Origin of the sequence: Sphingopyxis sp. GC21 (assembly GCF_025727575.1) — a bacterium.
Taxonomy (GTDB): domain Bacteria; phylum Pseudomonadota; class Alphaproteobacteria; order Sphingomonadales; family Sphingomonadaceae; genus Sphingopyxis; species Sphingopyxis terrae_A.
Window position 1 is genome coordinate 1,535,685 of sequence record NZ_CP095845.1, and the last position, 112,930, is coordinate 1,648,614.

Annotated in this window: 107 protein-coding genes, 2 tRNA genes and 5 pseudogenes (2 of these 114 only partly in view); 54 read left to right on the forward strand and 60 right to left on the reverse strand. The window is 63.1% G+C overall.

What is annotated here, in order from left to right:
• A protein-coding gene (locus MU856_RS07320; RefSeq protein ID WP_263588703.1) for a DUF202 domain-containing protein crosses the window boundary here: on the forward strand, positions 1-261 show its 3' portion. It extends 117 nt beyond the left edge of the window; only the last 261 of its 378 coding nucleotides appear in the window; its start codon lies off the left edge, out of view; its stop codon occupies positions 259-261.
• Positions 262-404: 143 nt separating this feature from the next.
• On the opposite strand, the gene MU856_RS07325 is transcribed toward MU856_RS07320, so the two are convergent.
• From MU856_RS07325 to MU856_RS07350, 6 genes are all read right to left on the reverse strand, one after another.
• Positions 405-1,655, reverse strand: coding sequence for a cation:proton antiporter (locus MU856_RS07325; protein ID WP_263588704.1), 1,251 nt, complete (start codon positions 1,653-1,655; stop codon positions 405-407).
• A gap of 470 nt (positions 1,656-2,125) precedes the next feature.
• Entirely contained in the window at positions 2,126-2,383 is a 258-nt protein-coding gene (locus MU856_RS07330) for a hypothetical protein (protein WP_217372208.1), read from the reverse strand.
• A gap of 200 nt (positions 2,384-2,583) precedes the next feature.
• Entirely contained in the window at positions 2,584-3,564 is a 981-nt protein-coding gene (locus MU856_RS07335) for an NAD(P)/FAD-dependent oxidoreductase (RefSeq protein ID WP_263588705.1), read from the reverse strand.
• Positions 3,561-4,256 (reverse strand): MgtC/SapB family protein, encoded by a 696-nt coding sequence (locus MU856_RS07340; protein WP_263588706.1) that lies wholly within the window; start codon positions 4,254-4,256, stop codon positions 3,561-3,563. The genes MU856_RS07335 and MU856_RS07340 overlap by 4 nt, the downstream gene beginning before the upstream one ends.
• Complete coding sequence (locus MU856_RS07345) at positions 4,249-5,130, reverse strand: NAD(P)H-hydrate dehydratase (protein WP_263588707.1); 882 nt, start codon at positions 5,128-5,130, stop codon at positions 4,249-4,251. Before MU856_RS07345 ends, MU856_RS07340 begins: the two co-directional genes overlap by 8 nt.
• Complete coding sequence (locus tag MU856_RS07350) at positions 5,123-5,878, reverse strand: histidine phosphatase family protein (RefSeq protein ID WP_234178918.1); 756 nt, start codon at positions 5,876-5,878, stop codon at positions 5,123-5,125. The genes MU856_RS07345 and MU856_RS07350 overlap by 8 nt, the downstream gene beginning before the upstream one ends.
• 309 nt (positions 5,879-6,187) lie before the next feature.
• Here MU856_RS07350 and MU856_RS07355 point away from each other — a divergent pair, with 309 nt between their 5' ends.
• The 3 genes from MU856_RS07355 (at position 6,188) to MU856_RS07365 (ending at position 8,180) form a co-directional block, all read left to right on the forward strand.
• Positions 6,188-6,934 carry an HAD-IIB family hydrolase gene (locus tag MU856_RS07355; RefSeq protein WP_217372212.1) on the forward strand — a complete coding sequence of 249 codons (747 nt, stop codon included), beginning with the start codon at positions 6,188-6,190 and terminating at the stop codon, positions 6,932-6,934.
• A gap of 231 nt (positions 6,935-7,165) precedes the next feature.
• Positions 7,166-7,309 carry a hypothetical protein gene (locus tag MU856_RS07360; protein WP_186401954.1) on the forward strand — a complete coding sequence of 48 codons (144 nt, stop codon included), beginning with the start codon at positions 7,166-7,168 and terminating at the stop codon, positions 7,307-7,309.
• A 292-nt stretch (positions 7,310-7,601) separates the two neighbouring features.
• A complete protein-coding gene (locus tag MU856_RS07365) occupies positions 7,602-8,180 on the forward strand; it encodes a DUF1989 domain-containing protein (protein WP_217373531.1) in 579 nt (192 codons plus the stop codon).
• Between the two features lie 62 nt (positions 8,181-8,242).
• On the opposite strand, the gene MU856_RS07370 is transcribed toward MU856_RS07365, so the two are convergent.
• The 6 genes from MU856_RS07370 to MU856_RS07395 form a co-directional block, all read right to left on the reverse strand.
• Entirely contained in the window at positions 8,243-8,578 is a 336-nt protein-coding gene (locus tag MU856_RS07370) for a hypothetical protein (RefSeq protein WP_263588708.1), read from the reverse strand.
• Positions 8,579-8,706: 128 nt separating this feature from the next.
• Positions 8,707-9,924 carry a zinc-dependent alcohol dehydrogenase gene (locus MU856_RS07375; RefSeq protein WP_263588709.1) on the reverse strand — a complete coding sequence of 406 codons (1,218 nt, stop codon included), beginning with the start codon at positions 9,922-9,924 and terminating at the stop codon, positions 8,707-8,709.
• Between the two features lie 27 nt (positions 9,925-9,951).
• Positions 9,952-10,623: an SRPBCC family protein gene (locus MU856_RS07380; protein ID WP_082819966.1), complete on the reverse strand. Its 672-nt coding sequence runs from the start codon at positions 10,621-10,623 to the stop codon at positions 9,952-9,954.
• A gap of 244 nt (positions 10,624-10,867) precedes the next feature.
• Complete coding sequence (locus tag MU856_RS07385; protein ID WP_318153202.1) at positions 10,868-11,503, reverse strand: PRC-barrel domain-containing protein; 636 nt, start codon at positions 11,501-11,503, stop codon at positions 10,868-10,870.
• A gap of 213 nt (positions 11,504-11,716) precedes the next feature.
• Entirely contained in the window at positions 11,717-11,914 is a 198-nt protein-coding gene (locus MU856_RS07390; protein WP_062902527.1) for a hypothetical protein, read from the reverse strand.
• Positions 11,911-12,660 carry a Crp/Fnr family transcriptional regulator gene (locus MU856_RS07395; protein WP_062902528.1) on the reverse strand — a complete coding sequence of 250 codons (750 nt, stop codon included), beginning with the start codon at positions 12,658-12,660 and terminating at the stop codon, positions 11,911-11,913. The genes MU856_RS07390 and MU856_RS07395 overlap by 4 nt, the downstream gene beginning before the upstream one ends.
• A 334-nt stretch (positions 12,661-12,994) precedes the next feature.
• Here MU856_RS07395 and MU856_RS07400 point away from each other — a divergent pair, with 334 nt between their 5' ends.
• From MU856_RS07400 to MU856_RS07430, 7 genes are all read left to right on the forward strand, one after another.
• Positions 12,995-15,208: a catalase gene (locus tag MU856_RS07400; RefSeq protein ID WP_263588960.1), complete on the forward strand. Its 2,214-nt coding sequence runs from the start codon at positions 12,995-12,997 to the stop codon at positions 15,206-15,208.
• Positions 15,209-15,212: 4 nt separating this feature from the next.
• On the forward strand, positions 15,213-16,352 hold the full coding sequence (locus MU856_RS07405) for a glycosidase (protein WP_263588710.1): 1,140 nt from the start codon (positions 15,213-15,215) through the stop codon (positions 16,350-16,352).
• 192 nt (positions 16,353-16,544) lie between these two features.
• Positions 16,545-16,832 (forward strand): hypothetical protein, encoded by a 288-nt coding sequence (locus MU856_RS07410; protein WP_263588711.1) that lies wholly within the window; start codon positions 16,545-16,547, stop codon positions 16,830-16,832.
• Positions 16,833-16,843: 11 nt separating this feature from the next.
• Positions 16,844-17,173, forward strand: a complete 330-nt coding sequence (locus MU856_RS07415; protein WP_263588712.1) for a hypothetical protein — start codon at positions 16,844-16,846, stop codon at positions 17,171-17,173.
• Positions 17,170-17,925, forward strand: a complete 756-nt coding sequence (locus MU856_RS07420) for an SDR family oxidoreductase (protein WP_263588713.1) — start codon at positions 17,170-17,172, stop codon at positions 17,923-17,925. Before MU856_RS07415 ends, MU856_RS07420 begins: the two co-directional genes overlap by 4 nt.
• Before the next feature lie 20 nt (positions 17,926-17,945).
• Positions 17,946-18,524: a hemerythrin domain-containing protein gene (locus MU856_RS07425; RefSeq protein WP_263588714.1), complete on the forward strand. Its 579-nt coding sequence runs from the start codon at positions 17,946-17,948 to the stop codon at positions 18,522-18,524.
• Positions 18,525-18,645: 121 nt separating this feature from the next.
• Positions 18,646-18,906 carry a DUF6894 family protein gene (locus MU856_RS07430; RefSeq protein WP_186401964.1) on the forward strand — a complete coding sequence of 87 codons (261 nt, stop codon included), beginning with the start codon at positions 18,646-18,648 and terminating at the stop codon, positions 18,904-18,906.
• A gap of 14 nt (positions 18,907-18,920) precedes the next feature.
• Here MU856_RS07430 and MU856_RS07435 read toward each other — a convergent pair whose 3' ends face one another.
• Positions 18,921-20,228 carry a glycoside hydrolase family 130 protein gene (locus tag MU856_RS07435; RefSeq protein ID WP_263588715.1) on the reverse strand — a complete coding sequence of 436 codons (1,308 nt, stop codon included), beginning with the start codon at positions 20,226-20,228 and terminating at the stop codon, positions 18,921-18,923.
• Entirely contained in the window at positions 20,182-22,530 is a 2,349-nt protein-coding gene (locus tag MU856_RS07440) for a glycosyltransferase family 4 protein (RefSeq protein WP_263588716.1), read from the reverse strand. The genes MU856_RS07435 and MU856_RS07440 overlap by 47 nt, the downstream gene beginning before the upstream one ends.
• A 455-nt stretch (positions 22,531-22,985) precedes the next feature.
• Between MU856_RS07440 and MU856_RS07445 the strand changes: the two genes are divergently transcribed.
• Complete coding sequence (locus tag MU856_RS07445; RefSeq protein WP_263588717.1) at positions 22,986-23,324, forward strand: hypothetical protein; 339 nt, start codon at positions 22,986-22,988, stop codon at positions 23,322-23,324.
• Positions 23,325-23,481: 157 nt separating this feature from the next.
• On the opposite strand, the gene gntA is transcribed toward MU856_RS07445, so the two are convergent.
• A complete protein-coding gene (gene gntA, locus MU856_RS07450; protein WP_263588718.1) occupies positions 23,482-24,168 on the reverse strand; it encodes a guanitoxin biosynthesis heme-dependent pre-guanitoxin N-hydroxylase GntA in 687 nt (228 codons plus the stop codon).
• Positions 24,169-24,581: 413 nt separating this feature from the next.
• On the opposite strand from gntA, the gene MU856_RS07455 reads away from it, so the two are divergent.
• The gene (locus MU856_RS07455; protein WP_263588719.1) at positions 24,582-25,130 is read left to right on the forward strand and encodes a hypothetical protein; all 549 of its coding nucleotides are present in this window, start codon (positions 24,582-24,584) and stop codon (positions 25,128-25,130) included.
• 2 nt (positions 25,131-25,132) lie between these two features.
• Here the strand turns inward: MU856_RS07455 and MU856_RS07460 are convergent.
• Both MU856_RS07460 and traA read right to left on the reverse strand, forming a co-directional pair.
• Positions 25,133-26,496, reverse strand: a protein-coding gene (locus MU856_RS07460) for an IS3 family transposase (RefSeq protein WP_409372266.1) whose coding sequence is annotated in 2 segments (ribosomal slippage) — positions 25,133-26,146 and positions 26,149-26,496 — 1,362 coding nt in all. Because the reading frame shifts where the segments join, the coding sequence is not laid out codon by codon here.
• An 88-nt stretch (positions 26,497-26,584) separates the two neighbouring features.
• Positions 26,585-28,495 (reverse strand): annotated as a pseudogene (gene traA / locus MU856_RS07465) (Ti-type conjugative transfer relaxase TraA); the annotation flags it as partial.
• A 171-nt stretch (positions 28,496-28,666) separates the two neighbouring features.
• On the opposite strand from traA, the gene MU856_RS07470 reads away from it, so the two are divergent.
• A complete protein-coding gene (locus MU856_RS07470; RefSeq protein ID WP_263588720.1) occupies positions 28,667-28,990 on the forward strand; it encodes a conjugal transfer protein TraD in 324 nt (107 codons plus the stop codon).
• A 16-nt stretch (positions 28,991-29,006) separates the two neighbouring features.
• Positions 29,007-29,222 (forward strand): conjugal transfer protein TraD, encoded by a 216-nt coding sequence (locus MU856_RS07475; RefSeq protein WP_263588721.1) that lies wholly within the window; start codon positions 29,007-29,009, stop codon positions 29,220-29,222.
• Here MU856_RS07475 and MU856_RS07480 read toward each other — a convergent pair.
• The 4 genes from MU856_RS07480 to MU856_RS07495 all read right to left on the reverse strand — a co-directional run bounded on the left by MU856_RS07480 (position 29,219) and on the right by MU856_RS07495 (position 31,771).
• Positions 29,219-29,425: a hypothetical protein gene (locus tag MU856_RS07480; protein WP_263588722.1), complete on the reverse strand. Its 207-nt coding sequence runs from the start codon at positions 29,423-29,425 to the stop codon at positions 29,219-29,221. The two genes, MU856_RS07475 and MU856_RS07480, sit on opposite strands and share 4 nt — an antisense overlap.
• A gap of 223 nt (positions 29,426-29,648) precedes the next feature.
• Complete coding sequence (locus MU856_RS07485; protein WP_263588723.1) at positions 29,649-30,569, reverse strand: nucleotidyltransferase and HEPN domain-containing protein; 921 nt, start codon at positions 30,567-30,569, stop codon at positions 29,649-29,651.
• A gap of 63 nt (positions 30,570-30,632) precedes the next feature.
• Positions 30,633-30,881: a sigma factor-like helix-turn-helix DNA-binding protein gene (locus tag MU856_RS07490; protein ID WP_263588724.1), complete on the reverse strand. Its 249-nt coding sequence runs from the start codon at positions 30,879-30,881 to the stop codon at positions 30,633-30,635.
• On the reverse strand, positions 30,878-31,771 hold the full coding sequence (locus MU856_RS07495; protein WP_263588725.1) for an ArdC family protein: 894 nt from the start codon (positions 31,769-31,771) through the stop codon (positions 30,878-30,880). The genes MU856_RS07490 and MU856_RS07495 overlap by 4 nt, the downstream gene beginning before the upstream one ends.
• A gap of 558 nt (positions 31,772-32,329) precedes the next feature.
• Here MU856_RS07495 and MU856_RS07500 point away from each other — a divergent pair.
• Positions 32,330-32,557, forward strand: coding sequence for a helix-turn-helix transcriptional regulator (locus tag MU856_RS07500; RefSeq protein WP_263588726.1), 228 nt, complete (start codon positions 32,330-32,332; stop codon positions 32,555-32,557).
• A 65-nt stretch (positions 32,558-32,622) separates the two neighbouring features.
• Here MU856_RS07500 and MU856_RS07505 read toward each other — a convergent pair whose 3' ends face one another.
• Both MU856_RS07505 and MU856_RS07510 read right to left on the reverse strand, forming a co-directional pair.
• Entirely contained in the window at positions 32,623-32,946 is a 324-nt protein-coding gene (locus MU856_RS07505; protein WP_263588727.1) for a DUF736 domain-containing protein, read from the reverse strand.
• Positions 32,947-33,307: 361 nt separating this feature from the next.
• Positions 33,308-33,985 carry an excalibur calcium-binding domain-containing protein gene (locus MU856_RS07510; protein WP_263588728.1) on the reverse strand — a complete coding sequence of 226 codons (678 nt, stop codon included), beginning with the start codon at positions 33,983-33,985 and terminating at the stop codon, positions 33,308-33,310.
• Positions 33,986-34,343: 358 nt separating this feature from the next.
• Between MU856_RS07510 and MU856_RS07515 the strand changes: the two genes are divergently transcribed.
• Entirely contained in the window at positions 34,344-34,991 is a 648-nt protein-coding gene (locus MU856_RS07515; protein WP_082819973.1) for a PEPxxWA-CTERM sorting domain-containing protein, read from the forward strand.
• A 779-nt stretch (positions 34,992-35,770) separates the two neighbouring features.
• Positions 35,771-37,099, forward strand: coding sequence for an O-antigen ligase family protein (locus MU856_RS07520; protein ID WP_263588729.1), 1,329 nt, complete (start codon positions 35,771-35,773; stop codon positions 37,097-37,099).
• Positions 37,100-37,601: 502 nt separating this feature from the next.
• Here the strand turns inward: MU856_RS07520 and MU856_RS07525 are convergent.
• Together MU856_RS07525 and MU856_RS07530 are read right to left on the reverse strand one after the other, a co-directional pair.
• Positions 37,602-38,867 carry a glycosyltransferase gene (locus MU856_RS07525; protein WP_082819975.1) on the reverse strand — a complete coding sequence of 422 codons (1,266 nt, stop codon included), beginning with the start codon at positions 38,865-38,867 and terminating at the stop codon, positions 37,602-37,604.
• 438 nt (positions 38,868-39,305) lie between these two features.
• Positions 39,306-41,603, reverse strand: coding sequence for a hypothetical protein (locus MU856_RS07530; protein ID WP_062902554.1), 2,298 nt, complete (start codon positions 41,601-41,603; stop codon positions 39,306-39,308).
• 230 nt (positions 41,604-41,833) lie between these two features.
• On the opposite strand from MU856_RS07530, the gene MU856_RS07535 reads away from it, so the two are divergent.
• From MU856_RS07535 to MU856_RS07555, 5 genes are all read left to right on the forward strand, one after another.
• Positions 41,834-42,085 (forward strand): XrtV sorting system accessory protein, encoded by a 252-nt coding sequence (locus MU856_RS07535; RefSeq protein WP_062902555.1) that lies wholly within the window; start codon positions 41,834-41,836, stop codon positions 42,083-42,085.
• Positions 42,086-42,398: 313 nt separating this feature from the next.
• Positions 42,399-43,661 (forward strand): exopolysaccharide biosynthesis polyprenyl glycosylphosphotransferase, encoded by a 1,263-nt coding sequence (locus tag MU856_RS07540; RefSeq protein ID WP_238929680.1) that lies wholly within the window; start codon positions 42,399-42,401, stop codon positions 43,659-43,661.
• A 416-nt stretch (positions 43,662-44,077) separates the two neighbouring features.
• Positions 44,078-45,436, forward strand: coding sequence for an oligosaccharide flippase family protein (locus MU856_RS07545; RefSeq protein ID WP_263588961.1), 1,359 nt, complete (start codon positions 44,078-44,080; stop codon positions 45,434-45,436).
• A complete protein-coding gene (locus MU856_RS07550) occupies positions 45,429-46,400 on the forward strand; it encodes a glycosyltransferase (protein ID WP_263588730.1) in 972 nt (323 codons plus the stop codon). Before MU856_RS07545 ends, MU856_RS07550 begins: the two co-directional genes overlap by 8 nt.
• Positions 46,397-47,578: a glycosyltransferase family 4 protein gene (locus MU856_RS07555; RefSeq protein ID WP_263588731.1), complete on the forward strand. Its 1,182-nt coding sequence runs from the start codon at positions 46,397-46,399 to the stop codon at positions 47,576-47,578. The genes MU856_RS07550 and MU856_RS07555 overlap by 4 nt, the downstream gene beginning before the upstream one ends.
• A 58-nt stretch (positions 47,579-47,636) precedes the next feature.
• Here the strand turns inward: MU856_RS07555 and MU856_RS07560 are convergent, their stop codons facing one another.
• From MU856_RS07560 to MU856_RS07580, 5 genes are read right to left on the reverse strand one after another with little or no spacing between them, the layout of a single operon-like run.
• Positions 47,637-48,704, reverse strand: coding sequence for a glycosyltransferase (locus MU856_RS07560; RefSeq protein ID WP_263588732.1), 1,068 nt, complete (start codon positions 48,702-48,704; stop codon positions 47,637-47,639).
• Entirely contained in the window at positions 48,701-49,489 is a 789-nt protein-coding gene (locus tag MU856_RS07565) for a CpsD/CapB family tyrosine-protein kinase (protein WP_263588733.1), read from the reverse strand. Before MU856_RS07565 ends, MU856_RS07560 begins: the two co-directional genes overlap by 4 nt.
• Positions 49,490-49,508: 19 nt before the next feature.
• Positions 49,509-50,948 carry a GumC family protein gene (locus tag MU856_RS07570; RefSeq protein WP_263588734.1) on the reverse strand — a complete coding sequence of 480 codons (1,440 nt, stop codon included), beginning with the start codon at positions 50,946-50,948 and terminating at the stop codon, positions 49,509-49,511.
• On the reverse strand, positions 50,948-52,135 hold the full coding sequence (locus MU856_RS07575; RefSeq protein WP_263588735.1) for a hypothetical protein: 1,188 nt from the start codon (positions 52,133-52,135) through the stop codon (positions 50,948-50,950). Before MU856_RS07575 ends, MU856_RS07570 begins: the two co-directional genes overlap by 1 nt.
• Positions 52,136-52,185: 50 nt before the next feature.
• Complete coding sequence (locus tag MU856_RS07580) at positions 52,186-52,812, reverse strand: polysaccharide biosynthesis/export family protein (protein WP_263588736.1); 627 nt, start codon at positions 52,810-52,812, stop codon at positions 52,186-52,188.
• A 233-nt stretch (positions 52,813-53,045) separates the two neighbouring features.
• Between MU856_RS07580 and MU856_RS07585 the strand changes: the two genes are divergently transcribed.
• Together MU856_RS07585 and MU856_RS07590 are read left to right on the forward strand one after the other, a co-directional pair.
• Positions 53,046-54,560 (forward strand): tetratricopeptide repeat protein, encoded by a 1,515-nt coding sequence (locus MU856_RS07585; RefSeq protein WP_263588737.1) that lies wholly within the window; start codon positions 53,046-53,048, stop codon positions 54,558-54,560.
• A complete protein-coding gene (locus tag MU856_RS07590; RefSeq protein WP_263588738.1) occupies positions 54,557-55,348 on the forward strand; it encodes a WecB/TagA/CpsF family glycosyltransferase in 792 nt (263 codons plus the stop codon). Before MU856_RS07585 ends, MU856_RS07590 begins: the two co-directional genes overlap by 4 nt.
• Here MU856_RS07590 and MU856_RS07595 read toward each other — a convergent pair.
• On the reverse strand, positions 55,305-56,468 hold the full coding sequence (locus tag MU856_RS07595) for a glycosyltransferase family 2 protein (protein ID WP_263588739.1): 1,164 nt from the start codon (positions 56,466-56,468) through the stop codon (positions 55,305-55,307). The two genes, MU856_RS07590 and MU856_RS07595, sit on opposite strands and share 44 nt — an antisense overlap.
• Before the next feature lie 134 nt (positions 56,469-56,602).
• Here MU856_RS07595 and MU856_RS07600 point away from each other — a divergent pair, with 134 nt between their 5' ends.
• Positions 56,603-57,559, forward strand: a complete 957-nt coding sequence (locus MU856_RS07600; protein WP_186402012.1) for a UDP-glucuronic acid decarboxylase family protein — start codon at positions 56,603-56,605, stop codon at positions 57,557-57,559.
• Here the strand turns inward: MU856_RS07600 and MU856_RS07605 are convergent, their stop codons facing one another.
• On the reverse strand, positions 57,560-58,642 hold the full coding sequence (locus tag MU856_RS07605) for a glycosyltransferase family 4 protein (RefSeq protein WP_263588740.1): 1,083 nt from the start codon (positions 58,640-58,642) through the stop codon (positions 57,560-57,562).
• Between the two features lie 152 nt (positions 58,643-58,794).
• Positions 58,795-59,109 (reverse strand): FkbM family methyltransferase, encoded by a 315-nt coding sequence (locus tag MU856_RS07610; RefSeq protein WP_263588741.1) that lies wholly within the window; start codon positions 59,107-59,109, stop codon positions 58,795-58,797.
• A 161-nt stretch (positions 59,110-59,270) separates the two neighbouring features.
• On the opposite strand from MU856_RS07610, the gene MU856_RS07615 reads away from it, so the two are divergent.
• On the forward strand, positions 59,271-60,836 hold the full coding sequence (locus tag MU856_RS07615; RefSeq protein WP_263588742.1) for a hypothetical protein: 1,566 nt from the start codon (positions 59,271-59,273) through the stop codon (positions 60,834-60,836).
• Positions 60,833-61,894, forward strand: coding sequence for a glycosyltransferase family 2 protein (locus MU856_RS07620; protein WP_263588743.1), 1,062 nt, complete (start codon positions 60,833-60,835; stop codon positions 61,892-61,894). The genes MU856_RS07615 and MU856_RS07620 overlap by 4 nt, the downstream gene beginning before the upstream one ends.
• Here MU856_RS07620 and MU856_RS07625 read toward each other — a convergent pair.
• Entirely contained in the window at positions 61,790-62,224 is a 435-nt protein-coding gene (locus MU856_RS07625; protein WP_263588744.1) for a GtrA family protein, read from the reverse strand. The two genes, MU856_RS07620 and MU856_RS07625, sit on opposite strands and share 105 nt — an antisense overlap.
• 294 nt (positions 62,225-62,518) lie before the next feature.
• On the opposite strand from MU856_RS07625, the gene MU856_RS07630 reads away from it, so the two are divergent.
• Both MU856_RS07630 and MU856_RS07635 read left to right on the forward strand, forming a co-directional pair.
• On the forward strand, positions 62,519-63,154 hold the full coding sequence (locus tag MU856_RS07630; RefSeq protein ID WP_263588745.1) for a PEPxxWA-CTERM sorting domain-containing protein: 636 nt from the start codon (positions 62,519-62,521) through the stop codon (positions 63,152-63,154).
• On the forward strand, positions 63,154-63,810 hold the full coding sequence (locus MU856_RS07635; RefSeq protein ID WP_263588746.1) for a L,D-transpeptidase: 657 nt from the start codon (positions 63,154-63,156) through the stop codon (positions 63,808-63,810). Before MU856_RS07630 ends, MU856_RS07635 begins: the two co-directional genes overlap by 1 nt.
• A gap of 190 nt (positions 63,811-64,000) precedes the next feature.
• Here MU856_RS07635 and MU856_RS07640 read toward each other — a convergent pair whose 3' ends face one another.
• Positions 64,001-64,273 carry a hypothetical protein gene (locus MU856_RS07640; protein WP_234179125.1) on the reverse strand — a complete coding sequence of 91 codons (273 nt, stop codon included), beginning with the start codon at positions 64,271-64,273 and terminating at the stop codon, positions 64,001-64,003.
• Here MU856_RS07640 and MU856_RS07645 point away from each other — a divergent pair.
• A pseudogene (locus MU856_RS07645) lies at positions 64,181-64,471 on the forward strand (CAP domain-containing protein); the annotation flags it as partial. The gene MU856_RS07640 and the pseudogene MU856_RS07645 overlap by 93 nt on opposite strands.
• Positions 64,472-64,608: 137 nt before the next feature.
• On the opposite strand, the gene MU856_RS07650 reads toward MU856_RS07645, so the two are convergent.
• Positions 64,609-65,604, reverse strand: a complete 996-nt coding sequence (locus MU856_RS07650) for a cell wall hydrolase (protein ID WP_263588747.1) — start codon at positions 65,602-65,604, stop codon at positions 64,609-64,611.
• 185 nt (positions 65,605-65,789) lie between these two features.
• On the opposite strand from MU856_RS07650, the gene xrtV reads away from it, so the two are divergent.
• Genes xrtV through MU856_RS07665 form a run of 3 tightly spaced genes read left to right on the forward strand, consistent with a single transcriptional unit; the run spans position 65,790 to position 68,241 of the window.
• Positions 65,790-66,695: an exosortase V gene (gene xrtV, locus MU856_RS07655; protein ID WP_234178816.1), complete on the forward strand. Its 906-nt coding sequence runs from the start codon at positions 65,790-65,792 to the stop codon at positions 66,693-66,695.
• Positions 66,688-67,392, forward strand: coding sequence for an exosortase-associated protein EpsI, V-type (epsI, locus tag MU856_RS07660; protein WP_263588748.1), 705 nt, complete (start codon positions 66,688-66,690; stop codon positions 67,390-67,392). Before xrtV ends, epsI begins: the two co-directional genes overlap by 8 nt.
• A gap of 12 nt (positions 67,393-67,404) precedes the next feature.
• Entirely contained in the window at positions 67,405-68,241 is an 837-nt protein-coding gene (locus tag MU856_RS07665) for a hypothetical protein (protein WP_062902559.1), read from the forward strand.
• A 24-nt stretch (positions 68,242-68,265) separates the two neighbouring features.
• Here the strand turns inward: MU856_RS07665 and MU856_RS07670 are convergent, their stop codons facing one another.
• A complete protein-coding gene (locus tag MU856_RS07670; protein WP_263588749.1) occupies positions 68,266-69,621 on the reverse strand; it encodes a hypothetical protein in 1,356 nt (451 codons plus the stop codon).
• Between the two features lie 56 nt (positions 69,622-69,677).
• Between MU856_RS07670 and MU856_RS07675 the strand changes: the two genes are divergently transcribed.
• The gene (locus tag MU856_RS07675; protein WP_263588750.1) at positions 69,678-70,160 is read left to right on the forward strand and encodes a hypothetical protein; all 483 of its coding nucleotides are present in this window, start codon (positions 69,678-69,680) and stop codon (positions 70,158-70,160) included.
• Positions 70,161-70,612: 452 nt separating this feature from the next.
• On the opposite strand, the pseudogene MU856_RS07680 reads toward MU856_RS07675, so the two are convergent.
• Positions 70,613-70,954 (reverse strand): annotated as a pseudogene (locus tag MU856_RS07680) (integrase core domain-containing protein); the annotation flags it as partial.
• Positions 70,955-71,107: 153 nt separating this feature from the next.
• Between MU856_RS07680 and MU856_RS07685 the strand changes: the two are divergent.
• A pseudogene (locus MU856_RS07685) lies at positions 71,108-72,404 on the forward strand (IS110 family transposase).
• A 209-nt stretch (positions 72,405-72,613) separates the two neighbouring features.
• Here MU856_RS07685 and MU856_RS07690 read toward each other — a convergent pair.
• A pseudogene (locus MU856_RS07690) lies at positions 72,614-73,422 on the reverse strand (IS3 family transposase); the annotation flags it as partial.
• A gap of 356 nt (positions 73,423-73,778) precedes the next feature.
• A complete protein-coding gene (locus MU856_RS07695; protein WP_263588751.1) occupies positions 73,779-74,510 on the reverse strand; it encodes a PEPxxWA-CTERM sorting domain-containing protein in 732 nt (243 codons plus the stop codon).
• A gap of 337 nt (positions 74,511-74,847) precedes the next feature.
• Between MU856_RS07695 and MU856_RS07700 the strand changes: the two genes are divergently transcribed.
• The 3 genes from MU856_RS07700 to MU856_RS07710 all read left to right on the forward strand — a co-directional run bounded on the left by MU856_RS07700 (position 74,848) and on the right by MU856_RS07710 (position 77,664).
• The gene (locus MU856_RS07700) at positions 74,848-75,627 is read left to right on the forward strand and encodes a helix-turn-helix domain-containing protein (RefSeq protein WP_202988306.1); all 780 of its coding nucleotides are present in this window, start codon (positions 74,848-74,850) and stop codon (positions 75,625-75,627) included.
• Between the two features lie 276 nt (positions 75,628-75,903).
• Positions 75,904-76,617: a PEPxxWA-CTERM sorting domain-containing protein gene (locus MU856_RS07705; protein ID WP_062902565.1), complete on the forward strand. Its 714-nt coding sequence runs from the start codon at positions 75,904-75,906 to the stop codon at positions 76,615-76,617.
• Positions 76,618-77,112: 495 nt separating this feature from the next.
• Positions 77,113-77,664: a DnaJ domain-containing protein gene (locus MU856_RS07710; RefSeq protein WP_263588752.1), complete on the forward strand. Its 552-nt coding sequence runs from the start codon at positions 77,113-77,115 to the stop codon at positions 77,662-77,664.
• Between the two features lie 142 nt (positions 77,665-77,806).
• Here MU856_RS07710 and MU856_RS07715 read toward each other — a convergent pair whose 3' ends face one another.
• Positions 77,807-78,181, reverse strand: coding sequence for a glycine zipper 2TM domain-containing protein (locus MU856_RS07715; RefSeq protein WP_217372267.1), 375 nt, complete (start codon positions 78,179-78,181; stop codon positions 77,807-77,809).
• Between the two features lie 385 nt (positions 78,182-78,566).
• Between MU856_RS07715 and MU856_RS07720 the strand changes: the two genes are divergently transcribed.
• From MU856_RS07720 to MU856_RS07730, 3 genes are all read left to right on the forward strand, one after another.
• Positions 78,567-78,806, forward strand: a complete 240-nt coding sequence (locus tag MU856_RS07720; protein ID WP_263588753.1) for a hypothetical protein — start codon at positions 78,567-78,569, stop codon at positions 78,804-78,806.
• Between the two features lie 189 nt (positions 78,807-78,995).
• A complete protein-coding gene (locus tag MU856_RS07725) occupies positions 78,996-79,229 on the forward strand; it encodes a DUF4172 domain-containing protein (RefSeq protein WP_254535640.1) in 234 nt (77 codons plus the stop codon).
• A gap of 139 nt (positions 79,230-79,368) precedes the next feature.
• The gene (locus MU856_RS07730; RefSeq protein ID WP_263588754.1) at positions 79,369-80,094 is read left to right on the forward strand and encodes a Fic family protein; all 726 of its coding nucleotides are present in this window, start codon (positions 79,369-79,371) and stop codon (positions 80,092-80,094) included.
• Positions 80,095-80,231: 137 nt separating this feature from the next.
• On the opposite strand, the gene MU856_RS07735 is transcribed toward MU856_RS07730, so the two are convergent.
• Together MU856_RS07735 and MU856_RS07740 are read right to left on the reverse strand one after the other, a co-directional pair.
• The gene (locus tag MU856_RS07735; RefSeq protein ID WP_263588755.1) at positions 80,232-81,410 is read right to left on the reverse strand and encodes a tyrosine-type recombinase/integrase; all 1,179 of its coding nucleotides are present in this window, start codon (positions 81,408-81,410) and stop codon (positions 80,232-80,234) included.
• Positions 81,411-81,614: 204 nt separating this feature from the next.
• A tRNA-Tyr gene (locus MU856_RS07740) sits at positions 81,615-81,701 on the reverse strand.
• A 79-nt stretch (positions 81,702-81,780) separates the two neighbouring features.
• Here MU856_RS07740 and rlmB point away from each other — a divergent pair.
• On the forward strand, positions 81,781-82,548 hold the full coding sequence (gene rlmB / locus MU856_RS07745; protein ID WP_040589946.1) for a 23S rRNA (guanosine(2251)-2'-O)-methyltransferase RlmB: 768 nt from the start codon (positions 81,781-81,783) through the stop codon (positions 82,546-82,548).
• 96 nt (positions 82,549-82,644) lie between these two features.
• Here the strand turns inward: rlmB and MU856_RS07750 are convergent, their stop codons facing one another.
• Positions 82,645-82,962 carry a 2Fe-2S iron-sulfur cluster-binding protein gene (locus tag MU856_RS07750; protein WP_263588756.1) on the reverse strand — a complete coding sequence of 106 codons (318 nt, stop codon included), beginning with the start codon at positions 82,960-82,962 and terminating at the stop codon, positions 82,645-82,647.
• A gap of 99 nt (positions 82,963-83,061) precedes the next feature.
• Here MU856_RS07750 and MU856_RS07755 point away from each other — a divergent pair, with 99 nt between their 5' ends.
• Positions 83,062-83,679, forward strand: a complete 618-nt coding sequence (locus tag MU856_RS07755; RefSeq protein WP_003043574.1) for a DNA-3-methyladenine glycosylase family protein — start codon at positions 83,062-83,064, stop codon at positions 83,677-83,679.
• A gap of 121 nt (positions 83,680-83,800) precedes the next feature.
• On the opposite strand, the gene tig is transcribed toward MU856_RS07755, so the two are convergent.
• Together tig and MU856_RS07765 are read right to left on the reverse strand one after the other, a co-directional pair.
• Positions 83,801-85,387 (reverse strand): trigger factor, encoded by a 1,587-nt coding sequence (gene tig / locus MU856_RS07760; protein ID WP_263588757.1) that lies wholly within the window; start codon positions 85,385-85,387, stop codon positions 83,801-83,803.
• Positions 85,388-85,475: 88 nt separating this feature from the next.
• Positions 85,476-85,560, reverse strand: a tRNA-Leu gene (locus tag MU856_RS07765).
• A 169-nt stretch (positions 85,561-85,729) separates the two neighbouring features.
• On the opposite strand from MU856_RS07765, the gene MU856_RS07770 reads away from it, so the two are divergent.
• Positions 85,730-85,939, forward strand: coding sequence for a hypothetical protein (locus tag MU856_RS07770; RefSeq protein ID WP_062903227.1), 210 nt, complete (start codon positions 85,730-85,732; stop codon positions 85,937-85,939).
• Positions 85,940-86,000: 61 nt separating this feature from the next.
• Complete coding sequence (locus tag MU856_RS07775) at positions 86,001-87,695, forward strand: amidohydrolase (protein ID WP_263588758.1); 1,695 nt, start codon at positions 86,001-86,003, stop codon at positions 87,693-87,695.
• Positions 87,696-87,732: 37 nt separating this feature from the next.
• Here the strand turns inward: MU856_RS07775 and gatB are convergent, their stop codons facing one another.
• The 4 genes from gatB to MU856_RS07795 all read right to left on the reverse strand — a co-directional run bounded on the left by gatB (position 87,733) and on the right by MU856_RS07795 (position 93,088).
• A complete protein-coding gene (gene gatB, locus MU856_RS07780; RefSeq protein ID WP_062902571.1) occupies positions 87,733-89,199 on the reverse strand; it encodes an Asp-tRNA(Asn)/Glu-tRNA(Gln) amidotransferase subunit GatB in 1,467 nt (488 codons plus the stop codon).
• Positions 89,200-89,296: 97 nt separating this feature from the next.
• Complete coding sequence (gatA, locus tag MU856_RS07785) at positions 89,297-90,778, reverse strand: Asp-tRNA(Asn)/Glu-tRNA(Gln) amidotransferase subunit GatA (RefSeq protein ID WP_263588759.1); 1,482 nt, start codon at positions 90,776-90,778, stop codon at positions 89,297-89,299.
• Positions 90,779-90,905: 127 nt separating this feature from the next.
• Positions 90,906-91,208 carry an Asp-tRNA(Asn)/Glu-tRNA(Gln) amidotransferase subunit GatC gene (gatC, locus tag MU856_RS07790; RefSeq protein WP_058811578.1) on the reverse strand — a complete coding sequence of 101 codons (303 nt, stop codon included), beginning with the start codon at positions 91,206-91,208 and terminating at the stop codon, positions 90,906-90,908.
• 101 nt (positions 91,209-91,309) lie between these two features.
• Positions 91,310-93,088 carry a DUF4153 domain-containing protein gene (locus MU856_RS07795; protein WP_263588760.1) on the reverse strand — a complete coding sequence of 593 codons (1,779 nt, stop codon included), beginning with the start codon at positions 93,086-93,088 and terminating at the stop codon, positions 91,310-91,312.
• 79 nt (positions 93,089-93,167) lie between these two features.
• On the opposite strand from MU856_RS07795, the gene MU856_RS07800 reads away from it, so the two are divergent.
• The 7 genes from MU856_RS07800 (at position 93,168) to MU856_RS07830 (ending at position 100,350) form a co-directional block, all read left to right on the forward strand.
• Positions 93,168-94,457: a DUF3089 domain-containing protein gene (locus MU856_RS07800; RefSeq protein ID WP_263588761.1), complete on the forward strand. Its 1,290-nt coding sequence runs from the start codon at positions 93,168-93,170 to the stop codon at positions 94,455-94,457.
• Between the two features lie 58 nt (positions 94,458-94,515).
• Positions 94,516-94,974, forward strand: a complete 459-nt coding sequence (gene ruvX / locus MU856_RS07805) for a Holliday junction resolvase RuvX (RefSeq protein ID WP_263588762.1) — start codon at positions 94,516-94,518, stop codon at positions 94,972-94,974.
• 41 nt (positions 94,975-95,015) lie between these two features.
• Positions 95,016-95,366 (forward strand): DUF1294 domain-containing protein, encoded by a 351-nt coding sequence (locus MU856_RS07810; protein ID WP_263588763.1) that lies wholly within the window; start codon positions 95,016-95,018, stop codon positions 95,364-95,366.
• A gap of 13 nt (positions 95,367-95,379) precedes the next feature.
• The gene (locus tag MU856_RS07815) at positions 95,380-96,375 is read left to right on the forward strand and encodes an aspartate carbamoyltransferase catalytic subunit (protein WP_062902575.1); all 996 of its coding nucleotides are present in this window, start codon (positions 95,380-95,382) and stop codon (positions 96,373-96,375) included.
• Positions 96,366-97,580 carry a dihydroorotase gene (locus MU856_RS07820; RefSeq protein ID WP_263588764.1) on the forward strand — a complete coding sequence of 405 codons (1,215 nt, stop codon included), beginning with the start codon at positions 96,366-96,368 and terminating at the stop codon, positions 97,578-97,580. Before MU856_RS07815 ends, MU856_RS07820 begins: the two co-directional genes overlap by 10 nt.
• Before the next feature lie 108 nt (positions 97,581-97,688).
• The gene (locus tag MU856_RS07825; protein ID WP_263588765.1) at positions 97,689-99,080 is read left to right on the forward strand and encodes a peptide MFS transporter; all 1,392 of its coding nucleotides are present in this window, start codon (positions 97,689-97,691) and stop codon (positions 99,078-99,080) included.
• 7 nt (positions 99,081-99,087) lie between these two features.
• Entirely contained in the window at positions 99,088-100,350 is a 1,263-nt protein-coding gene (locus MU856_RS07830; protein ID WP_263588766.1) for a tetratricopeptide repeat-containing sulfotransferase family protein, read from the forward strand.
• 256 nt (positions 100,351-100,606) lie between these two features.
• Here MU856_RS07830 and MU856_RS07835 read toward each other — a convergent pair whose 3' ends face one another.
• From MU856_RS07835 to MU856_RS07870, 8 genes are all read right to left on the reverse strand, one after another.
• Positions 100,607-100,978, reverse strand: coding sequence for a tRNA-binding protein (locus MU856_RS07835; RefSeq protein ID WP_062902578.1), 372 nt, complete (start codon positions 100,976-100,978; stop codon positions 100,607-100,609).
• A 91-nt stretch (positions 100,979-101,069) separates the two neighbouring features.
• Positions 101,070-103,091, reverse strand: a complete 2,022-nt coding sequence (locus MU856_RS07840; protein WP_263588767.1) for an acetyl/propionyl/methylcrotonyl-CoA carboxylase subunit alpha — start codon at positions 103,089-103,091, stop codon at positions 101,070-101,072.
• A complete protein-coding gene (locus MU856_RS07845; protein WP_263588768.1) occupies positions 103,091-103,483 on the reverse strand; it encodes a lysozyme inhibitor LprI family protein in 393 nt (130 codons plus the stop codon). Before MU856_RS07845 ends, MU856_RS07840 begins: the two co-directional genes overlap by 1 nt.
• Positions 103,480-104,490: a biotin synthase BioB gene (gene bioB / locus MU856_RS07850; protein ID WP_263588769.1), complete on the reverse strand. Its 1,011-nt coding sequence runs from the start codon at positions 104,488-104,490 to the stop codon at positions 103,480-103,482. Before bioB ends, MU856_RS07845 begins: the two co-directional genes overlap by 4 nt.
• Positions 104,487-105,767, reverse strand: a complete 1,281-nt coding sequence (locus MU856_RS07855; RefSeq protein ID WP_062902582.1) for an O-acetylhomoserine aminocarboxypropyltransferase — start codon at positions 105,765-105,767, stop codon at positions 104,487-104,489. The genes bioB and MU856_RS07855 overlap by 4 nt, the downstream gene beginning before the upstream one ends.
• On the reverse strand, positions 105,764-107,911 hold the full coding sequence (scpA, locus tag MU856_RS07860; RefSeq protein ID WP_186402047.1) for a methylmalonyl-CoA mutase: 2,148 nt from the start codon (positions 107,909-107,911) through the stop codon (positions 105,764-105,766). Before scpA ends, MU856_RS07855 begins: the two co-directional genes overlap by 4 nt.
• 111 nt (positions 107,912-108,022) lie before the next feature.
• Positions 108,023-108,463: a methylmalonyl-CoA epimerase gene (gene mce / locus MU856_RS07865; protein ID WP_263588770.1), complete on the reverse strand. Its 441-nt coding sequence runs from the start codon at positions 108,461-108,463 to the stop codon at positions 108,023-108,025.
• Between the two features lie 103 nt (positions 108,464-108,566).
• Complete coding sequence (locus MU856_RS07870; RefSeq protein WP_263588771.1) at positions 108,567-110,099, reverse strand: acyl-CoA carboxylase subunit beta; 1,533 nt, start codon at positions 110,097-110,099, stop codon at positions 108,567-108,569.
• A gap of 243 nt (positions 110,100-110,342) precedes the next feature.
• On the opposite strand from MU856_RS07870, the gene MU856_RS07875 reads away from it, so the two are divergent.
• Positions 110,343-111,752, forward strand: coding sequence for a helix-turn-helix domain-containing protein (locus MU856_RS07875; RefSeq protein WP_263588772.1), 1,410 nt, complete (start codon positions 110,343-110,345; stop codon positions 111,750-111,752).
• A gap of 42 nt (positions 111,753-111,794) precedes the next feature.
• Here MU856_RS07875 and MU856_RS07880 read toward each other — a convergent pair whose 3' ends face one another.
• Positions 111,795-112,811: an NAD-dependent epimerase/dehydratase family protein gene (locus MU856_RS07880; RefSeq protein WP_263588773.1), complete on the reverse strand. Its 1,017-nt coding sequence runs from the start codon at positions 112,809-112,811 to the stop codon at positions 111,795-111,797.
• A 57-nt stretch (positions 112,812-112,868) separates the two neighbouring features.
• Positions 112,869-112,930, reverse strand: the 3' portion of a protein-coding gene (gene gor / locus MU856_RS07885) for a glutathione-disulfide reductase (RefSeq protein ID WP_062902589.1). 1,285 nt of this gene lie beyond the right edge of the window; the window shows 62 of its 1,347 coding nt (coding positions 1,286-1,347); its start codon lies beyond the right edge, outside the window; the stop codon is at positions 112,869-112,871.

Sequence of the window (112,930 nt, forward strand, 5' to 3'; positions counted from 1 at the left end):
GTGGGACTTGGACTCGGCTTCAACGCGCTCTTCAGGACGATGGAGCCCAGCTGGATGCCGAAGGCGATCGCCACGAGCTTTCTACTGGCAGCCATTTATGTTTTCGTTTCGGCCGAGCGGCGCGCGCGCACGATCATTGCCAAGCTGGAGCCGCATAATGTGACTGTCTTGAGGCCCATGCGCATCCGGCTACTCGCTTGGGCCTTGACAGCGGCCAGCGCAGCTCTCGTCGCTGCGCTCTGGCTTGCCGCTCTAAAATAAAGCTCGTCGTCCCTTAGCGGATGCTCGAAATGCCCGCTCGCCAGGCCACATCTATACACTTCGCGGTTTGGCCACCGGTCGCAACCACTCTCGCGCAGACCGGCGTATTGCGACGTCGCGCTTTCTTCTACGAAGATCGTCGATCAAGCTTGTCGGCGGCGCACGATATAGTCGACGACGGGACCCGCGGTGAAGCCGTGGACGACGGTCGATAGCAGGATCGTGAGCGCGATTGTCGCCCAGATTTGCCCCTCGTTCACCAGCTCCAAGTGGCTGGCCGCAAAGGCAAGATAGTAGATCGAGCCGATGCCCCGCACTCCATAGAAAGCGATCACGAGCCGATCTGTCCATGGGAGTCCGGTTCGCAGCAGGCTAATCCAGCCGGCCCCGGGGCGCACGATGAACAGCAGCGCAACCGCAATGGCCGCATGCGCCCAGTCGAGTTCGCCGAACAAGCGCGGAAAGGTAGCGCCGATGAGAATGAGGAGCATCGCGGTCAGCGCAAGTTCGATGGCTTCGTTGAAGCCGTGAAGCTCGGCGTGGAATGCGTGTTCCACTTCGACCCGGCGTAGAACGACGCCCGCGACGAAACAGGCGATGAAGCCATAGCCTTCAGCAAGCTCGGTAGCGCCGTAGCAGAGGAGCACTGCAGCGATGGCCAAAACGCCGGACGCTGTGTCGGCGAGAACATTGTCGCGCGGGATAACGAACAGCACGCGCGCCAGACCCCACCCGACCAAAGCACCGCCCGCAACGCCGACGCCGATCCGATACACAACGTCGAGCAGGAGCCATTCGCCCAGCATGGCGGCCGAGAGGCCCGACGTGCCGGCGAGCAACGCAAGATAGACGAACGGGAAGGCAAGCCCGTCGTTCAGGCCCGCTTCAGTCGTGAGAGCAAAGCGCACCGGATGCTCTCCGCCCTCGGTCGGCGGCCCGACCTGAACCTCGCCCGCGAGCACAGGGTCGGTCGGCGCGAGCACCGCGCCTAGGACAAGCGCTCCCGCGAGGGTCATTCCGGCAAAGGCGAATCCCATAACTGTCACCGCGCCAATTGTTAGCGGCATCGCGATCACCAGAAGCCAGATCGTCGGCAGCCACCGCCGATAGTCGGTCACATTGTCGATTCGGATGCCGGTACCGAACAGGGCAACGACGACCGCCATCTCGCTGACCAACTCCCAAAACAGCGGCGCTTCGCGCGGATCGAGGGTTCGCGATAAATCGGGGAGTATCCAGTGGATCGCGATGCCGAACAGAATCATCAGCGCCGACGCCGCCGGCTCGCGCCCGGAGAAGAAGCGGGGAAGCCAGAATGCGGCGATAATACCCGCACCGACAAGCGCCATCGCGAGATGATAGCCGTTAGCACCAAAAAAAGGTTGCTCGTTCATTTATCCCGCGCTGGCATTGAAAAAGAACTGGAAACGATGTGCCGACCAAGACTGTTCCCCAAGATGCGGGCAATTTTTGGTCCTTGCGACCGGTTCGGCCAACCGTCGAAAGCGTCCAGGGGGCCGTGCATGCGAGGGAAAGAATGATGTCGATCGGGGCAAGGGCCGGCGACACGCCGGTCGACAGGACAGGATGGCAGCGCAGTTCATCGGCTTGGATGCGACCAGCGGAGCAAGGCACGACGCGGCGCGCGTGTCGATCTTGACGCCGAGGCTTTTCCGATAAGCCTCGCATCTACTGCGCGCGGGAGCTAGGCTGGCTCAGCCCCGCCCGCGGGAAGTGCCTCTCTTGGCGCCCCTCTCTCAACACCCTTGGCTGTCCGCGTCCCTATCGCTCGTTGCCCGTGCGAGCGCGCGGCGCGACGCTCCTTCGCCCTCACCACCTTGGCGGCGCCAGATAAAGCGTGCTTTCAGCCTGCTGCCGTCGGCGGATGAAATGATGGCGGCGCGTTCGCACTATCTGGCGCGGCGCCGTGGAGCTTCCAGAGATTGGCTTCGGTCTTGCTCATCCGGACCAGGAGCTTCTCGCCATCCCACAGTTCGACTTCGCTGCTCCCACGTTCGTTGAGCGCAGCCTGAAACGCCTGATAGGGATCGTCGGCCCGGAATTCGATGCGGCGCGGGTCCGCTTCGCCGCCTTCGAGCAGCACGAGTTGGTAGTGGCGCATATCAGTTCCTTCCCGCCGTGAGCGAGCGCGACCCTGCTCCCGGCACAACGCACCGGCAAAGGAACGCGAAAATATGGCGCGCGGCAATCTGCCGAAATCAAGGGATGCGGACCATAGTGGCTCCGACGTCGAGCCTCACTAGCAGATTTGGGCGGTGCTAACGAGAAATTCGTGTTGATCGAGATCAACCGGCGCAGCTTTCAGCGCTGATCTGCCATGGCATGGCCTTCGCCTTCCCGCAGCCAGTTGTGAAGCCGCGTGGCCGCAGCAGCGCCCTGGCCCGTCGCGGTGCTGATCTGGTCGAGCCCAGCGAGCACGTCGCCGGCGCCATAAACGCCGGGCATCAGCGGCTCGGCAAAAGCGTCGGCGGGAAGGCAGCGATTGGCATCGCCGTCGAGCCCCAGCCCTGCGAGCAACTCGCTGCGCGGCTCGGACCCAAGCGCGGGGTAGAGGGTGTCGAAGATCAGCGGCTCGGCCACACCGGCCAGCGCGACCTCGATGCGTCCGCCGCGGTGGGCGAGACGCAGCAACTGGCGCTCCTCGATCCGGACGTCGCTTGCCGCAAGCTCGGCGCGCTGCCCGGAGGTCAGCGCAACGCGCCATTTGGGAATCAGCGTCACATCGTCGCTATATTGCTTGAGGAACATGGCCTCGGCGGCGCCGTGAAGGTCTGAGCCGAGCACCGCGATCCTGCGGCCGCGATGTTCGAACCCGTCGCAGATCGGGCAATAGCGCAGCGCGCCGGTGCGAACGGCTTCGTCATGCTCGCCCTCGGCAAGCATGGCCTCATTGGTGACGACCCCGGTCGCGAGGATCAGCCCACGCACCCTATAGCGGCCGCCGTCCGCCAATACCGCCTCGAAGAGATTGCTCTCCGGGATCCGGGCGAGCCTCTCGACCCGGGCGCGTTCGATGATCGCACCATAACGCTCCCCCTGTTCGGCGAGGCGCGCGACGAGCTCGGCCCCCGATATCCCTTCCGGAAAGCCGGGCACGTTCCAGGCCATCGGCGCGCCGAGCGCACGCGAACGACCGTCGTGAAGCACGCGCACGCGGCGGCGGTAGCGCGCGAGATAAAGCGCCGCCGTAAGTCCCGCCGGCCCAGCGCCGATGACGAGCGCGTCGCAATCTGGTGCCGGGCTCGCGCCGCCCCCCGGGCTGGTGCCGCCCGCCGGCGTCATCCCTGCTGCGGCCTGATGCCGAAGGAGACGATGCGATCATCCTCAGTGAGCGCCGCCGCCAGCGCGTCGGCGCGCGTCTCGCGGTAGCCTGAGGCGACCGCGGTAAAACCGGGCGCGCCGCAAGCGCGGCGCTGATCGACGGTGATCGCCTTCAACCCATGGTCGTCGAGAAGGGCTCTGACCTCGTCCGAAGCAATGCTCGTCCCCGCCCGAAAGTCGAGGGTAACATGGGCGATCCGGCGCTGCGGCGCGTGGCGCTCGGTAAAAGTGACCGCCGCGAGCACAAGGAAAGTCGCGGTGCCACCGAAGATCGCCAGCTCGTGGAAGCCGACCCCGAACAAAATACCGAGCGTTGCGGTCATCCAAAGCGATGCCGCGGTTGTGAGGCCGCGGACGTTGAAGCCCTCGCGAAAGATCACCCCGCCGCAAAGAAACCCGATGCCGGTGAGCACGCCATGCGCCATGCGTACCGGATCGATGCGCACGACATCGGTCGGGGTGTCGGTCAGCCATTCCATCTGGTGGACGGCGGAGAGCATCAGCAGGCAGCAGGACAGCGCAACGAGGATATGGGTACGCAGGCCCGCGGGGCTTGCGCGATATTCGCGCTCGCCGCCGATGATCGCGCCGGCGAGCACCGCGCCCACGATCGGCCAGAGCAGGTCGGGGTCGAGCAGGTCGAGTTCAGACACCGCGCATGAGTCCCGGAACCAGCGGCGGAAGTTCACGGGCGAGATAGCCGAGCGCCCCCATGGTTTCGGAGAGGCGCCGGCCCGCTTCGCCATGCAGCCAAATGCCCCATGCCGAGGCCTGCAGGGGCGAGAGACCCTGCGCGCCGAGCCCGGCGACGAGCCCCGCCAATATGTCGCCCGACCCGCTTGCCGCGAGGCCGAGCCCGCCGCCAGCATAAGCGAGGCGGCGCCCCTCCGCGATGAGATGGCTCACCGCGCCTTTCGCCATGACTGCGGCGCCGAAGCGCTCGGCGGCCGCGTTCAGCGCGGCAAGCGGGTCGGCGGCGACAACCTCCTTGTCGATGCCCAGCATAGCGGCGAGTTCTCCCTCGTGCGGCGTGAGCACCGTGTGCGCAGCGCGCGCGCGGATCGCATGGCGATGCTCGGCAGCTGCGCGCAGCGCGAGCGCGTCGAGCAGCACGAACATGTCCTCGGGCAGTGACGACAGCAGGGCTCCCAATAGCGTCCGCACACTCTCGGCATCGCTCATTGCGGGACCGAAGACGATGGCGTCATGAAGTGCCATCTCGGGGAGCAGCAGCTCGGTCGCTCCGGGGGCGATCTCGCCCGCGTCGGTCTCCGGCAGCGCCACCACGGCGCAAGAGGGACAGGCAATGCCGATCGGAACCACCGCCGAGGCTATCGTGCCGATCGTCACCTTGCCCGCACCAGCGCGGAAGGCGGCCTCGGCGGTGAGCAGCATGCCGCCAGGAACGCGGCTCCCGCCGCCGATGACGAGCACCCGGCCTCGGCCATTCTTGTCGACATTGTCCTGATGATCGGGGAGCGGGTTCGCCTTCAGCCAGGCGGTGTCGAGCGGGACCACCTCAGCCACGCGCCGCCACCATCGCATCGGGTTCGCGGGTGATCGGGACGTCATCCGGCGCGGTGACATTGTAACGCGAGAGAACGAGATTGCCGTCGCGGCCCGCATCGGGGTCGAACCGGTATTCGGTGATCGCGCAGTTGGCGACATCGCCCTCGCGGTCGATGGCGAGGATTTCCTCCTCACCGAGATTCTCGATAATGGTACGCAGACAAAGCACGACCACCTGGTGGGCGACGATCATCACCCGTCGCCCGCCATAATGAAGCGAGACCGTGTCGAGCAGGGAGCGCAGCCGCAGGATGACGTCGCACCAGCTCTCGCCGCCCGGCGGGCGGTGATAGAATTTACCCAGCGCCAAGCGGAATTCGGCCTGCTCGGGGTGAACATCCTCGATCCCGAGCCGCGTGAGACCGTCGAGGATACCGAACTCTTTCTCGCGCAGCCGCTCGTCGATGCAAATTTTCTCGTCCCGCGAGCAGCCGCCAACGTTGCGGAAAATCTCGGCAGTCTGCACTGCGCGAACATATGGCGAGGCGAGCATGATTTCGGGGCGGTGATCCCTATCGCCCGCGGCGAACCAGGCGCCGAGTGCGCGCGCCTGTTCCTCGCCGAGCGGCGACAGCGGGACGTCGACGTCGCGGTGGTCAAGCGCGATGCGAAGGTCCCCCGCCGCGTCGGCGGCATCGCGCGCGACGTTGCCGGCGCTCTGGCCGTGGCGTACCACCCAGAGGAGAGACGGCCAGCGCGGTGTCATCGAATAGTCTCGTTCGTCATCGAGACGCTAACGCCTCTGGCGGCGGACTCGTTGCGTGGCTCCTTCCCCTCGCCGCCCCCGGCGATCGGCCCTCATGCGAAGGAGCCCGCACGGCCCGATCGCCGGGTCCGGTCCGGATTGGCCCGGCCCAAGCGTCTCGTTCCGGGCGACGCGAGTCCCGGCCGGGGGCTGCGCGCCGACCGCGGAGCACAGCGCCCTCGGAAAAGGCCGCCGGAACCACGAGCGCCGCCGAGCGATTGTGTGGCTTTGCCCGCTGCGGGCCGGCGGCAGCTTTGAGAGGAGATCATCATGAAGAAACTCGTCGCCTTCGATCTTGACGGCACCCTCGCCGAGAGCAAGCAACCGCTGTCCCACGAGATGGGCGCCGCGCTCGCGCGGCTGCTCGGCGTGGCCGATGTCGCGGTGATCTCGGGCGGCGACTGGCCGCAATTCGACAAGCAGGTCGCGAGCCGCCTACCCGCCCAAGCCGATCGCGCAAGGCTCTGGCTGATGCCGACGACGGGAACGAAACTCTATGTTTACCGTGCGGACGGCTGGACGCCCCTTTACGCGGAGCTTTTCGGCGAGGATGAGAAAGCGCGCATCCTCGCGGCCTTCGATGCGTCGCTCGAAGCGACGGGCTTCGTGCCGCAGGACGTCTGGGGCGAGCGGATCGAGGACCGCGGCAGCCAGATCACCTTCTCCGCGCTAGGACAGAAGGCCCCGATCGAAGCCAAGGAGGTCTGGGATCCGGATTTCGCCAAGCGCCGCGTCATCCAGGCCGATCTGCGTACCCGGCTTCCCGGCCTGTCGATCAACATGGGCGGCGCGACCTCGATCGACATCACGCGCGAGGGGGTCGACAAGGGCTATGGGCTGAAGAAGCTTAGCGCTGCGAGCGGCACTGCGCTCGGAGAAATGATCTTCATCGGTGATGCGATCTTCCCCGGCGGCAACGACTATCCGGCAAAACAGCTCGGACTCGACACGGTGCGCGTACGCGATCCGCAGGAGACGATCGCGGTGATCGAGGGCATCATCGCCTGCCTCGCGTGACTGCACGCTGGAGGATGCCGCAAACGCCCGGCCTGCCCCGCAACCTTTGGCACGGCCGTCCGCCCGTTCTGCTTCCCCCGCCCGGGCGGCGCGCCGAGCCGAAGCTGAAATGAAGGGCCGATCCTCAAAAGCGTATAATCTCGATCAATCGGCGGCGTCGCCGCGCAACAAGCGCAGTGAGCGCAGGGTTTCCGCAGTGGTCCGATCGGGGCCGAGAGGAAAGGATGCGTCATGGCACAGAATGGCAAGAAAGACGGCACGCAGCAGGGCGGTTCGTCGGGCAAGGGCGTCCAGCAGCAGCAGGACGGCAACAAGAGCCAACCGGGCTCGGGAAAGCAGTCAGGCAGCAAGGATCAGGGCAAGCAAAGCCGCTGAGGTGTGCCCCTCCCGCATGCAAGACCGGGCCGCGCCAGTCGCGGTCCGGTCTTACGCGCGCGCGATTGGGGAAACGCGTAAACATTCGCGGCGCAACCCGGAGAAGATCGAGGAGAGACGAGATGAAAATTTGGATCGGAGCCGCTGCGACTGCCGCGCTCTTTGCCGCAAGCGGCGCACCCTGAAAAACACCAAGCCGGCACGTTCCGTCCCACCGGGCGGGCATCCGCCCGGTCGCCTTTTCGGCATCCCCGCCCATATTTCGCCTATCCCTTCCTATATGAGGACCAGAATGACCGAACGGATTCCCCCCCGCAGCGGCGCCGCTTTCCAGCTCGCGAAAGGGGCGACGCTGTGCGTTATCGACCCCGAGGGCGGCCAAGTGAGCGATCTCCTTGCATTCAGCGCCCACGATCCGCGCGAGGTCGTTTCCAACGGTCGCACCTTCGATTATGAAGAGACGATCCGCCTCACTGCCGGAAATCGCCTCTGGTCAAATCGCTCGAACGCGCTGCTCGAGATCGTCGAGGACAGCTGCGGCGTTCATGACTTCCTGCTGACCCCGTGCAGCGAGGCTACCTTCCGTCATTTCTACGCCGACAAGCCCGTTCATCGCGGCTGCTTCGGCAATCTCGCCGAGGCGCTCGCACCCTATGGCATCGATGCCGACGCCATACCGGTCGCGTTCAACCTCTTCATGAATGTGCCGGTCGACGGCGAAGGTAAAATCCGCGTTCTTTCGCCGACGACAAGGGCCGGCGACTTCATCCGCCTGCGCGCGCTCACCGACCTTATCATCGGGCTGACGGCCTGCTCAGCGTATGACAGCTGCGGCGGCAGCTTCAAGCCGATCGACTTTCGGATCGAATGAGAAGACAAGGGCCAGCGAAACGCGGCATTACCGCACTCGCCGCCCCCTCTTTGCCAAACGGCCTAGCGGCTGCCCCCAACAGGGGCGTCTGCGCCCTTTCCGGGCGGCGGCGTATCAGTCTCGGCCGCCCGTCCGCCCCCGCCCTGCGCGTCACTGTCATAATCCTCGGCATTGCCCTTGCCGCCCGCGCCGGCGCCGCTGCCGCTCACCGGACCGCTGCCCGTACTGCGACGATGGCCGCGGTTGGCGGCGCCTGAGACGTCGCCCGCCTGCCGCTCAGCGGCGGGGTAGCGATCGGGGGTGGTCGTCCCGACATTTTCGCGCCGCTCGACGGGCTCCTGGGGGAGCGAGCCGGCGCCGGCGGACGCGCTGCTTTTGCTAGCCTTCGCCTCGGTCATGATTATTTCCTCCTCATGGTCAGGTGCGGGACCGGCGTGTGAGCCCTTTTCCCCGATCCCGATTTGGCGAGCTTGCGATGATGCATATCGCCGGTGGTCGTCTCGCCGGTGAGGTGGCTAGTTTGTGATCAGGCATGTGCCATCTCCAGCCGGGCCTCGATCGCGCCCTTCTTCCATCCTGGTTTGAGGACGATTTTGGTGTAGAGGCCCTGCTCGTCGTGCCAATGCCGGTACATGTCGGAGGCATCCTCGAGCGGGGCATGGTGCGAGATCAGCGAGACCGTATCGAACTTGCCGTCGCGGATCTTGCTGAGAAGGTCCCCGGTATACCGCTGGACATGCGTCTGCCCGCTCTTGATGGTCAGCCCCTTTTCCATGAGCTGCCCGAGCGGGAATTTGTCGGCGAAACCGCCATAGACCCCGGGGATCGAAAGGCGCCCGCCCTTGCGGCAGGCGAGGATCGCCTGGCGCAACGCGTGGATGCGCTCGGTCGACGAGAGCATCTTCACCTTCACCTGGTCCAGAACATTGTCGGCGGTAAAGCCGTGGCTCTCCATGCCGACGCAATCGATGCATGCGTCGGGCCCGACCCCGCCCGTCATCTCGTCGAGCGCCTCGCGGACATCAACCTGCGTGTAATCCAGGATTTCGGCGCCATATTTGCGCGCGAGCGCAAGCCGCGTGGGGAAATGGTCGATCGCGATTACGCGCCCGGCGCCGAGCAGCAGCGCCGATTGGATCGTGAACAGACCGACCGGACCGCAGCCCCATACAGCAACCGTATCCCCCGGCTCGATGTCGGCATTGACCGCCGCCTGCCAGCCAGTCGGCAAGATATCGGAGAGAAAGAGGACATCATCGTCGGCGAGATCGTCCGGGATGACAACCGGACCCACGTCCGAATAGGGGATGCGCACAAATTCGGCCTGCCCGCCGGCATAGCCGCCGGTCAGATGGGCATAGCCGAAGGCGGAGCCCATCGCATGCCCCATCAGCAGTTCAGAGGCATCGCGCGTCTCGACGGGATTGGCATTGTCGCAGGCGCTATATTGCTGCTTCTCGCAGAAAAAACATTGGCCGCAGCTGATCGTGAAAGGCACGACAACGCGTTGGCCGCGCTTCAGCGTCGAGGAAGCGCCGGTTTCGACGACTTCGCCCATGAATTCGTGCCCGACGATGTCTCCCGCGCGCATGCCGGGGATATAGCCGTCGTAAAGATGGAGGTCCGATCCGCAGATCGCGGTCGATGTGACGCGGATGATCGCGTCCCGCGGATTGACGATTTCGGGGTCGGGCACGGTCTCGACGCTGATCTTGTGGCGTCCTTGCCAGGTGACGGCGCGCATGGTTTTCTCCTTCGAATTGGATTCCATTCAGATATGGGGTTCGGTCGCTGCTTCGGAGGCGCGCGCCGAGGGCGAAGCGTTGGTCGTCACCTCGCCGGTTTCCATGAGCTGCTTGAAGCGATGAAGGTCTCGTCGCGCCTGTACCTCGGGTTCGCGCTGAAGCAGCTTCGCTGCGAGGCGCCCAATCTTCCCTGCGGGCGGATCGTAGGCAAGGATCAGGGTCACGAAGGTGCCGCGTCCGTTGGGCGCCTCGGTGAAGCGCACCTCGCCGCTGTTGACGATGTCGGACTCGGGCGTGCTCTGCCAATAGATCGACTCATTTTCGACGCGCTCGGTGATGCGGTTGACCAGCGTCACCTCGCGGCCTGCCGGCGCCTTGATCGTCCACTGCGACACATCGTCGCCAAGCTCGTCGACCGCGACGACATTCTCCATGAATTCAGGGAAGCGCTCGGGCCTCCAGGCCGCGTAAAGTTCGGCGCGCGGGCAGTTGATGAGCACCGACTTGCCGAACAGCGCGCGCGCCGATGGCTTGCCGAGAGTCCAGTGCGGCGCATCGGTTGCAATCGGTGCATCGTCCTGCACCCTTGCCTGCCTGCGGCGCTGCCAGATCGCTGCCCCGGTGGCGAGCAGCGCGATGCCGGCGCCTGCGGCGGCAAGCAAAAAGGGGGAGGACAAAGGTTTTTCGCTTCGGGACATGGTTCATCTCCCGCCCGGGCGCAGCCCGGACGTCTTGAGGGGAGCGGCGGCTGGGGACGCCGCGGGGTGAGGAAGAGCGGCCCCCGCGGGGGCGACAATCGACTGACGCCCGCCCCCCGCAATTGTTCCGGCCCAATGGATAAAATCTGCGAACTGCGCGACATTGCCGCCGAGCGGCCTCGGCCGCCGCTCATCCAGCGCCCGTCGACGCCCGCTGCAGACAGCAGCTGCCGGGCGACAGGAACTAGGTTCCCTGAGCCGCGACATGCGCCCGCTCCGTTGCCGGCACTGCATCGTGTCGCCTGGTCTGCGGCGGGCGCGCAGGCCAGGCCGCGCTGTCCAGCCTGTCGCGTTTTTCGAACTCCGCCGCGCTCATGAGGAGCACGAGCCCATCGGCATGGCACTCAAACAGCGATGCGGGTACCGCGCGCAAGCTCTCGTCGATACCGCCAATGCCGCCCGAGCTCACGACGACGTAGGAGAGACAGCCGCTCTTGCACTCTATCATCGCGTCGACCGTCTTGCCGATTTCTTCGCCGCGGATGTCGCTCACCGGCAAGCCGGCGAGCGCGCTCGCGGCGAATAGCGAGGGTGCGGCGGCGTCGCGGCTTCGTTCCGCGGCACGTCGCGCGCCGTCCTCATATCCGCGCTGGCGGCCGAGCCAGCGCCAGATTCCGACGAGATTGACCATGGTGAGAAAGAGATTGGTCAGGAGCAGATTCGTCTGGCCGGAGGCGAACCCCACCACAGACCAGGCAAGCGAGCCGAGCGTGAAGACGACGAAGCCCGAACCGGTAACGCGCGCGCCGAGGTTGGCGGCGGTCATCATGGCGGCGATCATTGTCGCGGCAGGCGCAATCAGTCCGGCGGTTTCTTCCACAGGCGGCGTCTCCCTCGCGCTACGCCACGCCGGTCGGCGCAGCTGCCAGGAAAACCCGCCGCCGCGGCGCGGCGTTCCCCTGCCGCTCGCCAAAGCAACATCGATCAATGCGATTTCGGCCGCGCGCGGGGAAGGCGAGGCGCCGTGGGACAGGGACGAAGCGTCATCGCCGCGCCGAAAAGCGCGACCGGCTGATCCCCGCGGAGAACGCGCCTAGCTTTGCTCGCCGGTGAGCTGTTCTTCGGCGAGCGCGGCGGCCGCGATGAGACTCTGACCGGTGCCGCGCGCGGCGGCGGCGGTCATCGTCGCGGCGATGCCGTCGGGTCCGTCGAGCATCACGACGCCACGCTCTGCGGTCGCCACGCCGGGCTCGGTTTCGGGACGCGGCGGAGTGGGCAGGTCAGTCGTCATCGTCGAGGCCTTTGGTCATCGGGCGGGGAAGAATCGGGATCGTCAATATATAGATAGGAAGGATCGAACTGCCCGCGGCGCGCCAGCCTTGCCGGATCGAGGATTTCGACTTTGCCATTGCGGAACGTGCATAGCCCCTCTTCGCGGAGATGGCGCACGACCCGGTTCACATGAACCGTGGTGAGACCACAGATCTCGGCGACATCGGCCTGCGTCAACCCGAGCATGAACTCCCGCCCGTCGCTCAGGCCCGCCGACTGGAGCCGGACATTGGTCTCGCAGAAGAAATGCGCGACGCGCCCGATCGCGTCGAGGCGGCCGAGCCGGAAGAGCCAGGCGCGATGGATCGCTGCGTCGAGCAGCGTCGCGAACCAGAGCTTGCGCGTAAGTTCGGGCATTTCCTCGGTAATCGCGTCGAGCGCGACATGCGGGACGATCGCGATCGACACCTGGGTCATCGTCCCGACGTCGTGATCGAGCCTTTTGAGCGGGTAGGCATGGAGGTCGACGAAGTCTCCCGGAAGATGGATGGCAACGAGCTGGCGAAGGCCGTTCCGATCGTCGAGATAGCGCGACATGATGCCCTCGACCAGCAAGGTGCTCTGACCGAGCCAATCGCCGGCGCGCGCGATGATCCTGCGCGCGTCGACTGTTTTCGTTTCGCTGATGGATGCTTCGAGGCGCGCGCGCTCGCCGGCTTCGAGGCGTACCCCGCGACGGTCTCTCAAGAAGCGATCGGTTAACATGACTGACGTTCCCTGTGCGTCCGAAATGCATGGGCGGACCTGCCCAACTGCGATCGTCCGAAAGCCCGGCAAGCGCCCTCAAGGGAAGCGGAATCGTCATGATCGAGGTTAACTGCAAGCCCGGTGCAGCAACTTTCAAATCACGAACTCGTTCCATGCGTGGGATCGGAGGGGCCGACGCGTGCGCCCTCAAGCCCTCCGCGTGCCGCTGCAACCAGACCGAAAAGCGTGATCAGACATGGCCAAAATCCCCGCCCCCGCCCGCAATTCAGTCGGGAAAGCGAAACAGAAGGCGCGCTCCGGACAGGATGCTGCCTCGGTCGCGGGCAAGGATATGGGCGGAGAATCGCCGCGCAAGGCGGCGCTCTTTCCGGCCGATGCGCCGATCACACAAAGCTTTGCGGAGAATCGCGGGAAAGGCGGCGAGACCCACCAGCAAACCGGCGACACCCATGCGCCGCTCACCACGCAACACGGTGTCCCGGTAGCCGACGATCAGAACAGCCTGAAACAGGGCGGACGCGGTCCGACCCTTCTCGAGGATTTCCACTTTCGCGAGAAAATCTTCCATTTCGACCATGAACGCATCCCCGAGCGCGTCGTCCATGCTCGCGGTTATGGGGCGCACGGCTATTTCGAGCTGACCGACAGCCTCGCCGACGTCAGCCGCGCCGACATCTTCCAGCGGGTGGGCGAGCGAACCCCGGCCTTTGTCCGCTTCTCGACCGTCGCGGGTTCGAAGGGCTCGTTCGATCTCGCACGCGACGTGCGGGGTTTCGCCGTCAAACTCTATACGAAGGAAGGCAATTGGGATCTTGTCGGAAACAATATTCCCGTATTCTTCATCCAGGATGCGATGAAGTTCCCCGATCTTGTTCATTCGGTGAAGCCCGAGCCCGACCGCGCCTTTCCGCAGGCGCAGTCGGCGCACGACAATTTCTGGGACTTCGTCAGCCTGATGCCGGAGAGCTTCCACATGATCATGTGGACGATGTCCGACCGCGCGATCCCGCGCTCGTTCCGTACGATGGAGGGCTTCGGGGTCCACACCTTCCGGTTGATCGATGCCAAGGGCAGGTCGACCTTCGTCAAATTCCACTGGAAGCCGAAGCAGGGTTTGCAGTCGGTGTTGTGGAACGAGGCGGTCAAGATCAACGGCGCCGACCCCGATTTCCATCGCCGCGATCTTTGGGATGCCATCCAGAGCGGCGACTTGCCTGAATGGGAGCTCGGGGTGCAGCTTTTCGACGATGCCTTCGCCGACAGTTTCGAGTTCGACGTGCTCGACGCCACCAAACTCATTCCTGAGGAGCAGGTGCCGATCCGCCCGATCGGGCGCCTCGTTCTCGACCGCGTCGTCGACAATTTCTTCGCCGAGACCGAGCAGGTCGCTTTCTGCACCCAGAACATCGTGCCCGGCATCGATTTCTCGAACGATCCGCTGCTTCAGGGCCGCAACTTCTCCTATCTCGACACGCAGATCAAAAGGCTCGGCGGGCCCAATTTCACCCATATCCCGATCAATGCGCCGAAATGCCCGATGGCGCATTTCCAGCAGGACGGACATATGGCGATGCGGAACCCCGTCGGACGCGCCAATTACGAACCGAACAGCTGGGGCCCCACCGCTGGCGGACCGCGCGAGACCCCGGCGCTCGGCTTCACCAGTTTCGCCGACGAGGCCGACGGCGCGAAGCGCCGCATCCGGCCCGAGAGCTTCGCCGATCATTACAGCCAGGCCCGGCAATTCTACATCAGCCAGACGCCGATAGAACAAAAGCATATCGGCGACGCGCTAGTCTTCGAACTCTCCAAGGTCGAACGGCCCGATATCCGCTCAAGGACCGTGTCGCATCTCATCAACATCGACCGCGGCCTTGCGGCAACCGTCGCAGACGGACTAGGACTGCCGCTTCCGGCCCCAGCCAAGGCGGCTAAGAAGCCCCTGACCGACCTTCCCCCTTCCCGGCCGCTCAGTATCCTGCTCAACGGCCCCGCCAGCATCGCCGGCCGCAAGATCGGGATCCTTGCGACCGATGGCGCCGATGCAAAACTTTTCAAGGCGCTGATCAAGGCAGTCGATGCTGCGGGTGCGGTCTGGGAGCTCGTCGCGCCGAAGATCGGCGGCATTATTTTGTCCGATGGAACGAGCATCGCCGGCCGTCACAAAATCGATGGCGGCCCGTCGGTGCTTTTCGACGCGGTGGCGCTGCTTGCCAGCAACGACGGCGCGGAACTCCTTGCCGGCGATGCCGCGGCCAAGGATTTCGTCAGTGACGCCTTCGCGCATTGCAAGTTCATCGGTTACACCGCCGAGGCAGCGCCGCTCTTCGCGGCCGCCGGGATCCAAGACAAGCTTGACGAGGCCTGCATCGCGCTGGCCAAGCCCGGCGATGCCACCATTTTTCTCGACGCCTGCGCCGCGATGCGCCACTGGCCGCGCGAGGCGGAGGTTGACCTCGATGCGAAGCCGAAAGCGGCCAAGCCACCAGCAAAGACCGGCAGCGAGGCACCCGACGCGACAACGGGTTCGAAGGCCTCGCGGTAGCGCGATGCGAGAGGTAGGAGCCGGGACGGGTTTCGCGGTCGACCGGCTCGTTTTCGGTCCCGATGATGTCGACCTGTCGCGCTCGCCGCTCGCGGGGCAACTCGGGCGCGACACCTACGTGCTCGGTGCGTTCAACCCTGGGCTGTTGCGACTGGGCAATGGCAATCTGCTGATGATGGTGCGGGTCGCCGAAGCGCTCCGCCAGCCCGTCGAGAACGGTCATGTCCATTCGATCCGATGGGAAGCTGGCCGCTACATGATCGACGCGTGGCCGCTTGAACTTTGCGATACGGCCGATCCGAGAAAGTTCATGGTGCGCGGCGGCAGCTGGCGCGTCATGGCGCTGACTTCGCTGTCCTGGCTGCTTCCCGTCGAGCTGACCCCCGACGGGCTGGAGGTGGTCGCGGTCCATTATGACAAGGCGGTCGAACCGGGCGCGGACTTTCAATGCTATGGGGTCGAGGACGCCCGCATCAGCCGCGTCGGTCAGCGCTGGCTTATGACGACCTGTTCGGTCAGCCCCGAGCGGCATTCGACAACGCTCTACAGCTCGTCAAACGGCCTCGATTGGACACTCGAGGGTATCGTCCTCGATCATCAGAACAAGGACATGCTGATTTTCGAGGGACTCATCGATGGCCGCTACTGGGCACAGACGCGCCCGCTCGGCGATCTCTATTTCGCCTATCCGCCGGGATCGCCGTGGCGCGCGGGACCTTCGATCAACCTCGCGACGTCGCCCGATGCGCTGCACTGGAAGCCCTATGAGGCACCGGGGATCCGTCCGCACGCCGACACGGTGGCGACCGCGCGGATCGGCGGCGGCACACCGCCCATCCGCACCGATGCGGGATGGCTCACGCTCTGGCACGGGGTCGAACCCAAGGAGCTCGTCGGCATTTACCGCACCTACTGGTCGCTCCTCGATCTCGACGATCCCTCGGTGGTGGTGCGTACCGATCATCGCCCGCTGCTCGAGGCGGCCCCCGAACTCACGCGCCCGCTCGAGGCCAAGCTCTATATTCGCGATGTTGTCTTCACGACCGGCATTGCCGATGGAGGCGACCATTATGTCGTCGCCTCGGGCGAAGCCGATCTTGCCTGCCGCATCACCCATATTCCCAAGACATGTTTCGGTAACTGACCAGCGCGTGAAGACCCGCCGCGACATTCCGTCGGCGCCCGATCTTGTCCTCCGCTGAGATCGAGGCGCCCGCCGCCGGCACCGGAAAATGCGCAACATTTGTTAATCGGCGCATTGCGGCGGCAACTCTCGCGCCGTCCCCCCGTTGCCCTCACAGGCTCCCGGATATTCTCGCAACGATGGAGACAGACCATGGCACACGCAATGACGTCACGCCGGCGCTCGTCGGGGTTTGGAAAACTTCTCAGCGTCGGCGTTCTCGGGGCGCTCTTCTGGTTCACGCGCAAGTCGTCCCGCGCACAGGCGAAGGATGAAGGTCACTCGGCCGCTTTCGCCGATGGTGAGACGCACGCTGAAAATTTCGACCAGACCCGTTCGGCCGGGCCGGACGGCATGCGCGACGGTGTCCGGCGCGAATGGGACCGCGTCGACCAGGCGGCCGACGAGTCCTTCCCGAGCAGTGACCCGCCGGCCTATTGAAGGCAGTGACAATGAGCACCCCTCTTTCGGACGAGTCCGCAGCACCAGCACTTGGCGCCGATCCGGCGGCTCTGCAAAAGTCGACACTCGTGCTGCACTATGACCATGACGGTATCGGCCTGGAGAAGCGCCTCTTCTTCGAGGCCGCGACCCCGGCGGCAGCGCTCGAAATCGCCGCAGGCGAAGCGGCGGGCCGCCATGCGCGCTTATTCGTCGACGGCAGGCCGCTCTGCAGCGTGGTGAAGGCGGACGAGGATCATCCCTTCTGGGTCAGCGCAGCTTCGGCGGGGCGACCGATCTATGCCCCGACCCCCACATCGCTTCCCGAGGATCTGCCATGATCGATGAAGCAGACGCCCATACCCTGGCCCCCGAGATCAAGGGCCGGCGCGCGGTCGTCACGGGAGGTACGACCGGGATCGGCCGCGCTATCGCCATTCTTCTCGCAAGCTACGGCGTGAAGGTCTTTATCTGCGGCCGTACGCCTGAACATCTCCACGATGCGCTGCAACGCATCCGCGAAGTGGGCGATGGCGACGGCATCAATGTCGATCTATCGGTGGCCGAGGACGTCGACCGGTTCTTCGAAAGCGCTAGAGACTATCTGGGCGATATCGACATCGCGGTGATCAACGCCGCGGTGCCGGCGGCAGGGCTAGCCGATGCGAGCGAGAGCGAAGCGCGGTATCAGCTCGAGACCGACTTCACCGCCTATCTTGTCTGTGCGCAGAAAGCGGCGCGCTGCATGTCGGCGGGTAGCGACATCATCGTGATCGGATCGATGACGGCGGTTTCGCGCGGCCCCGGCAGTTCGATCTATGTCGCGGCTAAAAGCGGCATACAGGGCTTCGTTCAGGCGTTTCGCAAGGAACTCGCCGAGCAGGATATCAAGGTCGGGCTTATCGAGCCGGGATTCACCGGCGCCGACTTCCAATATCCCGAATTTCCTCCCGAAAAGCAGAAAGAGCTGATCGGCAAGCATCAGATGCTACGAGCCGAGGACATAGCTGTCTCCGCCCATTTCATGCTCGTCCAGCCGCGGCGCGCCGCGGTCTCGCTGATCCGCGTCGAGACCCGGCTCGACCATCCCTGACATCCCGAAGGAGCCTTCCCATGACCCCCGACATATTCAAGACTATGCGAGGCCCACTCGACAACACCGCGGCCCTACTGGGTGCGGCAGCGGCGGGTTTCGCTGTCGGCCTCGTCGCGAACCTCGGCCGAAAGGCCGCAGTGCAGAGTCTGAAGATGCTCAAGGGCCAGTGGGACGAGGGCCTGAAGGCCGAACACCGACTGACGATAAAGCTCTTCGATGTGCTCGAATCCACTGACGAGAGCGATGCGCGAAAGCGCAAGGCGCTCCTGGTTCAGCTCCAGCATGCGCTCGCGAAACATGCGTTCGAAGAAGAGAATGTCGTCTATCCGGCGATGCGCGACCATGGCCAGATCGTGGAAGCCGACAAGCTTGTCCACGATCATGGCTATGTGAAGCAATATCTGTTCGACCTTTCGGAAATGGATGCCGCCGATCCCGCCTGGATAGCGAAAGTCCGCGAATTTCGCGCCGAGATCGAAGCGCATGTCGAGGAAGAGGAGCAGCGTCTGTTCCCTCGCCTCAAGACGGCGCTGGGCGACAAGGGCAATAAACATGTTACCGCGGTGATGAACAAGGCTGGATTTGCCGCCGCCTGAGCGCCATAGGCGGGCATGAGGCTCGCCGGACCGCCATGTGTCGTGGTGCAGTGACGAAGGTGCGAGGGCCGTAACGAAACCCGAGGCAGACTTGTGAGTTGCCGAAGGTGGGAGAAGTTGGATGCCCCGTTATTATTTCCACAGCAGCAGCGGCCAGCGCGAGCTCGACGATGAAGGCGTCGAGTTATCGGATACGGCCGCGGCACGGGTCGAGGCGGCCCGCTATGCGGGCCATCTGCTTGGCGATAATCCCGAACTCATCAACGATGTGGACACGCTCCGGATAGAAGTGACCGACGAGGACGGCTGCCTTTGCTGCGCGGTCCTGATCGCGTCGGTCGACGCCCGGCGGAAGATCGAGCGTCCCGCACCTCCCAAATAGGCCCGCCTCGCCTCTTAGCTCATACTTGCGAGGAGCCGCTCGATCGGCGTCGTGGCAAAACCGATCGCGCTGTCCGAAATACCGTAGGGTATGAACAGGTCGCCGCCAATGCGCATCGCGCCGCAGGTGTAGACGACGTTGGGCACATAGCCTTCGCGGTCACTCTCGGCGGCCGAGAGGATCGGGCATTCGGTGCGCGCCAGAAGCTTCGTCGGATCGTCGCGATCGAGAAGCGCTGCGCCCAAGCTATATTTTCGCATCGCGCCGACACCGTGGGTGAGGAGTATCCAGCCCTCGTCGCATTCGATCGGGCTCCCGCAATTGCCCATCTGCACGAGCTCCCAGGCAAAGGTCGGCCGCATGAGGATCTGACCCTCGTCATCCCAGTCGGTCAGGCTATCGGAGGCGATGATCGTGACATTCTTACCATCCTGCCGGGCGATCATGAGATAGCGGCCGCCGACCTTGCGCGGAAACAGCGCCATGCCCTTGTGGCGCGCGGCGCGGCCTCGAAGCGGTTCGAGCGAAAAGCGCGAGAAATCGGTTGTGCGCAGCAGTTCCGAGCCGATCGCCTGTCCCGAATAGGCGGTATAGGTACCGATATATTCTCTCCGGCCGTCGTCATGGACGAAGGGTACGAGCCGCAGATCCTCGATGCCGCCGCGCTGCGCCTCGGTCATCGGGAACAGGACGCTATTCGAAATGGCGCTATCGGGTTGGCGGTGAACGGTGACTCGGTCGGCCGCCCCCAATTGGTGCCGGTCGTCGGCGACCGCGGCCATGGCGGGGCCCGACTGCGGCCAGAGCATGAAGTCCCCGTTCTCTCCGATGATCCCCTCGCGGAAGGCAACCGAGCTGATATGCCCCTCGCCGACCGCGCGCATCGACATGATGAAGCGCTGCTGATCGGGCGCAAGGCCGCTCTGGTCGGGGTGCGGGACGACGCTCGGGTTCATGAGCGCGGCGGCGGCGTAGCTATATTCATGGCAGAAATAGGCGCCGATCAGCCGGCGCTTTACCGGCGAAACGCCGGCGGGATCCAGTGCGAGATCCTCGGCCACCTCGGCGAAACGCTCGTCGAAGATGCGCCCGATCTGCCAGTGGCGTTCGGAAAAATCCCTCCATACCAGCCCGAGGTGGGCCTCGGCCTCCTCCTCGTTCATCGCCAGGATATCACCGACGAGCTGCGCCGCGCGCGAGGGCTCGGAGACATTCGATTGCCAGGCGAGGTGGAAAGGCCTGAGCACGACCCGCGCAGGGTCGGCGGCGAGCTTCTCATGAAGAATGTGCAGCGGCGTGTGGTCGGGATTGCAGATCAACATCGCTGGCGCTGGTATCCTTCGTTGTCCCCCGCTTCCAGAATGTATCGGCCATGGCGCGGTGTGCAAGGTGAAAAGCCAGCGCGGATTCGGCGCCGACATTCGAGTTAACCCCGTGACGGGTCAGCCCGTCGCAGCAGCGTCCCGTTGCCGAGCTCGCTATCACAGCGCCCCGGTCGTTTGCGCCGAGGAACCAGCCATAGGCCCGCTCGGCGCGGTCGTGCCAGCGCAGCTTGCCGGTCAGCCGGAAAGCCGTCGCGGCGGCATCGACCGTCGCCCAGGCTTCGAGCGGCTGCTGGTCGAAGGGAAAAAGCTCGTGCTCGACGCCGAAGCCCTCGCAGCCCATCGGGCGAAAATATCCATCGCTGCTCGTCTGAATGTCGCACAGCCAGTCGAGCGCCGCGATGCCGGCTTCCTCGAGCGGGACCGAGCCGAGCCGCCGGCCCGCGCGCAGGAGCGCCTCGGCGAGCCGGGCGTTGTCATAAGCTAGCACGGGTTCGAACCAATCCCAGCCGCTCCGCCGCGCGCTTTTCCACAGCGCATGCAGAAAGGCGCCGCCGCGCTCGACGATCGCGCGCGCCTCGCTATGATCCGGTTCGCGCGCCAGAAGTTCGTCGGCTCCCAGCAGCGCGAACGCAATCGCCCGCGGGCTCTTGAGGTCGGCTGCGAGCGGCGCGGCGCGCGTGAATAATTCTGCGCACCACTTCCTGAGCCCCTGCGAGCGCGCGTGCTCCGCGCCATGGCCAAGCGCCCAGAGGGTACGGCCATTGCTATCTTCGGAGCCTTCTTCCTCAAGCCAGCGCCGGTCATAGCCCATGAAATTGCGGAAACGTCCGCGATCGGGGTTCCAGCCATGATGAAGGAAGGCGGCGTAGCGCGCGAAGAGCAGTCCATATTCTTCCTCGCCGAGCGACGGGCTGGCGTTGACGAGCATCAGCGCGCGCGCATTGTCATCGATGCAATAGCCGTGGTTCCGGTCGGGGATGAGTCCTGTTCCATGCTGTAAAATGCCGACATCGTCCGACAGCGCGCGGATCGCGGCGAAAGAGGGGAACATACGCCTCGGCTCGCGCCGCGCGGGCGCGGCTGCCACATTTTCGATGAGCGTCGCGAAACGCTCCGCGATAGCCGGCCAGGCAGTCAGCCGGCCCCGCGCATAGGCGCGCTCCTGCATGGAGCGCCGCTCGCCGGGATGCGCGAGCAGCAACAGCACCGCCTCAGCGATGGCGTCGCTGTCGGTGCCACCGAGCAGGATGCCGATATCGTCGGCGAGCAGCTCGCGGGCATGAACGAAGGGCGTCGAGACGACCGCGCGGCCAAGCGCCACGGCATAGGCCAGCGTGCCCGATGTAATCTGCGCGAGATTGGGATAGGGCGCGAGATAAATGTCGCATAGCTCGATCTGCTCGAGAAGTTCGGGCAGGTCGAGGAAGCGATTCTCCCATGCGATATTGTCCGCGACGCCGAGATCCTCGGCGAGGTCTGCGAGGCTTTGCCGATAGACCTCGCCCTCGGCGGCAACCAGATTGGGATGGGTCGCGCCGACGATCCGATAGAGCATGTCCGGATATTGCGCGACAATTGCCGGCAGCGCGCGGATCGCGGCTTCGAGCCCCTTGCCAGGACCCAAGAGCCCGAAGGTCGAGACGACCGGACGGCCCGCGAGACCCAGCCGCTCACGCAGCGGCGAACATTCGGTAAAGACGCGGTCGGGGGTGCCATGCTCGATGAGCTCGATGCGATCGGCCTTCGCGCCATAGACGCGGATCAGCGTCTCGCGGCCGAACGCGCTCATCACCACAAGTTTCGCCGCCTTCGCGACGAGATGCTCCATCACGCGCCGCTGGTCGGCGCCGGGCTCGGCGAGGATGGTGTGGAACGTTACGATCAGCGGCGCAGCCAACCGGTCGACGAGCCCCAAGACGAGATCGCCTGCCGGTCCGCCGAAGATGCCGAACTCATGTTGGAGCCAGACCGCGTCGGCCCCGCTCGCATTGATCGCCTCGGCGGCGGCGCGATAGCCGTCAGCATCGTCTTCCCCGACACCGGCAACGGCCGCAGCATCGCTCGCATCGCCCGCTCGCGCCGCCATCGCATAGACGTCTATCGCGATATCAGGGCGCGCGGCTTTGAGATGATCGTAAATGTCGGCGGTGAAGGTTGCGATCCCGCATTGGCGCGGGCGGAAGCAGCCGATAAGGGCGAGGCGGCGGGCTCGCGCGGCAATGCCCGCGACGGGACCCGCATGGCCGCTATCTTCACTGTCAAACGCGGTAAGGAAGCTGGTCTCGCTGTCGAATTTCATCGTCGTGCCTTCTGTCCGGTCCCCCCGAATGAAGATCAGGCGCGCGCATCACCCTTGCCTTTACCCCCCGCGAAGGGCGTCGTTCCGGGGAAAGGCCAACCCCGAAGGGCGCGCCCGATGTGGCAGGAGAAGCGTGTTGCCTGAACGCCCAACGCTCCCCTCCGCGCGCAGTTGCCAACCCGCCGGCAACAATCGCCATGATCCAGATTAATTCCGGCCACCGTGCATCAGGCGGTCGCGCTGGGAACAGCAGGACACCAGCCAATGACAAACATGCGCCGCGCCCTCTTCTCCCCTTCCCGCCCCGCCATCTCTCTTCCCACCGTCGGGTCCGCGACCGCTGTCACGGCAGTGTTATCGCTGCGACGGCCAAGGCCAGCGCATTGACCTCCGCTCCGCTGTGCGTTGTTGAACGCTCGGTATATTCGGGGGGCAACCTCTACGGCCGGCGTCCGATGAACCGAATCCGCGTCGATCTCGGAATGCTGGACCGCTTTCGAGCGATTACTTGCCCGCCTCTCAAATCGCTGCTTTTCGGCCTCGCCCACCATCGCTGCAGCTATGGCGAAGCTGGCGGCGACGAAACGCCGCGTCTCGGCGGCAACGAACCGGTGCCGGGGCTCGGGCTGGTCCCGCCAGCATCATCGACCAGCATTTCGCCGAGTGCGGTCGTATCGGGCGGCTGTTCGCCACAGTCGGCCATCGTCCCGATTGTCTCGGAATCGGGATCGACGAAGACACGGCGCTTCGCGTCGAGGGTTGTATCGCGCGGGCTATCGGCAGCGGCGGCGTGAAGATCGCGGACGCATCACGGGCGAACCATAGCAATGCGGCGGACGCCAACCCGGCGACATATTTTCGCTCCACGGTGTGACTCTAACACGCATCGGGGAGCGGCGACTGCTTCGACCTGGCCGCGCGCCGCCCCGCAACATGGGCTGTGCCGAAGGCTCAGCGTGCCGCGCTGCGCCCCGAGAAAGGACAACGCCAATCGGGTCCGACGGCCCGCCCTGAATATTGCCGGGCCTCCGACATATCGCCGTGACGCGCGAGCATCGGGTTCACGCTGCCGGCGAGCGCAACGTCGCGCGCGATGATCTTGCTTCGCATCGTCTCGTAGATGTTTGCATCGCGCAGCTTCTCGAACTGGTCATGGAGATTGAATACCAGCGCTGGGCGCTCGAACCGTCGCGCGGGACGGCTCGCGCGTGGATGAAGGCCAACGACGAAAAAGGCCTCGCCGCCAAAGCTCAACGAGAAATGTGGATCATCGGGATTGTGGTTCACGCGCGGATCGGGTGGCTGCCCGGCCCAATCATCCTTCCGGCTCAGCGATTCAAGCCGGTTCCAGAGCGAGGTTTCGAACCCTGCCTCGTCGAGCCCGCCATCCTCCTCGAAGATCACGACGAGTGAGTGGAACAGGCTCGGTTCGCGGGCGTAGCTCCATGCAAGATCGAGGAGATTGGGATAGATGCGCAGATCGTCCCAAGCCGAGCGCATGTCGCGGCCGACGACAAAGCGCATCTGGTCGCGCGCCAGCGCGGACTTCGCGCCGACGCACGGGAAGTCCGCGGCGCGAATGAACGCCTGGAAGCGTTGCGCGAGCGGATGGGAACTGTCGTCGGTTGGCGGAAGCATGCCGCTGAAACAAACACATGCTGTCGCGGTTGCAGTCGATTAACTTGGGTTGGATCGATTTCCGGGGAGAGGCTTACCGTTTGCTCCTGCGGCTTTCGTCACGCAACGTGTCGGGTCGTCATCAGCAAATGCAGCACCGCGATATGGGCCTGAGCAAGAACCTCTGGCTGTTTGAAAGGCGCATATCTCAAGGTATTGGCCGATATGCTGGGGTCGCTCGGCATCATCGGTGCCGCTGCGATTATACGGACGCCGACAATTGCGGCATCGAACTGGTCGAGTGTCGCTCGTCGTGAGGAGCAATGCGCAAAACTATATTGGGTTGATTCGCCCAGGGCAGACTTTATCGACCGCTCCAGGAGCGGGGGCGCAAAATGCATCGAGCTATCAAATACCTAATATTGCTGGCTTCAATGGCGCTGGGGATTGGGGGATTGGCGGCGCCCGCACCCGCGGGCGCGCCGGTCGGCCCATCGACGTTACACATCATTTTCGACAACTATCCGGACGAGTGCGACAGGATCCAGATAGGATCGGCTTCCCCTGTACCGATAAGGAAGAAAGCCTATTTGACGGCAGAGGTCTGGCCGGGTTCCGTTCCGATGGCAGGCTTCGGCTGTCGCGGCCAGGATCGGCACCCCTTCCTGTTTCAGGTCGGCGAGGGCGAGCAGTACATCTATTTCGGCAAGGCGCTCGGCGGCGAATATGATCATTGGGAGCAGCCGGGGATCGCACAGGGTCGGGCCCTCATCGCAAAGCGCCGGCAGGCCGGGTCGATTACGTTGGACGAGACGTCTCCCCCCATCAATCTGCGGGGGGGCAAATATACGGGCCCTGCCCCATGGATTCTCGAGCCCAGCCTGGGCGCCGAAGATTATCGGATCGCCCAGTGTCTGTCGTCAGAACATTTGGCGCAGATCGCGGCGTTGATTAGCGGAGCGCGGGCCTCGTCCTGGGGTTGATATTAAGCGGCGAGCTTGCGGTGCTGCAAGCGTCGGTGTTCGATGGTCTTCCGTTTGATCCTTTCGCGCTGTTGGATGATGGCGTCTGCCCTGCCGAAGTAGGTGTCGGCGGGCGTCACATTGCCGAGGCTTTCGTGATATCGGCGGTGATTATAGTGGTCGATGAAGGCCTCGATCCGGGTCTCCAGATCGCCGGGCAGGAAGTAATTTTCCAGCAGGATCCGGTTCTTGAGGGTCTGGTGCCAGCGCTCGATCTTGCCTTGGGTCTGGGGATGCATCGGGGCGCCGCGGACATGGCTCATACCGTTGGCACCGATCCATTGGGCCAGCTCCTCGGCGATGTAGCTCGGACCATTATCGCTGAGCAGCCTGGGCTTTTGCACGACCCTGGCTGACGAACAGCCCGAGGCTTCAAGCGCCAGTTCCAGCGTGTCGGTGACGTCCCCGGCGCGCATGGTGGTGCAAAGCTTCCAGGCGATGACATAGCGGGAGAAGTCGTCGAGCACGGTCGACAGATACACCCAGCCCCAACCGATGATTTTGAAGTAGGTGAAGTCGGTCTGCCACATCTCGTTCGGCCGCGTCGTCTTGGTGTGGAACGCATCGGCCGCCTTGATCACGATGAAGGCCGGGCTGGTGATCAGGTCATGGGCTTTCAGAAGCCGGTAAACCGTCGATTCCGACACGAAGTAGCGCTTCTCGTCGGTAAAGCGCACAGCCAACTCGCGGGGCGATAGCTCGGACTCGTCCAGCGCCATCTCGACGATCTGCTGCTGGATATCGTTGCCGATGCGATTCCACACCCGGCTCGGCGCCGATGGCCGATCCTCTAGCGCCTCCGGCCCGCCTTCGAGGTAGCGGTCATACCATCGATAGAAGGTCCGGCGGGGGATGCCGAGCTGGTCCAGCGTCCGCTTGGCGGGCAGATGCGACTGCTCGACGATCCTGATGATCTCGAGCTTCTCAGATGCGGGATACCTCATTCTTCGTCGCCCCCATCCGCGATCATGCTTTTTTTGAGCAGACGGTTTTCCAGCGTCAGGTCGGCCACGCATTCCTTCAGGGCACGGGTTTCGCGGCGCAGATCGTGCACCTCGCCGGTGGTCGCAGCTCGGGCGGTATCGCCGGCCAGACGACGCTTGCCCGCTTCCATAAACTCCTTCGACCAGGTGTAATACAGGCTCTGGGCGATGCCTTCCTTGCGGCACAGCTCGGCGATGCTGTCTTCGCCGCGCAGCCCCTCCAGCACGATCCTGATTTTGTCCTCTGCAGAGAAGTGCCGGCGCGTCGCACGCCGTATGTCCTTCACCACCCGCTCAGCTGGGGCCTTCGGCGCCGATTTTTTCAAGGAGGATTTGGGCTTCATCTTCGTTCCTTCGTCACTACGACGAAGCCCAAATCCTCCTTAAATCACAACCTCAAATCTGTGCCATTGGCGCTGACGGCGGACAACGCGCAGGACTGACGCTGTCGACGCTACCGAGCGAACCGTTCTTCACGCCGAGGTCACGTTCATTCTTGAGGAACATAATGCGGTCGCCTGCCGCGAAGCTTCGCTCGCCACGCTCGACAGCGAGCGCAACCTCATTGCCGAGCGCCCCGCCCGCTTTCAGCCGCTCGCGCACCGCCTCGTTGAGCTCACGAACCTCGTCATTGGTGTGGGTGAGGATGATCCGGCTCGCATCGGGATAGGCCTGACGATCCCGATCCCACGCATCGACGAGTTCGGCTCGCGCGCCCTCGCGCGTGTCGGCGACGCGCACAAAGCCTGCCTCTGCATATCGCGCGATCGCCTCGCCGGTCCGCCCGGTGGCAAGCTCGCGCGTCGCATCGCGCTGCCACTCCTCCTGCTGGCGGCGGATGTCCATGATCTCAACAGCGCCGTGACGCTCGGCCGCCGCCCGGAACGCCGCGCCCGCTTCGATCGCCTGCAACTGCTCGGGATCGCCGACGAGAACGACCTTCGCGCCCTGTCGCTCCGCTTCCGACACGACGCGCTCGAGCTGGCGCGTGCCGACCATACCCGCCTCGTCGATGACGAGGATGTGTTTGTCGGTAAGCCGTTCGCGATCATTGGCCCATTGATGTTCAAGGCTGGCGAGCGTGCGTGAGCCGATCCCCGAGCCATGCTCTAGCCCCTCCGCCGCAATTCCCGACAGCGCGGCGCCCTGCACCTGATAGCCCGCAGCTTCCCAGACCTCGCGAGCGACACCGAGCATCGTGCTCTTTCCCGTTCCGGCATAGCCGATGACATTGCTGACGCCGCGTGCCGATGTGACATGTTCGAGCGCGCCGCGCTGTTCGGTGGAGAGATCGAGACCGCGCTTCGACGCGCGCGACAAGGCGAGTTCGCGATGACGCTCGGCAACGGCATGATTACGCCGCCCGTCGAGCGTGGCGGTTGCGCGCTCGAGGCGCTGCTCGGTCTCGATCATTGATTTGGACGTGAACCGGTCTTCGCCGCGCCCGTCCTTGCCAAGCGCAACCAGCTCGGGCGATGCCTTCACCGCCGCCATCACCGCATCGAACTGCTCTTTTCCGTCGCTGTGCCGGTGCACGAACATCGCGAGGTCACGGGTCGTGAACGTCGCCTGGCGGTGCGTGATCGCGTCGAGAGCGATGCTTGGATCGGCAAGGATCTTATCGCCGTTCGAGCGCGCAATCTCCAGATGCTCGGCGAGCCGATCGGCCTCAAGCCCCTGCCCCGCCATGCGCGACGCCGCGGCGCCGATCTTGTGCTGCGGCTCAAGGTCGATGCCTTGGGCTTCCAAAGTGCGATGATCGACGCGCGCATCGATGTCGAGCGAAGCCAGCCGTTCGTTCACATGCGCGGCCCAGGCTTCGCGCCAATGGGTCAGCAGTTCGGTGCGGTTCCAGTCGCGCACCTTCGCGCCGAACTCTGCCGACCCATCCTCGCCGATGCGGATCTCGCGCATCGTCAGCATGACGTGCGCGTGCGGTTTCGCCAGGCCATCGGCGCCGACGTCCCAATGGACATTGAGATCGGCGATCATGCCGCGCTCGACGAATTCGGATTGCACAAAATCACGGGCGAGCGCGATGCCCTGTTCGTTCGTCATCTCGCGCGGGATTGCGAACTCGATTTCGCGGGCGAGCTGCGCGTCCTTACGAAGCTCTACCGCCTCGACATCGTTCCAGAGCTGTTCGCGATCCAGCCAGCGTTCGTCCGCCCCTTCGGGCAGCATCACTTCGCTGTGGATGACACCGGCCTTGTTCGAGAAGTCGTGGGCGCGGCCGAGGCGCTCATCGTGCAGCCGGTCGGCGGACCGATAGGCGGCAGCGGCGACCGCGCTGCTGCCGGCAGCGCGGGAAATGACTTTTGCCGAGAAATGGTAAAGCGCCATAGCGCCGTACCATTTACAGCAAACGAGCACGTCGGCACGACGTATAAGCGCGCCCTTGCCCGATTTGATCGCGCTCGGGATCACAAAGTCGCAAGATATTTCAGCGCCTTGCGGGGCCTTGATACTCGGCATAGCTGGTTCGTCCGACCCTCACAGATGGAAGGACAGACGATGCGCAAACCGCGTGATTACGACGCCGAACTCCAGGCGCTGACCGACAAGGCGAAGGCGCTCAAGACGAAGAAGCAAGGCCAGCTCGGCGAGCTGGTGATCGCCACTGGTGCCGATGCGCTATCGATCGAGCAGCTTGCCGGCGCGCTCCTCGATGCAGTCGGCGCCGACGTCAGCATGAAGGAGGGATGGCGCAAGAGCGGCGCGGCGTTCTTTCGCGACAGAGGCACCCGCGCTCGCAAGGGCGCTTGCAGCAACGCGGGCGGCGCATCGGCGAGCGATGCAGGCGCGCAATCGCCTGCAGGCGAAGCGGGCGCGGCATGACACGCGGACGTGGCAGGTGAAGCGCCGCGAACGCACGCGGCAGCTGATCGAGCTCGGCGGACTCGTTGCCAAGGCCGATCTGATCGAGCTGACAGGCGACGATCGCGGGGTCATTCTGGGCTTGCTTGTCGAAGCCGCCGCGACGCTGCGAAGCGAAGCGCGCGAGCGGCAGCTCACGCTCTGGCGACGGCGCGGGAAGCGCGCATTCGAGGCTGCCCCGATCGAGGCCTAGCCGCGCGGCTTCACCGTCACCCAGACATAGATGGGTGCGGCAAATTTGCCAGGCGCCGGTTTGCCGACATCGATGCGTTCCGCGGTGACCAACTCACCGCTCTCGAGGTTGAAGCTCGCCCAGGGTTTCAGCATGCGCCCGAAGCTCATCTTCTGGATTGGCTGGCCGGTGGCCGTGTTCATGATCGTTGCGGTAATACCCATGCCGCGCCGGTAGCGGCGGCAAGTCGATCCTGTCTAGCCATAAGCGTAACAGGATTCAGATTGCTGTTGCCGCCCGCTATTTTGCCTTGGCGGGGCCGCTGCCGCAGGCTTGCGGCCACCGCCACGACCCTTGGCGCCGAGCCCAAACTGCTTCGCCAGTTCGCGGCGCTTCTCGGTGTAGCTCGGCGCGCTTATCGGACAGTCTTTCGGGGAGGCGGCGCGATTACTTCGCTTGCGCCTCCAGCAGCGCGATGCGCTCTGAACAAACGGCATGAACCGCGCGGCCCAGCTCTTCGACGCGTTCGCCAAGCCAATGCAGTTCCTCTTCGGTGATCCGGTAATGCTTGCTGTAGCGCGCCTTCACATAGGCTTCCTTGAGCTTCTCGAAACGCGAACGGTCGGCTTTCAACTCGCGCGGCCAGGCATCGACGAGGCGCATGTCGATGCGCTCGGCCTGCGTGCGCAGGAACCCGAGGTTGTGAACGTGGGGGGAGTAGAAAGTGCAGACCAGAAGGACGCAGTGGTAGAGGCGCTCAGCTGTCTGATGCAGAAGAAAGGCAGCTAAGCGGAAGTCGCTGTCTTTGACCGCGTATCCTGCATTACGCTTGAAGCTCATCGCAGTGGGCATCCACTCGTCAAAATACTCCTGCGCCATGGCCAGCGCCTGCTGCGGCGTCTTGGGCTTTGGCGTGTGGAGTGGCTTGTCGTCGCTCTCGTAGAGCGCGATCCCGTCGCGCGCGACGTCCATGAAGAAATAGCGCCCGTGCGCGAGCCCGTCGTTCACCTCCTGCAGGGTGTGAACGATGAAGTTCACTGGCGTTTTGAGGGTCTGGTCGATCAAAAGCTCACGGGCGAACCGGTCGTCGAGCTTCGACCAGACATCGACCTTGTCGATGAGCCGCTTGTCGCTGACGATGATGAGCAGGTCGAAGTCGGATCGATAGCCCTTGGCGGTGTGCGGTTCGTCGACCCAGCCCCCACGGGCATAGCTGCCATAGAGGATGATCTTGTCGATCCGCCCCTTCTTCTTCCAGCTCATCGTCGCGAGCGCGATGCTGTCGGCAAATTCCTCGAAGATGATCGCCTTCACGCGCTCGAGTTCGCGCTGCTTGGCGGCCGGAAGATGATCAAGGTCGGTACGCATGATGATTATCACCCTGTAATCGCGCGGGCCGGATGGCAAGCGCCATCCCGCCCGCGCGCCTTCCTAGAGCCGGAATCGCCACCACCATGGATCCTTTTCGTCCATCGCGATCATGAGGACGCGAAGGGCGCCCGCAAAATGCCATTCGACATCGGCAACCGTTATGCCGAACCGGGCGGCGATTTCGGGATAGCTCAGTTCCTCGACGCGGATCGCGAGGAAGACCTTGCGGTCCATCTCCTCCATCCGATCGACAGCACGCTCGGCACGCCACAGGCGAAGCCGGTCGTCGCGGGATAGGCGCGCGCTCATTGTTCGTCTCCGGCGAACGCCAGCAGATAGTCGCTCGCCTTGCTGGCCGCGCTTGCCGCGCGGAAGATCGCCTTCTCGTCACTGCGCAGCACCGACAGCCACGAGCCGATATAATCCGAATGGCGGACCGTGGGCGCGATACCGAGCGACGCGCAGGTAAACGCCGCCGCCATCTCGGCGACCAGCTCTTCGCGGGCATAGGCCTCCGATCCGAACCCGCCCTTCTGGTCGCGGTCCAACCTGCTGGCGTGCCCCGTCCAATGGCCAAGCTCGTGGAGCGCGGTGCGATACCAGTTGATCGGCTCATGAAAGGCAGTCTGCGGCGGCACCTGCACAAAGTCATGGCTCGGGCTGTAGAAGGCTTCGCCGCCGCCGATCTGGAAGCGCGCGCCGCTCGCAGAGATCAGCGCATCGGCCTCGGCGATCGCCAGCACCGGGTCGGGGCTGATCATGGGGGCGGTGTAATCCTCGGGCAGGCCCTCGCATTGGTCGACGTTGAACACGACGAAGCGCTTGAGGAACGCCACCTGCCGCGCCTCGCGATCCTCGCCTCGTGCGGCCTCGGCTTCGGCCTTGGGCGTAAACCGATCGGCGTAACAAACGATGGTGCCCTTCTCACCGCGCACGACATTGCCGCCCGCGGCTTCGGCCTGCCGATAGGTGAGCCAGCGCTGCGAACCATAGCCCGTGGCAATCCCCTCGGCCCAGAGGATCAGCACATTGATCCCCGAATAGCGCCGCGCCGTCCCGGCATTCTGCGGCATGGTGCATCCGCGCGCTGCCTTGTCCCAAGGCTGCACCCAAGGCAGTTGCCCTTCTTCGAGCTCAGCGATGATGCGCTCCGTGACCTCGGCGTAGAGGCTCTGCCGTTCGACCTTCTGATGTTTCATATCCCTTCTCCTTCCAACCGCGGCCCGGCCCGGAAGGGGCGCAGGGGGGCGGCAGGAAGGAGCCGGCAGACCCGCATGATCGGGCGGGCTGCATCCGCAGGACCGAAATGCAATGGAGGACCCGCAGCGCGGGTTGCGGCCCGACCGGGCGGGGCTAGAGGCGAGTGACGCCCGCCTGCGTCCCTCCCGTGCCGGGACCAAATGACGCCGCCGCGAAGCGGCGACTGCATCCGTGCGAATCAAACCGAATCGGTGCCGCTCGCGGCGCGTCATTTTAGGCGCGGCCGTCGCCGACGGCCTCATTGACGGCCTCAATGTCCGGCCGCGACGCCGGGGGCGAGACGATTTGAGAAAAATATGTTCGCCTACGCCACAGCACGCTGCAGCCCTCCAGGATACGCCAGCGTACGCCAGCCTACGCCAGCGCACCTACGCTAAACTACGCTAAACTACGATCCAATAAATGGCGCTTTTCTGCGGTGTTGACGATGCCCCTCTCAATGGCCTTCAATGCTCTCACGCCGGAACATGATCCCCCGAAACATGGAGAAGCATCACATGGCATATCAGTCCCCCCTCCGCCTCATGCGGCTCACCGAAGTCCTCAACCTGACCGGGCTCAGCCGCGCCACCCTCTATCGGAAGATCCGAGCCGGCACCTTTCCGCCGCAGCACAAGCTCGCGACACGCTGCTGCGGTTGGCGCGTCGGCGAAGTCGACGTCTGGCTTCGCAATCCCATGTCCTTCACGCTCGCCGATCTCGAGCGCGCTCGCGACGCTGCCTGAGGATTGAACTGTCCCGGCACGACAAATCCCCGCGCCGCAGATTGCGGCGCGGGGCGGCTGCCGTCTCAGTCGACCGCATTCCAGATGATCGCATAAGCGTCATAGCTTTCCTGGCCGGCAGCGCGGCCGAGGTTGGCATAAAGCCGGCGCGGCCCAAACTCGGGCGCGGCGAGGCTCAGCGACACATAGCGTTCGCCTGACTGCTGGCCGACGCGGATCCAGCCGGCACCGATCTCGACGCCTTCGGAATAGACCCGGTAGTCGGGCTGAACGTCACCGCTCTTGCTGCGGTTGGTGCGGATCTCGATCGCCGCGCGGATCGAGAGGGTCTTGAGCTGGCCCGCGAAACCCTTGTCGATGGTGCCGTTCACAAAGCCGATAGCTGCCATTGGTCGTCTCCTTCACTGTGCCGCGGGACCATCCCTGCGGCATGGGCGGACCAGGGACCGGCGCTTGAGGCGCTCGGCGAACCTGCAAGGCCGCAGCGCAGCGGAGGAGTGCGGGCGGCGTGATTATGTGAAGCGAAGCGGCCGCGAGGAGACTGCGCAGCAGGCGGGGACATAATCGCGCCGCCCGCACTTTCGCGGGGCGCCGCGCCGGTCCAGGTCAGATCGCCCGCCGCCGGGTTGGCTCCGGAAGGGTGGAGCTCCCCACTCGGCATCGACGTAAACGGTCACTCTCCAGAAAAATGAGGGGCTCAGCACATGGAAATGACTGCGACCGCAGGGTCCGGTGCGAATTCCGCACTGTTCAGCGGGGCCGATAAGGCTCGCATGCAATACCGTCACCGTCGCCGTCCATCTCCGGACGGTAACCAGGCTGACCACGATAAATGGGCGCAGCTCCTGCGGCGCGGGCCGCCCGGCAATTGGGATAATAGACCGAAGATCGAGGGGTTTGCCGAGGAACAGCCAACGAACGCGGCGGCAGCGACTTCGCCTGAGGTGCGCGGTGCGCCGATCGCCATTCTGAGGGAGCGACGAATTCTCCCGCCCAAATCCCTCTCGCCGCCTCACGGGCCCGCGCTTCGTCTAATACATAAGCGTCGCTATACGGCCTGAAGGCGAGCGCCATGCCTGCTTCGACCATCGCCCGACCCAGGTCGGTGCCGTTGACAGTGCAGACTGCGACGTTGCGACCATAATCATCGATATCGCGCTGCTGGCAGCGAACCGATCCCCGGGCAACGAGTTCGCCAAGCTTCGCGGCAGCCGCTTTCCCGCAATCCCAGGCTTCCCCACCGCGCGTACATTTTTGATCATATTCCGGCGCGTCAATTCCATAGAGGCGCACCGATATGCCCGAAAGCGACAGACTGTCGCCATCAACCGCCTGAGCCGGGCCGCTGATATCCTGGGCCAATGCCGGTGCAACAGCTGCCCCGGCCAGAATATTTGCAAGAGCTAGCCGTATCAGCAGCGTGACCATGCCTTGATCCTGAATTTGGGCCTTCCAGCGATAGTGAGGCGCACACGAAAGGCAAAGCGCGCTCGATCGACTTGCACGCCCCTCCCCTTCTGTATTCGCATAACATGGATTAATTTCTTGTAACATTGCGCCACTGTGGCAAAAGAGCGGCCTCGTTGCTGTGACGTAGCGCTCAAAGGGCGCTTTCTAGGTCGGTCCCCACGCGCATTGCTGGCAAGATCAGCAGGTTGCACCATTCTGGGACAGACTTTTGCGCGCAAAAAAGACTCGCATATCAAGCGATTCGGGTTAAGAATTTCTAATAATTAACATTGCAGGGCGAGTCGCGGGCCTGCCACCACCAAGGAGGATACCGACGATGAGAAAATTTCTTTCCAAAGCGCTTCTAGTTTCGGCTGCGGTCTTGGCCATGCCGGCGGCGGCAAATGCTGCGGTTACGCTCAGCACCGTTACGCCTGGCACCGATCCCTATTCGGGCCCGGCGCCGACCTATGATTTCGAAACCCCTGCCCCGGTCAGCGGCGGGCTTGTGACGACCGGCTCGGCAAGCGGTATCCGCGCGCAGCCCTTCGGCAGCACCGGAAATTACTGGACGGTCGGCCCGAGCGACGGCTCGCCGGGCATTCTGGATCTCTCGTCGATTGCTGATATTTTCAATGTGAGCTTCCTCTGGGGTTCGGTCGATGCCTATAACCTCGTCGAATTCCTCGACATGGACGGCAATGTCATCGCCAGCTTCACCGGCAGCGATATTTTCAACCCGGCCAACGGCAATCAGACCGATCCGAACCTCAACCCGGTCGTTCGCTTCGACATCACCGGCAATGATGTCAGCAATCTGAAGTCGCTGCGCCTCAGCTCGACGGGCAATGCGTTCGAGACCGACAATTTCACCATCAATGCGGTTCCCGAGCCGGCAACCTGGGCGTTGATGCTGCTCGGTTTCGGCGCGATCGGCTTCGGCATGCGTCGTCGGCGTGGAACGGGCGCGCTTCAGTTCGCCTGACGCTCAAGGTTCCAGCAAAGGACCAGAAGAGGCGGCCTTACAGGCCGCCTCTTTTTTTACCATGCGTCTTTGAAACGACGATTTTGGCGAGGGAGTGGGATTTGCGCCCCTCAGCAAACCCGCAGGCTCGACGCGCTATCGGCACGAAACATCCCCGATCCACCCAGACCGAGATTGCGCTTGGACGACACGGACCAAATTCGATGCAGCGATGGAGTCCTGGCACGCAGGCCAAGCCACCCAGCCATGAAGTGACGGGTCACTCGCTTACCGGTCCTGCGTATCGAATAGTCACGAGGCGATCGCCCAGATTCTGATTGTCAGTGTGATTATCGACATCTATCCCGCACTTCACCAGACAAACTTCTCCAAGAGGTCGCATTAGCATTTGCCTGAGGCTTTGCCCCAATCCAGGCGACTTGCCGCAAGCCACGGATTGGCGCCGTAAATTACTGTCGATCTTTCCCAGATTCTGCTATTCGCCAGTGCCGGGAGCGGTGCTGCCGCAGCAAAATGCATCGGGCCTGGACGACCCTATGCCAACTGGTGGAAGGCAGAAAAATCTGCAGCAGACCCGATTATAAACAGCCGCTGCGGCGCAGGGGAGCAATCGTGCCCTGCCATCTGCCAGCCGGGCCGCTGCGGAGCTACGTCATTCTCTCTCAAAACCGTATTTTTGGCGATTCTTAAAATGTTCAAAGAGCATAACTGCAAAAGCCGAATTCGCTTATCGGCTGCGGCGCGCTTCCTCCCGTCAACAAGCGCGAGTTGAACGGCACATGCGAATACTCGGAATAGTCCTTATTCTAATTTCCCTGCCTGTTCTGATCTGGTGGGTGCGTGCTTTTCCCTCGCAAAGGAAATGGGCATATTTTGCAATCGGCATTCTCCCTTTTACGATGAGTTTCGCTAACCTCGATGTGGCATTCATCAACTGGGCGACATGGCCAGGCTTTGCGCGGGGGCTCATCGTCTCCATCCTAGACACGCTAGCAATCGCTATTTTACTCTCTGCGAAAGCGCCCTTCAGGCGTCTACCGCTACTCGGCGCACTCTGCTCCTATATCGCGGCCGTCCTCATGTCTGTTTTCGTATCGCATCAATGGGTCAGCTCGAGCTTCTACGTATTCCAACTCCTACGCGTCGTGCTTGTTTTCGCGGCGGTAGCTTCGGTCGCTGGCAGACCAGGCGCCGTGCGTTGGATTGCCTTCGGCCTCGCTGCAGGCGCGGTTTTCCAAGGCCTCGTAACAATTGAGCAGCGCTTGTCGGGCATTGTTCAAGCTCCGGGCACAATGTCGCATCAGAATCTTCTAGGGTTGATGCTGCATTTCGTAACACTTCCGCTCCTCGCACTATTGCTCGCGGGTGATCGCAGTAAGCTGCTAATGGCCGGCGTAGTCGCGTCTCTAATTGCCGTCGCGCTCGGCGCATCTCGTGGCGCCGTAGCGTTCGTCTTGCTCGGCCTAGGCATACTGCTTGCCCTTTCACTCGCGCGCAAAATGACCCCTCATAAATGGAAAATTGTGGGACTTGCAGTTCTATTTCTAGCAGTTGTGGGTCCTGTAGCCGTCACAAGCTTCGGCGAGCGCTTCTCTAGAGGAACCGCCGCAGCTCTTAGCCCTGACGGGGAGCGCGAAGCCTTTGAAAGAGCCGCAAAGGCAATGTGGCGCGACCACCCAATGGGAGTCGGGGCCAACCAGTACGTTATCGTTGCAAATTCCAAAGGATATTCGCAAAACGCCGGAGTAATATGGAATAAAAATAGCCGAGCTGCCCACGTTCATAATATATACCTTCTAACCGCAGCGGAAACAGGATGGGCGGGCCTAATATCTTTAATTTTTCTGTTTTTCTGGAGCACTTCACGTGGACTGCACTTTGCCTTTTCATTTCGCAAAGACCCCAGGGGGGACATCGTTCTAGGGGCGAGCGTTGCAATATTTGTTACAGCCATACATAGCTTATGGGAATGGATATTTGTTGATTATTTCACTCAGTATGTGTTCGCTATCGCGTTAGGAATTATAGCTGGCACTATTCGACAGGCCAAAACTGACCGGCGACTACTTAGGCTGCAAACCTTGAAAGTGCAGCCAACTACCCGGTGACGTGATGGCGTGGACGGCGCCTGCACCGTAAGCGCTGTTCTCAGCCCACGTGCGTCCAGGTCCGACGCCGACCGACCATCGCACCGAGCAACTCCGGGCGACAAACAGGCTCCCGAGCCACTCCAGTGTAGGTCTCCAGTGCGCTCGCAAGGCTATCGTCATCCATACAGCCCATCATCTAACGCGATCACCCCACGACGCAAGGTGGCCCGGAAACAGCGCTTACCCTGCACCCGCGTGGCCGTGCAATGATGCGGCCGTTGTAGGTCCACGTCTAGGAGTCGTCTTATGAAGCCGGAGGTCGCCACCGTCGGATTGGATCGTGAGCGCGGCCTGGTGGCCGCAGCTACGCGACCTGAGTGATCTGCTGCCGATCGGGGTGCCAATCCCCATTCATCGCCAACCTCCACAAAAGCTGGCTCCCTATGAATCACGCATCTTTACGCGAGGGAATCCAAAAATCACACTTCTGCCAAAGTAGTGCTTTTGCCAGTATTTGCGGTCAAAGGAATTGCTTCATCAATTCAATGCGCCGCTGGATCTCCTTATCCCGATCGAGGCCTTTGCCGCTTTCCGCTGCGGCCGCTATGAGCTCGGCCAAGCGCGAGCGATCTTGATGGAGTGACTCCACTACATGCGCCAAACTCGATGAATCCCCTGGCTCTGCAAAGATTCCGCCGCCGGAAGCATTTGTGAGTCCTCTCGAATAATCCGAGCCAAAACCGACTAACGGAGCTCCTGACGCAAGGGCTTCAACCAAACATCGAGGCGATTCTTTGCCCATGTGACAAAATAAGAATATGTCAGATTCCTGCATCGCCCTAAATACTGAAGGACGCGTCGCGTTTCCTTCTAGCTTGCAGAATTGTTCTAGATTATTATCTCCAACAAAGCGCTCCATCTGCGCAAGCATTTCCCCGCTTCCAAACCACCGCGCCTCAAATGGCACGCCAGCTTCACGGAGTAAGCGCAGCGTTTCTAGCCAATACAACGGGCCTTTCATTGCGATTGCGCGACCCGCATAGACCAGCTGCAAGGGCTGACCCAGACATACCCGCTCTACCTTAGCCTTTAGTGCCACTGCCGATATGCGATCCTCAGAAGTGATTTGAACGTTAAGCACCGAATGTGGATTTTTCGCTACCTGGCGATAGTCCGCCATCACATCTTCACCTTGAAGAAGAGACAAACTACTATTTTTAAGAGCTTTCCAGTACTTGGGATTATAATACGCCATCCACAAGCGCTTGCGAAATTTATTGATTCCGAATGGCATCTCACTCCAAATATACCGCGAAGTTATCGGTACGTTCCAGTCTGCCTCCATGTTGTAATGTCGGCCTTTGCGAATGCAAATGCTGGCAGCCAGAGTCGACCAATCAAACGGCGCGTGAGGAGAGATAAGAATATATCGCGCCATATCGATTTCTCGACTGAGCAATTTCGATATTCTATTCCGAAAGAAAACGTACCGATCTTCTCGATATGGCTCAGGTAAGACGATTATACGCGCTCGCTCGTGACCAGATAAATCTTCTAAAATCCGAGTGCTAGGAAACGACCCTTTTTTACGTGCGGACGGGCAAGCTACCACAACTTTCTCAAACGCAGCCAGATAGGCTTCAAGGTTGTTGGAGAAGTCGCGATCTAGAAGAATTGTACCGTTCTCCTCCTCGAGAACAGTCGGGATTACCATTAACAGCGTTTGGTCAAACCCCTCAATCGCTGTCAACCCCCTACCCTCCGTACTGTCGATATGATTGCTCACAAGATAGCTAAAGCCTTCTCCACTCGCTAGAGACAATTTTTAACGACTTCTGCTCGACATGTCCCTCACTGCTTATGCCTACAGCGATTGGCGCCCAGAAGTTTGAGTGATCTGCTGACATCCCCCAGCTTTTCGCAAGCCTTCTGCGACGGCAAAAGTCAGTATGGGTTGCGGTATTCTTTCCTCAACTTGCCATCGAACGCCTCAACAGGGGTCGGAGAAGCGCAGGGTAGGATTGAGCCGGTGCCCCCCCATAGACTCGATCCCAGAGAAAAACTGAGTCCGTCGTCCAGAGTGTCAGTCACGGCCCCGATCCTATAGCTAAGCCGGGGATCGATAACCATTCAAGACCACGACAGTAAGTTCATCCCCATCAGGATGCGCAAGTTCGAACAATTCGCTGGCGCTCGATCATTGCGTATGGAGGTTGACCCACGGCTAGCCAAGCCGCAGGCTTGCCTCGCTAACAGCACGAAACATCCCCGATCCGCCCAAGCCGAGATAGACCAGTCCGAACTCCTGCATATCGGCGGCGAGCACAGTTCCATTGTCCATGCTCCCTCCCGGATAATGGCCGATCGTTTGCCATTTTGCGGCGCCTGGACGACGCGGATCAAATTCGATGCAGCGGTGGAGACCCCGGAGGCCGGCCAAACCGCCCCAGGCGTAAAGTGTCGGATAATCGCTGCCGGGCGCCGCCTTGCCGAACGCAAAGTCGAGCGGCTCGCGAACGCCAGCGACCCGAGACCAGCTCGAACCCTCGTCGGCACTGAAGAAAAGGCCGATGTCGGAATCCGTATCATTTGCGTCGACGTCGCCAACGCAGAAGAACAGATGGGGAGAACGCCCTGGCGTCATCTTCAATTTGCAGTTGAAGGCGTCTGTTCCGTAAATGGGTCCAATCAGATCCTTGCGCATGCGTCGGAAATTTCGCCCACCATCCTCCGATTTCCAGATCCCCCGGAAACGTTGGCTCGTCTCATCATGTCGTTCATTCCCAACATGGTAGAGAAAGAAAGTACCCGGACGTTCCTTATCGGCGAGAAGCTGGATGCGCTGATAGGAATATTGGTTATGCCAGCGCATTCCGCTATTCTCGGGCTCTGCACCGTCGAACAGGCAATAGGCCCAACTCGCGCCATCGTCGAACGTAACACTCGGCTTATTATTGCCGGTAGGCAGCCAAACCATATTTCCCGGGGGGCCAACAGCGATGTTGCCGCCGAACCCGGTGCCCTCGGTAGCCGGCTGCGGTGCGGTGGCCCGGACATTTCGTGGAACAGTGGCAACCGGTGCCCAGCTCTTTCCGCCATCCCGTGAAATATTGCAGCAGCCATTCTTGCTGCTAACCACGGCAAGATAATCCTCATTACCCGCAGCGTGATCAATGCCGCCGCCATGATCGAGCGGCACCGCATTGCTGACGCCAATGTTGGCGGGATACTGTCGGAACTGCCACCAGTCGCGGGTCGCGACGTTGCGGTCCTGCGTGACATAATGGATCCGGCTGTTTTTCGGCGGCACCAGGATCTGCATCGACACGAGATTTTCGATGCCGACGCTGTCTTCGAGATAGACCGGGACACTACCATCATGCGGCGGGCCGATACATTTCCAGCAGCCAATGCCTTCCGCAATATACAGAATGTCCTCCTCCGTATCCCACACGCAGGCGCCGTTCGACATGTAATTCTCGTTGGTGGTCTCGTGCCAGCCGATATGGACCGCCTTGCGCCGGACCCGCGGCGTGAGAGGACCGAAGGTGGCGCCTCCGTCCAGCGAAAGTCGATAAGCGCTTGAAGCTATCATCGACACAATCCGCTTGCCATCGGGGGATATTGCGATGTGCTTTGCGTCAGGGACGCCGGGGACTGCAATCCAGCCCACCCGCTCGGTCCAGCGGCGCAGCGGCGCGCCGTCACCGCGGGAGGTTCCGCCGGTCCATAAATTACCGTCGCGCGCCACCATATGACCGATATCGGAAGGGCTCCCTTCAATAAGATCGAAATGGCCTTGAATGCCGGAAACCGACCGAAAGATGCCGTGGCCATAAGACCATACATAGACCAGCCGGGTTCGTTCGCCGGTACGACCGCTGTCGGGGTCAAAGGCGATCGCCATCCCGCGATCGGGGGCACTCGGCGCGGGAATTTGGGGATGCGCTGCCCAGCTGTCTCCGCCGTCAAAGCTGATATGCAGCCCACCACGAGCGCCCGTATCGGGATTCCCAATCCCTACAATTAGATGGTTGACCGGATCAACGGCGAGTCGCTCGTTGGTCGCTCTTGAGCCACTGTTGGCGCCATAGCCGTCGTAATAGGGCAGCGTGGTCCGCCGCCATGATTTGCCCCGGTCCAGGCTCACATAGACGAAGCCGCTCTGGCATAGATAAATACATTCGGTGCGGCTCGGCGCAACTGCGGCGTCGTAACAGCCTGCCCCCCGCGGATATTGATAGCGCATCAGTTCGGGATCGATGTTGATCCCCGCTTGAAGTAGCGGTTGCCAGCGATTCTCGGCGGTAAGCCAAATGAAACCTCCGGCGGTATCGGTGCGGCAAACCCGCGTTCTATCGGTGCCTTTTCCGGCTATACGCATTCCGGTCACATAACCGCCGCCACCGATAGCGACACGTTCGTACCGCCAAGTGCCGGTTTGGCTGCTTTCTGCTTCCACGCCTTTGCTCTTCCCTTCAACGCGCCAAGCCTTTTGCGGGGCCGCAAACGCGCTCGACATCTGTGCCGCGAAATGCAGCTGGAGCCGAATGCTGGCAAACGAACCGGCGAGGGGTAGCCTCGCGCAAGCGCTGCACCATTACAATACAATATAAGCATTTGTCATTTAGAGCGCCCCACAAGGCAGCTACCGCAGTTATGTATTCACTGCTATGCTGTGGCCCGGAATAAGAGGCTAGAGCAACCGCGGAAATCTGTGGGCTGGAGCCGGCGAGGGTTCGGGAGGGACTTGTGGAAACGATTTGGGACTGGATCACTGTCATTGCCTTTTCAGGGCTAGTGACCTTGCTGCTGCAGCGATCGGCCGAGGAAACGCCGCGCGACAAGCTTTGGCAATATGCGCCGCCCGCGGTCGGCTGTGCCATCGTCAATTATATTGGCAACGAAGGTTATCCGCTATTTGCCGCAATTCTGCTGGTCGGCGTGATCATCTACATCTTTACCGTGCTCAAGGTACCGAACCCTTTCCAGCAGTCCCGTTAAGCTTTGCCAAGAGGCCTTTCCCCATTCGGGACGGCGTGCCGCGAGTCCCGGAATTGCACTGTAAACGCTGTCGATTTCTCCGCCATTCTGCTATTTGCTTTGCTGGCGGTGATGCCGATAGGTCAACTCGGATCGGGCTTGAAGGGCCGGGTGCCAAGTGGTGAAGGGCGGGAAAATCTACAGCAGGCCTGATCATGACCTGTCGCTCGCGACACCGCCGAACCCGTCGAGCGAGGGCGGCCTCTTTGCGCCGGCGCGCGACAAGCGGACCTTTCTCTATATCTTCTCGCTGGCCCTCGACCTTCTGGCGCTGGTGCTCGGCTATGCTTGCGCGCTGCAAACCCGCGACGCGCAATGGCTCAGCGCCGGCGGTCATTCTATTCTCTTCATAGCCCTTCCGCTGTTCCTGATGTTCGAGATTGCGCGCGAAACTCAGGACGCCGAAACCTTGCAGAACCGGTTACTCGGTACCAAACGCGCGCTTGGCGCGCTTGGGGCGACGGCGTTCGTGATCGTCGGCATCAGCTTTCTTTTCAAGGTCGACGAAATCTCGCGCATCGGCTTTGCGATTACCTTCGGCACGACGGCGATATTTCTGATAGTGTCGAAAATCATTCTCGATCGCGTCGTGAAGCTCGTGATGGGCGACGTCGTGGTCGCCACGATCCTGTTGCTGGACGGCCTCGATGCCGTTCCCGAAGGGTCCGCCGTGGTTGTGGATGTCGGCGCCCAGGGCCTATGGCCCGATCTTGATCGCCCGGACATGATCGATGCCCTCTCCCGGCTGATTGCGCCTTTTGACCGCGTGGTGGTTGCCTCGCAATATGACCATCGCGCCGAATGGTCGACATTTCTCAAAGGGCACGATGTTGGCGGCGAGATTATGCTCGACCGGGACCTCCTGCATGGAGCGGTCGCGCTTGGCCGCTACGACCGGCGCGACACGATCGTTCTGTCGCGGGGGCCGCTCAATCTTATGAATCGTATCCAGAAGCGCGCGCTCGACCTCGTCACGGCTAGTGCAGCGCTGATTCTGCTCGGCCCTCTGCTCCTGCTTGTCGCCTTGGCGATAAAGCTAGACACGCCGGGACCGGTGTTCTTCCGGCAATTGCGCGTGGGCCAGGGCAACCGCCAGTTCAGCATTTACAAATTCAGGTCGATGCGAGTCGAAGCGAGCGACGCGATGGGCGACAAGTCCGCCTCGCGCGCTGACGATCGCGTAACGCGGGTCGGTCGCTTCATCCGCCGCACGAGCATCGACGAGCTCCCGCAGATATTCAATGTCCTCAAAGGCGAAATGAGTATGGTGGGACCGCGTCCGCACGCGCTTGGCTCGACGGCGGGCAATGAATTATTCTGGCATGCTTCACAGAAATATTGGCTACGCCACGCGCTCAAGCCAGGCATTACCGGTCTTGCCCAAATTCGCGGTTATCGCGGGGCTACCGAAAAAGCCGAGGATCTGGATCTGCGCGTGCGCTGCGACCTTGAGTATCTGTCCGATTGGTCCTTATGGAGCGATATCTTGATCCTTTTGAAGACCGTACGCGTGGTAATACATAAAAATGCGTACTGAGTGGGTTTTTGAACGGTCGGAGCTAGTTAGGTGAGGCGCGCATTCTCGCCGTCGCTTGTGAGCGACTCCGCGGCGCGCAATCGCGGCATCCTAGGTATTCTGGCATCTTTGCAAGACTTGATCTGGTGTATGCGCCTCGCTGCGGCATCGGATTTCGAACAGTTTTGGGGTTACCTACGGCGGAATCATAGCGTGTTGCATCCGCTAGCCCGAACGCCCTGCTGCCCCTCAACTACTACAAAACAAAATGTCTCTATCGATTTACGGTCTGCGGCTGCACCGATGGTTGTCGGAAGCCGCCGACGCCGCAGTTCGGGCGCGTTGCGTCCGGGTCTGCAATAGGCCGCGCGATGGAGAGTAGCCCCACCGATATCGGCACCGCCATACCACCGGCCTCGCGGCGCTGGTTGCATCAGATGGCGGGATGGACCCGCCATTTAGGTTCGGTCAGCTGGATTGCGGCAACCTACGCGATTCAACAGGTCCTGCGGCTGGCTTCAAGCATTCTGTTAGCCTGGCTTCTCGCGCCGGAGCTTCTCGGCACGATGCTGCTCATCAACGCACTACGCACCGGCGGGGAACTGCTTACGGACGTCGGCGTCGGACAGAGCATTGTCAACAACCGGCGCGGCGAGGAGTCCGATTTTTTCAATACCGCCTGGACGGTTCAGATCGTACGCGGCCTCCTGCTCTTCGCGGCCGCCCTCGCCCTCACCGCGCCCATCGCCCATGCCTATGGCAAGCCTGAACTTCTCTACCTTCTGCCTGCCGCTGCGCCAATCTTTCTGCTCACCGGCCTCACTTCGCCATCGCGCTTTCTCCTTCAAAAGCGACTTGAGGTCCGCAAACTGGCATCCTTCGACCTTGCGATGGCGGTCTTCGGTTCGGCGATCCAAATCGTTCTCGCCTATTTCATGCCGACGATCTGGGCGCTTTTAATCGCATTGCTGATCAGCGTGGCGGTACCTGCGCTCGCGAGCTTCTTCCTGGTCGACTGGCGCATGCATCGCCTCCGCTGGGAACGGACGGCGCTGCGCGACATTGTTCATTTCGGCAAGTGGGTCTTCCTGTCCTCGTTGATCTACTACCTCGCCATGAATTTCGATCGTCTCTATCTGCCAAGCGCGATACCGCTCGCGCTGCTCGGGATTTACGGTATCGCGCGGACATTCGCCGACGCGGCCGCGGAACTTTTCCAGCGCGTCGGCAGCTTCCTTGTGTTCCCGAAGATTTCGGCCACCAACCTGCGCGGGCATGATCTGCGCGAGGCAATCGGACCGATGCGCCTTGCGCTGCTTGGCTTCGTCGCGGTCGGGCTCGCGCTCGCTATCGCACTTGCCGATCGCTTCATCTACCTCGTCTACGACGCGCGCTATCACGATGCCGGCATTCTGCTCACCGTTCTGCTCGCTGGCAGCTGGTTTGCGATTCTTGCTGCCATGTCGGATGCCATCATGATGGGACTTGGAAAGCCATCGGGCGTGGCGTTCGGCAATGGAGCCAAGCTTGCCGTTGTGGCGATCGCCCTGCCCGTCCTTCTCCCACGCTATGGCCTCAATGCCGCGATGCTCGCTTTCGTTGCGGCGGAAGCCGTACGCTATTGCATCCTCGTCTGGCGGAAGCGAGCTGCAGGGATCAATTTCGTGCGGCAGGATATTGGGCTGACGCTGCTATTCATTGCCTTGATCTTCCTGTTCCGGGAGGCGAGCTATCTGGCAGGATTGACGGGCAGCATCGGCGATTGGCTGATCGAAGGGCAGAGGATGCATGGCTGACGGGCAGCAGAGCCGCATGGGAGTGGTGGCGATTGGCCGCAACGAAGGCGAACGGCTGCAGCGCTGCCTTCGCTCGATCCCGCCCGGCATTCCCATGGTATATGTCGACAGCGCATCGATCGACGAAAGTGTCGCCTTTGCTCGCTCGGTCGGTGCCGAGGTCGTCGAACTTGATATGCGCCTCCCCTTCTCGGCCGCGCGCGCGCGCAACGAGGGTGCAGCCCGACTTACCGCGCGGCATCCCGAGCTGGCCTTTGTCCAGTTCGTGGACGGCGATTGTGAGTTCGAGCCCGGCTGGATCGCCGAGGCGACCCGCTTTCTCGAAATCGAGCCTGAATTCGCCGCGGTTTGCGGTCGCCGGCGCGAGCGCTATCCCGAGGCGAGCTTCTACAACAGGTTGTGCGACGCCGAATGGAACACGCCGCCGGGGGAAGCCGCGGCGTGCGGAGGCGACGCCATGGTTCGTCTCAGCGCTTTTGCTTCGGCAGGCGGCTATGATGGCGCTGTCATTGCCGGCGAGGAACCCGAATTTTGTGCGCGGCTTCGCACGCGCGGCTGGCGGGTCTGGCGGCTTGATGCGCCGATGACGATACACGACGCCGACATGCACCATTTCCGCCAATGGTGGATGCGCGCGGTGCGCAGCGGCTATGGCTATGCGCAAGTCTGGTCGAAAACGCGGCGACTCGGTGCGCCGCTCTACGGGCGCGAGCTTGCGCGCGCGATCGGCTGGAGCATGGGACCGATCGGATTGGCATTGCTTTTGGCGCCACGCCTCGGACTGATTGGTCTGCTTGCTGCACCATTGTTGTGGGCGGCCCAATTTGTTCGGCTCGCACGGCGAGACGGCGGCATGCAAGCCGTGCATCTGCTCGCCGGAAAATTCGCCGAGACCTGGGGAGCGCTGCGTTATAGCGCGGCGCGCGCGGCGAGGCGCCGGCAAGGAGCGATCTACTACAAATGAAGATCGCCTATCTCGTTAGCGACTATAGCGCCCCATCGCACACATTCGTGCGCCGCGAAGTGGCTGCCCTGCGCCTGCGCGGGGTTGAAATCGCAGCGTTCAGTGTGCAGCCGGTCGCGCGCGAAGGCGAAGCCGAGAGTCTGCTCGGGCGCCCGCTTTTGGCCTATTTCGCGGCAATTTGCGTTATTCTCGCCACCAGACCTGGACGCTTTGTGTCGACCTGGCGGCTGGCGCTCCGCCACCGCGTCGGGGGCCTACGCGCGCTGCTTTGGTCGCAATTTCACTTCGTCGAAGCGCTGCTGCTTGCGCGCCGGCTGCGCGCAGAGCGTGTCGGTCATCTTCATAATCATTTCGCCAACAGCGGCGCCACCGTGGGCATGCTGGCCGCGCATTGCGCGAACGTGCCGTGGAGCCTGACGCTGCACGGCATTTCTGAGACCGACCCACCGGCAGGCGCGCTGCTCGCCGGCAAGATCGAGCGGGCGCGCTTCGTCGCCTGCGCGTCCTATTTCATGCAGGCCCAGGCGATGCGGCTCGTGGAACCGGCTCAGTGGACCAAGATGCACATCATCCGCTGCGGCATCGATCTGGCGGCACTTCCCAAGGCACAAAAAGCTCGTTCGGTGCGCGCGTCGACACCGCCGCGCCTTGTGTCGGTGGGACGGCTGTCGCCCGAGAAGGGTTATGCGGGCCTTCTATCAGCGCTTGCGGCGCTGGTTGTCGAGGGCCGCGATTTTTCGCTGACCATTGTGGGCGGCGGGCCGGCGGCAGATGCTGTCCGGGAACAGGCCGCGACACTCGGGCTCGCTGAGAAAATCGAATTTACCGGACCGCTTCCCGAACGCTCGACGCTCGCGCGCATGGCCGAAGCCGACATCTTCGTCCTGCCGAGCCTGATGGAAGGTCTTCCGGTCGTTCTCATCGAAGCGCTCGCGCTGCAACTTCCCGTCGTAGCGAGCCGCGTTGCGGGTATTCCCGAACTGGTCGAGGACGATGTCACGGGCCGGTTGTTCACCGCGTCGGACTGGGACGACCTCAAGCGCGCGCTCGGCGCGCTGATTGATGACCGCAGGGCGTGGATTCGGTTAGGCGAGGCCGGGCGCCGGCGCGTGGCCGACGACTATCAGGCGCATAGCGCGGCCGCGCGCATGTCACGTCTGTTGACCGGCCTCGGCTGAGACGCCCCCCCGTTTTTGACCGGCGCCGCAGACCGCCCGTTCCGGGCGGCCTGCCGCCCTACCAGTGGCTCGCCGCGCCGCGCCGCTTGATGAGGCGATTGGCGGCGATGCAGGGGCCGAGGTTCAAAAATGTTGCGGCGAGCGAGAATGGCGCCCGCGCCAATGCCTTGCGCCAGCCGACGCCCTTGAGATTGTGCAGTCGCCAGCTGAGCATCCGCGGGGGCAATGCCCACCATTTGCCCGCAACCTCGCGCGCGATGATCCGGTCGATCCAGTCGGGTTCATCCTCGTTCCAGGACCGGATGCGCTCGCCGACATGATCGCGGTGTTCGCCGGCCCACAGATGTTCGAATATCCATCCGTTGATCGTGGTGCCGAGCGTCATGCGCCGCTCGTGCGCGAAGAAGCCCGCGATACTATGGGCTTCAAAATAATGCGTCGGATGCGGCATGCGCGCGATCGTCTCGAACCGCGGGGGATGGGTAAAGCCGCCGGTGTGGATCATGGCGCTGAGCGCGCCATCCTCTCCCGGAGTCGGGACCGGGAGCCAAACCTTGCGCAATTCCGACATGCGCGCCGCGTAGAGCGAGCCATTGATCGCGTGCGACGCCGGCGTCTGGCTTGAAATGCGTAGCGAGAAGCGATCAATGAGCGTCTTGTGCGCCTTGCGGGCGATATTCTTTAGCGGAAATCCCGAAACGGCAAGCAGCACCGGATCGCCCGCGAGCCGATCGACGAGTTCCGCCAGCACATGCTCGCCCGCCAGTTCGATATCGGCATCGAGAAAGATCGCAATGTCGAGATCGCCATCGAGCAGTTCATGAACCGCGAGATTCCAGCTGCGGGCCTTGCCGCCGATCGGTGTGTCATCGACACTCCAGATCGGTCCACCGTCGTCGAATGCGTGCGCGAGCGCTGCTGAGGCCTTGGCCGCGGTCGCGTCACTCGACCCGTTGCTGACAACGAGGATGCGGGATACGCCGTTGCCGGCCACCAGCGACTGTCCTGCCAGCTGATCGATCAAACCGCCGATCGTGTTGGCCTCGTTGCGCGCAATGATGCAGATCGCGACGCGCTTGCCCTTACGCTCAGCGAGCGCCGGCTCTGCTTCCGCTTGGCGGGTCACGACGGATCGTAATATTTCCCGTAATCGGGCCCGCCATAGCCATAACCATAGCTGTCAGCGAAGCCGCCGCTGTAACGATTGAGAATCGTCCCGACGCACGGCGTCGGGTGAAGAACGGCCAGCACGTCTTCGACATGCTTCCTGGTGGTTTTGCCGCTGTCGACGACGAGCACATAGCCGTCGAGCAATTCAAGGCTGATCATCGCATCGTCGCTGGCGAAGGCTGGCGGTAAATCGAAGAGGATGGTCGCTGCATCGCTGCGGTTGCGGAAAATGTCGATCATCTGCGCAAAGCGTTCGCCGGCGAGAAGCTCGGCGGTGTTACGCTTGCGGCGAACGGCGGGAAATATCCCGAGTTCGCTGCCTTCGACATGCCGACCGAGCGCTGCAAGATCATCGGCTTCGCCTTCGAGGAAGCTCTCGATCCCCCGATCGAGAGTCAGGCCGATCTCTTCGGCGACCGATGCGCGGCGAATATCGAGATCCACCAGGAAAACGGGTTGCTCGGCCACGCGCGCGAGCGACGAGGCCAGATTGAGCGAAAGATAGGATTTGCCTGCCGCAGGTGTTGCAGAGGTCAAGCCGACAAGCCGAAACCCGCTTTCCTTGAGCTTCTTGCTCAGGCTCGAACGGAGGAGATTGAAGGGACGCGCGCGAATGTCGCGGCTGTCGAAGCCAACGAGCTTGTGCGAGTTGAGCTCGGCGCGCTCGGGAGTGAAAAGCGGAAGGTCCGCGAGCCGGAGCAGGTCGCGGACGCCGGGAGAGGAAAAATCGCGGTCGGCCATGGTCGAACCTTTATTGGTATCAGGAGCGGCGAAGCGGAACGAAACGCTGCCAACCGCGCTTGGGAACGCGCGTTGACTCGATCACGGGGATGATACCGATCGGCGAGGCACCGAGGATCGCCTTGAGCGCCCCAGGATCCCGGATCGGGCGCAGGAAGAGCTCCACCGCAAAGGCGAGTACAAAACCGAGCCCGAGGCCGCCACCGATGCCGAGGGCAGCGAGTAGGATGCGGTTAGGCCAGCTGGGGCTGTCGGGAATGACCGGCGGCTCGACGACCGACAGGCGCTCGGCCATTTGCTCGTCCTCGGCGCGCACGCCCGCGCGCGCGGTCATCAGCTGCTTTTGCACCTGCTCATATTGCGTGTTGAGCGCCGTCAGACGTTGCTGGAGTTCGCCGAGCTGCTGCTGGACGAGCGGCGCCCGCGCCTGCGCGGCGAGCCGCGAGCTGACCTCGGCATTTTCCTGCGCCTTCGCGGCGCGAAGGGCCGCGATCTGCTTGTTGTTGAAGGCAATCTGGTCATCGATCGTGTCGAGCGGCAGCTTTTGCGTATTGTCTTTGGCGAGCCGCCGCGCCTCGGCGAGCGCCTGCTTGGCGATCACCACGTCGGGGTGGGTTTCGGAATAAAGCGCCCGCGCGGCAGCAAGCCGTTGCTCGGCTGCCGCAACCGTGGGATCGCGTTCGTCGCTCGTCTGCGCGACATTACGCTGCATGAGGAGGGTTTGATTGTCGCGCTGGAGCGCGGCAATCTGTACGTCGTAGCTGCCTGCCCCGGAACCGATGACCATGCCGCCGGAGGCCAGCACATTGCCGTTGCGGGCGTTGACGCCAGCGATCTGCGATTGAAGGTCGCCGATCTGCGATTCAAGGCCCGCGGCCTGATCCGACAGAAACTGCACGGTATTGGTCGCCTGCTCGGTATTGCCGCGCGCGTCGAGCTGCAGAACGCGATCCATCAGCGCTTGCGCTACAGCCTGTGCCTGCGCGGGTTGCGAATAATCGAAGGCGAGCTCAAAAGCGATGCTCCGCTGATCTGAACGATTTGACTGCGAGCCTGCGTCGGTAGGTGTCAAACTTATAGAATCACGCATCTTCTCGAGAATTTTCGAGAGTGGCTTGCTCTTGCGGTCGCTCGCATAAAGACCGTTGCGTTCGATCAGTTCGATAAGATCGGGACGCGAAGTAATCTGCTGCTGGATCGCCGCGATCCGGCGGTCGATAGCATCGCCGCCGTCGAGGCCGATAACCTCCTGCGGAAGCTGCGGCGATTCGACGAGCATGATGGCATTGGCCCGGTAGGTCGGCGGAATCAGCAGGATACCCGCCAGCGCAGCGAGCGCGCCCACGATCGTCGGGACGATGATCCACCAGCGGCGTTGCCACAAGATTGCAGGCAATTGACCGATGAAATCGGAGCCGCCTTCACCTTGTTCGCCGACCATATCATCAAACTGATCCATCACCGAAGCTTCCCGAAGCGCACCGTTACACCGACCATCAGCGAATAATTGGCATCGCGTCGGCCTTGCGTATTGCTATAGATCTTGGTGAAGGCAGGTGTCACGTTCAGACTGACGCGGTCGCTGAGCTTGCGGCTGTAAGTGGCGCTGGCTCCGACTATGTCAGTGATTCGCGTCTGCAACGGAAAGCCCGCCTCCCCGCTTTGATCGGTGCGGCCATAGCGCCCCGAAAAAGCGAGACGGTCCTTCTCGGACAGTTGCGCATCATAGTTGACGGCGATCGCGGTGACATTTGAGACGCCACCGAGTGCGGTAGGCTGCGCCGAGCGATTTGCTGAAACACATAAGGTGCGGTTGCGCCCCTCATCACACAGACCGACATCGCCCGAAAAGCTGGTACGACCGCTCCGCACTCCCGTGACCAGGTCGGTCCGGACGTAGGAAAAGCCCGCACCCGCTACGAGGCTCAAACGCGAGTTTAGCTTTTGGCGCAATCCAAGCTGTGGGCTGATGATGGTGCTGTCCCCGACCCGTCGGCCGAGATAATTGACGCGTCCGACCGAAACGCTGGCGGTCAGCGCAGTGCGTTCAGTCAACTGGCGCTGATATCCGATGTGCCCAGAGAGGTTTTGATAGTCAAAGCCGACGTTGCGGTCGACGAAGGCCGCGTCGAGCGAGACGCCCGCATCAACCGAACTTCGCTCGTCGATGGCATGGCTAAGACCGATCGATGCTCCGGCATTCTGCCGGCGTGTGCGAACGGCCGCAATCGACGTATCGACCGGCGGAATGCTGGGGTCGGGAATGCTACCCGGATCAAGCGGTGCCTCGATCGGAAAGAAGAAGCCGTCCTGCACCACCGAGCGCGAGGTCTGATAAAATCCCGCCATACTGAGCGTCGTGCGCTCATCGAGCTTTTGATTGCTCGCCACGCCGGCGCGACCCGAAAAATCATTGCCGTAGCGCTGGCTATATTGGGCAAGGCGCAGCGTGCCGTCGAGGCTGGTCCGGCCCGATTCATTTTCCCAGACAATCATCGGACGCACTTCAAGCGTCGCGGCCGCGGCGGTCTTGCTATCGACGTAAAGAAATGGATTGGTCGACACCGATGCACCCGCCGACACATCGACGGTCACCTGCGGCTCCTGCGCCTGCGCGGTGCCGCAAAGGCCGCATGCCAACATCATTATCGATGAAGCAATTTTCCGCATCATGCCCCTCCTGCCCCACCTGCGCCTCACGGGACGATGACCGTGTCGCCGGTTTCGATGCGCAGAATATTGGCGCGCGCGATATCGCTGCTGTCGCCGCCCATCTTGAACAGGGGCGCCAGACGAACGCGCATCGTGCGCAGCTCGTCACCGGACTTGCGAATGATGAGCACATTGTCGAGATTGGCGAATTCGCTCGGTCCGCCCGCCATGCTGAGCGCTTCGAGCACATTGACGTAGCGCCCCGGCGTGAAGGTGCCCGGCGAACGGACACGTCCCATCACCGAAAACTGCATCCCCGAAGGCTGCACCACCGACACCGTCACCTGCGGAACCTGGCCGCGATACTGATCGCGCAGGCCGTTGGTGATCATCGCTTCGACTTCGGACGGCAAATAGCCCTGGGCCACGACCTTGCCGACAAGCGGGAAGGCGATCGTTCCGTCGGGAAGCACCTTCACCTTGCGCTGCAGTCGCTCCTCGCCCCACACGTAGATCTCAAGCTCGTCGCCCGCATTGATGCGGTAGGCACCCGCACGCGGCGTCGGCGCAGCGGTGGCGGCGGCGGTAGGGACCGGAGCGGCCTCGGCCGGCGCGGAAGACTGAAGGGGCTGCGGCGCGGGGTCCGCCTGCACGGCGGCCGCGGGTGCCATCAATAGCAGGGAGATCCCGATCGAAAGCAAAAATCTGCGCATGGGGATAAAACCTTTACGGCGCCGACTCTATCGTTGCCCGGCGTCAGCCAGCCCGATCAGTCGACAGAAGAAGTTGCAACAGTATAAGGATGCCTATGATCCCTGACTATCACGTTAACCCTGAAAGACAAAAGCAGCTGTGTCGCGGCGGCACAAAAACGCGCGCTGGCTTGACGTTTGTCGCTGCCCTCATGGCGAGCCTTCTGATGTCGGGATGCGGCCGTTCGGACGCCGCAGCGGCGCGCGATGCGATGCGCGCCCAGGAATTGCTGGGCGAGCGCCGTTTCGCCGAAGCCCGCATGGCGATCAAGGAAGCGATTGCAGAGCGCGACGACGAACCGCAATATCATATACTTAGGGGGCGTATCGAATATGCCGTCAAGGCTATTCCGCAAGCCTTCGACGCGTATAGCAACGCCATTGCGCTCGACCCGAGCAATATGGAAGCACTGCAGGCGGTTTCGCAACTGGGTCTCCAGACCGGCAATCTGCGGGAATCGCTCGCGGCCACCGAAGCGATACTCTCACTCGAACCCGACGATCCGAACGCGCTGCTCGTCCGCGGCCTCCACGCGATCGTGCGCAACCGTTTCGACGATGCGGTCGGCTATGCAGACAAGATACTGGCGCGCGACTCAGCAAATGAGGGCGGTGCGATTCTCAAGGCGCGCGCCCTGTTTCGCAAAGGGGAAGGCAAGGAGGCGCTCGCGGTCCTCGATCTTTTCAGTGCCAAGAAGACTGATACCAGCGGTATCGCGATGACCCGGCTCGAAATCTACCGCGCCCTCCATGATTCCAACGGCATGCAGGCCGAGTTTGCGAAGCTTCGGAACCTTGCGCCCGCCAATGATGCGTTGCGGATCGACGAAGCCAATTTTGCTTACAAGCAAGGCCGCACCAAGGATGCGGACGCGCTCCTCGCGGCGCTGTTGGCCAAGAGCGAACTTGCACGGAACGATATCCCGCAAATCCTTGTCCTCTGGCGGGAATATCACCCCGAGGCTCCGAGTGATGCCGCTGTCGGCTCCATTGCCGCGTCCGGCACGCCGGCAGCACGGATCGCAGTGGCAGCCTATCTTGTCGAAGCAAAACGCCTCGCCGCGGCAGATCGCCTGATCGCCACCCTGTCAGGCACCGATCGGGCGACATTGGAAGCGGCCGCCCTCCTTCGGCGCGGCGATCGGGCCGGGGCGCTGGCACGCGCGAACGCAATCCTTGAAGAGGATTCGACCAATTGCCGCGCGCTTGTCGTGCGGGCGAGCGCGCGTCTCGACATGCGGCAACTTGATGGAGCGCTACGCTCGGCGCAGGAGGCGGCCAGCCAGTGTCCCGAGAGGATCGACGCATGGCGTCTGGCCGCTATCAGCTATTCCGAACGCGGCGATCCTGAGAATGCCAATCGCATGTGGCGTCAGGGCATGGATGCAAATCGTCAGAGCTCGGTGCTCGCAGCGCAGTTCATGGGCTGGCTCGAAGCGAATGGAAAGCAGCGCGAGTCGATCGCGGTGGCCCGGCGACTGACCCATGATGCACCCGCGCTGATGAGTGGCTGGCGCCTCTATGCGGCGGCCTGCGGTCGCGCGGGAGATGATTGCAGGGCGGCAGCGCAGCGCGGGCTTGAGCGTGCGCGTGAGCTTTACGGAATCGATCTTGTGCCCGGTGAGGCGCCGCCGAACGGGCTCTTTGGCCGGATCGTCACGCGATGAGAGAAAAACTCTTTACAAAACAGGAGTTTTTGGGACTTTCCTTCGATCCCATCGATATCGATTGCGCGCGGCGGGCGGTGGTAAGCCGCGCTGGCGGCGAGAGCTTTCACTATGTCGTCACGCCGAATGTCGATCATATCGTGGGACTTGACCGATCGCCAAATCCCCAGCTGCTCGCTGCCTATGAGGGCGCCGCGCTCTGCCTTTGTGACAGCCGCATCCTGGCGCGCCTCGCCGCGCTCGCGGATATTCGCTTGCCGGTCGTTCCGGGAAGCGATCTGACGCGCGATCTGCTCGGCTACGCGCTCCCGCGCGGCCGTATCGCGGTGATTGGCGGCGATCCGCTTATGCATGCGGCCCTTGAGCAAATTTACCCGCGTTTCGAGTGGCTGTTTCATGCGCCGCCGATGGGCTTGCGGCGCAACGCCGACGCGCGGACCGCGGTCGGCGACTTCGTTGTGGCCAGCGAAGCTGATGTCACCCTTTTTGCCGTTGGCGCTCCCCAGAGCGAATTGCTGTGCGCGGAGATCGCGGCGCGTGGCGGAGCCCGCGGGGTAGCGCTGTGCATCGGAGCCTCGCTCGAATTCCTGACCGGCGCGAAGCGCCGGGCGCCGAACTGGATGCAGCGGGCGAGCCTTGAGTGGTTATTCCGTCTGCTCAGCGAACCGCGCCGTCTTTGGCGACGCTATCTTGTCGAGGGACCCAGAATAATCGCCATCTGGCAACGTTGGCGAACCGCGCGGGCTAGTCGCGACCTGTCCGGTTCCACCCCGTCTGCCGGCGGGTGAAGAAGGCAAGATAGACGGGCAGCTTCCAGAGCAGATAGAGCGGGGCACGCAGAAGATCGCGCGCCGGAAGCAGCGCCCGCGCCTCGCGCCACCAGGCGGCGAGCAGGACGAGCGCAACAAGCGCGAGGAGCACAAGCAGCAACATGGCGGGCCGACTGTCAGCGCCCGACAGCGCCAGACCGGTAACAAGCGCCAGGTCGAGCGCGGCGGCGAGCAGCAGCAGGGCGAGCGGCGGCACGAGCAGATGAGCACCAAGGGCGGCCAAATGCCGCGAGCGGCGGCGCCTCGCTGCGCCCAGCAGCGGCCCCGCCTGCCTTCGCGCAGTGTCGAGAAACCCATGTTCCCACCTGCTGCGCTGTCCACGGCTACTCGCAAGGCTGGCTGCGGGACTGGTCACGCGCGCGCCGTCGTCGAAGCCAACCTTGATCCCCTCGCGCGCAAGGCGAAGCCCGAGCTCGAGATCCTCGACCGCATTGGCGCTCGCGAGTGGAAGTCGCGCGAAGAGCAGCCAGGGAAAGGCCATGCCGGTTCCGAACAAGAGCGCCCCGCCGCCAATCCGCAGCAGCCCGCGCGCCCGGACGACATTCTTCACCAGCATCGCGAAATTGGAGATGGAGACGAGCGGCGACACACCGGGAGGGGACGCCAGCAAATTGCTGGCCTGAACCGGCGCGCCCGAGATCAGCGCTGCGGCCGCGAGCCGTTCGGCGCTTCCCGCATCCATGCGGCAGTCGGCGTCGACGACAATCACGGCGTCTGGTGGGGCGCCGGCAAGATGATCGCGTCCGAAGGCAAGTGCAAATCCCTTGCCCCGTCGCTCGCGATCGTTGCGCTCGATGGCCTCGGCGCCCGCTGCGCGCGCACGTTCGGCGGTGTTATCGGAACAATTATCGGCCACGACGAGGATGTGCGCGGTTGGTGAGGCTGCCGCCAGCCCGCGCACCGTCTCCGCAATCGAAGCGGCCTCATCATGCGCTGGTATGAGCAGCACCATATGCGCTGGCGGAGTGTCAGGATCGCGCGGCGCGAGGCGCGCCAGGCCGGCGGTCAGTTCGACCAGAAGATAGGCGAGGAGAAGAAGAAAGGGGGTCGCCAGGACCCAGGCGAGAAGATCGATCACCGCGCCATCGCTCCGGACGAAAGAGTTGGAGCGCGCGCTGTTTCAAAGTGCAACGCTGGTGCGCTGCGGAGCGCCGCGAGCTTGCAACATTCCTCAGTGCCGATAGAGAATGGAAAGCAGAGGGGAAATTCGCTATGGCGCGTGACTATTTTCTGGCCCGCAGGGTCCTGGTTACCGGAGGCGCCGGCTTTGTCGGTTCGCATCTGATCGACAGGCTTATCGAGCGCGGCGACGAAGTATTGTGCGTCGACAATCTCTTCACCGGTGCCAAGGCAAATATCGCTCATCTGCTTTCGCATCCGCGCTTCGAATTCATGCGCCACGATGTGTGCCATCCCCTTTTCGTCGAGGTCGATGCGATCTTCAACCTCGCCTGCCCCGCATCGCCCATCCATTATCAGCACGATCCGGTGCAGACCACCAAAGTCTCGGTGATCGGCTCGATCAACATGCTTGGCCTTGCAAAGCGCATCAAGGTACCGATCCTGCAGGCGTCGACGAGCGAAGTTTATGGCGACCCCACTCAGCATCCGCAAACCGAAAGCTATTGGGGCAACGTCAATCCCATCGGACTGCGCAGCTGTTACGACGAAGGCAAGCGCTGTGCGGAGACGTTGTTTTTCGACTATCACCGTCAGCATGGCATCGACGTGAAGGTCGCGCGCATTTTCAACACCTACGGTCCGCGCATGCATCCCGCCGATGGCCGTGTCGTCTCCAATTTTGTCATGCAGGCCCTGCGCGGCGAGGATATCACCATCTATGGCGACGGTTCGCAGACCCGCAGCTTCTGCTATGTCGATGATCTGGTCGAAGCGCTGCTGCGCCTGATGGAAACACCCACCGGCTTCACCGGCCCCGTTAATCTCGGCAATCCGGTGGAGTTCACGATCCGCGAACTGGCCGAGCTTGTTATCGAACTCACCGGCGCGCGTTCGAAGCTGGTCCAGCTCCCCCTGCCCTCCGACGATCCGACGCAGCGCAAGCCCGATATCAGTCTCGCGCGCCGCGAGCTCGACTGGGAACCGGCAATTCGGCTGCGCGAAGGGCTCGAGCAGACGATCGCTTATTTCCGCCGCCTCGCGAACTGATCAGCGCTGCGCCAGCAGCGCTGAAATGAATTCGCGATACTGCGCGGCGATCGTCGGCCAGCCAAAACGCTCGATCCCGCTTGCGACGCCTTCGGTCCGGCGACCCTGCGCGAGCGCCCGGCGGATTGTCTCGACCAGCGCTTCACTTTGCTCGGTGTTGCACAGATATGCGCTGTTCTCACCCAGGATCCACCGCAGCCTTTCGCTGTCATGGCCGACAACCGGGAGGCCGCTCGCCCAGGCTTCGAGGAAAACATTCCCGAAGGATTCAAGCAGCGAGAGGTGCAGAAAGATGTCGGCCGATCGGTAAAGGGCCGGCATTTCGGTCGCCGGCAGGCTCACCCGCTGATAGCGACCGGGCAATATCTCGGCAGCGAGCGCGGCGGCTTCGTCGCGGAGCGGACCATCCCCCGCCACGACGAGATGCGCATCTTCGAGTTGCGCAACGGCGCGAATGCCGTCGAGCACGCGTTTTGTCGCGATATGCGCGCTGACCATGAGCACGATTGGTCGGTCCGGCGGGAGTCCGAGACGTGCGCGCTCCCCTTCGCCGGTATGGAAACGCTCGAGATCGACGCCGTTTGGAATGAGCGCCGAGGGCCATTTGGAGCGGTTGCGTTCAAGATAGTCCGGGTTGGTGCAAACCAGGCCATCACAACGAAAGCTGCGATATTCGGAATTGGTGGCATAGGCTGGCCAGTCACCGTTCTGGGTCACGAACAGGCGCAGCGGCCGCTTGCTCGCGGGCCTTCCGAGCGCCCAATGGGTGAAGGGAAAGGAGCAGGTTATCACCGCGTCGAAGTCGCCGGGCCGATAAGCCGCGAGCAGACCGGGAACGAAGCTCGCATCTTCCCATGCGGTTTCGCTACGAAGCGGCGGAAAGAAGGGAAAGGCTTCGAAGCGCTCACGGCGCACGGCACTGACGCGGCGATACGTGTAAGGCAGGCCTTCACGTGGTTCGCCTGAACCCATTACGGTAACTGCGTCGCCGCCGCGCGCGAGTTCCGTCGCCACCGACAGCAAGGCAACCTCTGCGCCGCGGTCGAAACGATGAAATCCCGGCAAGGCAAACAGCAGCTTCATGAATTTCCTTGGTCAGCTTGGGTGCGCACGGCGTGCGCAATACAGTGGAAGGGCGGCGCTACCAGCGGCGCCACCCTTCCGCCCACTGTCATAGCGAAAAACTTGTTGCGAAGCGGTGAAGACCCTGCGGTGGATGATACGAAGAGAAATGCTCAGGTCCGCACGGCGAGATAATCATTGTACCTGCAGTCGCCGCTCGAAACCATCGGAACGCGCCGCGTACGCAGCAGGCGCTTGTCGATTCCGAAGACGGTGTAGCGATGGCGGTTCAGCAGCGTACCTATCGCTTCGGCTGCCCCTGCCCCCTGATCCTCGAAGAGAATTGCGCGCGGCGCCAGTCGTGCAAGCTGGGCATCTATGGCATGAAAAACGGTCTCCTCATGGCCTTCGACATCGATCTTGATGAGGTCGAGCCGCGGCAGGCCGGTGAGCAATTCTACGGCATAGATCGCGGGCATAGGGGCCATGAAGCTAGCATAGCAAAACCGGCGCCGAGGGCAATGTGCGCGCCATACGTGTCAAAAGGACACAGGCTGGGCTTGGCAGCAGTGGACCTCGTGCGCAGGCTATCCTACGCCTTGGCGGGCAGTTCGCGGATTCGCGAACGAAATCATAGGGGCATCGACTGGTGCGACGTCTGCCGAGGATCGGATTATGGGCCGCGCTGGTGCTCCTCTACGCGTGGCCGGCCCTGCTCAACGGCGGCCCCTTTTTCTTTCCCGATACCAGCCATTACGTCCGGGCCGCGGATGCGGCGGTGGTGTCGCTGACAGGGCATCGTTCGATCTGGTCGGATCGGCTCCTCGACACGCCTTTAGCCCCGGCGGCAAACGCCTCTCGGCCAGACGCGGCGTCGTCCCGTGGCGCTGAAATTGCGCCAAGCAGCACAACCGCCACCGATCCTCATATCCGCCCGGCGCGGACGGTCCTGACCGGGCGATCAATCTATTATGGCGCATTTCTCTACGCGGGGCTTGAGGGGTTCGGGCGGTTCGGGCCCGTGTTTTTGCAGTCCGCGATCGCGCTCGGGACGGTGGCGCTGTTCCTGCTGGGGGCGACAGCATCGCTCGCGCCTGGGCACCGGCAACGCTGGATTTGGGGCGGGCTGCTCGCGGTGGGGCTTCTCAGCCCGCTGCCCTTCTTCGTATCGCGCCTCATGCCGGGCGCTTTCACGGGACCGCTCATCCTTGCCTTTGTGTCATTGATCCTGTTCGGCGCGCACTATGGCCGTCTCGCGCGCGCCTTTCTGTTCATGGTAGCAGCCGCGGCGATCACCTTTCATATTTCGCACATCCTGCTCATCCTTTCGGTTGGCGGTGGGGCCTTGCTTCTCAACCTTGGACAGCGGCAGGACTGGACGCTCAGGCTTCTCCTGCCTACGAGCCTCATTCTCATCGCCATCGCGGCGCAAATGCTCTTCTCGGCAGCGGTAACGCGCACACTCGGCGCTCCGCCGACCGCCCCGCCCTTCCTTTCCGCGCGGCTGATCGCCGATGGTCCCGGCTATCGCTACCTCGAGACCCACTGCAATCCGCCGAAGTTTCTTCTGTGCGGCTACCGCGATCGGATGCCGCAACCTAGTGACATCATGCTGTGGAGCAAAGATCCGCGCGAGGGGATATTCAGCACGCTCGGCGAGGATTCGAAGCGCCAGCTCGGTGGCGAAGATGTCCGCTTTTACCTTGCTGTCCTTCGCGAATATCCAGGGGAAGTGATCGGGTCAATCATTCGGTCAAGCGGCGAGCAGGCACTGGCGTTCGATCTTGATCACTTCAACTATGTCGCCGAACACCGCGAAGGGGCGCGGAGTCATCTCCCCCCCGAGATATTTGCCTGGGTCGAACGCTCGGCGGCGTACCGCGGTACCGTTCCGGTCGCGCCTACGATCATCGTGACGATCGCGGTGACACTGCTCTCCCTCATTCTGCTTGCGGTCGGCTTTGCCTCCCGGACCGGCCGCGCGGCATGGCGGTCTCCGGGCGCGGCCGCGGCACTTTTGATCCTGCTCGCGCTCGCTGCCAATGTCGTCATATGCGGCGGCATGTCGACCCCACATGCCCGCTATCTGATGCGCATTGTCTGGCTGCTGCCGCTTGCCGTCATCGCTTTTGCGGCCGCAATGCCGAGGCGGCGCGGCGATCATCAGCACGTGCCGGTATCGGACGCGCCGCCAGCATTGGAGAGGACCGCATGAAGCTGATCATCCAGATCCCATGCTATAATGAGGCCGATACGCTTCCGGCCACTATCGCCGATCTGCCGAAACAGATCGATGGCATCGATATGATCGAATATCTCGTCATCGACGATGGATCAGCCGACGGCACCGACGCGGTGGCGCGCGCGTGCGGGGTTCACCATATCCTGCGCAATCGCCGCAATATGGGCCTTGCCAGAAGCTTTCGGCGCGGCCTCGATTACGCGCTCGGCGCTGGTGCCGACATTATCGTCAACACCGACGGGGACAATCAATATTACGGCGCTGACATTGCGCGCCTCGTGGAACCGATCGTGGCAGGACGCGCAGACGTGGTCATCGGCGATCGCCAGACCCAGACGATCGCCCATTTCAGTCCCGCCAAGCGCATGCTTCAACGCTTTGGAAGCTGGGCGGTACGTCATTTCTCGGGGGTAGATGTACCCGACGCCGTAAGCGGTTTTCGGGCAATCTCGCGCGCAGCTGCCTTTCAGGTGAATATCGTCTCATCGTTCAGCTACACGATCGAGATGCTGATCCAGGTCGGTCAGAAGGCGATGGCCTATGAAGCAGTCCCCGTGCGCACCAACGCCAAGACCCGCGATTCAAGGCTCTTCAGATCGGTGTTTCGCTTCATGGAGCGCTCGGGAACGACCGCGCTGCGCATGTACGCCATGTATCAGCCGCTGCGCACTTTCGCACTCATCGGCGCGGTTATCGCGTTCATCGGCGTGCTGCCGATGCTGCGTTTCCTCTATTATTATTTCTTCGTCAGCGGTGAAGGCAAGATCCAGTCGCTGGTGATCGGTTCGGCGCTGCTCACGGTGGGCGCGCTGACCTTTCTCCTCGGACTGATGGCCGATCTCATCGGTCGCAACCGCCAACTCACCGAGATGACCCTTGAGCGGGTCAAACGCATCGAACAGATCGCCCTCGCCCGCGGCACTCTTTTACCTGCCGCCGCCGAAGAGCCGGCGATAGGCGAAGAATTTGACCAGGGTGGAAACCGCCAGCACGAGCAGCAGCGCGGCGGCGTAAGAGAGGATCGCGGCTGATCGTAGCGCGGAGAATGCGAAAAACTCGGCAATCCGGAACAGCGCATTGACCAGGGCGTAGCGCCACAGATCGCGTCCAATACTTGCTTTGCTCGCAAACACCAGTCGGCGCAGCGTCAGAAAATTGAAGGCATAAGCAATGGCGAAGGACAGGCCGACCGCGGTTCGTTCGCCCAGCCCTGCCCACTCATGCAGCAGGATCGGCAATAGGAACGAAAGCGACGCACTTGCAAGTGTCGCCACCGCGAAGCGCGACAAGGCGGTCATCAACGGCACTCTGGCACCCAGTTCGGCGGCGCGTGCGCGAAGGGAGACGGCCGCGCGTCCCATCACCGCATTCCCCAAATGAAGCGCAGCGCCTGCATGGACGGCGTCTAGCGCGCGCGGCATGCGATGCGCAAGCGCACTTCGCGCGCGACTCGGCAAGCGCCGGGCTGGTAACGGCAGTGGTTAACCATATGCAAGTTTTGCCTAATTTATGTAAAATCCCGCAATTCTGACCTCCGCCTTCCCGTCGCGGCCCATAAAGCCCAGTTTCCTAGGCCTTTTGAGATGCCATAATGATACTGCGCGAACGGCAGAATCCATGTTTCGCGACCGAACAAATTACTATAATTAGGTCAAATGGCAGGGGTCATAACATTTCTTGCGTCCAAAAGACGGATTGCCGCGGGTGCAGCAGCACTCGCCGTTCTTGCAACGACGTCGGTCACCGTGCCGCTGTTCAGCGGCGATGGCGGCCTTCTCCTGGCGCAAGCATCGGACGCGCTGCAGCGCTTCGTCGACCGCTCGCCCGGCGAGCGCGGCGAAACCGACCTCATCAAGACCAAGGTCAAGCGCGACTTCGGAGGCCCGGCTAGTGCCCGCGCGCTTGGACCGCAGCGTGATGCGCCCGAAGAGCGCGCGCTCGGCAAAATTTTCGATACGCCGCCTGAAGAGGCGGTCGATCAGTTGAGCGAGAATCCGCTCGGCCCGCTGGCGCTCGCCGATCCCGATCCGTCGCTGCTCCCGCTCGGCGACGCCGGGACGATTGGCGGCACGCCGTCCGGACCGGGGTTCCCGGGCGGTATCAGCACGGTCGTCCCGCCGATCGCGACCGACCGTGGGGACCCGACCACCCCCGTCGACCCTGAACCGCCGGTGACGGGTGCCGTGCCCGAGCCTGGGACCTGGGCGTTGATGATCCTCGGATTTGCGCTCTGCGGTGCGGCGCTTCGTCGCCGCAACGGCCATTCGCAAGGTCGTCCGGGCGTCGCCTGATGCGCGGCTGGATTGTCGGCCTTCCCCTCGGCGCGCTCGCGCTTGCGACGGTTGGCTATAATCATGATGCCGCAAGCTCGGTGGCTGCCGATCAGGCGGCGCGAGCGGCACCTCTCCATCCGGCGCAAGCCGGGCGTACATTTCTCTCGTCTCAAGAGGCTGCGGCAGCTGCGCAAGCCGGGCTCGTGCCGGCCGGAACCAAATCGCTGCTCGACACAAAATACCGGCTTCGGCACGGTGAGTATGACTGGAACGACACCGACATCCCGGCAGGGAAGCTAAGTGTATGGGTTGATCTGCGCCGGCAGATGATTTCCGTTTTCCGGGGCGGGCATGAGATTGGCACAGCGGTGATTGTCTATGGCGCCGAAGGGATGCAGTCGCCGCTTGGTACCTTCAAGATTCTCAACAAGGATGCCGATTATCATTCGCGCAGCTACGATGCGCCAATGCCCTATTCGATGTTCATCACCGATACCGGCATTGCGCTCCACGGCAGTCCGATGTCGAGCCGGCGCGCTACCCATGGCTGCATCGGCCTTCCCGTCGACTTTGCCAGGCTGCTCTTCGCCGCTGCCCAGCGCGGCGACACCGTAGAAGTCGTGCGCACTGATCCGCGCAGCGTTGCGGCCGCCGAAAGCAGACGCTTCAGCTAGTCAGGCGTCAGGGATAGGTGGATACAGCCTGCGCCGCCCCTGCCTGTCGGATCTTCGCCGCGCGGTTCCTTTGGCATTTGGTCCGGGTTAGGACCTTCAAAAAAAGTCGACCGTTGGCCGCTGCATGCAACGCGGCAAGGCAAGCCTGAAAATCGTTAGGACGCCGTTTACCGCCCCCGTAAACCTTGTTTTAGCGGGCTTGCGATAGCTTTTCCCTGGTTTCGGGGATTTGCGCATGAAGCACATCAGCCTCAAGGCAGGAAAAATCGCGCTTCTGGTAACGGTTGCGCTCGTTTCGACAGGCGCGCAGCCGCGCCTCGGCGCCCTCGATGATCGCCTCCTTGCTAGCCATAACCGCGAGCGCGAGCTGATGGGCGTGCCCGAGCTGCGCTGGAACGATGAGCTTGCGCGGGGCGCTCAGGCCTGGGCCGATCATCTTTCGGCGACGGGCCGGTTCGAGCATTCCCCCAACGTTCCCGGCAAGCCGCTCGAAGGCGAAAACATCTGGGGCGGAACCCCCGGTGCATTCCGTCCCGAAGACATGATCGGTCTCTGGCTCAAGGAAAAAACCTATTTCACGCCCGGTACCTTCCCGCTCAACAGCACGACGGGCCGTGCCGAGGATGTGTCGCACTATACGCAGCTGATCTGGAGCCGCTCGGGCGAAGTCGGCTGCGGCGTCAGCGACATCGGTCGCGAGGAAATTCTTGTCTGTCGCTATTCGGAACCCGGCAACGTCCGCGGCCGCGACCCGCTCGCGCCGAGCAATGCGGCCGCCGCGCCGCGTCTGCGCCGCGACTATTCCCCCTTCAGACGCCCGCTCGTGGCGTCGGCAGCCGGCGCCGTCCGATTGGCGTCGGCAGCGAGCGGCGATACTGCCGGCGCCGTCGCCACGCCCTCGCTTGCATCCCCGAGCGGCGCGCCTGCATTTTCGTCGGCGAGAAGGCGCGGCGATTTCAATATGGCGCTGGTATTCGGCGGGATTCCGTTTGCGGTGAAGCCGGCTTCGCCAATTGCCTCGATCTGCGGCTGGTCGACGAGCGGCTGCTCCTGGCTCACCGATTGAGTGAAGGCGGTGCGGCGGCCCCAGCCGCCGGTCCATCGATAGAAAATATGATGATCGAGCTGCGCTATCTTGGCGAGCGAGCTCGCCCAATAGGGCACGACATAATCGGCATGATAATGCGTCGCCATGCCGACGCTTGGCTCGACGGCACCCGATAGCGCGGCAACCGCAATGCGGCGCGCAGCCTCCCATCCCTGCCGGGTCGGAATCCGCGCAAGGCTTCCATCGCAGGTGAATGTGAACTGGCAGCCCGTCGGCCTTTCCGACCCCTGGTACACCACCCCGCAGATACTGTTAGGAAATGCCGGATGGCGGACGCGGTTGAGCACGACCTGCGCCACGCCGCGCTTGCCCTGATCGCTTTCCTGGCCCGCTTCATAATAGATGGCGGCGGTAAGACAGTCGATCGACGAACGCCGCCCGGCGACGTCCGACGCGTTGATCGGCAGGACCAGCGGCGGCGCTCGCTCGATTGGTGCCGTCGAAAACGGAAGCGCGGCATTTTCCGCGCGCGCATCCTCGGGCGCCAGTTCCTTGTAGAGCTGCGGTTGGGGGACGGGCGGCCTCGCCATGGCGACGGGTGTTCGTTCGGCGAGCTCGCGTGCAGCCTGGCCGCGATGAAGCAAGGCCCAGGCGGCGAACGCGAGCGCTGCAACTGCTGCAAGGACAAGCAGAGCCGCGATCAGGCGATCACGTATCAGCCCGCTATCGGTTCGAGTCCGGACCATATCCGCTCACCATTTCGGCACTCGCGCGGCTCTATGACAAAGCCCGGTCCGCGTCCAGTGGCTGCAACCGATGCCCGGCCGATTGTGCCTTGCTGATACGGTTCGACCGGGAGGCGCGTCGCCCATTGGCAGGTGCCGCGCTTTGCTCTATCGGATATTCATGACTGCCGATGCGGGAAAATTCGATGGCAACGCTCGCTGAGCAATCGCGAATTGCGCCGCCGTCGCTACCGACGCGCCTGTCGCCCGGCGCGTGGGCCTTGATCGTCGGGCTTGCGCTCTTTTGCATTCCCACCTTCATCTTCGTTGTCCGCGAATCCTGGTCAGGCGAAGCCGGCGCACATGGCCCGATCGTGCTCGCAACCGGGCTCTGGCTGCTGCACACGCGCTGGCTCGAAGTGCGGGATATGCGCTCCATCCCCGCGCAGGGACCGGTCTGGGCAATGCTCGCGGTCCTCATTCCGCTGACGATCTTTGCCCGGATTACCCAGATCGTCGAGATCGAAGGCTATATGATGTACGCGACCGTGCTCGTCGTACTCTACAGTCTCGTCGGCCTGCGGGTCATGAAGGGGCTGTGGTTTCCGCTCTTCTATCTCGCCTTCATGTTCCCGCCGCCCGAGACGCTCGTCGCCGCGGTCACCGTGCCGATGAAGATGTGGCTCTCGCAGGCAGCCGTCGGCTTTCTTCAGCTGTTCGGCTATCCGATCGGCGGCGAAGGGGTTCGCATCTATATCGGTCAATATGAGTTGCTGGTCGCAGCAGCCTGCTCGGGGATCAATTCGATCGTCTCGCTGGCAGCGATCTCGCTCTTCTATATCTATATGCGGCATCAGGCCGAATGGCGCTATGCGCTGCTGCTCGTGCTGTTCATCGTGCCTGTCGCGCTAATCGCCAATTTCTTCCGCGTGCTCATCCTCATCCTCCTGACCTATCATTCGGGCGAGGCAACGGCGCAGGGCTTCCTGCATAATTTCGCAGGGCTGGTGATGTTCGGGATCGCACTGCTCACCATTTTCGGGATCGACGTGGTGCTCAAACCGCTCTGGGATCGTTTCACCGCGCGTCGCAGCGAGCCGGCCCATGGCTGATGACAGCGCCGCCTCCGGCCCGGCGATCTCGCGGCGAAGCGCCCTGATCGGCGGGACGCTGGCCGCCGCATCGGCTTTTGCTTTCGTCCGCCAGCCGGCGGTCGCCAATCCGATCGTCCCGGAAAAGACCTTCGACACCTGGGTGCCGCGGCAGTTCGGACGGTGGACGAGTATTTCGGAGAGCGGCGTCGTGCTCCCGCCGCCCGACGCGCTGCGCGATCGGCTCTACGACAATCTCGTCACCCGGGTTTACGCTTCGGCGAGCGGCGTGTCGGTGATGATGCTCCTCGCCTACAACAATGCGCAGGACGGCGTATTGCAGCTGCACCGTCCCGAGACCTGCTATCCGGTAGGCGGCTACGCGCTGAGTGACACCCGCGAGGTCGATATTCCGGTTGGCGGACGGCGCATCCCCGCCAATTTCTTCACCGCGACCGGACCCGACCGGGTCGAGCAGGTGCAATATTTCACGCGGCTGGGCGACGCCTTCCCGCGCAGCTGGGCCGAGCAGCGGATGGCGGTCATTCGCGCCAATATCGCCGGCGACATTCCTGACGGCATGATGATGCGGGTCTCGACGCTCGGCATGGACGCGCCCGAGGCGGAAACATTGCTCGACGAATTCTCTCGAAGTTTCATCCTCCATTCCAATGCCCGCCTGCAGCATCTGCTGCTCGGTGCGACCAGCAGTACGTAAAAGGACCTATCGATGCGCACCAAGAACCTCACCGCTATTGCCCTGGCCTGTCTTTCGCTTGCCGCCTGCGACAAGGAGCCGACCGGCCAGGTCGCCGCCGTGGTCAATGGCGAGGAAATCACGCTCCAGGAAGTCAACGCCGAGCTCGGGAGCGTCAATATTCCCGATGGTGTCGACAAGAAGGTGGTGCAGCAGGCAGCGCTCGAGCGTGTGGTCGAACGGCGCCTGCTGGCGCAGGCAGCACGCGACGAGGGCCTCGACAAGACCCCCGATTATCTGCTGCGCGAGCGCCAGCTGCGCGATGCGCTGCTCGTCCAGCTCATGGGCCAGAAGGCGCAGCGCGCGCAGCGCGTTCCCGAGCAGGCCGAGATCGACAAGTTCATCGCCGACAACCCCGACATGTTCGCCGACCGCAAGATTTTTGCGATCGACCGCATTCAGTTCCCGCTGCCCAAGGACATGGCGCAGCTCAAGGCGCTCGAGAATGATCATTCGATGGAAGCGGTCGCGTCGCATCTCCAGGAGCTTGGCATCAAGTTCGCGCGCACCGACGCGCAGATGGATTCGGCGCAAGTCGGCAAGCAGCGCATGCAGCAGATCCGCGCGCTGCCGGCGGGCGAGCCGTTCATCGCGCCTGAGAATGGCATGGTCACGGTTGCAGTGATCAAGAGCGAACGCGCCGTTCCGCTGACCGGCGACGCGGCGCGTCCGTTGGCGGTCCAGGCGATCCAGAATCAGCAGCTGACGAGCGCAATGCAGGATCGCCTCAAGCAGGCCCGCGCCGCTGCCGAAATCAAATACCAACCCGATTTTGCGCCCAAGGGTGCGGCGAAGCCTGCCGCCAAGTAGCGCCGACGTGGCGGCGGCCTTCGCTTAGGCCGCCGGCGTGCGATCAGGCGCTGCGTCTTTGGGTGTGCCGCCTGAGAGAGCAGCCCCCGCGATCGCGGGATAGAAGAGAAAGCTGTTGAACAGCGCGTCGATCGCGGACAGCAAGAGGAGCAATATGGCGAGCCGCGCGCCCGCCGCGTTCGGTCCGCCCGAACGGGCGATGACGGCAAGACGCACGAGCGCGCCGCCAAACGCCGCGCCAAGCAGCGCAAGCCCAACGAGGCCGTAGGCACCGAGGATGAGAAGCGGGAGCCCCCAGGGGCGCGTGCCCGCGGGCCGGAACCAGTCCCATCGCCCGGTGCCCCAGATTATATCCCTGCGCAGGAGCGGCAGGGTCTTGAGATCCTGGCTGACCCGCCAAGTTGCCGAGCCGCGCCCGCTCGCGCGCAGCGCACCGACAATCGCCTTGCCGGGCGCGGTGTCGGTGGCGATGCTTCGCAGCGGTACGGCGCCGCTCACATGGAGCGCGCCGACCGCGAGCGCACCAGCGAGCGCCATCGGCAGGGCGATGCGGAGCGTGCCGAACAGGCGCGGCATGAAGAGAAGCCCCAGCCCCGCCGCCAAGAGGATGATCGCCCCCGCCGATTGCGCGGCAAGCGTTGCGGCCGCGAGCAGGACGGCGGCGACGCGCCACCGCGCTGCCGCCCCCTCGCCCGCCGCATCGCGCCATCGCCAGGCCGCTGCGAGCGCTGCCCCGGCAATCCACAGTCCATATTGATTGCCATGTTCGAAGAAGAGTTGCGGCCGGAAGCCGATGTAGCGCTCGATGCCATCATGCGCGAAGGGATTGGCCCCGTAGATCAGCGTTTGAATACGAAAGCGCGTCAAACCCTCGATCAGCGCGAAGGGAAGAAGGAGCAGCGTCAGCCCGGCCAGCAGTCCCGCGAATGCGCGGGCATCGTCGCGGCCGCGAAGATAGAGTTTGCCCGCAAGCCATGGCAAGCCCCAGGCGCCCAGAAGATAGAGCGAAGCAACCGGCGGCGCGGGCGACGCGCTCCCGACGAACGCCCCCTGGAGGAGCGGCCAGAGGCAGAAACCGGCGATCGGCAGGTCCCACCAACGTAAGGCAAGACCGCCCCAGCGCGCGCGATCGAACAGCGCGGACGCCAGGAGGGCGATTGCGGGGGCAGTCCATTGTTTGGTGACGAGCTGCGCCGAGGGCAGCCCGCTGCCCACGATGGTGAAAGTGAAGCTGCCGGGCGGTGGCAGCGGCCCATAGGCCGCCGGGGGCAGCAGTAGCCACCCGCCGATCAAGGCTGCCCAGAATGCCTGGCGCGGCGGCACCGTGCGGAAGAGGATGATGGCGACGACGCCCCAGAGGATATGCGCGGCGATCAGCACAAGCTGGTCTTAGCCCCCCGCGAGGGATATTGAAGCCCCTTTAAAAGGTGGGGGGCTTGATGGACGCGACCCAATGGGCGGGACTTGTGGCTTTCGGCGGCGCGGCGGCCGCCTGCCTGTCGCTGCGCGTGCCGTCGGGGCGGATACTCGCGGGGGTCAATGGCTGCCTGGCTGCTGAATGCGCGCTCGGCTTCCGCCACGGCCTCCACGACCAAGTGATAAGGCTGCTGGGCGATTATTATCCCGAACGTCAGCCGTTCCAGATCGCGCTTGTGCTGATCGCCGCCTTTACGGGACTGACCCTCCTCGCGCGGCGATCGCGGCGCACCCGCAAGACTTCAGTGAATGTCCCGCTGATCGCGACCGGGGCGGCTCTCTTCCTCTTTGCAGTCGAGACGATTTCGCTGCACGCGCTCGATCGGTTGCTCTATCGCCCGGCGGGCCCGGTGCTGGTGATCGGCTGGCTATGGATCGCGATCGGCACGGTGACGCTGATCGGCACAGCGCGCGATTACCACCGCGCGCGGCTATCTTCCTGACTTCCCAGACACCGTCACCATGCCAACAGGCTGACCTTGGTGCGCACGCAAATCAAGCGGCGCAAGCGGCAGGCGGTGCCGACCTACAGGGGGTGCCGCCATCACCACCTATCTCGGGAAGCGGCGCATGATCATGAAGGATTGGGCGAACTATTGCGACCGGAGGAACAGTTGAGCCGCTATACCCGCGCCAAGCGCCACCTGCTCCGTCGGCATGCGCGTGCTGTCGATCGCATCAACGAGAGGATCGGAGCGTTTAGCGCGAAGCATGCTTACAAGTTGCGGAAGTCGTGATAGCAGACACCAATGAACGGGGCCCAGCATAAGCGAATTGGATATCTAGACGGATGGCGCGGCCTCGCGATCCTGTTTGTACTACTCGGTCATTTCGGCAGTGCGGTTGCGCCTGCGCTCGAGAAGATGGGCTGACGTGCTCCCCTGATTGTTACCAGTCAGAGGTAGAGTCCGGCTCCTTCATGATGGTTGATTGATGGGATGGCAATGGTCCTGGGGGCATGCCCCCAGGACCATTGGCCGGCGATCTCGGCGGGGGTTTGCCCGCCCAGTTTCGAGTGTGGCCTGACGTGATTATAATCGTGCCGCCAAGCCATGAGCACGAAGCGGGCATGCGCCAGCGACGTGAACAGGGTCTCGTTGAGGCATTCGTCCCGCAGGCGGCCGTTGAAGCTCTCGACGAAGCCGTTCTGCATCGGCTTCCCGGGCGCGATATAATGCCACTCGACCTGACGCTCCTGCGACCAGCGCAGGATCGCCGACGAGGTCAGTTCGGTGCCATAGCACATTGGGAAGCAGCCTTTCGAAGGGCCGCGATGCCTTGATGGAGACAAGGGCGCGTAGCGCCCGCCGGCTTCATCAAGGCAGTCATGACCTGCCAGCAGGTCTCTAAAGAGAAGTTGTCGACACAACCCTTTGGAGGCTGACCGATCATGACCAAGCTGTATTCTACGCCACCCGACGCCGTCCTGGTAGCCATCGATATGTCGAAGCACCGCCAGGAGGTTCTCCTCGAACGACCGGAGGGCGGCCGCCGACGCCGTATGACCGTCATGGCAACGAAGGCGGACTATGACCGGCTGGCGGACGATCTGACGACCATCGGTAGGCCCGTGATCGTCGGCTTTGAAGCAACCGGCAACTATCACCGCACGTTGGCGCATCGATTGCTGTCCGCCGGGTGCGAACTGCGCCTGATTTCGTCGGTCGCCTTGGCCCGGACACGCGAAGCGCTGCACAATGGCTGGGACAAGAATGATTCCAAGGACGCGCAAGTCATCCTGCACATGCTGAAGATCGGCGCGACCCAGCGCTATGTCGATCCGCTGGCGGCAGGGATCAACGATCTGCAGGAGATGTCGAAGACGCATGAAGCCATATCGAAGGCGAAGACCCAGACCTGGCATCGGATTCTCACGCATTATCTGCCACTGTATTTTCCGGAGATCGAGCGTTTCGCCGGCAACAGCCGGTCCGACTGGTTCCTGGCGTTGATCGAACGCTTCCCGACGCCGGGCAGCATCACCTCGATCGGACGCGAGGCGTTCACCGAACAGGCCTGGCCGCTGATCGGTCGCAAGGTCTCCAAGGCCCGGGTGGTCAACGATATTTACGAGACCGCCTGTGCATCGATCGCGCTGCCGATCGACGAAGATTCCACGGCGGTCGCCATGTTCCGCATGGTCATCGCCCAGGCACGCACCCTGATTCAGCAGCGTAACGAGATCGAGCGGATCGCCGATGACGCGCTGGCGACGAACAGCGATTATCAGCTCCTGCGCATGATCCCCGGTATCGGTCCGATCAACGCCCTGACGATCCTGGCCGAGGCCGGCGATCTGCGCCGGTTCAGCCACCATCGCCAGTTCCTCAAGTTCTGCGGCCTCGACCTCGCTACCTACCAGTCAGGGATATTTCGGGGGCGGACGAAGCTATCAAAGTACGGCAATGCCCGGCTGCGACGCACCTTCTGGATGGCAACGCAGGTCGCGATCCGACAACCCAACAACAGCTTCCGTGACAAGCTCTCCCGCTATGTCGATGGCCATGCCGACGACCCCGATCGCCGCCGCAAGGCGATGACCGCTCTCACCGCCAAGATGGCGCGCGTCGTGCACGCCGTCATCAAGACGGGAACCGAGTACCGCCCGTTCGTCGAACGGGCGGACACCAGATGGAAGGACCCCTCTCTGCTGTGCCGTGAGGGCGCTACGGCGACCCTGTAGATAATGTTCGGGCCTTCCATCTGGCATGCGTATCTCATCTTAAGGACGGTGAGGACCACGATCCCGATGATCGATGGATCCTATGTTTGCTATGGCCGAGAGCGCCTTCCTTGACGATGGAAGCCATCTGGATCATAAAATCATCAGCGCCGATCACATTCGGCGCAACGAGATCTGCTGGCCTGTTCCCGCCGCTGCTTCCCAACATAGGACGTTGTCGCTGACGACCATGTGAGGCTTCCCCCGCAGCCCGATCAGCGTCGTCAGTTCCCGGGCAACGCGGATGCCGGATAGCGATGTGTCCGCCACCAGCGCCAGACACTCCCGCGTAAAGTCATCGACGATGCACAGGATGCGGAACCGCCGACCGCACACCAGGCTGTCCGATACGAAGTCGAGCGACCAGCGCTGGTTCGGACCCTGCGGCAGTGCCATCGGCGCTCGCGTGCCCAAGGCCCGCTTGCGACCACCACGGCGGCGGACACGCAGTCCCTCTTCGCGATAGATGCGCAGCAGCTTCTTGTGGTTCGGGCGCATGCCCTCCCGCGCCAGAAGATACCCCAGACGACGATAGCCGAACCGACGGCGCTCGGCCGCCAGCTCGCGCAGGCGTTGCCGCAGAGCACCGTCATCCGGCCTCGTCGGCTCATATCTGATCACCCGGCGGCTCACGCCGACCAGGCTGCACGCCCGACGCTCGCTCAGCCCGTGATGGTCACGAGCATATGCGACGGCCTCCCGCTTGGCGCCGGGCGTCACCATTTTTTTGATGTCAGATCCTTCAGCACCGCATTGTCGAGCATCGCCTCGGCCAGAAGCTTCTTCAGCTTCGCATTCTCGTCCTCGAGCGCCCGAAGCCGCCGCGCCTCCGACACGTCCAGGCCCCCGAACTTGGCCTTATACTTGTAGAAGGTCGCCGAACTGATCCCGTGCCGGCGGCATACATCCGCCGTCGGCATCCCCGCCTCATGCTCCTTCAATATCGCGATGATCTGCTCTTCGCTGAACCTGCTTCGCTTCATTACGTCCGACTCCTTCGCGCCGGACTCTACTCAAAATCGGTCACATTTCAGGGGAGCACGTCACAGGAGTTGCAGCGCAGCAGCGCACCGGCGGGCAGCCTCCGAAATGGCTCTGGAACGCTGCGGTGACCAGGAGAATTGACCCTGCCCTGGTCCAGCGCCGCGAAGGCTTGACACGTGCCGAGGTAGTGGCAAGCGCCGGGCCCTGCAGCGTTTCTCGAACTGGCGAATATGCGCCCGACCTGCGTCCCCACGGGAGCGATCAGATCGTGCGCTGCGAACCCGGGACGATAATGCAGCAAAAGGGCCGCCGATCAACGAGATCGACGGCCCTGCTCAATTTCAGGTAAGCTGGATCAGCCGAACGAGACGCGCACATTCGCGTCCTTGCGACGCGACCGCATCGCTCCGCCAATCAGGCCGAAGCCGAGCAGCATGAGCGCCCAGGTCGCCGGCTCGGGAACCGCGGCGGCGAGCTGGCCGACACCGCCGAGACGCACCTGACGCATGTCATGGATGCCCGTCGTCGACGGATTGGCAATGAAGCCGGCGCTGGTGAAGACTTCGCCGGCATCACCGTAAATGCCGAACCAGTTGTTGCCGTTGGTGGCAACCGACTTGGTGATCGAGGCGGTCGTGCCGTCGGAGAGAAGATAGGTTAGAAACACGCTCGTCGCTTCGTTCCGCGCCCTGCCCGGGACGGGCGAGAGATTGAAGATTGCCGACTCGAAACCATAGCCGCTCTGGATGGTAAAAGTCAGGGCGTTGAGAAGACCGTCAGCCGATTCAACGCGCGCCTGGCCATTGGCACCACCGACCAACGTTGAGTCGGTGCTGCTGGTAAAGGTCAGGCCGACACCGCCCACGCTGCCGGTGACCGTCGAGCCGGTGCCCTTGTTCACAAGCACATTGCCGTCGGTGCTGACGCAGTTCGCGCCTGTGCAGATGAGAACGGCAGCGTTAGCCGGCGCTGCAGAGAGGGCGAGCGCGCAGAGGACGGCCGGAGCCCCAAGTGATTTGAGTGCGAACTTCATGCCAAACGTCCCTTGAGAATTGAAATGCGCGACCCACACGCCTTCGCTCGTCATCCGAGTCAATTTAGGCGCTCTTAACATTTCCTAGGCGCTGCAACACAATTTTTCCGGGCGCTTCGGCGCGCTGCCTGTCTCAAATTAACACATCATAAGAATCGGCCAAGTCATGCCGAAGGGCGTAGCGGCCGAGGCGAGCCACCCAAGAAGAGCATCGCGCCGAGCTGAAGCATCCCCGTATGACTGCAAGCCGGCGCGGTGGCATTGATGCGACATTACCGAAGCGGGTGCCCCGCACGAATCGGTCGGCCTATGTTCCCGCGCGTCAAACCGCGGCGCCAAAGCCACGGCCTGCCGCATCCGCGACGTCCCGCCTTGCGGGAGCGGAGCGAGCTTGTATCGCCACGCCCGCAGCCCGCCGAACCCGCCTTCAATCCTTGCTACCGTCACAATCCTGCTGCGGCTCGGAGCTGCCAATAAGGAAGTCTTAACCCAATTTCTCCACTCTATGATCCCAATGGCCGACCATCTTTCCCCCGATCCGAATTTCGCGAGCGAGCGCCGAAGCGCTCGCCGCAATCTCCCGCTCCTTATTGAAGGCCGCCTGAGTGACGGCGAACGGCTCGCGGTTCAGATATACAATATTTCCGAAACCGGCCTGCTTATGGAATGCGACGCCGACCCCAAGGCCGGTGACCGGATCGAGGTGGATTTACCGCATGCCGGGCTGGTTTCAGCCAAGATCGTGTGGACGAGCGGCCTCCTCTTCGGCTGTCAGTTCCGGAAGCCGCTTTCGGCTGCGGCGTTGAGCGCCGTTCAGCTGCGCAGTGCAGCTACGCCGCATCTCGACGCGCTACCCGAAGAACGCCGCACGATTGCCCATTTCGGTGCCCGCTTGCAAAGGCTGCGTGTCCGCAAGGGCCTAAGCCAGGCCGATATCGCGGCGCATCTCGGCGTTAGCGCGCCTTCGATCTCGGGTTGGGAAAAGGGCCGCGCTCGCCCCAAGAACGCGCGCCTTGATGCGCTTGCGGACCTGCTTGGCGTATCGCTCGACGAGCTGATCGACGAACCCGAACCGGAGTCCATCCAGACCGTGATCGATCGCAGCCGCGAGGAGATCGCGCGTGCCGTGGGGACAAGTCCCGAAAAGGTGAAGATTAGCGTCGAGCTTTAACAAAGCGCTCGGCTTACGCGCCTTCCGAAAGTTTGTTCGTTGCGCGGTCTGCCGCGTCGGCAGGTACCTAATCCTGCGCGCCCAATCCGCGCGCGCCATTCAGCGCGCTACTCTGCGGCTGAGATCGACCTCTGCGTTCCATCACCAATCAAGCGCGATGCCCAATATCGCCCCCCCAATGCCCCGTTTTGGCACAGCTGCGCAGCGTGGCGAACTGATTGACTTCCCGCGCAATCTTTCTTAAGTTTTGTTAATCATCATCAGGGGAAGTTAACGATGCGCATCAAGACTCTGCTTTGCAGCGCGGCCCTCGCCGCAAGCTCCGTGCTTCTTGCCGCGCCCGCCTCGGCCGCAACCTCGCTCGATACGACGCAGCCATTTACCGGTGCGTGGAGCCCGTTTGGCGACCCTGATACCTCGGCCTATGGCCAGACCTTCACCGTCGGCGCTGACAATGTCCTCGACAGCTTCTCGCTGTATCTCACCGGAGGGGTCACAAACCCGGTCGATTTCCGCGCCTATATCTACGGCTGGGACGGATCGAAGGCGACCGGCGCGCAACTGTTCGCCAGCAGCCTGCAGTCTTTTACCGGATCGCTCTACGACAATCCGACCGAGTTTCTTTTCTCGACCGGAGGCCTTGGCCTGACGACCGGCGCCCAATATGTCGCCTTTCTCTTCGCGGACTTCTCCGGCGCTGAGAGCACCGCATCGATGCCCTACTCGGGTAGCTTCGGTAGCGAACAGATGCCGGGGGGCGGCTTTGTCTACTATAATGCCGGCGACAATTTTGGCGCGCTGACAAGCTCGAATTGGGACAGGTTCGGAGAAGCTGACGACGTCTGGTTCAAGGCGAGTTTCTCGCAAGGCGACGTGGGCGCTGTTCCCGAGCCGGCAACCTGGGCGCTTTTCCTGTTCGGCTTCTTTGCTGTCGGGGGCTTGATGCGCTCGGCGAAGCGCGAGCAGAAAATTCGCGTAACCTACGGCTGAGGCCCTAAGGCCGCTAGCGCTATCGGGGCTCCCTGCCGACCTTCGGCAGGGAAAATCGGCAAATCATATTGCCGGAAAATCCGGCCGATCTTGATGTGGGGCTATGGCGAGATGGCGCCTAATGCCCCGCATTTTCGATCGTCACATCATGCAGCGTCATCCGCGCCCCCTTGCTTGGGGGCAGCGCTAAATCGGCGGGCGCGATTGCTGGCCGCCAGCTACCCAGACCTGCAAAAATCTCTTCGGTAATCCCGTGCCCGAGTTGGCCGCGCTTCAAAGACGCGCAAATGCGGTCGCAAGCTTGAACTCTGCAAGCAAAGCATAGGGACCGTTCGCGCGAGCGGTCGTTGCGCAACGCCTGGCTATCGCCTAGCCAACGCAAGGGCGCGATAGAAAGGCGTAATCCGCCGAACTGTCCGGGCAGAAATCCGGACTATCGATCGCGGCAATGCAGCGATGCATCTGGACGCAGACTTCACCGACGATTAAGAAATATTGCGTGTCGATTGGCGCCGCGACGCCAAGGCACTTGGGACGGCCTGTCGCTCACTCGCAAAAATTTATCATCCCGATCATCACGAGACGGCTGATGTCGTCAACTTCAACCAGGTGATCGAAGCCCATCGCAAGCTGCGTGATGCTGAATTGCGGGCAGAATATGATCTACTCTACAAGGCCCATCGTCCCTGGGCTGACGGCGTACAATCGGCGAGCGCCGGCCTTGATATCGACACCCAGGCAGCGCTGGACGATGCGGATGCCCAAAGCCGCATCCTGCGCGAGCTCTACAAGCGTTGCCGACAAAATGCGCAGGACGCAGGCGTCGCGCCCTTCTTCCTGCAGGAAATGCTCGGGCGCAGCGATGAGCATTTCGATTTTCATCAATGGTATCTGAAATCCAAGGGACTGATCGAGACAAATGAACGCGGAACGCTGGCGATTACCATCGATGGGGTCGATCATGTGATCGCCACGTCGCGCGCGACGACCGCAGAACAATTACTGATTGCCCAAACGCGCGAGCGCAAGGGTGAACGAGGGCCATAACTGCCGAGGTCAGCGCTGCGACAGAAGCTGCCGGCGACGAGACCGCTACGCTAGGCACGGCAGCAACGCATGATGACTTGCGAACGAGCTTCATGCCGACCCATCGGCGTGGCTGGCCGCCCGCTCGGCTTCGCCTATCGGTTCAGCGACACTTCAGCTCTCCACGGTCAATGGCGCGGCCCAGCAGTCCGCCGCCTGCAGCGCCGATGATCGTTCCTACGGTCCGGTCGCGCCCGCTGGCGAGCTCACGTCCCAACAATGCGCCGACCGCAGCGCCGATAATGAGACCGGTTGTTCCGTTGTCGCGTCGGCAATAATAGCGCCCATCCCGGCCGCGCCACACACGATCGCCGCGTGCCAGTCTGCGCGGCTCATAATATCGTCCGTTGCTGTCGTAGAGGCTGCGCTCCTTGGCACGTTTGCCATGGGCCGGCGCCCAGGGCGGAGGTTCGGCAAGAGAAGGTGTTGCCGGCGCTACCAGGCTACCGAGCAGAACTGCTGCAATAATCTTCTTCATACTTCAGCTCCCAATCGAGCAAAGCGGGTATCTGGCGCGGACGCGGCGGGCTGGGCATCGTTGAAAGAAGCACCCCGCTGACGAAAGACCCAGCGCTCAAGCCCGAGCATGTTGCGATGATCCTGCAACGGCCCCTTCCCCAATAGGTTGCAAGCAGCCGGATGCCTTGTCCCAAGCGGCAGATGGGCACGGCGATACAAGCTGAGGCCGCGTGTTACGGTCTATCGAAAGCAGCCAGGGCCGGTCAGACGTCCCTTGAGGCTTCGCTCTGACATCGATCGTCGATGCTTTGAATGCGCCGGTGGGACGACAATCCGTACGATTTCTGGTAATTTCCTCGCCACGGTATCAGCATTGAATGACCATTAGGGTGGGGGCGAAGCGGATGACGGAAAATTTTGGAGCGCTAGTAGGCTGGGCCCATCATGATGCGGGCGACAAGATCATGCTCCGGCTCGAGAGCGTCAAATCGTCAGAAGCCGCAAGAAAGCACGATCCTGATCTTAGCCGCTTTGTGATGACGAAGCAGCAAGCTGCCATTCTTGGCAATTACCTCATTCAGATTTCCGGACTGTCGCCGCATCATCATGGAAGGCGCGGATGGGCCCGGCGCCTTTTCGGCTGATGGCCCCTCGGTCTTTCGGCATGCGGCAGGCTTCGATCTCTCTTCTGTCGCGATCGCGGTAAGCTGGTGCCGACGATCCGCTGCCAGCGAAAGTCGGAGCCGCGGCGGCGCCATCCTTGAGTGATAGAAACATCTCTTATAAATCATGTTATGACCTATTCTGATCGATAGAAAGGTATCCTATCGATCATGGGTTGGAATTGGCAGCAGCCCGATTGGCCGAATTTCAGCTACGATGCTTCGCGGCTGCGGAACCGTGAGGACCAGTTCCTGAAGGGCGCAGGCTTTCTGGTCGGCGCCAGGATCCACCGAGACGCGGATGACCGGCAACATCTCTCCATGGAGGTTATGACGCAGGAAGCCGTCGACAGTTTTGCGATCGGGGCGAGATACTCGACCGTGCCAGCGTACAATCGTCGGTAGCCAAATACCTAGGCGTCAAAGCCAACCATCACCGTGCCAATGCAGCAGAAGCAGGCCCCGCAGAACTGATGGCAAACCTTTTCCAGAGTTATCGCGAGCCGCTCAGCGACAAAATGTTATTCCATGGCATAGCTTGCTCATGAACGGCGGGCACGATCTCGCGGACATCGGTCGATACCGGACCCACGCCGATCCGATGCAGATCGTCTCAGGAAATCTGCACACGACAAAGGTGCATTTCGAAGCACCGCCCTCGCTGGCGGTGCGGCAAGCGATGCGGGAATTTATCGCCTGGTTTAACACCAGCGGTCCGAGCAGCCATTCGCCCATGAGCGCACTGGCTCGGTCGGGTATTGCTCACCTGTGGTTTGAATCCATTCACCTTTTCGAAGACGGCAACGGACGTCTCGGTCGCGCCATTGCCGAAAAGGCGCTAGCTCAAGGCCTCGACGCGCCGGCGATTACCGCTCTTGCGGAGATGATCCAGCGGCATCGCAAAGATTATTACACGCAGCTTCAGCGAGCGAGCGTGCCGAACCGTATAGACGAGTGGCTCGACTGGTTTTTCGATATTGCCCTTGCGGTTCAACAACGCACGCTCGAGCGGGTTCACTTCCTGATTGCAAAAACCAAGCTGCTCGACCGTCTTCGCGGTCGAATCAACGTGCGACAAGAAAAAGCTCTTTTACGAATGTTCGCGGAAGGGCCGGATGGCTTCAGAGGAGGTCTGAGCGCCGCAAATTATCGTACATTAACAGGTGCGGCCACGGCCACAGCCAAGCGAGACCTTGCTGAACTGGTGCTGCTAGGCGCGCTTCGAAAAGATGGGGAATTTAAGCACACGCGATATCGCCTGCGCACTTAAGGCGAGCAGGCGGACAAAGCCGACGCTCCGCCGCGAAGTAGAGCATAATGGCCTACAAAGGCTGCAGTTTGCGCGACCGCCGGCTGCGGTGTGATCCCGCCGACGCACGCCTAATCGAGGCTGCTTCCATTTGGGACCTACAGCATCGCCTCGGCAGGGCCTCCGGCACAATAGCTTCCCCACGCGTCCATCAGCCTGACGCGCGCGCCGGGCCGGCCCGGCGTACCAAGATAGGTTGTGCGCCGATAAGCCGCCTCCACGGCATCGGGTGTCTTGTGAGCCAGCGCCGCGTCTACCACCGCATCGGCGAAATCATCGTTCGCCGCCCAGTCGGTAAAGGTGGAACGGAAGCCATGGACATGGAAGGGCACCTCCATGTCGCGTAACACCTTTAGCAGGGTCATGTCGGACATCGGCTTTCCGGCCGCGCCCGGGAAAACGACATTTGTATCGGGAAGGCGAAAGGCATTCGCTTTGGCCAGCACCGCGAGAGCCGCGTCGGACAGCGGAACCATATGTGCCTTGCCCCGCTTCATGTGGTCGGCTGGTATTGTCCAGAAGCGCTCCTCAAGATCGAACTCCGCCCACGTCGCGAGCCGAACTTCCTGGCTGCGCACGCCGGTAAGGATGAGCAGTTCGAGCGCCAACCGTCCGAAAGTAGGCTTTCGCCGCAGGGTTGTGATGAAGTCGGGCAACGCGCTGTAAGGCATGGCCTTGCGATTCTCTCGCGATTTCACCTGACGGGGCAACCCTCGCCCGGCTTTCAGGCTTCCACTGCCCGACGGAGCTTCGGTAGGGCGCCAGCCTTTCGCGTTCGCATAATCGAGGACAACGCAGATACGGTTGCGGATCTGACGCGCCGTTTCGGGAATCTCCTGCCAGATCGGCGACAACACCTCGATAATATCGGCGGAAGTGATTTGCCCGGTCGGAAGATCGCCCAATTTAGGAAAAGCGTAGCTCTCCAGAGCCGCGAACCACTGGCGCGCATAGATGGCGCTTTTCCAGCTGGCGGCATTCTCGCTATGATATTTGCGCGCCGCTTCACGGAACGTCACCTTGGCGGCGGCTTCGGCCTTCCTCTCCGCCAGTACATCGCGTCCGTCGATCTTGACTGCCTTGCGAATTTCATGGGCTTTCAGCCGTGCCTCTATAAGCGGAAGCAGCTTGGCGCTGCCCAGGCCGATATCATGGCGTTTGCCGTCGCGTTGCAGCCGGAGAAGCCACGAGGCGCCTCCCCGCTTATCGACCTTCAGAAACAGCCCGTCACCGTCCTGATAGGTCCCAGGATTTCCCAATGCTGCCTTGACCGCCAAAGCTGTTAGCTTTTTCATAGGTTTAACCCAATTTTTTTCCCCCACACTTCATTTAGGGGTCGAAAAACCTTCCCCCACATTTTCCCCCAACTTTTTTTCGCGCTGCAGTGATATGGCATGGGATGCAGAGGACCGAAAAAGGGATAATACCCCAGGTTTTCTGCGGCTTCCAGCGATTTCAGGAGATGCCCTCGGACCGGAGGGTGGTGGACAGGGCTGGATTCGAACCAGCGTACGGGAAACCCGGGCAGATTTACAGTCTGCTGCCTTTAACCACTCGGCCACCTGTCCATGGGGTCCGCGTTGGGAAGCGGTCCAATGGCGAAAGGAGTCTTGCCTGTCAATGGCAGTCATGGGAAAGGCCGCCGCTATGAGACAATTTTCCCGTCATCGCCGCCCACAGGGGCAGACTCCGCGCGGTCAGGGCGTCCGTTTCTGGGGACGCCACGCCGTTCTGGCCGCGCTCGCGAACCCCGAACGTCGCGTCAAGCGAATCTGGGGGACGCGCGAAGCGCTCGGCCAGCTCGATTTGCCGCCGGTTGTTCCCATCAGTTTTGCCGACGTTGCAGACTTGGCGCGGCTCGTCGCGCGCGATGCCCCGCATCAGGGGCTGGTGATAGAGGTCGATCCGCTCGACGAAATCTATCTCGGCGATCTTTTGCAGGACGAAGTCGATGCGGAGAGCAAGCGGCCGATCGTCGTCCTCGACCAGGTCACCGATCCGCACAATATCGGCGCGGTGCTGCGCTCCGCCGCGGCCTTCGACGCCGCCGCTATCGTCACGCAGGACCGCCACAGCCCGCCCGAAAGCGGCGTGATCGCACGCTCGGCATCGGGCGCGCTCGAAACCGTGCCGTGGGTGCGCGTCGTCAATCTGTCGCGGGCGCTCGAGGAAATCGCCGAAGCGCAATATTGGCGAATCGGCCTGACCGGCGACACCGAAACGACGCTGGGCGACACGCTGGATGGCAGCAAGGTTGCGCTGGTACTCGGGTCCGAAGGCGACGGTATGCGGCACAATGTCATGGAACATTGCGACGTGCTGGCAAAACTCCCCATCTCCCCGCGGATGGAGAGCCTCAACATCTCGAACGCTGCGGCGATCGCGCTCTACGCGGTCGCGACGGCTGGAGCCTGAGCCTATTAGCAGTCACCCCGGCAAAGGCCGGGGTCTCAACTTCGCGTTATAGCTGAACCGTCGAAATCCCGACCTTCGCCGGGATGACGAATGGAATCAATCTTCGGCGGCAATCCGCACCTTCAGCCCGTCGAGCGCGTCGCTGAACGGGATCTGGCACGACAGGCGCGAGGTGCCGTCGCGGTCGCTGGTCGAATCGAGCAGATCGTTCTCGTCCTCGCTCATCGCCGGAAGCGCCGCGGCGTCGCCCGCCTCGACATGGACGTGGCAGGTCGCGCACGAACAGCAGCCGCCGCACAGCGCGAGCAGTTCGTCGAAACCGGCGTCGCGGATATTTTCCATCACGGTCAGGCTGGTATCGCCCTCGATTTCATGTTCGGTTCCGTCGCGCGTCACGACAATCAGCTTGGCCATGCTCGTCCCCATAGTTTCGATTCGGCTGGGCTATGTCGTGCGTTGCGCGGCAAATCAAGCGTTGCTAATGACAGCATCCGGAACAAAAGGAGAATATCGATGGGGCTGTCGCAGGAGCAATTGAACGCCGGGATCGATGCGCTTGCGGCGCGCGAGCCCAATTTCGCGCGCGCGCTGGGCAATGCCGGCTATCCCGAACCGCGCATCCGCGAGCCCGGCTATACGACGTTGCTCCGTACCATCGTCGGCCAGCAGGTCAGCGTCGCAGCGGCAACCTCGATCTGGAACAAGCTGGAGGCGGGGTTCGGGGCGGGTTGCCCCGCCGAGGTAATGGCGGCCGCGGAGTTCGACGCCCTTCGCGCCTGCGGCCTGTCGGCGCAAAAGCAAGGCTATGCCAAGAGTCTGGCGCAGCTCGTACTCGATGGCGAACTCGACTTCGCCGCCCTCCCCGCCGACGATGAAGAGGCGATCGCGCTACTAACCAAGGTCAAGGGCATCGGACGCTGGTCGGCCGAAATCTATCTGCTTTTCGCCGAAGGGCGCCCCGACATCTGGCCTGCCGGCGATCTGGCGGTACAGGAGGCCGTGGGCCGCATCCTTCGCCTCGACGCTCGCCCCAGCGAGAAGCGCGTCCGCGAAATCGGCGAGGCATGGCGTCCCCACCGCGGCGCCGCCGCCATCTTCAGCTGGCATTGCTACAATATGGATGTGATTTAGCCACGCGGTCGGTCCCCCACCCTCGTCATTCCCGCGAAAGCGGGAACCGGGTAGCCGCGCCAAACAAAAAGGCCGGGCGGAGCATCCTCCACCCGGCCTTCATTGTTTCATCGCCGCAGGATCAATCCTTGGCGGCAGCCTTTTTGGCCGGAGCCTTTTTCGCAGGCGCCTTCTTGGCGGCTGCCGGCTTTTCCTCGGTATCGGCCTTGGCCGCTGCCTTCTTCGCCGGCGCCTTCTTGGCCGGAGCTTCGGCCTTTTCGGCCTTGGCTTCGTCCTTCACCGCGTCCTTCTTGGCAGCCGGCTTTTTCGCGGCCGCCTTCTTGGCGGGCTTGGCGTCATGATCATGGTCGTGGCCACAGCCCGGACCATGGACATGATCGTCGTCGGCCTCGATCGCGGCTTCCAGTTCTTCGCGGGTCACTTCGCGATCGCTGATTTCCGCCTTTTCAAACAGGAAGTCGACGACCTTGTCCTCGTACAGCGGGGCGCGAAGCTGCGCCGCGGCGAGCGCGTCCTGCTGGACATATTCGACGAAGCGCTGACGGTCTTCGGGGCGATACTGCTGCGCCGCCTGCATGACCAGACGCTGCATCTCCTGCGCGCTGACCTGCACGCCATGCGCCTGACCGATTTCCGAGAGGAGGAGGCCAAGGCGGACGCGGCGCACCGCGATGCTGCGATATTCGTCGCGATCCTTTTCGAGTTCGGCCTTCGCCGCTTCGGGATCGGCTTCGTGGCTCGCTTCATGTTCGAGCTGCTGCCAGATCTGGCCGAATTCGGCTTCGACCATCGTCGGCGGCACATCGAAATCGTGGCTCGCGGCGAGCTGGTCGAGCAGCTTGCGCTTCATATAGGTGCGCGTCAGGCCATTATGTTCCTGTTCGACCTGGCCCTGCATCAGCTCCTTGAGCTTTTCCAGGCTCTCGAGGCCGAGCGACTTGGCGAACTCGTCGTCGATCGCGGTCTTGGCGGGAACCTTCACTTCCTTCACCTTCACGGCGAATTCGGCGGGCTTGCCCTTCAGATTTTCGACCGGATATTCGTCGGGGAAGCTGACCTTCACGGTCTTTTCGTCACCAACCTTCACACCGACGAGCTGATCCTCGAAACCGGGGATGAGCTGGCCCGAACCGATTTCGACCGCCATGTCTTCGCCGGTGCCGCCATCGAAGGCGACGCCATCGACGCTGCCGGCGAAGTCGATGATGACCTGATCGCCGGTCGCGGCTTTCTTGGTCTGGGGCGCCTCTTCGAAGCGCTTCATCTGCGCGGCGAATTCCTCGATCTTCGCCATCACGGCGGCATCGTCGGCCGCGACGGTCAGGCGCTCGAGCTTCAGCCCGTCGATCGACGGCGCTTCGATTTCGGGCAGCACTTCGAGCGCGACCGTCAGCTCGGCGTCCTTGCCGCGTTCATAGCCGTCGTCCAGGCTGACGGCGGGCTGCAGCGCCGGACGAAGCTTTTCCTTCGTCATCAGATCGCGCACGCCGGCATCGATCGCCTTGTTCAGCGCGTCGGCTGACAGCGCTTCGCCGTGCATCTTGCGGATCAGGTTCGGCGGTACCTTGCCGGGGCGGAAGCCGGGCATGCGCACGGTCGGCGCGATCGCCTTGACTTCGTCATCGACGCGCGCGTCGATGTCCTTCGCGGTGATGGTCAGGCGATATTCGCGCTTCAGGCCTTCGTTCAGCGTTTCGACGGTCTTCATTGCCTTGGTCTTATCCTTGCTCAAAATCTCGTATCGCAAACCCGGCCCGAAAGCTGGGTTCTTCTATCCGACCTCGCTCTTACGGAAGTGGTGCGGGCGAAGGGACTCGAACCCCCACATCTTGCGATACTGGTACCTAAAACCAGCGCGTCTACCAATTCCGCCACGCCCGCATGAGCTGTCGGCCGGGTGCACGAATCCATGCGCTGTGCCGCGCACGCCCGTGCGGGCCGGGCGGGGCTATAGCAGACGCGTGGCCGAGGGCAAGGGCGGAAAGCCGCGATATTCCGTGAGCGGAACGATGAACGCGGCTATAGGTTGTTGGAGTCCAAGGAGACGATCATGACCAGTGGCACCAACAGCCTGCCTGACCCCCTTCCCAAGCCCAAGCCCGATATCATCGAGCCGCAGTCGCCGCCCGAAAGACCGGCGCAACCCACGCCACACGAAGACCCCGCGGGGCAGCCGCAGGAAATACCCGGAAGCCCCGGCGGCGGCGATATCGACGAGCCCGGCCGCGGCCCCGATGAAGCGCCGCCGCAGCACATTTAGTTTGCTAAGCGCTTGACCGTTCCCCTTCCCCGCCGCCAAGAAGGCGGCGGGAGAGAGGGCTATGAAAAAGACCATTGGGGCGTTCGCCCTTCTCGCCGCGCTGACCGTGCAGTCAGCGGGCGCGCAGGATCGTCCGACCATCTTTCGCGGCGGACCGATTGTCACGATGGACGGCGACACGCCGCATCTGGCCAAGGCCGTCGTCGCCAGCAACGGCAAGATAATTTTCGTCGGCGATGAGAAGGGCGCGCGCCGCGCCGCCGGCAAGGACGCCGTGATCCACGATCTCGCCGGTGCGACGATGCTGCCTGGCTTCGTCGACGCCCATTCGCATTTCGCCGTCGCGCTCCAGATGTCGGGCGGGCTCGACCTGTGGGACAAGTCGCTGCCGCCCGTCACCGACATCGCCAGCCTGCAAGGCGTGGTCCGCGATTTCATAGCGCGGCGCGCCATTCCAAAGGGCGGCTGGGTGGTCGTGTGGCAATATAATGACGAAGCGCTGAAAGAGCGGCGTCATATCACCCGCGCCGAGCTCGACGCGGTATCGCCCGATCACAAGATCGTCGTGCTGCACATCTCGCTCCACGGGCTCGTCGCGAACAGCGCAGCACTCGCCGCGGCGGGGCTGTCGGATGCAAGCCAGCCGCCGCCGGGCGGGCTGATGTTGCGCGACGACGCCGGACGGCTGAACGGCGTGCTGCTCGAAAAGGCGATGTACCAGATGCTGCCCGCGATGCCGCAGCCGACGGCGGAGCAGAAGCTCGCGATGCTCGATGCGGCGCAGGCGCGCTATTTCGCCGAAGGCTACACCCATGCGCAGGACGGCGCGACCTCGCCCGCCGACCTGGGCTTTTTCACCAGCGATGCGGCCCGCGCGCGGCTCAAGATCGATCTGGCGCTGCTGCCCATCTATACCGGACTCGACGCGCTGCTCGCGAACCCCGACATCCGCTTCCGCACCTACCAAGGCCATGTGAAGATCGAGGGGGTCAAGTTCATCCTTGACGGCAGCCCGCAGGCACGCACCGCCTATTTCACGCGCGATTACGAACGCGGCAGCCCGAGCGGCGACCACCCGTGGCACGGGCAGCCGATCGTCAGCCAGGAAGAGTTCGACACGCTGGCCCGCAAGGTCAACGACCGCGGCTGGCAGATATTCGTCCACGCCAATGGCGACGCCGCGATCGACATGGCGATCAAGGGCTTCGATGCACTGGGGATCAAGGCCGCCGACGATCGCCGCCCGATTGTCATTCACTCGCAGTTCCAGCGCCCTGACCAATTGCCCGCCTATGCCCGCATCGGTGTCGGCCCGGCCTATTTTTCAAACCACACCTGGTATTGGGGTGACGTCCACCGCAGCAATTTCCCGAAGGAGGTGGTCGATTTCATCAGCCCCTTCCGTGCCGCGCGCGAAGAAGGCCTCATCGCGTCAAACCACAGCGATTTCAGCGTTACGCCGCTCGACACGCGCTTCATGCTCTGGACGTCGATGGCGCGCGTCTCCCCCACCGGCGTCGTCGCCGGCGCCGACCAGCGACTTGACGCCTATGAAGGATTGCAGGCGCTCACGACCGGTCCGGCGTGGCAGGTTTTCGAGGAGAATCGCAAGGGCCGCATCAAGGCCGGGCTGCTCGCCGACTTCGTGATCCTCGACAAAAATCCGCTGGCATCGCCGGTCGATGCCATCAAGGACATCAGGGTGCTGGAAACGGTGAAGGAAGGCCGGACGGTGTGGAAGGCGTCCGCCAACTAAGGGTGGCCGCCCTCCCCTACCAACATTGCCAGCGCCTTCAGGAAAGCGCCTTTTTCAGCAGCTCGTTCACGACCTGCGGGTTCGCCTTGCCCTGCATGGCCTTCATCGTCTGACCGACGAAGAAGCCGAACAGCGCTTCCTTGCCCCCCTTATACTGCTCGACCTTGTCGGCATTGGCGGCAAGAACCTTGGCGATTTCGGCCTCGATCGCGCCGGTGTCGCTCGTCTGCTTGAGGCCCTCGCGATCGACGATCGCGGCCGCGCCGTCGCCGGTTTCGAGCATCTTTTCGAAGACCTGTTTCGCAATCGTGCCCGAAATCGTGCCGTCGGCAACCAGGCCGAGCAGTTCGCCCGCCTGCGCCGGGGTCACCGGGCAATCGCCGATGTCCTTGCCGAGACGGTTTAGTGCGCCGAACAGCTCGCTGGTCACCCAGTTCGCCGCCGCCTTGGGCTCGGCGCCGGTTTCGAGCAGCGCGTCGAACCAGCGCGCGTTTTCGACCTCGGCGGTCAACACGTCGGCATTATAGGCCGAAATGCCCAGCCCCAGGTAGCGCGCGCGCTTGGCGTCGGGCAGTTCGGGCAAGCTGGCGCGGCACTCGGCGAGGAAGTCATCGTCGAGTTCGAGCGGCAACAGATCGGGATCGGGGAAATAGCGATAGTCGTGCGCGTCTTCCTTCGACCGCATCGTGCGCGTCGTTCCCGTGTCGGGGTTGAAGAGGCGCGTTTCCTGGTCGACCGTGCCGCCGGCCTCCAGCACCTCGACCTGGCGCTTTGCTTCATATTCGATCGTCTGCATGACGAAGCGCACCGAGTTCACATTCTTCGTCTCGGTGCGCGTGCCGAATTCGTCGCCGGGCTTGCGAACGCTGACGTTGACGTCGGCGCGCATCGAGCCTTCTTCCATATTGCCGTCGCACGATCCGACATAGCGCAGGATCGCGCGCAGCTTGCGGACATAGGCCCCGGCCTCGGCGGGCGAGCGCATGTCGGGCTTCGACACGATTTCCATCAGCGCGACGCCCGAACGGTTCAAATCGACGAACGACATCGTCGGATGCTGGTCGTGCATCAGCTTGCCGGCATCCTGCTCGACATGGATACGCTCGATCCCGATCACCTTGTCGGCGGCGATTCCGGCCTTCTCATCGGCCTCGATATGCAGCGAGCCTTCGCCGACAAGCGGATGATAGAGCTGTGAAATCTGGTATCCCTGCGGCAGATCGGCGTAGAAATAATTCTTGCGGTCGAAGCGCGACCATTTGTTGATCTGCGCATCGATCGCCATGCCGGTGCGCACCGCCTGGCGGATGCACTCGCGGTTCGGCACCGGCAGCATGCCCGGCATCGCGGCGTCGACGAGGCTCACCTGCGTATTGGGTTCGGCCCCGAAGGCCGTCGCGGCGCCCGAGAACAGCTTGGCGTTGGAGGTGACCTGCGCATGGACCTCGAGGCCGATCACGACCTCCCACTCGCCGGTTTCGCCCTTGATGCGATAATCAGACATCTTCGTTCCTTCTTGTATCCCCGCGAAGGCGGGGATCCAGTGCGGGGCAGCGCTAGGCCGCTCTGGGCTCCCGCCTTCGCGGGAGCACACCGCTAAATCACCACCACTTCTCCGCCCGCGCGGTGAAACCCGCGCGTTCCTCGATCGCCAGCCCGGCGTTGAGTACGCCCTGCTCGTCAAAAGCCTTGCCGATGATCTGCAAGCCGAGCGGCAGCCCTTCGCGGTTCAGCGCCGCGGGGACCGACATCGCAGGGAGGCCGGCGAGGCTCGCGGGCACCGCGAATACGTCGTTCAAATACATCGACAGCGGATCGGCGGTCTTTTCGCCCAAACCGAACGCCGCCGACGGCGCGGTCGGCGCGAGGATCACGTCGCACGTCTCGAACGCAGCGGTAAAGTCGCGCGAGATCAGCGCCCGCACCTTTTGCGCCTGCGTGTAATAGGCGTCGTAGAAGCCCGCCGAGAGCACATAGGTGCCGATCATGATGCGGCGCTTGACCTCGGGACCGAAGCCGTCGGCACGCGTCGCGGCGTACATGTCCTGCAAGCCCGCACCCTGCGGCAGATCGCGCAAACCATAGCGCACGCCGTCATAGCGCGCGAGGTTCGACGAGGCCTCGGCCGGCGCGATGATATAATAGGTCGGCAGCGCATATTTGGTGTGCGGCAGGCTGATCTCGACGACCTCGGCCCCCGCATCCTTCAGCATCGCGATGCCGGCGTCCCACATTGCGTCGATCTCGGGATCGATGCCCTCGAGGCGATATTCTTTGGGAATACCGACCTTTTTGCCTTTGAGATCGCTCGACAATGCCGCTTCCCAATTGGGCACGGGCAGGTCGAGGCTGGTCGCATCCTTCGGATCAAAGCCCGCCATATTTTCGAGCATGATCGCGCAGTCGCGAACATCGTGCGCCATGGGTCCCGCCTGGTCGAGCGAGCTGGCGAAAGCGACGATGCCCCAGCGCGAGCAGCGGCCATAGGTCGGCTTGATCCCCGAGATGCCGGTGAAGGCCGCGGGCTGGCGGATCGAACCGCCGGTGTCGGTCCCGGTCGCCGCAGGGCAGAGCCGCGCCGCAATCGCCGCCGACGATCCACCCGACGATCCGCCCGGCGCAAGCGCGGCATTGCCGCCGTCGTTGCGCTTCCACGGGCTGATCACATTGCCGAAATAGCTCGTCTCGTTCGACGAGCCCATCGCGAACTGGTCAAGGTTGAGCTTGCCGAGCATGCCGCAACCTGCGTCCCACAATTTCTGGCTGACGGTCGATTCATAGCGCGGCACGAAGCCTTCGAGCATATGGCTCGCGGCGGTCGTCTGGACGCCGTTCGTCGCGAACAGATCCTTCATGCCGATCGGCACACCCGACAGCGGTTTCAGCGTCCCGGCGGCGCGGTCGGAATCGGCGGCCTTCGCGGCCTCGATCGCGCGGTCGGGCGTTTCCACGATGAAGGCGTTGAGCGCCTTGGCCGCGGCGACGTTCGCGTTGAACGCCTCGGCCACTTCGACGGCCGAAAAATCACCCGCGCGGTGGCCGTCGCGAATTTCTGCAACGGTGAGATTCGTAAGATCTGTCATTTCCCAAACCCGCTCGTGCTGAGCTTGTCGAAGCACCGCCCTTCATTTTTCGAACGGTGAAGAGAAGAACCGCCCGTCTCCCGGACTTGATCCGGGGTCAGGGCAAACGGAAAAAGAGCAAGGCGTATCATTCGATCACCTTTGGCACGCCAAAGAAGCCGTGCTGCGGTTCGGGCGCATTGGCAAGAATATCGTCGCGTCGGCCCCCGCCGGTCAGCGGGTCGGCATCAACCACATCGTCGCGCAGGCGCAGCGTGTTCGGGATGACGGCGGTCATCGGCTCGACGCCGGTCACATCGACCTCGCCCAATTGCTCGACCCAGCCGAGGATACCGTTGAGTTCGCCTTCCATCGCCGCCGCTTCGTCATCGGTGATGGCGATGCGCGCGAGCGATGCAATTTTCCGGACTGTTGCTTGATCGATTGCCATGTCTGTCGCCTTATCGGGAGAAGCAGCGCCGCTAGCACCCTCGCCGCACCGCATCAACTATGATCCTGACCGCCGCGGCGCGGCTAGATCCAGTGACGCCCCTATTCGAAATTGCCGCCCACGGCCTTGCCACCAACGAAAAGCTGCCGGCGCTGAACCGTGCGCAGTTCGACCGGCGCCTTGACCAGATCGTCGACGGTCAGCGCCGTGTCGCCGCGCGAGGGGCTACCTTCGAACGCATAAATCTGGCTCCAGCGGCCCTTGGCGTCGCGTTCGAGCATCATCACCCGCGCTTGTCCCCGTCCGATCACCGCCACGCGCTGATCCGAAAGCCAGTAGAGAATACAGGGTGCATCGCGGCACCATTGCTGATCCTCGATCGCTTTTTCGACCTCCGGAATCATGGTCCGCCCCGCCGGCAGAACCCGAACCTTGTCGGCGAGTGGCGTCACGCGGTAGGCGACTTCCGCCGCATCGCGGTCGTCGCCCGGACCCAAATCCCAGCGGTTCTTCGCGCTCATGGCGATTTTCGCGCGGTTCGCCCGCGCCTTGTCGGGCGACTTGGCGAGACGCGCCAACGCCTGCCGCCCGCTCGGCCCGAAATCGAACGCCAGCGCCGCCCAGTCGAACTTGTCCGCACCGACCTTGCCATTCTCCAGCCGCGCAAGCTGATCGCGCGTTGCGATCGCGCCGAAATCGACGATTGGCAGCGCCAGGAAGCCGGCAAGCAGGACCAGCCCGATCGCCAATTTCTGTTGCAGGGGCCGCAACAGATCGTCGAAATCATGCCGTCCCCGGACGACCGACCACAGCCCCGATATGCCATAGGCGACGGCGATTACCGCCGCGATCACGCCCCACAGCCGTTCGGGCGTCCAGCCATATTGGAGCACGCGCAGGTGCATCGAATAAAAGGCAATGACGGCGAGCGGCAGAACCACCGCGACCAGCGCCGCCGCCGCGACGTGCAGCAGCAGGTTGCCCGCACGCTCTTCGCGGCCATTGCCGATCGCCGCATTCGCGAGCAACACGGCAAAGGCAGCCGCCGCCATCATCAGCGCCGCAGTCGAAAAACCCGATCGCCACAAGGGTTGCAGGCCCGTCCCGACAAGCGACAGCAAAAAGATCAGCAACGCCGCGGCGAGCACCGGGGCGAGCACCGAAAGCACGATCATCACCAGTCGCTGCAGTGTCGCGACGAGCTTGTCGCGTTCACGCAGCAGCCCCACCGCGCCGCCGAACGCCGCCCCTGCGAGCATCCATCCGAACCATTCTCCCCGCAGCAGTTCGCGGATCAGGTCGATGCCGATCAGGTGGAACATTTCGCCGATCAGCACGGTGAGCAGGAAGGAAAGGCCGACGAACGCCAGCGATGCCGCCCCGATCACCGCATCGGTCCAGGCGTGGCTGTGCAGCCTGTCGTAGGGCATCTGCCACAGCTTCCAGAACCGTCCGTCGGGCGCGACGTCACGGCGCGTCTGAAAGAGCGGCGTTGCGACCAGGACCGCCAGCAGCCCCGACCAAAAGGGCCATTCAAAGGGCGAGGCATCGAAATTATAGCCTGCCCCGTTCCACACGATCAGCGCCATGATCGCGCCCCACAGGAGCGCGAAGCCCGCGGCCCAATGCACGCGGCGGATTTCCATGCCGAGCGTGAACACCAGCGTTGCGACCGCGACGAAGGTCGCGAGCGCCATTCGCCAACGGTCAAGCGGATCGCCATAGTCATGGTCGACGCAGGCGTGGAAAAGCAGGCCCGCGGTCGCGCAAAGCGCCGCCATGACCCAGGGGCGCTGCGGCCACGGCGGGTCACTGTCGTCGAGGCGAGTGGAAAGCATGGGCGAATCGGGCGCGGCGCCGCTAGCGATGCTGTCGGTCATGCCCCACATCTGGGCTTGTTTGATGGCGCCGCGCAAGCCAGATAGCACACCCATATCTCCCGCCGCATGGAGCCCCGACTTGGCCCGCAAATTCCTCTATTTCATCGCCGCGATCATTCTGATGATACTCGGTGTCGGCATTGCCTATCAGCTCAATCCCGGCTGGTTCGGCCGCGTTGCCTTCGTTCCGAACACCGAATTCAAACCGCAAGCGGCGGTGGCGGCCAACGCCTATGACGATCCCAAAATGTGGATCGCCCGCCCCGGCCTGCCCGACGACCCGTCGGCCTGGCGTCCGCCCGCCGCCGAAGCGGATGCCGGAGGCGGCGAAGGCGAGGCAAGTGCCCCGGAACCGGGCGCGCGTCAGCTGATTGCGCCCGCAAAGGCGGCCGAAGCAGCGGGAGCGGCACCGATCGCGCCGCTCGGCGATGCCGCGGTCTTTTTCGTCCACCCGACAAGCTATTACAGCAAGGCGAGCTGGAACGCGCCGCTCGGCGATGCCGACGCCGATTACCGCGCCACGCTGTTCGTGCGCGGCATGGCAAGCGCATTCGGCGATGCGGGCGCCATATGGGCGCCGCGCTATCGCCAGGCGACGCTCGGCGCGTTTCTGGCCGAAGACCGCGTCACGGCGAGCAAGGCGATCGACGCCGCCTACCGCGACGTCGAACAGGCATTCGACGCCTTTCTCGCGGCGATCCCCAAGGACAAGCCGATCATTCTCGCGGGCCATAGCCAGGGCGCGCTGCATCTGACGACGCTGCTGAAGAACCGTATCGCGGGCACGCCGCTCGCGAAGCGTATCGTGGCCGCCTATGTCATCGGCTGGCCCATCAGCCGCGATACCGATATGGCCGCGCTTGGCCTTCCCGCTTGCGACAAGGCCGATCAAAAAGGCTGTATTCTGTCATGGGCAAGCTTTGCCGAGCCCGCCGATACGTCGATGGTCACCGGCGCCTATGATGGCACGATCGGCTTCGACGGGCGGCCGCGCGCCGGCACGCGCATGCTCTGTACCAACCCGCTCACCGGCACGCCCGATGCCGCCGCAGGACCGGAGGCGAACATCGGCACGCTCAAACCGTCCGATGGCTTCCGCAAGGGCGAGCTCATCACCGGCAAGGTTGGCGCCAAATGCGACGACGATCGCGGTTTCCTGATGATCGGGGACGCCGACGCGGCACAGCATTTCGTCGTTGCGGGCTATGTGCTGCCCGGCAACAATTATCATGTCTATGACATCACCCTGTTCTGGGCGAACGTCCGGGCCGATGCGCTGCGGCGTCTCGCTGCGTTCGAGGAGAAGGCGTCGCCGGTGTCGCCCCCGGCAGCGCCGGTTGCGGCGACGACGCCCACCTCTAAATCCTAACATCGTCATTGCTTCGCTTCGCTCGCAATGACGCGGCTTTAGGGTTAAGGGCAGCCCGATGATTACCACCACCGCCTCCGATTTTTCTGCCGCCCTGCCCCGCGGCGGCCGCCTGATGGGCCTCGATGTCGGAACCAAGACGATCGGTGTTGCGCTGTGCGACGCGGGGTGGAGCTTCGCAACGCCCGACAAGACGATCGTCCGCAAGAAATTCACGGTCGATCTGGAGGCGCTCAAGGCGCTGGTCGCAGCACAGTCCGTGGTCGGCATCGTCGTCGGCCTGCCGCTCAATATGGACGGTAGCGACAGCCCGCGCACCCAAAGCACCCGCGCCTTCGCCCGCAACCTCGCGCCGCTTGCGCTACCTCTGTTACTCTGGGACGAGCGCTGGTCGACCGCCGCGGTCGAGCGCGCGATGATCGCGGCCGACGTCAGCCGCGCCAAGCGCGCCGAGCGCGTCGACAGCGCGGCCGCCGCCTTCATCCTGCAGGGAGCGATCGACGCGCTGGTGCGCTGACCTTAACATTTCGCGGGTATTTCGCGGTTATACGGCCGAAAATGACCGCCTATATTCTCTATTGGCTTGTCGCCGCCAACCTGAACGCTTTTGCGCTGATGGTAATCGACAAGCAGCGCGCCGACAAAGGGCTTTGGCGCATCCGCGAAGCGACGCTACTCGACTGGGCAAGGATCGGCGGCGCGATCGGGGCCGTCGCGGCGTCACGCCTCGTTCGCCACAAGACGCGCAAACAGCCTTTCGCCGACGATATGCATTTTCTGTTCGCGATGGAACTCGTGCTCCTGGCCTTGTGGGCGCTCGGCCTCTTCGATCCGCTCCTGTCCGAAGCGGCAAGCAAAGTCGGTCCCTCCCTGTCTACGGCGCTTGCCTATTTGCGCGCTGCGACCTAAAGGCTCGGCTTTAATGACAAGCGCAACTCCTCGACCCGCCAGCGACTATCCGCCCGGCGGCGATGCCTTTCGCCATCGCCACCTGACCGGCATCGCCCAGCTCACCCCGTGGGAGATTTCCTACATCCTGGATGCCGCCGAAGAGTGGGTCGAACTCAATCGCAGCGGCGCGGCGAAGCATGACGACCGGCTCAAGGGGCTGACGATCATCAACGCCTTTTTCGAAAATTCGACGCGCACGCTCCTATCGTTCGAGATCGCGGGCAAGCGCCTTGGTGCCGACGTCGTGAACATGCACGCCGCGCAGTCGAGCGTGAAGAAGGGTGAGACGCTGATCGACACGGCGATGACGCTGAATGCGATGCGCGCCGACGCGATGGTGATCCGCCATGCGTCGTCGGGCGCGGTGCAGCTGATTGCCGACAAGGTCGATTGCCCGGTGCTCAACGCGGGCGACGGGCGCCACGAACATCCGACGCAGGCGCTGCTCGATGCGCTGACCATCCGCCGCCGGCTCGGACGCGTCGAAGGGCTGACGATCGCGATCTGCGGCGACGTATTGCACAGCCGCGTCGCGCGTTCGAACATCCTGGCGCTCACTCTGCTCGGCAATGAGGTGCGCGTCGTCGCGCCGCCGACGCTGACGCCGCCCGCGATGGAACGGATGCATGTCGCGACCTTCACCGACATGGACGAGGGGCTGAAAGGCGCAGACGTCGTAATGATGCTGCGTTTGCAGAACGAACGCATGGACGGCGCCTATCTGCCGAGCGCGCGCGAATATCACGCGCTCTACGGCCTGACGCCGCAGCGGCTGGACAAGGCGAAGCCCGATGCGATCGTCATGCACCCCGGCCCGATGAACCGCGGGGTCGAGATCGACAGCAATGTCGCCGACGATCCCGCGCGCTCGACGATTACCGAACAGGTCGAAATGGGGGTAGCGGTGCGCATGGCCTGCCTCGACATATTGACGCGCCGCAAGCGGGAGGTGCCGGGATGGAACTGAAGCCCCTTCTGATCGCCAATGCGCTCCTGCTCGGCGGCGAACCGGGTAGCCTGCTGGTTGCGGGCGGCCGCATCGCGGCGCTGAACCCGTCGGAAACGCCGGAGGGCACCGAAACGATCGACGCCAAGGGCCAATGGCTCGCCCCCGGCATCATCGATTTCGGCGTCTTCGCGACCGACAAGCCGGCCTTTCACTTCGGCGGCATCACGCGCGCGGCGCTGATGCCCGACAGCGGCCCGCTCGACGGCGCGGGTCTGGTCGAACGCGCCGCGAAGGGCGGCAAGCCCGACCTATGGGTTCACCCGCTCGCCGCCGCGACCAAAGGCCTCGCCGGCGCCGAACTCGCCGAGATCGGCCTGATGCAGCAGGCGGGCGCGCGCGCGGTCGCCACCGGACGCGCACGCATCGCCGATGCCGGCGTCATGCGCCGCGTTCTGTCCTACGCCGCGTCGCTCGGCCTTACCGTTATCGCCCATTGCGAGGACGAAGGGCTGACCGCCGGCGCGGTTGCGACCGATGGCGAGATGGCGACGCGGCTCGGCCTTGCCTCTGCGCCCGCGATCGCAGAGGCGATGGCGATCGCACGCGACATCATGCTTGTCGAGGAAACCGGCGCGCCGATCCACTTCCGCCAGGTCACCACGGCGCGCGGGCTCGAAATTGTCCGCGCCGCCAAGGCGAAAGGCCTGCCCGTCACCTGCGGCATCACGCCCGCCCACCTGTTCCTGTCGGACACGGCGATCGGCGATTTCCGCACCTTTGCCCGCCTGTCGCCGCCGCTGCGCAGCGAGGATGACCGGCACGCCTGCCTATCCGCCATCGCCGACGGCACGATCGACGTGCTCGCGTCGGGCCACGATCCGCGCGGCCCCGAAGACAAGCGCCTGCCCTTCGCCGAAGCGCTCCCCGGCATGGCGGGCGCCGAGACGTTGCTCGCGATGGGGCTGCAACTGGTGCGCGACGGTCATGTCACCCCGGCGCGCCTGTTCGATCTCCTCGCCGCGACGCCGGCGAAGTTGCTCGGGCTCGACGCGGGGATGCTGACGGTGGGTAGTGATGCCGACCTGATCCTGATCAACGAGGGCGCGCCGTGGCAGGTCGATGCGAAGCGGATGGCCGCCTGGGCGGGCAACACGCCCTTCGACGGCATGCCGGTGCAGGGCCGCGTCACCGCGCTATGGAAGGGCGGCCAGCGGATTCGCTGACCGCTCCACCGCGCCGGGTCGCAGGAGAGCCCGCCGCCGTTCGTCGATTGTGTCTGGAAAGTTTCATTTGCAACATTAGGGTCGCCCGAAATTTCGGGGAGTGACCATATGACGATTGCCGAGGCGACGCCGGATTTCGAAGAGGGCATGGACCGCGCCGACCGCGCCTTTCTGGGCCATCCCAAGGGACTCGGATATCTGGCTTTCGTCGAAGGGTGCGAGCGTTTTTCCTATTATTCGATGCAGACTTTGCTCGTCCTTTACATGGTCAAATATCTGCTGCTGCCCGAACATGCGAGCGGGGTCTTCGGACTGGAATGGTTGCGCAGCTGGTACGGCGGGATCGACGGCCAGCCCTTCGCGTCGAAGATTTTCGGCGATTATACCTCGCTCGTTTATCTGACTCCGATCGCCGGGGGCTTCATCGCCGACCGCTGGCTCGGGCGGCGCGCGACGTTGATCGCCGGCGGCCTGATCATGGCGATCGGTCATTTCCTGATGGCGTTCGAGGGCGCCTTCCTCTTCGCCCTGCTCGCGCTGATCGTCGGCGTGGGACTGTTCAAGGGCAATATCGCGAGCCAGGTCGGCGAACTTTACAAGCCCGGCGATCTGCGCCGTGCGATGGCGTTCCAGATCTTTTACATCGCGATCAACGTCAGCGTCATCGCCGCGCCGCTGATTTCGGGTACGCTGGGCGAAAAGGTCGGCTGGCATTGGGGGTTCGGCACCGCGGGCGTGGTGATGGTTATCGGCCTGATCCTCTATATCATGGCGGGACCATGGCTGCCCGCCGACAATCGGCCTGCGAAAGGCGCGGCTGCGAAAGCGAGCGAACCGATGTCGCGGCAGGACTGGCTGCGCGTCGTCGCGGTGCTGACGCTGGTGCCGGTGATGGCGGTCGCGCTGCTCACCAATCAGGAAATCTTCAACGCCTATCTGGTCTGGGCCGATCAGCATTTCCAGCTCACCTTCTTTGGTGAGACGCTGCCGACGAGCTGGATGATCACCATCGACGCGGCGGCGAGCTTCTCGATGCTCGCCGCGGTCGCCGCCTTCTATGTCTGGTACGGCAAGCGCCACCGCGAACCCGACGAGTTGGGCAAGATGATCATCGGCAGCGTCTTCACCATCGCCGGCGGACTCTGCCTCGTCATGGCGGCGGCGACGCAGGGTGACGGCAAGATCGGGCTGTTCTGGCCCGTGATGTTCCATCTGCTCAACAGCGTCGGCTTTGCGCATATCCTGCCCGTCAGCCTCGCGCTGTTCACCAAGCTGGCACCGAAGGCGCTCAACGCGACGATCGTCGGCATTTATTACCTCGCTTTCTTCGGCGCGAACAAGATCGTCGGCGAGGTGGGCACATGGTATTCGTCGATGCCGACGACCAGTTTCTGGCTGTTCCACGTCGCAACCGCCGCGGTCGGGCTGGTCGCGTTTATCCTCTTCAAGCTGTTCCTCGCGAAAAGGCTGATGGGTGGACCCGTTAAGCATGTGAGTTGAGCCCGGCATGTCGTCGACCAACCTCACACGCATGCGGACGCTGCTCTCTCAAGGCCGTTTTGCGGAGGCGGAACTTCAGGCACGAGATATTCTGGCAACCTCGAACAATGCGTATGAAGCACACGCATTGCTCGGACAATTCGCAGCGCGTCGTGGCGAAACGGCGTTGGCCCTGTATCACCTTGACCGGGGCACGCCGCCAGGTGAAGCACCTCACCCAGATCTGCTCGCTGCGCGCGGCGCTGCACTTGCCCGCGCCGGGCAATACGAACTGGCGGCGATGCAGTTAACGGCAAGCATAGACGGGAGCAGCGACCCGCTTGGGGTATTGCTCCGCTTAGGTTGGGTATTCGAAAGGCTTGATCGATTCGACGATCTCCGTGCAATTTTGGAGAGGGCCGACAAACTCGCAGCGCAATTGGGGCAGGATATCTCAGTTAGGACTGCGATTCTGAAGATGCGCACGGACGAATGGGAAACGGCGCTCGACATACTCGACCGAGCAAGTTCGATTTCCGGATCCGACAGGTTGGCACGCGGTCGACTGCGGGATCGCGCGGGCCGTTACGACGATGCGTGGGGAGATTTTGTCGCCGGCAAAGCGGAGATCGCGGCCTCAGAGAAGTTATCATATCCTGCTGCTCGCCTGACGGCACATCACGATCGAGTCATCGATATATTTTCAGCAGACTTTATCAATGCATTGCCCCGCGCACCGAAGAATGATCGCTTGCCTCAGCCGATCTTCGTCACGGGGCCGCCGCGGTCGGGCACGACGCTTTTCGAACAGCTGATAAGCGCTGATCAAATGGTCAGTGCGCGTGGCGAACTTCCCTTCGCGTTCCATCTCGTTCAACATATTTCTACGCAGTTCGGCAGCTATCCCGATGGCTTGGCGTCGCTCGGAAATGTTACGAAAGATCGCTTGGCTGTCGCGCTTCGCGACCTCTATTCAGGACTAGCCTCCGCCGACGCAGATACGGCTCAGGCGCCACACTTCGTAGATAAAATGCCGTTCAACGAACAGTTTTTGCCTCTTCTCACGATGGCGTTTCCGGAATCGCCGTTCATAGTGATGACTCGCCATCCCCTCGACGTTGTCGTTTCAATGATGTCGCATCATCTGACGCATGGATATAATTGCGCACTCAACCCGCTCGATGCAGCACATCATCTCGCGGCTATCGATAGACTTACCGCACATTGGGAAGCTGCCGGGGGTGCCTGCTGTATCGTCAGTCATATGAGCAACTGGTCGCCGATCCAGTAACGGCCGGAGAGCGGCTCAGCGTTGCAACCGGCCTCAGCTTTCCCGCGGCCAATTCCGTCGAAGTTACTTCAACGCCCGCAACGCCCGCAACGCCCGCAACGCCCAGCTATGCGCGCGCGCGCGGCCCGGTTAGCAAAGATGCGGTGTTTCGCTGGCGAAACTATGGACATCATCTAAGTGCTGCGATGCCGATTATTGCGCCTCTGGTCGCGCGCCATGGATACGATCTTGATTGAACATATTGTGTTAAGCTCATTCAGAACAGCCGAGCTCCATCGGGTACCACACGATCGGGAGCAAAGAGGATCACCTCGCCCGCCGCGTCGGCGAAACCCAGCGTCAGCACTTCGGACATGAACTTGCCGATCTGGCGCGGAGGAAAGTTGACGACCGCCGCAACCTGCCGACCCGGCAAATCCTCGAGCGCGTAGCGCGCGACGATCTGCGCGCTGCTCTTCTTGATACCGATTGCGGGACCGAAATCGATTTTCAGCTTGAACGCCGGCTTGCGCGCTTCGGGAAAAGGCTCGGCCGCGACGATCGTGCCGATGCGGATATCGACGCAGAGGAAATCGTCGAAGGCGATGGGCTCCGCAGCGGGGGCTGCGGCGTCGTGATTCAGGTGCATTCCAACTCTCCGTCATTCCCGCGCAGGCGGGAATCCAGCTTCCTCACTGCCTTAGCTGGATTCCCGCCTGCGCGGGAATGACGAAAGTGGATTACTCCATCTCCAAAATCACCGCATCGACCGCCAGGCTTTCGCCTTGCGCTGCGTTGACCGTCTTCACGACACCCGATTTTTCGGCGCGCAAGATATTCTCCATCTTCATCGCCTCGACGGTCGCCAGCGGCTGCCCCGCCTCGACTTTATCCCCTTCGCCGACATGCAGCGCGACGAGCAGGCCGGGCATCGGACAGATGAGGAATTTCGACAGATCGGGCGGGATCTTTTCGATCATGTGGCTCGCCAGCGGCGCCACATGCCAGGGCAGCACGCGCACGTCGTGGATTGCGCCGCGCGTCGTCATGCGCCAGCCCGTACGCGTCTTCGCGACCTTCACCGCCAGTTCGCCGTCGCCGATCTCGGCAATCACCAACCGGTCGCCCGGCGTATATTCGAGCGCGATGTCGATCTTGTCACCGTCGACCTTGATATGCTTGTGGCCGAGTTTGACCTTGTGGCTCGTGCCGTCAATCGTCACCTGCCATTTCGCGGGCGGGTCGAGCCGGTCGCCGAGCTGCCCGTCGGTGCGCCGCGCGCGATCGGCCTCGGCCGACGCTATGAAGCCCGCGATTGCGGCGAGCGCGCGCGTCACCGCTTCGTCGGTCGGCGCACCGTGGAAGCCTTCGGGATATTCCTCGGCAATGAAGCCCGTGGTCAGCTCGCCCGAGCGGAAGCGCGGATGCTGCATGATCGCCGAGACAAAATCGATATTGTGGCCAAGCCCCTCGAGCTCGAAGCGGTCGAGCGCCGCGACCTGCAGATCGGCTGCCTCGTCGCGCGTCTCGCCCCAGGTGATCAGCTTGGCGATCATCGGGTCGTAGAAAATCGACACTTCGCCGCCATCGTAAACGCCGTCGTCGACGCGCACGCCGTCGACACCCCGGCGGCCGTTTTCCTCGCCATCGTCGGTCCAGCCAGGCACCGGCGGTTTGTAGCGCGTCAGGCGCCCGGTCGAGGGCAGGAAACCGCGATAGGGATCTTCGGCATAAACGCGGTTCTCGATCGCCCAGCCGTCGATCTTGATGTCGTCCTGCGTCATTTCGAGCTTCTCGCCCGCCGCGACGCGGATCATCTGTTCGACCAGATCGATGCCGGTAATCGCTTCGGTCACGGGATGCTCGACCTGAAGCCGGGTGTTCATTTCCAGGAAGTAGAAGCTCTCGCCCGTCGGGTCGGCGCCCGACACGATCAGTTCGACCGTTCCCGCGCTGTAATAGCCCACCGCCTTCGACAGCGCGACGCACTGCTCGCCCATCGCCTTGCGCATCTTTTCGGTGACGAAGGGCGACGGCGCTTCCTCGACGACCTTCTGGTGGCGGCGCTGGATGCTGCATTCGCGCTCGTTGAGGTAGAGGATGTTGCCGTGCTGATCGCCGAGAATCTGGATTTCGATATGGCGCGGATTGAGGATGAATTTCTCGATAAACACGCGGTCGTCGCCGAAGCTGTTCAGCCCTTCACGCTTGACGCTCTCGAAGCCTTCGCGGACGTCCTTTTCGTCATAGGCGAGGCGCATGCCCTTGCCGCCGCCGCCGGCGCTGGCCTTCATCATCACCGGATAGCCGATCTCGTTACTGATCTCGACGGCATGTTCGGTGTCGCGGATTTCACCAACAAAGCCGGGGACGACGTTGACGCCCGCTTCCTTCGCGAGCTTCTTCGACTCGATCTTGTCGCCCATCGCCGCGATCGCGTTCACCGGCGGGCCGATGAAGGCGATATTTTCCTTCGCCAGCGCCTCGGCGAAGCTGGTGCGTTCCGACAGGAAGCCGTAGCCCGGATGCACCGCCTCGGCGCCGGTCGCCTTGCACGCGGCGATGATCTTGTCGGCGATCAGATAGGATTCGGACGCAGGCGACGGCCCGATATGCACCGCCTCGTCGGCCATCTGCACGAAGGGCGCGCGCGCGTCGGCGTCCGAATAGACGGCGACCGTCGATATGCCCATGCGCCGCGCGGTCTTGATGACGCGGCAGGCTATTTCGCCGCGATTGGCGATCAGGATTTTCTTGAACATCAATATTCCTCGACAAGTGCCTTGAGTTCGGCGGTCCGCGCCTTGGTCAGTCGTTCCATGCATCCGCTGTGGAGCATCGGTGCCATGCTACCGCCGCGCGCCGCAAAACTCTCGACCAGGCACTGCTGATCGCGATAGGTCAGCCACGCGCGCTGCGCGGCGAGCAAGGTGTCATAATGGGTGGGCTGGGTATCGTAGCGGCGATCGATCATCTTATCGCGCGACCGCATCTCGGCCACGGTCAGCTTCCACTGCGCATTGAGCGTAGCATCGGCGACCTCATAGGCCTTTCCGGCACAATAGTTCATCTCGACCTGATATCGTTGATTGTCGCAATCGACGGGAGGATCCTCCGCGACTGCTACCGCCAAATAGAAAAGGGCGAGGATCACTCCGCGGCCTCCGTCAGCATCCCTTGGCGCATCGGCTCTTCGCTTTCCATCGGGCGCAACCCCAGCTTTGCGAAGAGCGCCGCGTCGGCATTGTCGCCCGCGTTCGCGGTCGTCAGCAGCTTGTCGCCGGTGAAGATGCTGTTCGCGCCCGCCATGAAGCAGAGCGCCTGCGTCGCCTCCGACATGCTCTCGCGTCCCGCCGACAGGCGGACCATCGATTTCGGCATCGTGATACGCGCGACCGCGATCGTGCGGACGAATTCGATATCGTCAATCTTCGCGAGCGGGGTGCCCTCGAGCATGTCGCCGAGCACGGTGCCCTTCACCGGCACCAGCGCGTTGACCGGCACGCTTTCGGGATGGCGTTCGAGCGTTGCGAGCGCGTGGATGAAACCGACGCGGTCGGCGCGCGTCTCGCCCAGCCCGACAATCCCGCCCGAGCAGACGTTGATCCCGGCATTGCGGACTTCCTCCAGCGTATCGAGGCGATCCTGAAAGGTCCGCGTGGAGATGATATTCGAGTAATTCTCCGGGCTCGTGTCGATATTGTGGTTGTAATAGTCGAGCCCCGCGACCGCGAGCGTCTGCGCCTGTTCCTTGGTCAGCATGCCCAGGGTCATGCAGGTTTCCATGCCCATCGCGCGCACGCCCTCGACCATCTCGACGATGCTCGCCATGTCGCGGTCCTTGGGGTTGCGCCAGGCGGCACCCATGCAGAAGCGCTTCGACCCGGCATCCTTCGCCTGCGCCGCAGCTTGCAGCACCGCGCGCACATCCATCAGCTTGGTGGCCTTGAGCCCGCTGTCGGCATGTTTTGATTGCGAGCAATAGCCGCAATCCTCGACGCAGCCGCCGGTCTTGATGCTCAAGAGCGTGCAAAGCTGCACCTCGCCGCGCGCGTGATGGCGGCGATGGACGCCCTGCGCCTCCCACATCAATTCGTCGAACGGCAGGTCGAACAGTGCGGCGATTTCCTCGCGCGTCCAGTCGGTACGGGTTTCGGTCACGCTTCGGTCTCCAATGCCTGTGCCAGGTCAGCGATGATGTCGTCGATATGTTCGATCCCCACCGACACGCGGACGACGTCGGGCCCGGCGCCCGCTTCGACCAGTTCGGCCTCCGAAAGCTGGCTGTGCGTCGTCGATGCCGGATGGATGATCAGCGAGCGGGTGTCGCCCAGATTGGCGAGATGGCTGAACAGCTTGACCGCGGAGACGAGCTTGACGCCAGCATCGTAGCCGCCCTGGAGGCCGAAGGTGAACACGGCGCCGCCGCGCCCGCCGAGATATTTGTGCGCGAGGTCGTGATAGGGGCTGCCCCGCAGCCCGGCATAGGAGACCCAGCTCACTGCCGGATGATCCTGCAACCATTTGGCGAGCGCGAGCGCGTTGCTGCAATGCCGGTCCATGCGCAGCGCGAGCGTCTCCATGCCGGTGAGCGCAAGAAAGGCGTTCATCGGCGCGAGCGCGGGGCCAAGGTCGCGCAGGCCGAGCGTCCGCGCGGCGAGGATGAAGGCGAGCGGCCCGAACGCCTCGGTGAAGGTCAGCCCGTGATAGGAGGCATTGGGTTCGCTCAGCGCGGGATATTTGCCGCCCTTTGACCAGTCGAACGTCCCGGCATCGACGATCAGGCCGCCGATCGCATTGCCATGACCGTTCAGGAATTTGGTCGCCGAATGGACGACGATGTCGGCGCCATGCTCGATCGGGCGGCAGAGCATCGGGGTCGCCATCGTGTTGTCGACGATCAGCGGTACGCCGGCATCGTGGGCGACCTTTGCAATCGCCGCGATATCCTGCACGACCCCGCCCGGATTGGCGAGGCTTTCGATGAAGACCGCGCGCGTCCTGTCGTTGATCGCGGCCGCGACATTCGCCGGATCGTCGGCATCGACGAAATGCGTCGTCCAGGCCATCTTGCGAAAGCTCTGCCCCAGCTGGTTGAGCGAGCCGCCATAGAGTTTTTTCGCCGCAACGATCTCACACCCCGGCTCCATGATCGTATGGAAGGCCAGAAACTGCGCAGCATGGCCCGACGCCACCGCGAGCGCCGCCTGCCCGCCCTCCAGCGCCGCGATCTTGCCTTCGAGCGCGCCGTTCGTCGGGTTCATGATCCGGGTGTAGATATTCCCGAATTCCTGCAGGTTGAACAATCGCGACGCATGATCGACATCGTCGAACACATAGGATGCGGTCTGGTAGATCGGCGTGATCCGCGCCTTGGTCGTCGGATCGGGCGCGGTGCCGGCGTGAACGCTCAGCGTTTCAGGTTTATGGTTGCTCATGCAGCATCCTCCAGCGGGGGCATATTGTGGCCGAGCAGGCGCAGGACGTCGGCGGCGCATTCCACCACATTGCTGCCCGGGCCATAGATGCCCTGCACGCCCGCGTCGCGCAGATAGTCGTAGTCCTGCGGCGGAATGACGCCGCCCGCGATCACCTTGATATCGCCGCGCCCCGCCTCGCGCAGCCCCTTGATGAGTTCGGGGATCAGCGTCTTGTGCCCGGCGGCCAAGCTCGACGCGCCGACCGCATCGACCCCGCTTTCGAGCGCGAGCACGACCGTTTCCTCGGGCGTCTGGAACAAGGGCCCGGACACCACGTCAAAGCCCATGTCGCTGAACGCCGAGGCGATGACATTGGCGCCGCGATCGTGTCCGTCCTGCCCCATCTTGGCGACGAGCAGCTTGGGCGCGCGGCCCAGACGGCGTTCGACCGCCTTCACCCCGTCGACGACCTGCGCCCAGCGGTTGTCGCCCTGATAGGGCGCGGCATAGACGCCTTTCACCGGCTTCGGCACCGTGCCGTAGCGCCCGAAGCTGACCTCCATCGCGTCCGAAATTTCGCCCAGCGTCGCGCGCGCGCGCGCCGCATCGACTGCGTGCGCGAGAAGATTGGTCTCGATCGACTGCGGAGCCGCCGCCGCGCGGCGCAGCGCGGTGAGCGCGGCCTGACAAGCGACCTCGTCGCGGCTCGCCTTGACGCGGTTGATCCGCGCGACCTGCGCCTCGCGAACCTTGGTGTTGTCGACCTCGAGCGTTTCGAGCAGATCCTCGTCCTTCAGGCGATATTTGTTCACCCCGACGATGACGTCGTCGCCGCGGTCCACCCTCGCCTGTCGGGCGGCGGCGGCTTCCTCGATCATCGCCTTGGGCCAGCCGGCGGCGACCGCCTTGGCCATGCCGCCTTCGCTTTCGACCCGGTCGATAATCTCCTGCGCCTTGTCAACAAGCTGCTGCGTCAGCGCCTCGATATAATAGCTGCCGCCGAGCGGATCGACGACGTTGCACATACCCGTTTCTTCCTGGATCACGATCTGGGTGTTGCGCGCGATGCGGGCTGAAAAGTCGGTGGGCAGCGCGATCGCCTCGTCGAGTGCGTTGGTGTGCAGCGACTGGGTGCCGCCCAGCATCGCCGCCATCGCCTCGATCGTCGTGCGCATGACATTGTTGTAGGGGTCTTGCTCGGTCAGGCTGACCCCCGACGTCTGGCAATGGGTGCGCAGCATCTTGCTGCGCTCGTCCTTCGCGCCCAACTTCGTCATCGCGCGGTGCCACAGCACGCGCGCGGCGCGCAGCTTGGCGATCTCCATGAAGAAATTCATGCCGATCGCGAAGAAGAAGGACAGGCGACCGGCAAACTTGTCGATGTCGAGGCCGCTCGCCACGCCATATTTCACATATTCGATGCCGTCGGCGATGGTGAAGGCCAGTTCCTGCACCTGCGTCGCCCCCGCCTCCTGCATATGATAACCGGAGATCGAGATGCTGTTGAACTTGGGCATTTCGCGCGACGTGTAGCCGAAGATGTCGCTAATGATCCGCATCGAGGGTTCGGGCGGATAGATATAGGTATTGCGGACCATGAACTCCTTCAAAATGTCGTTCTGGATGGTCCCGTCGAGCAGCTTGCGCTCGACCCCCTGCTCCTCGCCCGCGACGATGAAAAAGGCAAGGATCGGGATGACCGCGCCGTTCATCGTCATGCTGACGGACATCTGGTCGAGCGGGATGCCGTCGAAAAGGATCTTCATATCCTCGACGCTGTCGATCGCCACCCCCGCCTTGCCGACGTCACCGACGACGCGCGGATGGTCGCTGTCATAGCCTCGGTGCGTCGCAAGGTCGAAGGCGACGCTGAGACCCTTCTGCCCCGCGGCGAGGTTGCGGCGATAGAAGGCGTTCGATTCCTCGGCGGTCGAGAAGCCCGCATATTGCCGGATCGTCCACGGCCGCCCCGCATACATCGACGCCCGCACGCCGCGCGTGAAGGGCGCGAAACCGGGCAGGCCGGGATCGGTCTGGACGTCCTCGGCCGTGTAGAGCGGCTTGACATCGATCCCCTCCGGCGTGTGCCAGGTGAGGTCTTTACCCTTTACTTCCTTGTCGGCGGCGGCGGCCCATTGGTCGAGGGTCGGTTTGTCGGTCATATGCGTATCTCTACTCTCTTTTCGTCATGCCGGACTTGATCCGGCATCCATTCCTCGCAGCGACGCAAGAATCGACCCCGGATCAAGTCCGGGGTGACGAGGAAAAATGGGTCAGTGCGCGCCCTTCGGCGTCTCCATGATCTCGGTCAGCACCCCGCCCATGTCTTTGGGGTGCAGGAAGAAGATCAACGTCCCGTGCGCGCCGATCCGCGGCTCGCCCAGCACGCGCTTGCCCATCGCCTCGAATGCGGCCTTGGCGGCGTGAATGTCGGGGACTTCGTAGCACATGTGATGCTGCCCGCCCGCCGGGTTCTTTTCGAGGAACCCCGCGATCGAGGTATTGCCCGGCAGCGGCTCGATCAGTTCGATCTGGGTCCCGTCGAGCGCCCCGCCCACGCCGGGCGTATCGACGAAGCACACTTTGACGCCCTGATCGGGCAGGTCGAACGGCTCATGGATCTTCGTCGCGCCCATCACCTCGCGGTAAAAGACGATGCTGTCGGCGATGGAAGGCGTCGCGACGCCGATATGGTTGAGGCGGCCCAGTTTCATGTCAAATTTTCTCTCACTTCGTCATGCCGGACTTGATCCGGCATCCATTCGATCAGCGCCGGAAGAATGGACCCCGGATCAAGTCCGGGGTGACGACGGAAATTTACAGCGGAATATTATCATGCTTCTTCCACGGGTTTTCGAGCTGCTTGTTCCGCAGCTTGCGTAGCCCCAGCGCGATGCGCTTGCGCGTATTGTGCGGGTGGATCACCTCGTCGATATAGCCGCGTGACGCCGCGACGAAGGGGTTGGCGAAGCGGTCCTCATATTCCTTCGTGCGCTGCGCGATCTTTTCGGGATCGCCCATATCGGCGCGGAAGATGATTTCGACCGCGCCCTTCGCGCCCATCACCGCAATCTCCGCGGTCGGCCACGCGTAGTTCAAATCGCCGCGCAGATGCTTCGACGCCATCACGTCATAGGCGCCGCCATAGGCCTTGCGCGTGATCACCGTGATCTTGGGCACCGTCGCCTCGGCATAGGCGAAGAGAAGCTTCGCGCCGTGCTTGATGATGCCATTATATTCCTGCGCGGTGCCGGGCAGGAAACCGGGGACATCGACGAAGGTCACGATCGGAATTTCGAACGCATCGCAGAAGCGCACGAAGCGCGCCGCCTTCTTCGACGAATTGATGTCGAGCACCCCCGCGAGCACCAGCGGCTGGTTCGCGACGATACCTACGGTGCGCCCTTCGATGCGCCCGAAGCCGCAGATGATGTTCGCGGCATGCGCCGGCTGCACCTCGAAAAAATCGCCCTCGTCGACCGTCTTGCGGATCAGCTCGTGCATGTCATAAGGCTGGTTCGCATTGGGCGGGATCAGCGTGTCGAGGCTCATCTCGGCGCGGTCGTAGGGATCGCTCGTCGGGCGCACCGGCACGCCGCTGCGGTTGTTTTCGGGCAGATAGTCGAAGAAATCGCGCGCCGCGAGCAGCGCCTCGATATCATTCTCGAACGCCAGATCGGCGACCGAGCTCTTGGTCGTGTGGGTGATCGCGCCGCCGAGCTCTTCCTGCGTCACCACTTCGTTGGTCACCGTCTTCACTACGTCGGGGCCGGTGACGAACATGTAGCTACTATCCTTCACCATGAAGATGAAGTCGGTCATCGCCGGGCTGTACACTGCGCCTCCCGCGCATGGCCCCATGATCAGCGAAATCTGAGGCACAACGCCCGATGCCAGAACATTCTTCTGGAACACGTCGGCATAGCCGCCCAGGCTCGCCACACCTTCCTGGATCCGTGCGCCGCCGCTGTCATTGAGGCCGATGACCGGCGCACCGACCAGCATCGCCTTTTCCATCACCTTGCAGATTTTTTCGGCGTGACGTTTGGACAGCGAGCCGCCGAAGACGGTGAAATCCTGGCTGAAGACATAGACGAGGCGGCCGTTGATCGTCCCCGATCCGGTAACAACGCCGTCGCCCGGAATCTTCTGATCCTGCATGCCGAAATCGACGCAGTCATGCTCGACATAGGTGTCGAGCTCCTCGAACGAGTCTTCGTCGAGCAGCACCAGCAACCGCTCGCGCGCGGTCAGCTTGCCCTTGGCGTGCTGCGCATCGATACGCTTCTGCCCGCCTCCCAAGGCGGCGGCGGCGCGGCGGCGTTCCATTTCGGCAATATTGGCGGACACTCGGCTTCTCCGGTTTTCTGGAGCCTGCCATCTGCGCCCGCGGCGCACGCTATGCAAATGCGAATTTGCAAAGTTGCAAAGTGATGGTTTGCAAACTATCCTCCCCGGCACGGGGAGAGGGACCGTGCGAAGCACGGTGGAGGAGCACAGGCGGATTGCAAGACCTGTCGGGCAGCGATCATGACGCCCCTGTCCCTCCACCACTCTTCGGGTGGCCCCCTTCCCCTTTCAGGGGAGGATTTTGTGACCCGCCAACGCATCTTCGCCGGCGCCCGCTTGCGCCAGCTTCGCACCGAACGGGGCATCCGGCAGGCCGATTTCGCCGAAAGGATCGGTATTTCGACATCCTATCTCAGCCAGATCGAGCATGACGACAGGCCGTTGACCCCTGCCCTGCTCGACCGGCTGCAAAGGCTTTTCCCGCTCGAATGGGAGGAGGTCGCCGCCGATGCCGGTGACCGCCGCGCCGGAGCGCTGCGCGAGGCGGCGGCCGATCCGCTGTTCGCCGCCGCGCCGCTGGCGCCCGAACAGCTCGAGCGCGCCGCGCTGCAGCAACCGCAGCTCGCCGACCAGTTCGTCGCGCTCCACGCCGCCTATCGCCGCGCGGGCCAGCGGCTCCAGATCATCGACGAAGCGATGACCGGCGGCACCGCCGAGGGCAGCCGCCTGCCGTGGGAGGAGGTGCGCGACTGGTTCCACGACGCGGGCAATTATGTCGATAGCATCGACCGCGCAGCCGAGACGCTGGCGGGCCAGCTGCGCGGCCGCGATCCGTCGCCCGCGATCGAGACGATCGAACGGCGGCTGCGCGAGGCGCTGGGCATTTCGATCGTCTACCGCCAGCACCAGGTGCTGCGCGATTTCGACGCGACGATGCGCCACCTGATCATCGATCCGTCGCAGCCCGCCGAAACGCGCCGCTTTCAACTTGCGCACCAGCTGGCGGCGCTGGCGCTCGCGCGCGAGATTGATGCGGTGATCGAGGCGTCGCCGCTGCGCACCGCGGCGGCGCGCCAGTTGCTCCACGTCGGCCTCGCCAATTATGCCGCGGGCGCGGTTTTGATGCCCTATGCCGCCTTTCGCGCCAGCGCCCGCGCGGTGCGGCATGACATCGACCGGCTGCGGCTCGACTATGGCGTCAGCTTTGAACAGGCGTGCCATCGCCTCTCGACGCTCCAGCGCCCCGGCGCGCGGGGCATCCCGATGTTCTTCTGTCGCGTCGACATGGCGGGCAACATTACCAAGCGGCACAGCGCCACTCGCCTGCAATTCGCGCGCTTCGGCGGCGCCTGCCCGCTGTGGATCGTCCACGAGGCGGCGGCGATCCCCGACCGCATATTGTTCCAGCTCGCCGAGACAGCCGATGGGCTGCGCTATGTGTCGATGGCGAAGGGGCTCGTGAAACCGTCGGGCAGCTATGCGCGCTCGCCGCGCCGCTATGCCGTGGCGCTGGGGTGCGAGGCGCAATATGCCGCCGATTTCGTCTATGCCGACGGGGTCGATGTGACCGCGCCGCACGCCGCGACGCGTATCGGATCATCGTGCCGCATTTGCCCGCGCGACGACTGCGACCAGCGCGCCTTTCCGCCGAGCGACCGGCCGATTCTTGTCGACCCCGACCGCCGCGACGTGGTGCCCTACCGCATCGGTTAGCGAAATGTCATTGCAAGCGGAGCGAAGTAATGACGAAGACGCTCACACCTTCACGATTCCTCGCTCGATCAGGCTGTGCGCCGTCGCCAGCACCGCCTCCTCGGGCGTCCGCATCGTCCAGCCGAGCGTCTCCATCGCGTGACGGCTATCGCCGCCGCGAACATTGCCCAGCTCGGCGACGAGTTGCTTGAGTTCGGGGCGGAAGATCGCGAAGCCTTTGAGCAGCCAGTCGGGCATCCGCCGCGTCGGCACCTTGCGCGCCTGCTCGTCCAGGTTCGCGGTCAGGATGTTGGCGACGTCGATCATCTTCAGGAACGGTCCCGAACAGACATAGCGCTCGTCCCGGATGCCCGGCGCGGTGAGCGCGCGATAATGAAGGTCGGCAACGTCGCGCACGTCGATGATGCCGAAGCCGACGTCGGGACACATTGGCACCTTGCCCTCGAGCAATTGTTTCACGACCTCGATCGACGTCGAAAGATCGTCGGACAGCAGCGGCCCGAATACTGCCGCAGGGTTGACCGAGGCGAATTCCATGTCGCCACCCTCGGCCGCCACCCAATCGCGCGCCGCGCGCTCGGCGACGGTTTTCGAGCGCGGATAGGGCATGACCGCCGGATTATCGAGGTTCGTCCAATCGGTTTCGCTGTAGATGCCGCCACCGTCGCCATGCCCATAGGCGATCGCCGCCATCGACGAGGTCAGAACGAAGCGCCGCACTCCCGCTGCCCTCGCGAAACGCAGCGCGCGCAACGCGCCTTCGCGCGCCGGAACCACCAGTTCATCGGCATGCTGGGGAACCCCCATCGGAAAGGGCGAGGCAACATGCGCGACATGGCTGCATCCGGCGATCGCCTCCGCCCAGCCGAGATCATGCTCCAGATCGGCCGCGAAGAACCGAAGCCGGTCGTTGTCGACCGCCAGCCAGCTGCGCACTTCGGCCTCGCGCTTCAGGCTGCGCACCGTCGTGTGAACCGTCCAGCCATTGTCGATCAACTGCCGGATCAGGAAGCCGGCGATATAGCCGCTGCCACCTGTTACCAATATCGTGCCCGTCATCTGCACCGCTCCTCGCCGCATTTGCGAAGAATAGCAGACAGGCCGCGCGGTCGCCGCTTATTTCAGCAGCACCAGTTCCTCGGCCATGCTGGGGTGCAGGGCAACCGTGGCGTCGAAGT

What these genes read in the sequence shown, in the direction of transcription:
- MU856_RS07395 (WP_062902528.1), bottom strand. Translation starts at nt 12,660, where the DNA reads ATGTTAACCGATCGCTTCTTGAGAGACCGTCGCGGGGTACGCCTCGAA.
- MU856_RS07550 (WP_263588730.1), top strand. Translation starts at nt 45,429, where the DNA reads ATGGCTGACGGGCAGCAGAGCCGCATGGGAGTGGTGGCGATTGGCCGC.
- MU856_RS07430 (WP_186401964.1), top strand. Translation starts at nt 18,646, where the DNA reads ATGCCCCGTTATTATTTCCACAGCAGCAGCGGCCAGCGCGAGCTCGAC.
- MU856_RS07490 (WP_263588724.1), bottom strand. Translation starts at nt 30,881, where the DNA reads ATGAGCGCGCGCCTATCCCGCGACGACCGGCTTCGCCTGTGGCGTGCC.
- MU856_RS07695 (WP_263588751.1), bottom strand. Translation starts at nt 74,510, where the DNA reads ATGACGAGCGAAGGCGTGTGGGTCGCGCATTTCAATTCTCAAGGGACG.
- MU856_RS07770 (WP_062903227.1), top strand. Translation starts at nt 85,730, where the DNA reads ATGACCAGTGGCACCAACAGCCTGCCTGACCCCCTTCCCAAGCCCAAG.
- MU856_RS07835 (WP_062902578.1), bottom strand. Translation starts at nt 100,978, where the DNA reads ATGCACCTGAATCACGACGCCGCAGCCCCCGCTGCGGAGCCCATCGCC.
- MU856_RS07555 (WP_263588731.1), top strand. Translation starts at nt 46,397, where the DNA reads ATGAAGATCGCCTATCTCGTTAGCGACTATAGCGCCCCATCGCACACA.
- MU856_RS07720 (WP_263588753.1), top strand. Translation starts at nt 78,567, where the DNA reads ATGACGGAAAATTTTGGAGCGCTAGTAGGCTGGGCCCATCATGATGCG.
- MU856_RS07610 (WP_263588741.1), bottom strand. Translation starts at nt 59,109, where the DNA reads ATGGCCCCTATGCCCGCGATCTATGCCGTAGAATTGCTCACCGGCCTG.
- MU856_RS07350 (WP_234178918.1), bottom strand. Translation starts at nt 5,878, where the DNA reads ATGACACCGCGCTGGCCGTCTCTCCTCTGGGTGGTACGCCACGGCCAG.
- MU856_RS07515 (WP_082819973.1), top strand. Translation starts at nt 34,344, where the DNA reads ATGAGAAAATTTCTTTCCAAAGCGCTTCTAGTTTCGGCTGCGGTCTTG.
- MU856_RS07410 (WP_263588711.1), top strand. Translation starts at nt 16,545, where the DNA reads ATGGCACACGCAATGACGTCACGCCGGCGCTCGTCGGGGTTTGGAAAA.
- MU856_RS07425 (WP_263588714.1), top strand. Translation starts at nt 17,946, where the DNA reads ATGACCCCCGACATATTCAAGACTATGCGAGGCCCACTCGACAACACC.
- gatA (WP_263588759.1), bottom strand. Translation starts at nt 90,778, where the DNA reads ATGACAGATCTTACGAATCTCACCGTTGCAGAAATTCGCGACGGCCAC.
- MU856_RS07390 (WP_062902527.1), bottom strand. Translation starts at nt 11,914, where the DNA reads ATGACGACTGACCTGCCCACTCCGCCGCGTCCCGAAACCGAGCCCGGC.
- MU856_RS07445 (WP_263588717.1), top strand. Translation starts at nt 22,986, where the DNA reads ATGAACCGAATCCGCGTCGATCTCGGAATGCTGGACCGCTTTCGAGCG.
- MU856_RS07440 (WP_263588716.1), bottom strand. Translation starts at nt 22,530, where the DNA reads ATGAAATTCGACAGCGAGACCAGCTTCCTTACCGCGTTTGACAGTGAA.
- MU856_RS07420 (WP_263588713.1), top strand. Translation starts at nt 17,170, where the DNA reads ATGATCGATGAAGCAGACGCCCATACCCTGGCCCCCGAGATCAAGGGC.
- MU856_RS07485 (WP_263588723.1), bottom strand. Translation starts at nt 30,569, where the DNA reads ATGCGTACCGACCTTGATCATCTTCCGGCCGCCAAGCAGCGCGAACTC.
- MU856_RS07380 (WP_082819966.1), bottom strand. Translation starts at nt 10,623, where the DNA reads ATGTCCCGAAGCGAAAAACCTTTGTCCTCCCCCTTTTTGCTTGCCGCC.
- MU856_RS07360 (WP_186401954.1), top strand. Translation starts at nt 7,166, where the DNA reads ATGGCACAGAATGGCAAGAAAGACGGCACGCAGCAGGGCGGTTCGTCG.
- MU856_RS07520 (WP_263588729.1), top strand. Translation starts at nt 35,771, where the DNA reads ATGCGAATACTCGGAATAGTCCTTATTCTAATTTCCCTGCCTGTTCTG.
- MU856_RS07325 (WP_263588704.1), bottom strand. Translation starts at nt 1,655, where the DNA reads ATGAACGAGCAACCTTTTTTTGGTGCTAACGGCTATCATCTCGCGATG.
- MU856_RS07330 (WP_217372208.1), bottom strand. Translation starts at nt 2,383, where the DNA reads ATGCGCCACTACCAACTCGTGCTGCTCGAAGGCGGCGAAGCGGACCCG.
- rlmB (WP_040589946.1), top strand. Translation starts at nt 81,781, where the DNA reads ATGAGACAATTTTCCCGTCATCGCCGCCCACAGGGGCAGACTCCGCGC.
- MU856_RS07775 (WP_263588758.1), top strand. Translation starts at nt 86,001, where the DNA reads ATGAAAAAGACCATTGGGGCGTTCGCCCTTCTCGCCGCGCTGACCGTG.
- MU856_RS07575 (WP_263588735.1), bottom strand. Translation starts at nt 52,135, where the DNA reads ATGATGTTGGCATGCGGCCTTTGCGGCACCGCGCAGGCGCAGGAGCCG.
- MU856_RS07405 (WP_263588710.1), top strand. Translation starts at nt 15,213, where the DNA reads ATGCGAGAGGTAGGAGCCGGGACGGGTTTCGCGGTCGACCGGCTCGTT.
- MU856_RS07480 (WP_263588722.1), bottom strand. Translation starts at nt 29,425, where the DNA reads ATGGGTATTACCGCAACGATCATGAACACGGCCACCGGCCAGCCAATC.
- MU856_RS07600 (WP_186402012.1), top strand. Translation starts at nt 56,603, where the DNA reads ATGGCGCGTGACTATTTTCTGGCCCGCAGGGTCCTGGTTACCGGAGGC.
- MU856_RS07880 (WP_263588773.1), bottom strand. Translation starts at nt 112,811, where the DNA reads ATGACGGGCACGATATTGGTAACAGGTGGCAGCGGCTATATCGCCGGC.
- MU856_RS07820 (WP_263588764.1), top strand. Translation starts at nt 96,366, where the DNA reads ATGGAACTGAAGCCCCTTCTGATCGCCAATGCGCTCCTGCTCGGCGGC.
- MU856_RS07650 (WP_263588747.1), bottom strand. Translation starts at nt 65,604, where the DNA reads ATGGTCCGGACTCGAACCGATAGCGGGCTGATACGTGATCGCCTGATC.
- epsI (WP_263588748.1), top strand. Translation starts at nt 66,688, where the DNA reads ATGGCTGATGACAGCGCCGCCTCCGGCCCGGCGATCTCGCGGCGAAGC.
- MU856_RS07630 (WP_263588745.1), top strand. Translation starts at nt 62,519, where the DNA reads ATGGCAGGGGTCATAACATTTCTTGCGTCCAAAAGACGGATTGCCGCG.
- MU856_RS07510 (WP_263588728.1), bottom strand. Translation starts at nt 33,985, where the DNA reads ATGGTCACGCTGCTGATACGGCTAGCTCTTGCAAATATTCTGGCCGGG.
- MU856_RS07625 (WP_263588744.1), bottom strand. Translation starts at nt 62,224, where the DNA reads ATGGGACGCGCGGCCGTCTCCCTTCGCGCACGCGCCGCCGAACTGGGT.
- MU856_RS07605 (WP_263588740.1), bottom strand. Translation starts at nt 58,642, where the DNA reads ATGAAGCTGCTGTTTGCCTTGCCGGGATTTCATCGTTTCGACCGCGGC.
- gatB (WP_062902571.1), bottom strand. Translation starts at nt 89,199, where the DNA reads ATGTCTGATTATCGCATCAAGGGCGAAACCGGCGAGTGGGAGGTCGTG.
- MU856_RS07810 (WP_263588763.1), top strand. Translation starts at nt 95,016, where the DNA reads ATGACCGCCTATATTCTCTATTGGCTTGTCGCCGCCAACCTGAACGCT.
- MU856_RS07825 (WP_263588765.1), top strand. Translation starts at nt 97,689, where the DNA reads ATGACGATTGCCGAGGCGACGCCGGATTTCGAAGAGGGCATGGACCGC.
- tig (WP_263588757.1), bottom strand. Translation starts at nt 85,387, where the DNA reads ATGAAGACCGTCGAAACGCTGAACGAAGGCCTGAAGCGCGAATATCGC.
- MU856_RS07355 (WP_217372212.1), top strand. Translation starts at nt 6,188, where the DNA reads ATGAAGAAACTCGTCGCCTTCGATCTTGACGGCACCCTCGCCGAGAGC.
- MU856_RS07750 (WP_263588756.1), bottom strand. Translation starts at nt 82,962, where the DNA reads ATGGCCAAGCTGATTGTCGTGACGCGCGACGGAACCGAACATGAAATC.
- ruvX (WP_263588762.1), top strand. Translation starts at nt 94,516, where the DNA reads ATGATTACCACCACCGCCTCCGATTTTTCTGCCGCCCTGCCCCGCGGC.
- MU856_RS07335 (WP_263588705.1), bottom strand. Translation starts at nt 3,564, where the DNA reads ATGACGCCGGCGGGCGGCACCAGCCCGGGGGGCGGCGCGAGCCCGGCA.
- MU856_RS07665 (WP_062902559.1), top strand. Translation starts at nt 67,405, where the DNA reads ATGCGCACCAAGAACCTCACCGCTATTGCCCTGGCCTGTCTTTCGCTT.
- MU856_RS07435 (WP_263588715.1), bottom strand. Translation starts at nt 20,228, where the DNA reads ATGTTGATCTGCAATCCCGACCACACGCCGCTGCACATTCTTCATGAG.
- MU856_RS07400 (WP_263588960.1), top strand. Translation starts at nt 12,995, where the DNA reads ATGGGCGGAGAATCGCCGCGCAAGGCGGCGCTCTTTCCGGCCGATGCG.
- gntA (WP_263588718.1), bottom strand. Translation starts at nt 24,168, where the DNA reads ATGCTTCCGCCAACCGACGACAGTTCCCATCCGCTCGCGCAACGCTTC.
- MU856_RS07705 (WP_062902565.1), top strand. Translation starts at nt 75,904, where the DNA reads ATGCGCATCAAGACTCTGCTTTGCAGCGCGGCCCTCGCCGCAAGCTCC.
- MU856_RS07505 (WP_263588727.1), bottom strand. Translation starts at nt 32,946, where the DNA reads ATGGCAGCTATCGGCTTTGTGAACGGCACCATCGACAAGGGTTTCGCG.
- MU856_RS07590 (WP_263588738.1), top strand. Translation starts at nt 54,557, where the DNA reads ATGAGAGAAAAACTCTTTACAAAACAGGAGTTTTTGGGACTTTCCTTC.
- MU856_RS07640 (WP_234179125.1), bottom strand. Translation starts at nt 64,273, where the DNA reads ATGCTCGAACCGGCCCGTCGCCGAAAGATGATCGGCCCAGGCCTGAGC.
- MU856_RS07495 (WP_263588725.1), bottom strand. Translation starts at nt 31,771, where the DNA reads ATGAAACATCAGAAGGTCGAACGGCAGAGCCTCTACGCCGAGGTCACG.
- MU856_RS07365 (WP_217373531.1), top strand. Translation starts at nt 7,602, where the DNA reads ATGACCGAACGGATTCCCCCCCGCAGCGGCGCCGCTTTCCAGCTCGCG.
- MU856_RS07620 (WP_263588743.1), top strand. Translation starts at nt 60,833, where the DNA reads ATGAAGCTGATCATCCAGATCCCATGCTATAATGAGGCCGATACGCTT.
- MU856_RS07585 (WP_263588737.1), top strand. Translation starts at nt 53,046, where the DNA reads ATGGCGAGCCTTCTGATGTCGGGATGCGGCCGTTCGGACGCCGCAGCG.
- MU856_RS07500 (WP_263588726.1), top strand. Translation starts at nt 32,330, where the DNA reads ATGGCATATCAGTCCCCCCTCCGCCTCATGCGGCTCACCGAAGTCCTC.
- MU856_RS07370 (WP_263588708.1), bottom strand. Translation starts at nt 8,578, where the DNA reads ATGACCGAGGCGAAGGCTAGCAAAAGCAGCGCGTCCGCCGGCGCCGGC.
- MU856_RS07530 (WP_062902554.1), bottom strand. Translation starts at nt 41,603, where the DNA reads ATGTCGAGCGCGTTTGCGGCCCCGCAAAAGGCTTGGCGCGTTGAAGGG.
- mce (WP_263588770.1), bottom strand. Translation starts at nt 108,463, where the DNA reads ATGAAACTGGGCCGCCTCAACCATATCGGCGTCGCGACGCCTTCCATC.
- scpA (WP_186402047.1), bottom strand. Translation starts at nt 107,911, where the DNA reads ATGACCGACAAACCGACCCTCGACCAATGGGCCGCCGCCGCCGACAAG.
- MU856_RS07635 (WP_263588746.1), top strand. Translation starts at nt 63,154, where the DNA reads ATGCGCGGCTGGATTGTCGGCCTTCCCCTCGGCGCGCTCGCGCTTGCG.
- MU856_RS07855 (WP_062902582.1), bottom strand. Translation starts at nt 105,767, where the DNA reads ATGAGCAACCATAAACCTGAAACGCTGAGCGTTCACGCCGGCACCGCG.
- MU856_RS07725 (WP_254535640.1), top strand. Translation starts at nt 78,996, where the DNA reads ATGGGTTGGAATTGGCAGCAGCCCGATTGGCCGAATTTCAGCTACGAT.
- xrtV (WP_234178816.1), top strand. Translation starts at nt 65,790, where the DNA reads ATGGCAACGCTCGCTGAGCAATCGCGAATTGCGCCGCCGTCGCTACCG.
- MU856_RS07830 (WP_263588766.1), top strand. Translation starts at nt 99,088, where the DNA reads ATGTCGTCGACCAACCTCACACGCATGCGGACGCTGCTCTCTCAAGGC.
- MU856_RS07570 (WP_263588734.1), bottom strand. Translation starts at nt 50,948, where the DNA reads ATGGATCAGTTTGATGATATGGTCGGCGAACAAGGTGAAGGCGGCTCC.
- MU856_RS07730 (WP_263588754.1), top strand. Translation starts at nt 79,369, where the DNA reads ATGAACGGCGGGCACGATCTCGCGGACATCGGTCGATACCGGACCCAC.
- MU856_RS07840 (WP_263588767.1), bottom strand. Translation starts at nt 103,091, where the DNA reads ATGTTCAAGAAAATCCTGATCGCCAATCGCGGCGAAATAGCCTGCCGC.
- MU856_RS07565 (WP_263588733.1), bottom strand. Translation starts at nt 49,489, where the DNA reads ATGGCCGACCGCGATTTTTCCTCTCCCGGCGTCCGCGACCTGCTCCGG.
- MU856_RS07580 (WP_263588736.1), bottom strand. Translation starts at nt 52,812, where the DNA reads ATGGCACCCGCGGCCGCCGTGCAGGCGGACCCCGCGCCGCAGCCCCTT.
- MU856_RS07795 (WP_263588760.1), bottom strand. Translation starts at nt 93,088, where the DNA reads ATGACCGACAGCATCGCTAGCGGCGCCGCGCCCGATTCGCCCATGCTT.
- MU856_RS07755 (WP_003043574.1), top strand. Translation starts at nt 83,062, where the DNA reads ATGGGGCTGTCGCAGGAGCAATTGAACGCCGGGATCGATGCGCTTGCG.
- MU856_RS07545 (WP_263588961.1), top strand. Translation starts at nt 44,078, where the DNA reads ATGGCGGGATGGACCCGCCATTTAGGTTCGGTCAGCTGGATTGCGGCA.
- MU856_RS07715 (WP_217372267.1), bottom strand. Translation starts at nt 78,181, where the DNA reads ATGAAGAAGATTATTGCAGCAGTTCTGCTCGGTAGCCTGGTAGCGCCG.
- MU856_RS07470 (WP_263588720.1), top strand. Translation starts at nt 28,667, where the DNA reads ATGCGCAAACCGCGTGATTACGACGCCGAACTCCAGGCGCTGACCGAC.
- MU856_RS07455 (WP_263588719.1), top strand. Translation starts at nt 24,582, where the DNA reads ATGGCGCTGGGGATTGGGGGATTGGCGGCGCCCGCACCCGCGGGCGCG.
- gatC (WP_058811578.1), bottom strand. Translation starts at nt 91,208, where the DNA reads ATGGCAATCGATCAAGCAACAGTCCGGAAAATTGCATCGCTCGCGCGC.
- MU856_RS07375 (WP_263588709.1), bottom strand. Translation starts at nt 9,924, where the DNA reads ATGCGCGCCGTCACCTGGCAAGGACGCCACAAGATCAGCGTCGAGACC.
- MU856_RS07415 (WP_263588712.1), top strand. Translation starts at nt 16,844, where the DNA reads ATGAGCACCCCTCTTTCGGACGAGTCCGCAGCACCAGCACTTGGCGCC.
- MU856_RS07815 (WP_062902575.1), top strand. Translation starts at nt 95,380, where the DNA reads ATGACAAGCGCAACTCCTCGACCCGCCAGCGACTATCCGCCCGGCGGC.